At 72.7% G+C, this 83,138-nt stretch carries 78 protein-coding genes, 2 tRNA genes and 7 pseudogenes; 43 read left to right on the forward strand and 44 right to left on the reverse strand.

The window, feature by feature from the left end; genetic code table 11:
* The 6 genes from BJF81_RS02900 to BJF81_RS02930 form a co-directional block, all read left to right on the forward strand.
* Window positions 1-411 (forward strand): cadmium resistance transporter (locus BJF81_RS02900; protein ID WP_075957086.1); only part of this gene is annotated, 411 nt, incomplete at its 5' end.
* Window positions 412-1,427: 1,016 nt separating this feature from the next.
* Window positions 1,428-2,081: a hypothetical protein gene (locus tag BJF81_RS02910; protein WP_075957088.1), complete on the forward strand. Its 654-nt coding sequence runs from the start codon at window positions 1,428-1,430 to the stop codon at window positions 2,079-2,081.
* Between the two features lie 49 nt (window positions 2,082-2,130).
* The gene (locus tag BJF81_RS02915) at window positions 2,131-2,826 is read left to right on the forward strand and encodes a hypothetical protein (protein WP_075957089.1); all 696 of its coding nucleotides are present in this window, start codon (window positions 2,131-2,133) and stop codon (window positions 2,824-2,826) included.
* A complete protein-coding gene (locus BJF81_RS02920) occupies window positions 2,810-3,268 on the forward strand; it encodes a hypothetical protein (RefSeq protein ID WP_143780635.1) in 459 nt (152 codons plus the stop codon). Before BJF81_RS02915 ends, BJF81_RS02920 begins: the two co-directional genes overlap by 17 nt.
* Before the next feature lie 67 nt (window positions 3,269-3,335).
* On the forward strand, window positions 3,336-3,743 hold the full coding sequence (locus tag BJF81_RS02925; RefSeq protein ID WP_143780636.1) for a hypothetical protein: 408 nt from the start codon (window positions 3,336-3,338) through the stop codon (window positions 3,741-3,743).
* Window positions 3,744-3,977: 234 nt separating this feature from the next.
* Window positions 3,978-6,110, forward strand: a complete 2,133-nt coding sequence (locus tag BJF81_RS02930; RefSeq protein ID WP_202817409.1) for a hypothetical protein — start codon at window positions 3,978-3,980, stop codon at window positions 6,108-6,110.
* 149 nt (window positions 6,111-6,259) lie between these two features.
* Here the strand turns inward: BJF81_RS02930 and BJF81_RS02935 are convergent, their stop codons facing one another.
* The 4 genes from BJF81_RS02935 to BJF81_RS02950 all read right to left on the reverse strand — a co-directional run bounded on the left by BJF81_RS02935 (window position 6,260) and on the right by BJF81_RS02950 (window position 10,742).
* Window positions 6,260-7,186 (reverse strand): tyrosine-type recombinase/integrase, encoded by a 927-nt coding sequence (locus BJF81_RS02935; protein WP_237769982.1) that lies wholly within the window; start codon window positions 7,184-7,186, stop codon window positions 6,260-6,262.
* A gap of 339 nt (window positions 7,187-7,525) precedes the next feature.
* Window positions 7,526-7,598, reverse strand: a tRNA-Thr gene (locus BJF81_RS02940).
* Between the two features lie 46 nt (window positions 7,599-7,644).
* Entirely contained in the window at window positions 7,645-8,802 is a 1,158-nt protein-coding gene (locus tag BJF81_RS02945; RefSeq protein WP_075957093.1) for a transglycosylase family protein, read from the reverse strand.
* Between the two features lie 185 nt (window positions 8,803-8,987).
* Window positions 8,988-10,742, reverse strand: coding sequence for a serine/threonine-protein kinase (locus tag BJF81_RS02950; protein WP_143780637.1), 1,755 nt, complete (start codon window positions 10,740-10,742; stop codon window positions 8,988-8,990).
* Window positions 10,743-10,865: 123 nt separating this feature from the next.
* Here BJF81_RS02950 and BJF81_RS02955 point away from each other — a divergent pair.
* Both BJF81_RS02955 and otsB read left to right on the forward strand, forming a co-directional pair.
* Window positions 10,866-12,304 (forward strand): annotated as a pseudogene (locus tag BJF81_RS02955) (alpha,alpha-trehalose-phosphate synthase (UDP-forming)); the annotation flags it as partial.
* A gap of 82 nt (window positions 12,305-12,386) precedes the next feature.
* Complete coding sequence (gene otsB, locus BJF81_RS02960) at window positions 12,387-13,187, forward strand: trehalose-phosphatase (RefSeq protein WP_075957095.1); 801 nt, start codon at window positions 12,387-12,389, stop codon at window positions 13,185-13,187.
* 250 nt (window positions 13,188-13,437) lie between these two features.
* Here otsB and BJF81_RS02965 read toward each other — a convergent pair whose 3' ends face one another.
* The 4 genes from BJF81_RS02965 to BJF81_RS02980 all read right to left on the reverse strand — a co-directional run bounded on the left by BJF81_RS02965 (window position 13,438) and on the right by BJF81_RS02980 (window position 18,624).
* The gene (locus BJF81_RS02965; RefSeq protein ID WP_083663952.1) at window positions 13,438-14,505 is read right to left on the reverse strand and encodes a LacI family DNA-binding transcriptional regulator; all 1,068 of its coding nucleotides are present in this window, start codon (window positions 14,503-14,505) and stop codon (window positions 13,438-13,440) included.
* Complete coding sequence (locus tag BJF81_RS02970; protein ID WP_083663953.1) at window positions 14,502-15,437, reverse strand: sugar ABC transporter permease; 936 nt, start codon at window positions 15,435-15,437, stop codon at window positions 14,502-14,504. Before BJF81_RS02970 ends, BJF81_RS02965 begins: the two co-directional genes overlap by 4 nt.
* 1 nt (window position 15,438) lies before the next feature.
* Window positions 15,439-17,130 carry an ABC transporter permease subunit gene (locus BJF81_RS02975; RefSeq protein WP_083663960.1) on the reverse strand — a complete coding sequence of 564 codons (1,692 nt, stop codon included), beginning with the start codon at window positions 17,128-17,130 and terminating at the stop codon, window positions 15,439-15,441.
* A gap of 150 nt (window positions 17,131-17,280) precedes the next feature.
* Complete coding sequence (locus tag BJF81_RS02980; protein ID WP_075957096.1) at window positions 17,281-18,624, reverse strand: sugar ABC transporter substrate-binding protein; 1,344 nt, start codon at window positions 18,622-18,624, stop codon at window positions 17,281-17,283.
* Window positions 18,625-18,949: 325 nt separating this feature from the next.
* Between BJF81_RS02980 and BJF81_RS02985 the strand changes: the two genes are divergently transcribed.
* The 6 genes from BJF81_RS02985 to BJF81_RS20740 all read left to right on the forward strand — a co-directional run bounded on the left by BJF81_RS02985 (window position 18,950) and on the right by BJF81_RS20740 (window position 23,728).
* Window positions 18,950-20,032, forward strand: a complete 1,083-nt coding sequence (locus BJF81_RS02985; RefSeq protein WP_075957097.1) for an ABC transporter ATP-binding protein — start codon at window positions 18,950-18,952, stop codon at window positions 20,030-20,032.
* A 123-nt stretch (window positions 20,033-20,155) separates the two neighbouring features.
* Window positions 20,156-20,845 (forward strand): FMN-binding negative transcriptional regulator, encoded by a 690-nt coding sequence (locus BJF81_RS02990; protein ID WP_075957149.1) that lies wholly within the window; start codon window positions 20,156-20,158, stop codon window positions 20,843-20,845.
* A 66-nt stretch (window positions 20,846-20,911) separates the two neighbouring features.
* Entirely contained in the window at window positions 20,912-22,159 is a 1,248-nt protein-coding gene (locus tag BJF81_RS02995) for a DUF4032 domain-containing protein (protein ID WP_075957098.1), read from the forward strand.
* A gap of 308 nt (window positions 22,160-22,467) precedes the next feature.
* Entirely contained in the window at window positions 22,468-22,749 is a 282-nt protein-coding gene (locus BJF81_RS18940; protein ID WP_237769983.1) for a hypothetical protein, read from the forward strand.
* Entirely contained in the window at window positions 22,746-23,282 is a 537-nt protein-coding gene (locus BJF81_RS20735; protein ID WP_342447057.1) for a cation transporter, read from the forward strand. The genes BJF81_RS18940 and BJF81_RS20735 overlap by 4 nt, the downstream gene beginning before the upstream one ends.
* Window positions 23,279-23,728, forward strand: coding sequence for a hypothetical protein (locus tag BJF81_RS20740; protein WP_342447058.1), 450 nt, complete (start codon window positions 23,279-23,281; stop codon window positions 23,726-23,728). The genes BJF81_RS20735 and BJF81_RS20740 overlap by 4 nt, the downstream gene beginning before the upstream one ends.
* 8 nt (window positions 23,729-23,736) lie before the next feature.
* Here BJF81_RS20740 and rlmB read toward each other — a convergent pair whose 3' ends face one another.
* Entirely contained in the window at window positions 23,737-24,702 is a 966-nt protein-coding gene (rlmB, locus tag BJF81_RS03010; RefSeq protein ID WP_075957099.1) for a 23S rRNA (guanosine(2251)-2'-O)-methyltransferase RlmB, read from the reverse strand.
* Window positions 24,703-24,745: 43 nt separating this feature from the next.
* Window positions 24,746-26,172: pseudogene (gene cysS, locus BJF81_RS03015) on the reverse strand (cysteine--tRNA ligase); the annotation flags it as partial.
* A gap of 321 nt (window positions 26,173-26,493) precedes the next feature.
* Between cysS and BJF81_RS03020 the strand changes: the two are divergent.
* Both BJF81_RS03020 and BJF81_RS03025 read left to right on the forward strand, forming a co-directional pair.
* The gene (locus BJF81_RS03020) at window positions 26,494-27,492 is read left to right on the forward strand and encodes a type IV toxin-antitoxin system AbiEi family antitoxin domain-containing protein (protein ID WP_075957100.1); all 999 of its coding nucleotides are present in this window, start codon (window positions 26,494-26,496) and stop codon (window positions 27,490-27,492) included.
* 207 nt (window positions 27,493-27,699) lie between these two features.
* Window positions 27,700-28,359, forward strand: a complete 660-nt coding sequence (locus tag BJF81_RS03025) for a GOLPH3/VPS74 family protein (protein WP_075957101.1) — start codon at window positions 27,700-27,702, stop codon at window positions 28,357-28,359.
* 16 nt (window positions 28,360-28,375) lie between these two features.
* Here the strand turns inward: BJF81_RS03025 and BJF81_RS03030 are convergent, their stop codons facing one another.
* From BJF81_RS03030 to BJF81_RS03040, 3 genes and pseudogenes are all read right to left on the reverse strand, one after another.
* Window positions 28,376-29,002, reverse strand: a complete 627-nt coding sequence (locus BJF81_RS03030) for an MBL fold metallo-hydrolase (protein ID WP_075957102.1) — start codon at window positions 29,000-29,002, stop codon at window positions 28,376-28,378.
* Window positions 28,999-30,152 (reverse strand): annotated as a pseudogene (locus tag BJF81_RS03035) (S-(hydroxymethyl)mycothiol dehydrogenase). The gene BJF81_RS03030 and the pseudogene BJF81_RS03035 overlap by 4 nt, the downstream one beginning before the upstream one ends.
* Before the next feature lie 89 nt (window positions 30,153-30,241).
* A complete protein-coding gene (locus tag BJF81_RS03040; protein WP_075957103.1) occupies window positions 30,242-31,825 on the reverse strand; it encodes an aspartate:alanine exchanger family transporter in 1,584 nt (527 codons plus the stop codon).
* 77 nt (window positions 31,826-31,902) lie between these two features.
* On the opposite strand from BJF81_RS03040, the gene BJF81_RS03045 reads away from it, so the two are divergent.
* Together BJF81_RS03045 and BJF81_RS03050 are read left to right on the forward strand one after the other, a co-directional pair.
* Window positions 31,903-32,442 carry a DUF6328 family protein gene (locus BJF81_RS03045; protein WP_075957104.1) on the forward strand — a complete coding sequence of 180 codons (540 nt, stop codon included), beginning with the start codon at window positions 31,903-31,905 and terminating at the stop codon, window positions 32,440-32,442.
* Window positions 32,443-32,451: 9 nt separating this feature from the next.
* Entirely contained in the window at window positions 32,452-34,155 is a 1,704-nt protein-coding gene (locus BJF81_RS03050) for an AMP-binding protein (RefSeq protein ID WP_075957105.1), read from the forward strand.
* Between the two features lie 34 nt (window positions 34,156-34,189).
* Here the strand turns inward: BJF81_RS03050 and ispF are convergent.
* The 3 genes and pseudogenes from ispF to BJF81_RS03065 all read right to left on the reverse strand — a co-directional run bounded on the left by ispF (window position 34,190) and on the right by BJF81_RS03065 (window position 35,993).
* Window positions 34,190-34,677: pseudogene (gene ispF, locus BJF81_RS03055) on the reverse strand (2-C-methyl-D-erythritol 2,4-cyclodiphosphate synthase).
* A 22-nt stretch (window positions 34,678-34,699) separates the two neighbouring features.
* Window positions 34,700-35,410 (reverse strand): IspD/TarI family cytidylyltransferase, encoded by a 711-nt coding sequence (locus tag BJF81_RS03060; protein WP_075957106.1) that lies wholly within the window; start codon window positions 35,408-35,410, stop codon window positions 34,700-34,702.
* 100 nt (window positions 35,411-35,510) lie between these two features.
* The gene (locus tag BJF81_RS03065) at window positions 35,511-35,993 is read right to left on the reverse strand and encodes a CarD family transcriptional regulator (RefSeq protein WP_075957107.1); all 483 of its coding nucleotides are present in this window, start codon (window positions 35,991-35,993) and stop codon (window positions 35,511-35,513) included.
* Window positions 35,994-36,211: 218 nt separating this feature from the next.
* On the opposite strand from BJF81_RS03065, the gene BJF81_RS03070 reads away from it, so the two are divergent.
* Window positions 36,212-36,760, forward strand: coding sequence for a hypothetical protein (locus tag BJF81_RS03070; RefSeq protein ID WP_143780639.1), 549 nt, complete (start codon window positions 36,212-36,214; stop codon window positions 36,758-36,760).
* Window positions 36,761-36,826: 66 nt separating this feature from the next.
* Here BJF81_RS03070 and phoU read toward each other — a convergent pair whose 3' ends face one another.
* A complete protein-coding gene (gene phoU / locus BJF81_RS03075; RefSeq protein ID WP_075957109.1) occupies window positions 36,827-37,531 on the reverse strand; it encodes a phosphate signaling complex protein PhoU in 705 nt (234 codons plus the stop codon).
* A 223-nt stretch (window positions 37,532-37,754) separates the two neighbouring features.
* Here phoU and BJF81_RS03080 point away from each other — a divergent pair, with 223 nt between their 5' ends.
* Both BJF81_RS03080 and BJF81_RS03085 read left to right on the forward strand, forming a co-directional pair.
* A complete protein-coding gene (locus BJF81_RS03080; protein WP_083663957.1) occupies window positions 37,755-39,056 on the forward strand; it encodes a sensor histidine kinase in 1,302 nt (433 codons plus the stop codon).
* A complete protein-coding gene (locus tag BJF81_RS03085) occupies window positions 39,053-39,739 on the forward strand; it encodes a response regulator transcription factor (protein ID WP_075957110.1) in 687 nt (228 codons plus the stop codon). Before BJF81_RS03080 ends, BJF81_RS03085 begins: the two co-directional genes overlap by 4 nt.
* A 49-nt stretch (window positions 39,740-39,788) precedes the next feature.
* On the opposite strand, the gene BJF81_RS03090 is transcribed toward BJF81_RS03085, so the two are convergent.
* Genes BJF81_RS03090 through mshA form a run of 3 tightly spaced genes read right to left on the reverse strand, consistent with a single transcriptional unit; the run spans window position 39,789 to window position 42,361 of the window.
* On the reverse strand, window positions 39,789-40,550 hold the full coding sequence (locus BJF81_RS03090) for a phosphoglyceromutase (protein ID WP_075957111.1): 762 nt from the start codon (window positions 40,548-40,550) through the stop codon (window positions 39,789-39,791).
* A 9-nt stretch (window positions 40,551-40,559) separates the two neighbouring features.
* Window positions 40,560-41,117, reverse strand: a complete 558-nt coding sequence (locus BJF81_RS03095) for a YbjN domain-containing protein (protein ID WP_075957112.1) — start codon at window positions 41,115-41,117, stop codon at window positions 40,560-40,562.
* Window positions 41,114-42,361 carry a D-inositol-3-phosphate glycosyltransferase gene (gene mshA / locus BJF81_RS03100; RefSeq protein WP_075957151.1) on the reverse strand — a complete coding sequence of 416 codons (1,248 nt, stop codon included), beginning with the start codon at window positions 42,359-42,361 and terminating at the stop codon, window positions 41,114-41,116. The genes BJF81_RS03095 and mshA overlap by 4 nt, the downstream gene beginning before the upstream one ends.
* A 93-nt stretch (window positions 42,362-42,454) precedes the next feature.
* Between mshA and BJF81_RS03105 the strand changes: the two genes are divergently transcribed.
* On the forward strand, window positions 42,455-43,276 hold the full coding sequence (locus tag BJF81_RS03105; RefSeq protein ID WP_075957113.1) for a class I SAM-dependent methyltransferase: 822 nt from the start codon (window positions 42,455-42,457) through the stop codon (window positions 43,274-43,276).
* On the opposite strand, the gene BJF81_RS03110 is transcribed toward BJF81_RS03105, so the two are convergent.
* Both BJF81_RS03110 and BJF81_RS18945 read right to left on the reverse strand, forming a co-directional pair.
* Window positions 43,261-43,623, reverse strand: coding sequence for a phosphomannose isomerase type II C-terminal cupin domain (locus BJF81_RS03110; RefSeq protein WP_075957114.1), 363 nt, complete (start codon window positions 43,621-43,623; stop codon window positions 43,261-43,263). The genes BJF81_RS03105 and BJF81_RS03110 overlap by 16 nt on opposite strands.
* Before the next feature lie 152 nt (window positions 43,624-43,775).
* A complete protein-coding gene (locus BJF81_RS18945) occupies window positions 43,776-44,222 on the reverse strand; it encodes an alpha/beta fold hydrolase (protein WP_237769984.1) in 447 nt (148 codons plus the stop codon).
* Window positions 44,223-44,285: 63 nt separating this feature from the next.
* Between BJF81_RS18945 and BJF81_RS18950 the strand changes: the two genes are divergently transcribed.
* Window positions 44,286-44,447 (forward strand): hypothetical protein, encoded by a 162-nt coding sequence (locus tag BJF81_RS18950; protein ID WP_237769985.1) that lies wholly within the window; start codon window positions 44,286-44,288, stop codon window positions 44,445-44,447.
* A gap of 136 nt (window positions 44,448-44,583) precedes the next feature.
* On the opposite strand, the gene BJF81_RS03120 is transcribed toward BJF81_RS18950, so the two are convergent.
* The 7 genes from BJF81_RS03120 to ygfZ all read right to left on the reverse strand — a co-directional run bounded on the left by BJF81_RS03120 (window position 44,584) and on the right by ygfZ (window position 50,253).
* Window positions 44,584-44,916, reverse strand: coding sequence for a DUF2516 family protein (locus tag BJF81_RS03120; RefSeq protein ID WP_075957115.1), 333 nt, complete (start codon window positions 44,914-44,916; stop codon window positions 44,584-44,586).
* A 62-nt stretch (window positions 44,917-44,978) separates the two neighbouring features.
* The gene (dtd, locus tag BJF81_RS03125; protein ID WP_075957116.1) at window positions 44,979-45,401 is read right to left on the reverse strand and encodes a D-aminoacyl-tRNA deacylase; all 423 of its coding nucleotides are present in this window, start codon (window positions 45,399-45,401) and stop codon (window positions 44,979-44,981) included.
* The gene (locus BJF81_RS03130; protein WP_075957117.1) at window positions 45,398-46,411 is read right to left on the reverse strand and encodes an asparaginase; all 1,014 of its coding nucleotides are present in this window, start codon (window positions 46,409-46,411) and stop codon (window positions 45,398-45,400) included. Before BJF81_RS03130 ends, dtd begins: the two co-directional genes overlap by 4 nt.
* The gene (locus BJF81_RS03135; protein WP_075957118.1) at window positions 46,408-47,253 is read right to left on the reverse strand and encodes a 3-keto-5-aminohexanoate cleavage protein; all 846 of its coding nucleotides are present in this window, start codon (window positions 47,251-47,253) and stop codon (window positions 46,408-46,410) included. The genes BJF81_RS03130 and BJF81_RS03135 overlap by 4 nt, the downstream gene beginning before the upstream one ends.
* Before the next feature lie 60 nt (window positions 47,254-47,313).
* Complete coding sequence (locus tag BJF81_RS03140; RefSeq protein ID WP_075957119.1) at window positions 47,314-48,513, reverse strand: winged helix DNA-binding domain-containing protein; 1,200 nt, start codon at window positions 48,511-48,513, stop codon at window positions 47,314-47,316.
* A gap of 11 nt (window positions 48,514-48,524) precedes the next feature.
* Window positions 48,525-49,145 (reverse strand): methyltransferase domain-containing protein, encoded by a 621-nt coding sequence (locus BJF81_RS03145; protein ID WP_075957120.1) that lies wholly within the window; start codon window positions 49,143-49,145, stop codon window positions 48,525-48,527.
* A 37-nt stretch (window positions 49,146-49,182) separates the two neighbouring features.
* Entirely contained in the window at window positions 49,183-50,253 is a 1,071-nt protein-coding gene (gene ygfZ, locus BJF81_RS03150) for a CAF17-like 4Fe-4S cluster assembly/insertion protein YgfZ (protein WP_075957121.1), read from the reverse strand.
* Window positions 50,254-50,356: 103 nt separating this feature from the next.
* Here ygfZ and BJF81_RS03155 point away from each other — a divergent pair, with 103 nt between their 5' ends.
* Window positions 50,357-51,613, forward strand: a complete 1,257-nt coding sequence (locus BJF81_RS03155) for an LCP family protein (protein ID WP_075957122.1) — start codon at window positions 50,357-50,359, stop codon at window positions 51,611-51,613.
* A 21-nt stretch (window positions 51,614-51,634) separates the two neighbouring features.
* Here the strand turns inward: BJF81_RS03155 and BJF81_RS03160 are convergent, their stop codons facing one another.
* On the reverse strand, window positions 51,635-52,129 hold the full coding sequence (locus tag BJF81_RS03160; protein ID WP_141338484.1) for an FABP family protein: 495 nt from the start codon (window positions 52,127-52,129) through the stop codon (window positions 51,635-51,637).
* A gap of 41 nt (window positions 52,130-52,170) precedes the next feature.
* Complete coding sequence (locus BJF81_RS03165) at window positions 52,171-52,956, reverse strand: hypothetical protein (protein WP_075957124.1); 786 nt, start codon at window positions 52,954-52,956, stop codon at window positions 52,171-52,173.
* A gap of 68 nt (window positions 52,957-53,024) precedes the next feature.
* Between BJF81_RS03165 and BJF81_RS18490 the strand changes: the two genes are divergently transcribed.
* From BJF81_RS18490 to BJF81_RS18960, 5 genes and pseudogenes are all read left to right on the forward strand, one after another.
* Window positions 53,025-53,564 (forward strand): hypothetical protein, encoded by a 540-nt coding sequence (locus BJF81_RS18490; protein ID WP_342447059.1) that lies wholly within the window; start codon window positions 53,025-53,027, stop codon window positions 53,562-53,564.
* Window positions 53,513-53,800: a winged helix-turn-helix domain-containing protein gene (locus tag BJF81_RS20745; RefSeq protein WP_342447060.1), complete on the forward strand. Its 288-nt coding sequence runs from the start codon at window positions 53,513-53,515 to the stop codon at window positions 53,798-53,800. Before BJF81_RS18490 ends, BJF81_RS20745 begins: the two co-directional genes overlap by 52 nt.
* 18 nt (window positions 53,801-53,818) lie before the next feature.
* Complete coding sequence (mshD, locus tag BJF81_RS03175) at window positions 53,819-54,805, forward strand: mycothiol synthase (RefSeq protein ID WP_075957125.1); 987 nt, start codon at window positions 53,819-53,821, stop codon at window positions 54,803-54,805.
* 77 nt (window positions 54,806-54,882) lie between these two features.
* Window positions 54,883-55,104 (forward strand): annotated as a pseudogene (locus tag BJF81_RS18955) (NUDIX domain-containing protein); the annotation flags it as partial.
* 266 nt (window positions 55,105-55,370) lie between these two features.
* Window positions 55,371-55,748 carry a hypothetical protein gene (locus BJF81_RS18960; protein ID WP_237769988.1) on the forward strand — a complete coding sequence of 126 codons (378 nt, stop codon included), beginning with the start codon at window positions 55,371-55,373 and terminating at the stop codon, window positions 55,746-55,748.
* A 178-nt stretch (window positions 55,749-55,926) separates the two neighbouring features.
* On the opposite strand, the gene BJF81_RS03185 is transcribed toward BJF81_RS18960, so the two are convergent.
* From BJF81_RS03185 to BJF81_RS03205, 5 genes are all read right to left on the reverse strand, one after another.
* Entirely contained in the window at window positions 55,927-56,280 is a 354-nt protein-coding gene (locus BJF81_RS03185; protein WP_237769986.1) for a DUF5655 domain-containing protein, read from the reverse strand.
* A gap of 22 nt (window positions 56,281-56,302) precedes the next feature.
* Window positions 56,303-56,923 carry a hypothetical protein gene (locus BJF81_RS03190; RefSeq protein WP_075957127.1) on the reverse strand — a complete coding sequence of 207 codons (621 nt, stop codon included), beginning with the start codon at window positions 56,921-56,923 and terminating at the stop codon, window positions 56,303-56,305.
* A complete protein-coding gene (treZ, locus tag BJF81_RS03195) occupies window positions 56,920-58,686 on the reverse strand; it encodes a malto-oligosyltrehalose trehalohydrolase (RefSeq protein ID WP_075957128.1) in 1,767 nt (588 codons plus the stop codon). The genes BJF81_RS03190 and treZ overlap by 4 nt, the downstream gene beginning before the upstream one ends.
* Complete coding sequence (treY, locus tag BJF81_RS03200) at window positions 58,683-61,142, reverse strand: malto-oligosyltrehalose synthase (protein ID WP_075957129.1); 2,460 nt, start codon at window positions 61,140-61,142, stop codon at window positions 58,683-58,685. The genes treZ and treY overlap by 4 nt, the downstream gene beginning before the upstream one ends.
* A gap of 100 nt (window positions 61,143-61,242) precedes the next feature.
* Window positions 61,243-61,530 carry a hypothetical protein gene (locus BJF81_RS03205; protein ID WP_075957130.1) on the reverse strand — a complete coding sequence of 96 codons (288 nt, stop codon included), beginning with the start codon at window positions 61,528-61,530 and terminating at the stop codon, window positions 61,243-61,245.
* Between the two features lie 191 nt (window positions 61,531-61,721).
* Between BJF81_RS03205 and BJF81_RS03210 the strand changes: the two genes are divergently transcribed.
* A complete protein-coding gene (locus tag BJF81_RS03210; protein WP_075957131.1) occupies window positions 61,722-62,801 on the forward strand; it encodes a helix-turn-helix transcriptional regulator in 1,080 nt (359 codons plus the stop codon).
* A gap of 9 nt (window positions 62,802-62,810) precedes the next feature.
* On the opposite strand, the gene BJF81_RS18495 is transcribed toward BJF81_RS03210, so the two are convergent.
* Together BJF81_RS18495 and BJF81_RS18500 are read right to left on the reverse strand one after the other, a co-directional pair.
* Window positions 62,811-63,317, reverse strand: coding sequence for a hypothetical protein (locus BJF81_RS18495; RefSeq protein WP_202817410.1), 507 nt, complete (start codon window positions 63,315-63,317; stop codon window positions 62,811-62,813).
* The gene (locus BJF81_RS18500; RefSeq protein ID WP_202817411.1) at window positions 63,251-63,949 is read right to left on the reverse strand and encodes a flavin-containing monooxygenase; all 699 of its coding nucleotides are present in this window, start codon (window positions 63,947-63,949) and stop codon (window positions 63,251-63,253) included. Before BJF81_RS18500 ends, BJF81_RS18495 begins: the two co-directional genes overlap by 67 nt.
* A gap of 143 nt (window positions 63,950-64,092) precedes the next feature.
* On the opposite strand from BJF81_RS18500, the gene BJF81_RS03220 reads away from it, so the two are divergent.
* Entirely contained in the window at window positions 64,093-64,968 is an 876-nt protein-coding gene (locus tag BJF81_RS03220; protein ID WP_075957132.1) for a formate/nitrite transporter family protein, read from the forward strand.
* 154 nt (window positions 64,969-65,122) lie between these two features.
* Window positions 65,123-68,762: pseudogene (metH, locus tag BJF81_RS03225) on the forward strand (methionine synthase).
* Between the two features lie 43 nt (window positions 68,763-68,805).
* Here the strand turns inward: metH and BJF81_RS17155 are convergent.
* Both BJF81_RS17155 and BJF81_RS21315 read right to left on the reverse strand, forming a co-directional pair.
* Window positions 68,806-69,135 (reverse strand): Rieske (2Fe-2S) protein, encoded by a 330-nt coding sequence (locus BJF81_RS17155; RefSeq protein WP_143780641.1) that lies wholly within the window; start codon window positions 69,133-69,135, stop codon window positions 68,806-68,808.
* A gap of 56 nt (window positions 69,136-69,191) precedes the next feature.
* Window positions 69,192-69,659 (reverse strand): annotated as a pseudogene (locus BJF81_RS21315) (DUF2231 domain-containing protein); the annotation flags it as partial.
* 346 nt (window positions 69,660-70,005) lie between these two features.
* On the opposite strand from BJF81_RS21315, the gene BJF81_RS03235 reads away from it, so the two are divergent.
* The 4 genes from BJF81_RS03235 to BJF81_RS03250 all read left to right on the forward strand — a co-directional run bounded on the left by BJF81_RS03235 (window position 70,006) and on the right by BJF81_RS03250 (window position 74,172).
* Window positions 70,006-71,199, forward strand: a complete 1,194-nt coding sequence (locus BJF81_RS03235; RefSeq protein ID WP_075957133.1) for a quaternary amine ABC transporter ATP-binding protein — start codon at window positions 70,006-70,008, stop codon at window positions 71,197-71,199.
* Window positions 71,196-72,179 carry an ABC transporter permease gene (locus BJF81_RS03240; protein WP_075957134.1) on the forward strand — a complete coding sequence of 328 codons (984 nt, stop codon included), beginning with the start codon at window positions 71,196-71,198 and terminating at the stop codon, window positions 72,177-72,179. Before BJF81_RS03235 ends, BJF81_RS03240 begins: the two co-directional genes overlap by 4 nt.
* A 302-nt stretch (window positions 72,180-72,481) precedes the next feature.
* A complete protein-coding gene (locus BJF81_RS03245) occupies window positions 72,482-73,216 on the forward strand; it encodes a glycine betaine ABC transporter substrate-binding protein (RefSeq protein ID WP_446740532.1) in 735 nt (244 codons plus the stop codon).
* A 179-nt stretch (window positions 73,217-73,395) separates the two neighbouring features.
* The gene (locus BJF81_RS03250) at window positions 73,396-74,172 is read left to right on the forward strand and encodes a methylenetetrahydrofolate reductase (protein WP_075957135.1); all 777 of its coding nucleotides are present in this window, start codon (window positions 73,396-73,398) and stop codon (window positions 74,170-74,172) included.
* A gap of 6 nt (window positions 74,173-74,178) precedes the next feature.
* Here the strand turns inward: BJF81_RS03250 and BJF81_RS03255 are convergent, their stop codons facing one another.
* Entirely contained in the window at window positions 74,179-76,842 is a 2,664-nt protein-coding gene (locus BJF81_RS03255; RefSeq protein ID WP_083663959.1) for a DEAD/DEAH box helicase, read from the reverse strand.
* A gap of 116 nt (window positions 76,843-76,958) precedes the next feature.
* On the opposite strand from BJF81_RS03255, the gene BJF81_RS03260 reads away from it, so the two are divergent.
* On the forward strand, window positions 76,959-77,396 hold the full coding sequence (locus BJF81_RS03260; protein WP_075957137.1) for an aromatic ring-opening dioxygenase LigA: 438 nt from the start codon (window positions 76,959-76,961) through the stop codon (window positions 77,394-77,396).
* Between the two features lie 113 nt (window positions 77,397-77,509).
* Window positions 77,510-77,911: a hypothetical protein gene (locus BJF81_RS03265; protein ID WP_075957138.1), complete on the forward strand. Its 402-nt coding sequence runs from the start codon at window positions 77,510-77,512 to the stop codon at window positions 77,909-77,911.
* 16 nt (window positions 77,912-77,927) lie between these two features.
* On the opposite strand, the gene BJF81_RS03270 is transcribed toward BJF81_RS03265, so the two are convergent.
* Entirely contained in the window at window positions 77,928-78,467 is a 540-nt protein-coding gene (locus BJF81_RS03270; protein WP_075957139.1) for a cysteine hydrolase family protein, read from the reverse strand.
* Entirely contained in the window at window positions 78,464-79,966 is a 1,503-nt protein-coding gene (locus tag BJF81_RS03275) for a purine-cytosine permease family protein (protein WP_075957140.1), read from the reverse strand. The genes BJF81_RS03270 and BJF81_RS03275 overlap by 4 nt, the downstream gene beginning before the upstream one ends.
* Before the next feature lie 79 nt (window positions 79,967-80,045).
* On the opposite strand from BJF81_RS03275, the gene trhA reads away from it, so the two are divergent.
* Window positions 80,046-80,723: a PAQR family membrane homeostasis protein TrhA gene (gene trhA / locus BJF81_RS03280; RefSeq protein WP_075957141.1), complete on the forward strand. Its 678-nt coding sequence runs from the start codon at window positions 80,046-80,048 to the stop codon at window positions 80,721-80,723.
* A 47-nt stretch (window positions 80,724-80,770) separates the two neighbouring features.
* Window positions 80,771-80,843, forward strand: a tRNA-Lys gene (locus BJF81_RS03285).
* 15 nt (window positions 80,844-80,858) lie between these two features.
* Here the strand turns inward: BJF81_RS03285 and BJF81_RS03290 are convergent.
* Window positions 80,859-81,569 carry an aspartate/glutamate racemase family protein gene (locus BJF81_RS03290; protein ID WP_075957142.1) on the reverse strand — a complete coding sequence of 237 codons (711 nt, stop codon included), beginning with the start codon at window positions 81,567-81,569 and terminating at the stop codon, window positions 80,859-80,861.
* A 401-nt stretch (window positions 81,570-81,970) separates the two neighbouring features.
* On the opposite strand from BJF81_RS03290, the gene vapB reads away from it, so the two are divergent.
* The 3 genes from vapB to BJF81_RS03305 all read left to right on the forward strand — a co-directional run bounded on the left by vapB (window position 81,971) and on the right by BJF81_RS03305 (window position 82,914).
* Complete coding sequence (gene vapB / locus BJF81_RS03295) at window positions 81,971-82,192, forward strand: type II toxin-antitoxin system VapB family antitoxin (protein WP_075957143.1); 222 nt, start codon at window positions 81,971-81,973, stop codon at window positions 82,190-82,192.
* Window positions 82,189-82,593 carry a PIN domain nuclease gene (locus tag BJF81_RS03300; protein ID WP_075957152.1) on the forward strand — a complete coding sequence of 135 codons (405 nt, stop codon included), beginning with the start codon at window positions 82,189-82,191 and terminating at the stop codon, window positions 82,591-82,593. Before vapB ends, BJF81_RS03300 begins: the two co-directional genes overlap by 4 nt.
* 69 nt (window positions 82,594-82,662) lie before the next feature.
* Complete coding sequence (locus BJF81_RS03305; RefSeq protein WP_143780642.1) at window positions 82,663-82,914, forward strand: hypothetical protein; 252 nt, start codon at window positions 82,663-82,665, stop codon at window positions 82,912-82,914.
* The last annotated feature ends 224 nt before the right edge of the window (window positions 82,915-83,138 follow it).

Consider the following 83,138-nt stretch of genomic DNA (forward strand, 5'->3'; position numbering starts at 1 on the left):
GCCGGGCTGGTCCTGCCGTCCAGCGCCATTCCCTACTTCGGGCTCATCCCCCTGGCGCTCGGTATCTGGGCGGCGTGGCAGGCATGGCGAGGCGACGGTGACGACGACGACGAGAAGGTCGAGGGCAAGAAGGTCGGCATCTTGACTGTCGCCGCGGTCACCTTCGCCAACGGCGGAGACAACATCGGCGTCTACGTCCCGGTGTTCCTGAACGTCAGCACGGCAACCGTGGTCATCTTCTGCGTCGTGTTCCTGCTGCTCGTCGGCGTCCTGGTCCTCCTCGCCAGGTATGTCGCCACCCGCAGGCCTATCGCCGAGGTGCTTGAGCGGTGGGAACACGTGCTCTTCCCAATCGTCCTGATCGGCCTCGGCATAGCCATCCTCGTCAGCGGCGGCGCATTCGGACTCTGACAACCCGCACCCTACGAAGCGCCAAGCGGCGGAGCGTGACGCCTCCCATTCCGAGGCCTGCCCTGCGGGGCACCGCATGCTTCCGACCAGCTATAGCGACTGGTTCGAATAGGGCTGTCCACCAGTAAGATATATCGTTGGCACGATCACAGTCCCTACCGCGGCGGCCCGTCGGAGGCGCTCATGGAGACCACGAACAGCGGCGCCCCCAGGGGTGGGGGCGCTCACACCGCTCATCGCAAACCGGGGCAGACGATCCTGTGCGGCTGGTGCGAGACAGAGGTGCCGGTGCCACCTCGGGGACGCGTCCCGAAGTGGTGCTCCAGCTCCTGCCGCCATCGCGCCTGGGAGCAACGCCGTGCGGCTGACGCCGGTCTTGCTGCGGTTGAAGTGGTCGACCGCGTGGTCGAGGTCGTGCGAGTTGAGAGGGTCGTCGAGGAGAGGCGGGTGCAGGTGGCCGTGTCGCGGACGCCTCGGTCCGCCAGGGAGTGGGTCGACGTGTTGAACCGGCTCGAATGGGCGCTCGGAAGCAACCGCATGGACCTCGAGGATCTAGCCGAGATCGAACCGTCTCTGGCCCGGGTGGTCGCTGCCTACCACGCACGCAACGACAGGCTCCACCGTCGCCAGGGCCGTTGGTAGCTTGCCTCCCCCGGCATTGAACCGAGAGAGCATGATGGCTTCCGTTAGGACTGCCCGGCCACCTCGCGTCGTCCTGGACGTGGCTCGCACTCGCGCGCCGGTCATGGCCTGAGCCGGTTCGCCGCCGACCCGTAGACGGCGACTGCGTGCCAGCAACTCGCCCGAGACCCACCGCCGCTCTCCCGTGGTGCGAGTGGCTTCGGCAGGGCGTTCCCGAGTAGGCGGCCGTTGCCCGATCGCCCATGGAAATGTGCGTAGACGGCGCGTTACCGTACCCGGGAACGCTCATCACGTATCCTGAGCCGAGATCGCAGGCAGGAGCAGATGGGGAACTGGATGCACACCGGCTCCTCGCGCGGCGCCCGGAGCCACTCATGAGGACGTATACAGCCGACGAAGAGTGGCCGCGCCATGACAAGAAGCACTGGCGTGACGCGTTTGAGCACGCCCAGGCCGTGGGATGGTTCCTCGACCACATAGACGCCGCCCACCGGTTCGGCACCCTCAGATGCCCTTACGGCTGTCACAACGTCAAGGTCGACCACACAGCCGTCGGCGGTGACATGTTCGCCGCCAGCCTACCCAACAAGATCAGAGCCTGTCAGAAGGCGAACGGGCTCGACCCAACCTCCATAAAGCTCGCCGAAGCCACCCGGCTGATGGACACCGCAGAGGCCCTCATCGACCGGATCGAAGAGGGCCTGACGAGCGTGTGGAGCAAGCAGTGCGCTACCGAAGAACTCGACCGGATATGCCTGCAGATCGAGACAGCCGACACCACCCTCCAGGACGAGGTGCTAGCGCGTGCCATCGCCGCGGAGGACTCTGCGACAGAGGTTGAAGACCTCCAGCAGTGGAGCGATGAAGCTGAGTCTCACGCGGACGAGGCCGAAGGGGTCCTGAAGAAGGTCTCCCGACAGACGGTCACTCGACCGCTTCGAGGTCGTCTGGACGGCTTGCGGGACCGACTCGCGAACGTCTGCAAGCAGCTTGACGCGCTCGATGGGAACGGAACGACCCCGTTGTGAAGTTCCAACACTGTGCCGTAGTCTCGTCTCCAGGAAGGTAGGAGGGACCATGCTCTACAAGGTCGTGCTCCGGCTCGCAGGCGTGGACCTGCGAGCCCCACAAGATTGGGAAGTGTTTGGCGAAGGCACCAAAGACGTGCACCTGGAGGCCGACGGCCCCCTCAGCCTCGCGACCCTATACGCGGAGTCCGCGCAGGAGGTGATGGCTCGCGCGGCCGGCTTCGCTGCGCTCCTAAAGGTGCAGGCCAGCCGAGCCTCCGTGGCCGGCGTCCACGACGAGCTCGCCTCTGTCGCGACGATCGCCAGCCGGGTTGGGCTTGGGCCGGAAGCCGTGCGTCTGTGGGTGCAGGGAGAGCGTCGCGGAGAAGCCTTCCCGCGGCCAGTACAGATCGTCGGTACTGGGGCCAAGCCGCAGCAGCTGTTCTCCTGGCGTGAGGTCTTGGACTGGGTGCGGGAGAACGTCGGGTGCGACCCGGAGCAGGGTGTCGCCTACCTGTCCGCGTCCCAACTCGCTGAGCTGGGTCACCAGGTTCTCGTTACGCCGTCCGCCGATCCACTTGGCGTTGTGGCTACGTGCTACACCTCCTGGTCCGCAGTGATTCACAAGCAGGCACCGATGCGGCTTCCGGAAGTGTCTTCCTCTATCCACTACAAGAGCCCGTCTCATATCATCAGTGCAACTTTCGGCCGGAACCCCCTGGGGTCGTTCGATTTGAACGCGAGGGACCGTGAGCGCTCTTCCTGACGGTGCGGACGAACGGTATTTGGCTTTTGTCGCCGGCGTCGAGGTCCAGTGGATCGAGGTCGTCCTTCTCCATGCGGAGAAGCAAAGCGTGAACGCTTCTAACGACGTCGAGGTGGATATCGGCGGTGGTAACGCTCTCGCCGAGGATCACTTCTTGAGTCGCTTCGAGGCCAAAGCATCTGTCACCGATGAAGATGGGGATGACGTAGCCCAGCTCCAGGTGGCGCTCATCATCAAGTTCTCATCCGAGACGGCCCCAGAAGAGGATTTGGTCGAGCGGTTTTCGCGCAGCACCGGCGTGATGATGGCGACCCCGTACCTGCGGGAGAACCTCTCGTCCCTGGCGCGCCGGACGAACGTGGAGGGCGTGCTCCTGCCCCTAGTGAGGATGCAGGGTGGCGTGGTCCAGGGCGACGGGGAAGCAGCTCCGACGCGGGAGTGATCAATGCCGATGTCCTCGGACGCACCACGCTCCTCGAGCAAGAATGCTCCGCCGTACTCTTGGCGCCATGAGGTACGACCAGACCTACGACCACGTCCTCGATCTCCAAGAGACCGCCTACCTGTCGGGGATGGCGACGCGCGGCGTTCGCGTCTACGCGGGCGGCGACCTGTACGCCAGCGGAGTCATCAGCGATGGAGTTGTCGTCGATGTCGGAGGTCGCGCTAGCCTCAGCGGCCTTCTCTCAGGCCCATCTGTCGTTCGAGGAGTGCTAGACGTCAGCGGCAAGGTCGATGGACCCATTCGTATCGAGGAGGATGGCATGGTGATCTTCGCCGTTGGCTGCATGTGGAACGGACGCATTCTCCAGCCGGACGGTCGGTGGGCGACTCCCACCGAACCCGTCACCGTGATGATCGACGACAGCACGCCGCGCTACCGCATGGATGCTGGCGGTGAACTGACTCTGCTCTGACTGACTTGGTCCTGGTCCACGGGCGGGTGCTCTCCCAAGACCCATGGCAGCCGCTCCACCAACTCACGCCCTGCTCCGCGCCTCATTCAGGACACCGCGTCGTGGCTGGCCGCGTACGAAATGGCCTAGTCTTGTCCACGGCGCCAAGCAGGCGGCCTTGGTAACCACCCCGAGCGAAGTTGAGCAATGAAAAGACTCTCTGTCGACCTCAAAAATTGCCATGGAATCCGCGACTTGAGCGCCTCCTTCAAGTTCAAGAGTGGCAACTCTGCGGCCGTTTATGCACCGAACGGAACTATGAAGACCTCGTTCGCGCGCACGCTGGCAGATCTCGCAAAGGGCGTCGAGACGAGGGACCGCATGTTCCCTGAGCGCACGACCGCCAGGAGTATCGTCGATGAAGACGGCGAAGAACTTCGGGGAGAGGATGTCGTCGTCGTGCTTTCCTACGACGAGGAGCTTGGGCCGACGGAATCTACGTCGGTTCTGCTGGTGAACCCAGAATTGCGTAAGGAGTACGAGGCGCTCCAGCGTGAACTCATCGAGGCGCGGGACGAATTGATCATCGCTCTCAAGGAGCAGTCGCAGACTAGACAAGATATTGTCGCAGTTGTCTCCCGCGTCTTTACTCAGCAGGAAGACAACTTCTTCACCGCAATGGTCCGCCTCAGCTATGAGATCGAGGCTCAAGAAGAGACGCCCTTTGCCAGCGTTCCATACGACGTTCTGTTCAACAGCAAGGTGCAGCCGATACTGCGCCAACAGGCCATCCAGGCTGCGCTGGCTGACTACGTGACTCGATTGAACGAACTGCTGGACGAGTCGGCGTTCTTCAGCAGGGAGTCCTTTAATTTCTACAACGCGGCAAATGTGACCAAAAGCCTGGGGGACAACGGTTTCTTTGCAGCACGACACTCCATCTTGCTTCAAGGGCAGGACGAGGATCCTAAAGAAATCACGAGCAAGGCCGACCTGGATGCCCTCATTGCGGACGAAAGGAAGCGCATCACCGATGATGAGACGCTGCGTAAGAAACTCGATGCAGTCGAGAAAGCCCTCAACAAGAACGTCGACACCCGCGCATTCTTCGATTACATCGCCGAGCACGTTGAACTGCTTCCAGAGTTCAGCAATGTGGACTTGTTCGAACAGAACGTTTGGAAGTCGTACATTAAGGCACACGAGGCCCTGTACGATCGCGTAGTCAACTGTTATAAGGATACAGAGAAACGCAAGAAGGCGATCGAACAACAGGCTGCAGCGGAGAGTACGCAATGGGAACGGGTTATCGACATCTTCAACGATCGGTTCTTTGTACCCTTCCGGCTAATTGCAACCAACCGCGATCGAGTGGTCCTCGGGCAGGAGAACTTGCTTAAGCTCGGCTTCGAGTTCGAGGACGGTTCCGAGAGGACTGCCGTGGAGCGTGGAGAACTGCTCGAAATCTTAAGCAACGGGGAGAAGAAGGCGTTGTACATCCTCAACGTGCTGTTCGAAGTCGAGACCAGGAAGGCGTCGGACCGCGAGACTCTGTTTGTTATCGACGATATCGCCGACTCTTTTGACTACAAGAACAAGTACGCCATCATCCAGTATCTGAAGGAGATGTCTGAGCAGCCGAACTTCAGGATGATCCTTCTCACTCACAACTTCGACTTCTTCCGCACGCTGGAGAGTCGCGGCGTCGTCGGGTATGACCGGTGCTTCATGGCGCAGAAGGGTGAGTCTAAGGTCGTCTTGGGCCAAGCCGCGGGTGTCAGGAACCCGTTCATTAACGACTTCAAGCGGAATTTCTATGCGGACGGCATGAAGCGGGTTGCCTGCATCCCGTTTATCCGCAACATCCTGGAGTACACGAAGGGCGAGAGCGACCCACACTACTTGAAACTCACTTCGCTTCTTCATTGGAAGAGCGACACGTCGTCGATCACACAGGGTGACTTGGACATAATTTTCGCGGAAACTTTTGGCCTTGTGGGCTCGTGGCCCCAGTCCTCGGAGCCGGTTATTGATCTTATAGTCGGCGAGGCAAACAGGGCAGTTACTGCGGACGAAGGGGCGAACTTTGAGAACAAGATCGTCTTGTCCATCGCCATCCGCTTGCTGTCCGAGAGCCACATGGTCATGGAGCTGGCGGACCCGTCCTTCACCGATAACATCCAAGCCAACCAATCTCAGGCCCTCTTCAAGGCGTACAAGAACCGCGGCCAAGGTACTGCCGAGTCCCGCGACCTGCTTGGAGGCGTGGTGCTCATGACGCCCGAGAACATCCATGTGAACTCGTTCATGTATGAGCCCATTATCGATATGTCGGACGCCCACTTGAGAAGGCTCTACACCGATGTGTTGCAACTGACCGGACCGTAACGGCACGCCCCCTCGCAGCGAGTTCGATGCGTTCTTGAGGCTCGCCCTCGGGAGAAGCTTCTGCGACACACGCGATCCGTACAACCGGACATGGGCGTAAGCGCCATGTCACGCCCCGCCCTGCTCGCCACCTTGCCAGCGGTGTTTTTTCACTCATCTTTTGGACGGGCGAGGTCGGAGAGTCTCGCGGCGATCTCCGCGTCTCGGCCCTGAGCGGCGTGCTGGTAGCGCAGCGCGGCGGCGACGGTCGAGTGGCCGAGCCGCGCCTGTAGTTCGGCGAGCGTGGCGCCGGTCATGGCGGCCATGGTCGCGCCCGTGTGCCGCAGGTCGTGGATCCTGAGGTCCTCGCGCCCGGCGGCGTCTCGGGCCTTGCGCCATGCCGTGCGCAGCACAGTCGGCTGCATGTGGCGCTCGTGGTCGCGCATGGACGGGAACAGCAGTGCATCCGCTCCCGGGCGCACGTGCTTCTCCAGGTGCCGCTCCAGGGCGGGGACGATGTGCGGCGGCACGCTCACCTCACGGGTGCCGGCAGCCGATTTCGGGGTGCCGACGATCGGCTGGCCTCGGACCCATGAGACGGCCCGGGTCACTTTGACGACGCCGCGGGTCAGGTCGAGGTCGCACCTGCGAAGCTCGAGGACCTCCCCCACCCGCAGCGCGCACCAGGCGCAGAGCAAGACGAGGGCGCCGAGCTGGTCCGGCATCTCCTTCACGAGCACGTCCAGCTCAGTGAGCGTCGCCGGACGGATCTCCTTCTTGGTCGGCGGGTTCGAGGCGGCGCGGACGCGGCACGGGTTGCTGGCGAGGAGCTCGTCGGTGACCGCGGTGGTGAGGATGGCTCTCAGGAGTGCGTAGGCGCGGGCGTTGACCGTCGGGTGGTCCGGCGACAGGCCTGCCCACCACCGGCGTACGAGGGCCGGCGTGAGGTCCGAGACGAGCAGCTCGCCGAACTCCGGCTCGAGGTAGCGCCGCAGCAGGTGCTCGTAGCCTTCGCGGGTCCGCGGCTTGAGGGACCGGTCGGCGAGCCACTGACGAGCAAACTCGGCGAACGTCGGTGGTGCCAGGCGCTCGGCCAACTCCGCCCGCCGCCTCGGGGCCAACCAGTCGTCGCGGCTCGCCAGCGCGCGCTCGTGGACCAGCCACGCTTCAGCGTCAGCCTTCGAAGCGAAGGTGTGCGGAGCGGTGTGCCGCCCCAGATCCGGACCGGTGTAGCTGGCCTGCCACCGCTTCGACGGCAGCCGCCGCAGTGCCCCGAAGCCTCGTCTCGTTGCCATCCCGCTCCCCATTTCGTGCAACATACGTGCAACAAGGGTGCCACTTCGTGCCCACTTCTGACAACGTGTGACCACGTCAACTCAGGGCCTATTTACCGCGTTTGCGCTGGTCAGAGGGGTGAAATCGCTGGTCAGACTAAGAGCTGGCGAAGGGACTCGAACCCTCAACCACCTGTTTACAAGACAGGTGCGCTACCAATTGCGCCACGCCAGCCGGGCCGGGAGCACCCGGCCGACCGTCGATGCTACCTGGCCGTCGCTCAGCCGATGACGTTCGCGTTCAGCCAGGCCTGCAGGGCCACGACGGTGCGATGGTTCATGTAGGTCGACCCGTCGCGGGACAGGCCGATGTGATCCTGCAGCGCGGCCTGGGACATCGGGCCCCAGGCACCGTCCACCCGGGTGCCGACCTCGGCCTGCACCGCCTTGACCGTCGTGGTGTCCCAACGGCCGGTCTCCGGCAGGCCGACCCACCGCTGGACGGCCTTGACCGTCAGCGGGCCACGGCTGCCGTCCAGGACGAGCGGGGCCATCGTGCTCGACCCGGGGCTGGTCACGGCCCCGTCAGCCGCCCTCATGATCGACCCGCTGACCCAGCCCCGGCCGTCGGCCAGCTTGATCCAGCCGTTCGTGGACGACTCGCCCTGCACCGTCGCCCCGTGCGCCAGACCCCCGACCACCGCGTAGGAGGTGGACGGGCCCGACCGGACGTTCGCCCCCAGGGTCGCGGTCACCGTCCAGCTCGTGGATGCGGCGGGCGGCTCGGGCGTGGGCTCCGGCTCCGGCGTGGACGCTCCCGGGTCCTCGTCGGTCAGCGTCGACAGGGCGATCCAGCCGCGTCCGTCCGCGAGCCGCACCCACCCGTTGCTCAGCGTCCCGGTGACCTGCGACCCCGTGGCGGCCGCACCGACCACGGCATACGTCGTCGACGCCCCGAGCGCACGTTCGCCCCGGGCGTCGCGCTCACCCACCACGTGCCTGCACGCCCGGCTCGGGCGCGGCGCCGGGGCCGCACCGTCGTAGGGCTCCAGCCCGTTCTCCATCGTCAGCCCGGCGCGCACCGAGCACACCGGCCAGGCGCCGGGCCCCTGGACCTTGAGCACGCGCTGGGCCACGGTGATCTGCTGGAGCTTGGTCGCCTGGTGGGCGTAGGGGGCGAACTCCCCTCCGCCGAAGCCCGTCCAGGTCGGGTGCCAGAACTGCAGCCCGCCGTAGAACCCGTTGCCCGTGTTGATGCTCCAGTTGCCGCTGGACTCGCAGTCGGCCACCCGGTCCCAGACGTTGTGGTCGTCGGCGGCGGCGGTCGGCGCGGCCATCCCCACCGCGGAGACGGAGGTCGCGCCCGCCAGGGTCAGCCGGCCGACGCGACGCCGGAGCACCCCGGTGCGGGGCGTGCGGTGGGAGGTGGTGGAGCCCATGGAGCGGTCCTTCCGGCAGGGGCGCGGTGCCGGGACGAGCACCGCGGGCGTCGCACCCGAGGGACGGGTGTGACGGATGGGACGAGCCGGACCAGCGTAGAGGCACCCTCCCCGGACGGGGAAGCGGGTGTGACGCACTTCATACGACGAGGTCCCCCGGACGAGCCGTGCACCCTGCTAGTGGGTCACGGGAGCTGGAACGGCAGCACGTCCGGCGGGTCGACGTCCGGGGGCAGCGGCCACCAGGAAACGGTGGGCGCGTCGAGCACGCCCCAGACCGCGAGCGCAGCACCGCCCACGAGCATCAGGGTGACCAGGGCCACCGTGGGCAGGCCGGCCGGGACCGTGCCCCGCACCAGCGTGCGCGAACCCCGCCGCAGGGACGTGGCGGACAGACCCCACCAGGCCAGGAGCGCACCGACGAGGGAGCCGGCCGCGATCGGCAGGGGGTGCTCGACCCCGACGCCGACCATCGTCTCCGTCGTCGTCAGCACCCCCGCGACCACGAGGGCGACCAGCACCGCCAGCCCGACCGGCAGCAGCAGCGAGAGGAGGGTGGCCAGCACCCCCCGGGTCAGGTGCCATGGGGACGCGGCGACCAGCACCGGCACGTCGCTGCGTCGTCGTCCGGCCTCGTGGCGGCGCAGCACGAGCGTGGTGAGGCTGGCGTCGACCGTCCTGGCGGCCACCCCCCACAGCGCGAACAGCCCCCACGCCAGGACCGGCACCGTCGAGGCCAGGCCGACGAACCCGACGAGCATCGCCGCCAGCGTCCCGGTCCGGCGGCTGCGCCCGATCCGGGGGTCGGGCCCGCCCTGCTCCCCCGCCGCCACGGGGTATGCCCCGTCGGTCCCCGGCTGCGCCTGCGGGACCGCGGGACGCCCGGCGTCGCTCTCCGCGGCGTCCCGGGGCGGAGGCGGCACCGCCACCAGCCTGGGCTGCCGGGGAAGCCCCCGGGTGGGGTCGACCACCGGCTGACGGCGGGTGTCGTCCCGGTCGCGCGGGCCGCCCTCGTGCCCGCCGACGCCACCGCCCCCACGAGGCGCTCTCGAGGGCAGGACACCGGTGACGTCCTCCCCCCGGGCATAGCGCTCCAGGCCCTCGAGCAGCTGCCGCTGCGCGGGTCGTCGGGACGGGTCGGGATCCAGCGCAGCGGCCAGCAGCGGCCGCAGGGCGGGGTCCACGCCGTCGAGCCGGAGCCGTCCCCGCGTCACCCGGTCGAGCACGACGGTCATCGGCGCCCGGCCGAACGGCGGCTCCCCGCTCGCCGCGTAGGCCAGCGTGGCCGCCCAGCCCCACCAGTCGGTGGCCCGTCCCACGTCGCCGCCCTCGACGACCTCGGGCGAGAGGTAGCCCGGCGTCCCCATGACCATCCCGGTCATCGTCAGCCGCACGTCGTCGGCGACCTGGGCGATCCCGAAGTCGATGACGACCGGGTCCATCCCGGTGCCGTCCTGACGTCGCACCATGAGCACGTTGCCCGGCTTGAGGTCCCGGTGGACGATCCCGGCCCGGTGGATCGCCTCGAGCGCCTCCCCCAGTCCGCGGCCCAGCCGCAGCAGCTCCTCCCCGTGCAGCGGCCCGGACCGTCCCACGACCTCGTCCAGCGGGCGGCCGGCGACGTACTCGGTCGCCACGAAGGGGGCCGGTCCGTCGACGTCCGCATCGACGACCGCCGCGACCCGCGGGTGGTGCACCCGGGCCAACGTGCGCACCTCGCGCCGGAGCCGGGCCCGGGCCTGCTCGTCGTGGGCGATGTGCTCGCGCAGCACCTTGACGGCCAGCTGGCGTCCCCGGTCGTCCACGGCCCGCCACACGACCCCCATACCCCCCTCCCCGATCCGCTCGAGGAGCTCGTAGCCGCCCAGCCGACGCGGCACGACGACCGGGACCCGTCGGGTCGGGTCGGCACCGGGGGTGCGGGGCAGCTCGGTCGTCACGGGGTCCACGGTATGCGGTCTCCTCCTCGGGGGACCCGGTCAGCAGGTCCGGCGGGCGGACTCCGCAGGCCATCACTAGGCTGGCGGACGGAGTCGACACAGGTCAACGAACGAGGAGCGCAGATGGTTTCGTCCGCACGCGGCACCTACGACTTCGTCGTGGCCGCCAACCGGCTGCCGGTGGACCGGCACGTCGAACCGGACGGCACCACGACCTGGCAGACCAGCCCCGGAGGCCTGGTCACCGCCATGGAGTCGGTCATGCGCGACCGGGAGGGCGCCTGGGTCGGCTGGGCAGGCTTCCCCGGCGAGGCCCCCGAACCCTTCGACGACGGGCCGCTGCGGCTGGTCCCGGTGCCGCTGTCGGCCGAGGAGATCGCCGACTACTACGAGGCTTCTCCAACGACACCCTGTGGCCGCTCTACCACGACGTCATCGTCCCGCCCACCTTCCACCGGTCCTGGTGGCACTGCTACCGCGCGGTCAACGAACGGTTCGCCGAGGCGGTCTGCGAGGTGGCCGCCGAGGGCGCGACCGTGTGGGTGCACGACTACCAGCTCCAGCTGGTCCCGGCGATGGTCCGCGACCGTCGACCCGACCTGCGGATCGGCTGGTTCGACCACATCCCCTTCCCGCCGGTCGAGCTCTTCGCCCAGCTCCCCTGGCGGGCCTCGATCCTGCGCGGCCTGCTCGGGGCCGACTTCCTGGGCTTCCAGCGCCCCGACGACGCCCGCAACTTCCGGCGCGCCTGCCGGGCGGTGCTCGGGGCCCGCGCCGCCGGCGACCAGGTGCGCTGGGACGGCACCGACGACGGGCGGACGGGCGCCGGGCCGCGGACCGTGCGGGCCGCCTCGGTCCCGATCTCGATCGATGCCTCCGGCTTCCAGCGCCTGGCCGACTCCCCCGAGGTCCGTGAGCGGGCCCGCGAGATCCGGGAGTCGCTCGGCGACCCCGACGTCGTGCTCATGGGGGTCGACCGGCTCGACTACACCAAGGGCATCCGGCACCGGCTGCGCGCGATCGGCGAGCTGTTCGAGGACGGCGACATCGCTCCCCCGGACGTCACCTTCGTCCAGGTCGCCACCCCCAGCCGCGAGCGGGTCGAGGCCTACCGCACGCTCCGCGAGCAGATCGAGGCGACCGTGGGCCGGATCAACGGCGACTTCTCGCACCTGGGCGACACCGCGGTCCACTACCTGCACCAGTCCTACCCGCGCGAGGAGATGGCCGCCCTCTTCCAGGTGGCCGACGTCATGCTCGTCACCCCGCTGCGGGACGGGATGAACCTCGTGGCCAAGGAGTACGTCACCGCCCGCCACGACGGCGGAGGCGCCCTCGTGCTGTCCGAGTTCACCGGGGCCGCCGAGGAGCTGCGCGCGGCCTACCTGTGCAACCCCCACGACATCGAGGGCCTGAAGGAGACGATCGTGCGGGCCATCCGGGACGACCCGGCCGAGAAGAGCCGCCGCATGGCCGCGCTCCGGCGCCGGGTCCGCCGCCACGACGTGCAGACGTGGGCCGAGGAGTTCCTGGCCGCCCTGGCCTCGGCGCCCCATCGACCCCGGGTGCGCTCCCGCCGCTGAGCGCCGGCATCCACATCGCCCTGACGCACCCGTCGACCCCCTGCCCTCCCGAGGAGCCGTCATGAGCCTGCCCCCGCCGCTCGCCGAGGCCGTCGGCAGCTTCGCCGCCCTGCCCCGGATCCTTGTCGCGACCGACTTCGACGGGGCGCTGGCCCCGCTCGTGCTCGACCCGGACGACTCCCACCCCGTCGAGGGGGGTATGGAGTCGCTCACCGCGCTCGCCGACCTGCCCGGGACCACGGTCGCCCTCGTGTCCGGGCGGGCGTTGGAGCCGCTTCGCACGCTGTCCGGCGCGACCGACCCGCTCCTGCTCGTGGGCAGCCACGGCGCCGAGGATTCCCGGCACCCCGACGGGCTGGCGCTCGACGACGGGCAGCGGGCGCTGCTCGAGACGCTGACGGCCGACCTGCGTGCCGTGGCCGAACGGCACCCCGGGACGCGCATCGAGGACAAGCCGGCCGGGCGGGTGCTGCACACCCGGGGGCTGGACCCCGAGGCCGGCGCCGCGGCCCTGGAGTCGGCCCGCGCGCTCGGCGAGCGGCATCCCTCGCTCGTGGTCACCCCCGGCAAGGAGGTCCTCGAGCTGGCCGTCGCGCATGTCGGGAAGGGCACCGCGCTGGTCGCCCTCGCCGACGAGCTTGGGGTGGACGCCGTGTTCTACGCCGGGGACGACCTGACCGACGAGCAGGGCTTCACCGCGCTGGCCGAGGACCCGGACCGGCAGCGCGCCGGGCGCCGGCTGACCGTCCGCGTGGGCGAGGGCGAGACGTCCGCGCAGTTCCGCGTGCCCGACGAGCCGGCCCTCGTCGAGGTTTTCCGGGCCATCGAGGCCGCCCGGCGGGAGCAGCGGCCGGCCGACTGACCTGGCGTGTCCCGCACCTCGCCGAAATCCCACCGCCGTCCCACCGCCGGCGTGTCCCGCACACTGCTGAACCCCACCGCCGGCGTGTCCCGCACATCGATACCCCCCACTGCCGGCGTGTCCCGCAGGGGTGCAGGACACGTGCTGCACAAAGCGCGCCAGGGGCAGCGACACGCCGCAACGGGATCGGCACAGTGCGCGACACGCCGGCACGGTGCCGACCGGCGACCTCCCGGCGCTCCGGCGGGAGTCAGTCCCGGGGCGGGGCCGCCGTGGAGCGGCGCAGGATGAGCTCGGGCTCGAAGAGGTACTCCCGGTGCTGGACCGTCTCGCCGGCGATCTCCTCCATGACCGCCCCGACCGCCGCGGTGGACATGCCGGGGACGTCCATCCGGACGGTCGTCAGGGGCGGGTCCACGAACGACATGAACGGCACGTCGTCGGCCCCGACGACCGAGAGGTCCTCGGGGATGCGCAGCCCCAGCTGACGGGCGGCCCGCAGGACGCCCAGCGCCATGACGTCGGAGCCGGCGACGATGGCGGTCGCCCCCGCCTCGACGAGCTGCCGGGTCGCCGACGCGCCGCCCTCCACGGTGAAGAAGGTCGTGCGCACCAGCCCCTCGGCGTCGACGCCCTCGAGGCCGTCCATGGCCTCCAGGAAACCCTCGACCCGTCGCTGGACCGGCACGTAGCGCGCCGGCCCGGTGGCGAAGCCGATGCGGGTGTGGCCCAGGTCGCGCAGGTGCCCCACCGACAGGTGCATCGTGCCCCGGTCGTCATGGCTGACGAAGGTCGCCTCGACCCCCTCCCGGTAGCCGTTGACCAGCGCGATGGGCAGACCCCGGTCGCGCAGCCGGGTGTAGCGCTCGATCCCGGCGCGCGAGTCCGCGTGGTAGCCGCTGACGAACACGATGGCCGAGACTCCTCGGTCCAGCAGCATCTGGACGTACTCGTCCTCGTGCACACCGCCCGGCGTCTGCGTGCAGAGCACCGGGGTGTAGCCGGCCGCGGCCAGGTGGGTCTCGATGTGCTGCGCGAACAGCGGGAAGACCGGGTTCGTCAGCTCGGGGACGACCAGGCCGACGAGCCCGGCGCTGCTGCGGCGCAGCTTGCTCGGCCGCTCGTACCCGAGCACGTCGAGGGCGGTGAGCACGGACTGCCGGGTGCCGGACGCCACGCCGGGCTTGTCGTTGAGGACGCGGCTGACGGTGGCCTCGCTGACCCCGGCGTAGGCCGCCAGGTCGGCCAGACGACCCCGGCTCCCGCCGGCCTCGCCGCTGCCGGCGCGGCGGGCCGGAGAAGCCGGCGTAGTCGTCACTTCACCGCGCCGGAGGTCAACCCGCCGATGAGCTGCTTCTGCAGGGAGAGGTAGACCAGCACCGGCGGGATGGAGGCGACCAGGGCACCGGCGCTGAACATGCCGAAGTAGCGGTTGCGGTCGGCCATGTTCAGCGAGTACAGGCCGACGCCGAGGGTCCGCTGGTCCTGGTCGAGCAGGAAGATGCTGGCCAGGAGGAACTCGCCCCACAGCATGACGAAGGCCAGGATGCCGACGGTCGCCAGGATGGGCGCCACCAGGCGCAGGGTCATCGTGAAGAAGATCCGGGCGTGGCTGGCGCCGTCCATCTTGGCGGCCTCGTCCATCTCCTTGGGGATGGTGTCGAAGTAGCCCTTGAGCAGCCAGACGTTGGCCCCCATCGCCCCGCCCAGGTAGACCAGCAGCAGGCCCCACAGGGTGTTCAGACCCACGGTCGGCAGGACCTCACCGATCCGCAGGAACATGACGTAGAGCGCCGGGAAGGCCAGCAGCGCCGGGAACATCTGCGCCAGCAGCAGACCCATGAGGCCGGGGCGACGGCCCGACCAGCGCAGCCGGGAGAAGGCGTAGGCCGCGGCGGCGCCGATGAAGACCTGGAAGACCGTGCCCAGGCCGGCGACGATGAGGCTGTTGCGGAACCAGGTCCAGAACGGGAAGGTCGTCGAGGCGAACAGGTCGGAGAAGTTCTTCCCGGAGAAGTGCTGCGGGATCGGCGATGACGCGCTCAGCGTGCCCGCCGGGTTCAGCGCCGCGGACAGGATGAACATCACCGGGAACAACGCCCACACGAGGGCGACGATCGCCAGCGCGTGCCGCCACCACACGCCCGACCGGGGCTTGGACACGGCGCTCGCGGCAGCCTTCTTGCTCTCCGGCACCGGCGCGGGGGCGTTGGCGTCGGCGGCGGGGGTCTCGGCCGTGGGCTGAGTCATCTCAGTTCACCTCTTCCAGGGCCGCGGACTGGCGGAACCCGATGTAGCTGATGGCACCGACGAGCATGAAGATCACGATGCTCACCGCGGACGCCAGCCCGATGTTGGGCTGCCCGGACTCCAGCGCCAGCCGGTAGGCGAAGTTGATGAGCAGGTCGGTGTTGCCGACCAGGCTGTTGCCCGAGTCGAACGGGCCGCCCTTGGTCACCAGGTAGATCAACGTGAAGTTGTTGAAGTTGAAGGCGAAGCTGGCCACGAGCAGCGGACCGACGGCCACGAGCAGCAGCGGCATCGTCACCGACACCAGCGTGCGCACGGGGCCCGCGCCGTCGACCGCCGCGGCCTCCTTGACGTCGTTGGGGATCGACTGCAGCGCCCCGGTCGTGATGAGGAACATGTAGGGGAAGCCCAGCCACAGGTTGGTGATGAGCAGCGCCGCCCGGGCCGCCCACGGGTCGCCGAGCCAGTTGACGTTCAGCCCGGTGACCTCGTTGATGAGGCCGAACTGCTGGTTGAACATCGCCGCCCAGACCAGGCCCGTCACGAAGATCGGCAGCGCGTAGGGCAGGATCAGCAGCGACCGGTAGATCCCCTTGCCCTTGAGCCGCGGGTCGTTGAACAGCAGCGCGAGCAGCATGCCGAGGATGAACGTGCTGGCCACGCTGAGCAGCGGGAAGGCCAGGTTCCACAGGAAGATCTTCAGGAAGCCGCCCCGGAAGGTCGGGTCGGTGAAGATCGTCAGGAAGTTGTCGAAGCCGACGTTCTCGGTCCACCCGGCGGGCAGCACAGCGCCCTGGCCGTCCTCGGGGACGAAGTTGCCGTCCTGGGCCACGTAGCGCTTGCCCTCGGCGGTGACCATGACGTCGTTCTCCTCGTCGTAGGAGATCGTGGGCTGCCCCACGAACGCCTGCGAGGTGGTGGCCGGCTTGACCGCGGCCCCGTCCTCCCCGACGGGCACGGCGAAGTCCTGGACCTCCTGGGCCCGCTGGTTGGCCTCCATGAGGTTGAGCACCCGGTAGCCGGGCGCCGCGCCGATGGTGCCGTTGCCGCGCACCTCCACGCCCTCGGCGGCCAGCGGCTCCAGCCCCTCCTCGGTGCCGACGAACAGCTGGAAGCCGTCGGCGGTGACGTTCTCGCCCAGCTCGGCGGCGCCGATCCCCTCCTCGGCGCCCTCCTCGAGCTCGCCGGCGTCCTCGGCGGGGGGCACGGTCAGCAGCAGCGACAGCTCGCCGTTCTGCACCGTCGCACCCTCGGGCACGGCGACCGACATCCCGTAGCGGGGGGCGTCGGGGTCCTGGCGCACCGACTGCGCCTGGATCGCCGAGATCGCCTCCTCCTTGGACAGGGTGTGCCCGTCGCCGTAGTTGGTGAAGGCGGTGGCCGCCGTGTAGACGATCGGCCACATCTGGAACAGCAGCAGCAGGATCAGGCCGGGCAGCAGGTACTTCAGCGGGATGAACCGCCGCGTCGAGTAGACGACCAGCACGGACATGGCGATGAACGCCACGACGATGACGATGAGCCAGGCGCCGGCCTCGATCGCCTGCTGGGCCGCGTAGGCCAGCACGCCGATCGTCAGCGCGATCAGCACCCACCTGGTCACGGTCACCCACACGGGCGTGTGGGCCACCTCGCTGACGTGCGGGTCCTGCGGCGGGCCGGACCGGGGCGGGTCGGCGACGGTCTGGGACATCGATGTCTCCTCGAGGACGGTCCGGAGGGGGAGGTATGCCGTGCGGTCGCGCCCCGGGAGGTGCGCACGCACGGCATACCACGCCCCGCCGGTGCGGGTGGGCGCCCCGGACCGGGACACCCACCCCGCGGTGGCGGGATCAGGCCGGGGTCAGAGCGCGGCCTCGACCTCGGACTGGGCGGTCGCCAGGCGCTCGGCCGGGTCGTCGCCGGTGGCGATGTCCGCGGTGGCCTTGCCCAGCGGACCCCAGACGGCGTTCATCTGCGGGATGTTCGGCATCGGGGTGCCACCCTCGGCGGCCTGGCCCCAGGCCTCGATGTCGGTGTTGCCCTGGGAGACCTGGTCGTAGGCCTCGACCAGCGCCGGCGGGCGGTCGCCGGCCTCGTACAGGGAGACCTGCACGTCGGCGCGGCTCACGTACTCCTGCACGAAGGTCTGCGCGATCTGCGGGTTCTGCGACTCGGCCGAGACGTAGAAGCCCTGGACGCCCAGGAACGGGGTCGTCTCGCCGCCGTCCTCGAAGTCGGGCATCGAGGTGATCTCGTAGTCGATGCCGGCCTCGGTGATCTGCTGGATAGCCCACGGGCCGGAGACGAGGAAGGCGGTGCTCTCCTCGACGAACTGCGGGATGGCGTTCGAGGCGTCGATGCTGACGCTGAGCGCCTCCTCCTCGGCCAGCCAGGCGATCTTCTCGCCGCCCTGGACGGTCTCCTCGGAGTCGATGATGACCTCGGTGGAGTCGAAGCCGCCCTCCTCCAGCACCGGGAAGATGCCGCCGCCGTAGGCCGCCAGGTAGGGGTACATGGAGTAGGCGTTGCCCTCCTGGCCCAGCTCCTGGGCCATGACGAGCTCGGCCTCGCCGTCGGCGACCAGCTGCTGGCCGGTCTCGACGAGGGCCTCCATCGAGGCGGGCAGCTCGGGCGCCAGGGCGGTGTTGCGGATGAGCGCGAGGGACTCCACGGAGTAGGGCACACCGTAGGTCTGGCCCTCGTAGGTGAACGCCTCGACCGACTCCGGGGTGAACTGGCCCGCGAGGTCGGAGGAGAGCTGGACCGGGGCGACGACGTTGTTCTGGACGAGCTCGCCCAGCCAGTCGTGCGCGCCGACCGCGATGTCCGGGCCGGCGCCGGCGCCGACGGAGTCCTTGAACTGCTCGCGCAGGTTCTCGTTGGCGACCACCTGGAGGGTCACCGGCACGCCGGTCTCCTCCTCGAAGGTGGCGGCGACGTCCTCGAGCGCCGCGGCGCGCAGGTCGTCGGCCCAGATGACGAGGCTGGTGCCGTCGCTGGCAGCGGGGGCGGCACCCTCGGAGGTGGCGGCGGCGTCGTCACCGGCCGCGGCGTCCTCGGTCTCGGTGGCGGTGTCGTCCTCGGCGGCCGCGTCGTCCTCGGCGGCGGTGGTGGGCTCGTCGGCCGTGTCCGCGGTGTCGCCGCAGGCGGACAGCAGCAGGGCCGCCGCACTGGCGATGGCGACCGCTCCGGTCGTGCGCTTCATGGTTCTCCTTCGAACTGGGTGGTCCCCGGCCGTGACACCTCTGACGGCCACGACGCCGGTACACGACGACCCGGAGACCGAGCCGTGACGTACGCGATCAGTATGGGGCCGTGACGAGCGGCATGCAAAATCTTGCAACGCCCGTCCCGGGCTCCGTGCTAGCGTGAGGTCCGTCACCGGCAAGGGCGCCGTGCACGCCATACCTCACCGTCTGTCGTGGGCACCCGCCGCCGGAGGCACCGCACGACGCCCGCCCGCGCCGCGGACGGGTTCCTTTACGACGGATCGTCCGGCACGTACCTGCCGGTGAAGGAAAGGCACACAGATGGCAACAGTGACGTTCGACGAGGCCACCCGCGTCTACCCCGGGGCCGACACGCCCTCGGTCGACAAGCTCAACATCGAGATCGCGGACGGTGAGTTCCTCGTCCTCGTGGGCCCCTCGGGCTGCGGCAAGTCGACCTCCCTCCGCATGCTGGCCGGCCTGGAGGAGGTGAACGGCGGACGCATCCTCATCGGCGACCGCGACGTCACCCACATGCCGCCCAAGGACCGCGACGTGGCGATGGTCTTCCAGAACTACGCGCTCTACCCGCACATGACGGTCGCCGACAACATGGGGTTCGCCCTGAAGATCGCCGGCAAGCCGAAGGCGGAGATCCGCGAGCGGGTGGAGGAGGCCGCCAAGATCCTCGACCTGACCGACTACCTCGAGCGCAAGCCCAAGGCCCTCTCCGGCGGCCAGCGCCAGCGCGTCGCCATGGGCCGCGCGATCGTGCGCCAACCGCAGGTCTTCCTCATGGACGAGCCGCTGTCCAACCTGGACGCCAAGCTGCGCGTGCAGACCCGCACCCAGATCGCCTCGCTGCAGCGGCGCCTGGGCGTCACCACGGTCTACGTCACCCACGACCAGGTCGAGGCCATGACGATGGGCGACCGCGTGGCGGTCCTCAAGGACGGCATCCTGCAGCAGGTCGACGCGCCGCGGCACATGTACGACCACCCCAACAACGTCTTCGTCGCCGGCTTCATCGGCTCCCCCGCGATGAACCTCATGACCGTCCCGGTCGCCGACGGCGGCGTCAAGCTGGGCGACTACGTGCACCCGGTCGACCGCGAGACCCTGTCCAAGGCCGGCAGCGAGGTCGTCCTCGGCGTGCGGCCCGAGGACGTGGCGATCTCCGACTCCGGCCGCGGCCTGCCGATCGAGGTGGACGTGGTCGAGGAGCTCGGCGCGGACGCCTACATCTACGGCGAGCTGCCCGGTGCCGGGATCGACGACAAGCCGTTCATCGCCCGCGTCGACGGCCGTACCCCGCCGAAGAAGGGCGAGATCGTGCACTTCCAGCCCAAGGGCGAGCACCTGCACCTCTTCCACGCGGAGACCGGCGAGCGCATCAGCGACTGAGCACCGGCCCGGGGCGGCTGCCCCGGGGTGCGACGAGGGCCGGGCGGTGGCAGCCGCCCGGCCCTCGTGCGTCCCTGGGTCGTGGGTGGCGGAGGGCCGGCCGGTGACGCCTACCCTGGGAGCGTGCACGTCCCCGACCACTTCGCCCTCCCCGAGGAGCGCCTGCTCGCGCTGCTGGCCGCGCCGCGGGCCGGCAACCTCGTCACGGTCCACGCCGACGGGCCCCTGGCCACCTTCGTCCCGTTCCACCTGGAGCGGGTCGAGGAGGGCACGGCCACGCTCGTCACCCACCTGGTCGCCAACAACCCGCAGCTGGCCACGCCGACGACCGGGCCGGCGATGGTCCTGCTCGACATCACCGACACCTACGTCTCGCCGCGCTGGTACGCCACCAACGACGTGCAGCCCAACGTCCCGACCTGGGACTACGTGACGATCCACGCCTGGGGGCCGCTCCACGTCGACCGCTCCCCCGCGCGGGCGCTCGAGGTGGCCCGGCGGCTGACCTCCCGGACGGGGGACGGCGACGTCGTGGACGCGGTCGGCGAGGACAAGCTCGCCGCGATGTCCCGGGCCATCCGGGCGGTCGAGGTGCGGGTGGACCGGCTCCAGGGCAAGGCGAAGATGAGCCAGAACCGCCACCCCGACGACGTGCGCAGCGTGCTCGCCCACGTCGAGGAGCACGGGCCGTCCGAGGTCGCCGACTACCTGCGCGAGGTCAGCCTGCCCCACGCGGAGGAGCGCTTCGCCACCATCCGACGGCTGTCCCGCCAGCACCGCGTCCCCGCGCACCGTCAGGGATCGGCCCTCTAGGACCGTCCCGACCGTCCCCGGACCGGTCCGCACCCGCCGAGGGGCGCGGCGGCATACCCTCGTCCCATGGCCCTCGACATCACCGCCCTCGCGCCGGATCCGGCCCTGCTGGACCTGCCGTGGGAGGTGCCGCTGGAGGAGTGGCCCGAGCACCACCTGGCCGCCCTCCCCCGGGGCATCTCCCGCCACGTCGTCCGGTTCGTGCGGCTGTCCGGCGGGGTGCTGGCGGTCAAGGAGATCAGCGAGCCGCTGGCCCGCCGCGAGTTCCAGACGCTCCGCAACCTGCGTCGCCTGGACCAGCCGGTGGTCGAGCCCCTCGGGGTGGTCTCGGGCCGGGTCGACGCCGACGGCAACGCCCTGGACGCCTGCCTGATCACCCGGCACCTGAAGTTCTCGCTGCCCTACCGGGCCGTCTTCTCCCAGCGGCTGCGCCCGGACACCGCCCGGCGCACGCTGGACGCGCTGGCCGTCCTGCTCGTGCGGCTGCACCTGGCCGGCTGCTTCTGGGGGGACGTGTCGCTGTCCAACACGTTGTTCCGCCGCGACGCCGGCGAGTACGCCGCCTACCTCGTCGACGCCGAGACCGCCGAGCTGCACCCGACGCTGTCCGACGGGCAGCGCGAGCACGACCTGTTCATCGCCCACGGCAACATCGCCGGGGAGCTGATGGACCTGGAGGCCGGCGGCCAGCTCGACGAGGGCGAGGACCCGATCGAGATCGCCAACCTCATCATGCACCGCTACGACCTGCTGTGGAACGAGCTGACCAGCGAGGAGCGCTTCGAGCGCGGCGACCGCTGGCGGGTGGACGAGCGGATCCGGCGGCTGAACAACCTCGGCTTCGACGTCGACGAGCTGGAGATGAGCACCGACGTCGACGGCACCCACATCCGGCTGCAGCCCAAGGTCGTCGACGCCGGCCACCACTCCCGCCGCCTGATGCACCTCACCGGCCTGGACGTCGAGGAGAACCAGGCGCGCCGCCTGCTCAACGACCTCGACTCCTACCGGGCCGCGACCGACCGGCAGAGCGACGACGAGGACGTGGTCGCCCACGAGTGGCTGAGCCGGGTCTACGAGCCGGTCACCCGCTCGGTGCCCCGCGAGCTGCGGTCCAAGCTGGAGCCGGCGGAGTTCTTCCACGAGATCCTCGAGCACCGGTGGTACCTGTCCGAGCAGGCCGGCCACGACACCCCGATCGAGGACGCCGTGCGCGACTACCTGGAGACCGTGCTGCCCTCCCGGCCGGACGAGGTGGCGGTCGTCGGCGTGGACACCCAGGAGATCCCGATCCAGGCCCAGCTGGAGGACTGAGGCCGTCGGCGGCTGTCCGGCCGGGCCCGGCCGGCCGACACTGCACGCCCCGTCCGAGGTGCGCCGCCGACGGATCGGCGGATACTCGGACCCATGGGCGCCGTCGGGCACAGACACAGGGGTCCCTCCGCGGTGGTGGCGATGCTCGCCTCCACCGTGGTCGCGGGGTGCGGGCTGCAGATCCCGACCGACCCGGACCGGACGCTCGCGCAGGTGCGCGCCACCGGTGAGCTGCGCGTCGGCGTCTCGCCGCACCCACCTTCACCACCCTGCCACCGGCTCCGGGTGGTGAACCCGGGGGCGACGAGGTGGTCCTGGTCCGGCGGTTCGCGGAGGAGCAGGGCGCCGAGGCCCTGTTCGTCGTCGACGGCGAGGAGGCGCTCGTCACGCTCCTGGAGAGGGGTGAGCTGGACGTCATGGTGGGCGGCCTGTCCTCCCGGTCCCCGTGGTCGACGAAGGTGGCGCTGACCCGGCCCTACACGCGGACGCAGGAGGAGGGTCGCACCGTCAAGCACGTCATGGCCGTCGTCCGCGGGGAGAACGCCCTGCTCAGCGAGCTGGAGCGCTTCCTGGACGAGGAGTCGTCGTGACGTCCCGGGTGGGCGACTACTTCGGCTCGACCGAGCTGCCCGGCGAGCAGCAGGCGGCGCTCCGGCGTGCCCGGCGGCTGGAATGGATCTCGCTGGCCTACCTGGGCACCGGTGTCGTCCTCGTCGCCCTTGTCATGGGCAGCTCGCAGGCGATGAAGGCCGCGTGGATCGAGGACATGCTCTCGCTGATCCCCCCGATCGCCTTCCTCGTCGCGACCCGTGCGGCCGCGCGACACCCGGACCGGGACTACCCCTTCGGCCGGCACCGGTCGGTGGCGGTGGGTCACCTGGTCGCCTCCGTCGCCCTGCTGACGATGGGCGTCTTCCTGCTCTACGACTCCGGCTCGGGGCTGCTGACGGCGGACCACCCGCCCATCGGCACCATGCAGCTGTTCGGCCGGACCTTCTGGGCGGGCTGGCCGATGGTGGCCGTCATGGTCTACACGGGGATCGGACCGGTGGTTCTGGGCCGGATGAAGGTGCCTCTGGCCGAGCAGCTGCACGACAAGGTGCTGCACGCCGACGCGACATGAACAAGGCCGACTGGATGACGTCCGGCGGCGCCATCCTCGGTGTGCTGGGGATCGGCATCGGCCTGTGGTGGGCCGACGCCGCGGCCGCCCTGTTCATCGCGGCGAGCATCCTGCGGGACGGCTGGGGCAACGTCCAGCACGCCGTCACCGGCCTCATGGACAGGACGGCCCGCACCGTCGACGACGCCGCGGAGCACCCTCTCGTGGGGCGGGTGGAGGACTACCTGGACAGCCGCCCCTGGGTGCGGGCCCACGACACCAGGGTGCGCGACATGGGCCACGTCTTCCACGTGGAGGTGCGTTTCGTCCCCGTCGGGGGGACGGTGGATATGGCCCGGATCCACCAGACCGTGGAGGACCTGCGGGCCATGGACTGGAAGCTCGACGACATCACCGTGGCGCCGGTCCGCTCGCTCGCCGAGGGGGAGGCGGACCAGCAGGTCTGACCCTCCGGTCAGCGCAGCCGGCGGGAGCGGGACACCTCGTAGAGCGCCACGGCGGTGGCGATGCCGGCGTTGAGCGACTCGGTGACCGCCGCGATCGGGATCGAGACGATCTGGTCGCAGGTCTCGCGCACGAGCCGCGACAGACCCTTGCCCTCGGAGCCGACGACGATGACCAGCGGCTGGTCGGCCAGCTCCAGGCCGGGCAGCTCGACGTCCCCGTCGCCGTCCAGCCCGACGACGAAGAAGCCCGCCTTGCGGTAGGCCTCCAGCGCCCGGGTGAGGTTGGTCGCCTGGGCCACGGGCACCCGCGCCGCCGCGCCGGCCGAGGTCTTCCAGGCGGCCGCGGTCATCCCGGCCGACCTCCGGGCCGGCACCACGACGCCGTGCCCGCCGAACGCCCCGACCGAGCGCACGACGGCGCCCAGGTTGCGCGGGTCGGTGATGCCGTCGAGCGCCACGATGAGCGGGGTGCCGGGCAGCTCGACGTGGAGCAGGTCCTCGGGGTGGGCGTACTCGTAGGGAGGCACCTGCAGGGCCAGTCCCTGGTGCACCGCCCCGTCGGTGAGCCGGTCGAGCTCGGTGCGCGGCGCCTCCAGCACGGCGATCCCCCGCTCGGTGGCCAGGGTGATGCTCTCCTTGACCCGGTCGTCGCTCTCCATCCGCGACCCCACGTAGAGCGTGCTGCCCGGCACGTGCGTGCGCAGCGCCTCGAGCACGCTGTTGCGGCCGGCGACGATCTCGGTCGACCCTCCGCGACCCGGCCCGGAGCGTCGCCCCCCTGCCGGTCGGCCGCCGCCGGTCCTGCTCGCGGCGCTGCCGGACCTGCGGCGCGCCGCCGGGTGGCCGACCCGCTCCTCCGCCTTGGGGGTCGGCCCCCGGCCCTGGAGCTGCTTGCGGCGCTGGCCGCCGGAGCCGACGACCATCCCCTTCTTGTTGCTGGTGCGCGCGTTGCGGCGCTGCTGGTTGCCGGCCATGGTGTCTCGTCCTTCGTTCAGCGCAGCGACCAGCGGGCGCGGCCGGGGTGTCCTCGATGACCACGCCGAGCGTGGTCAGGTGGTCGCGGATGGCGTCCGCGGTCGCGAAGTCCTTCTCGGCACGGGCGCGGGCCCGCGCGTCCAGCCGGTCCTGCACCAGAGCCGTCAGCACCTCCATGCCACGGTCGTCCTCGCGGGACCCGCCGCCCCAGGAGGGGTCGAGCGGGTTGGTGCCGAGCACGTCGAGCATCGCCAGCAGCTGCAGGAGGGTATGCCGCAGCGCCTGCGTGCCCGTCCCGGCACCGGCGTCGAGGGCGCGGTTGCCGTCGCGGACGGTGCCGAAGACGACCGCGAGGGCCTCCGGCACGTTGAGGTCGTCGTCGAGGGCGGCCCGGAAGTCGGTCGGGAAGGCCTCGTCGGCCGGCAGCGCGCGGGACGCCTCGAGCAGGTCCTCGGCGGCCTCGCCGAGCACCTCCCGGGCGCGCACGACATACCCCTCGATCCGCTCGACCGCGGCGAGCGCCTCGGTGAGGCTGTCGTCGCCGTACTCGATCGTGGACCGGTAGTGCGCGGCGCCGAGGTAGTGCCGCAGCACGAGCGGGCGCACGGTCTTCGTCAGCTCGGTGACGGCCAGGGCGTTCCCGAGCGACTTGCCCATCTTGGCGCCCTTGACGGTGACCCAGGCGTTGTGCAGCCAGTAGCGGGCGAAGTCGAGGCCGGCGGCGCGGGACTGGGCCTGCTCGTTCTCGTGGTGCGGGAAGCGCAGGTCGACGCCGCCGCCGTGGATGTCGAAGCGTCGCCGAGGTACTTGCGCGCCATGGCCGAGCACTCCAGGTGCCAGCCCGGGCGGCCGCGGCCGTACGGCGCCGGCCACGAGGCCGTCTCCGGCTCGCCGTCCTTGTGCCCCTTCCACAGGGCGAAGTCGCGGGGATCGCGCTTGCCCCGGGGGTCGGCGTCCTCGGCCGGCTCCATGTCCTCCAGCTTCTGCCGGGTCAGCGAGCCGTAGTCCGGCCAGGAGCGCACGTCGAAGTAGACGTCGCCGCTGCCGTCCTCCGCGGCGTAGGCGTGGCCCCGCTCGACGAGCGTGCGCACGAGCTCCAGCTGCTCGGTGATGTGGCCGGTGGCCCGCGGCTCGTAGGTCGGCGGGAGCACGCCCAGCAGCTCGAGGGCCCGGGTGGTCGCGCGCTCGTTCTCGTAGGACCAGGCCCACCAGGGGCGTCCGGCCTCGGCGGCCTTGGTGAGGATCTTGTCGTCGATGTCGGTGACGTTGCGGATGAGCGTGACGTCGTAGCCGTGCCCCCGCTCCAGCCACCGCCGCAGGACGTCGAAGGCCACCGCGAACCGGACGTGCCCGATGTGCGGGCTGCCCTGCGTGGTGAGCCCGCAGATGTACATGCCCACCCGTCCGGCCTCGAGCGGCTCGAACGGCCGCAGCTGCCGGGTGGCGGTGTCGAAGAGGTGCAGGCTCACCCGCTCAAGGGTACCGGCGCCTCCCACGCCTCCCGACCTCCTCGCCAGCGGCCGCCTCGGGCCGACGGTGGGCCGGCGGACCGCCCTCGGTCCGCCAGGCGCCCAGCCTCCCCGGCCAGGAGCCCCGCCTCCCAGCCTCCCCGGCCAGGACAAGGTTGTGCACCACGGGCATCGTCGAGAACGTCGTCTGCGGTGCACAACCTTGTCCAGCCGCGTGCTGTGTCCGTCCCCATGCTCCAGGCGTCGGACAGGATCTGGCGGTCGCTGCCCGCCTGTGGACGACGCCGGAGCCCCCGACCGCGGACGCGACACACTCGGGGCATGTCCGAGGGGATCACGCAGCTGGTGCAGATGCAGGGCGGCGTGGCCAGCACCCGTGAGCTGCTGCGCGCCGGCTTCTCCCGCCGCTCGGTCGAGGCCATGGTGCGCCGTGGGGAGCTGGTCCGCGTCCGCCGGGACGCTGTCGTCCTCGCGAGCGCGCTGGCCGGCTCGACCCCGTGGGAGAAACGCGAACTGGTGGCCCGTGCCGTCGGACGCAGTCTCGCGCCCGCCCCGGCGGAGGCTGGGCCGACCCACGCCCTGAGCCACGAGAGCGCATTGATGGTGCACGGACTGCCCTACGCCGGCGAGGACGGGTTCGTCCACCTGGTCCGCACGGACGGTCGCAGGGGCCGGAAGGACGGCACGATCTGGGTGCACCGTCCCCTCGACGCCCGGTGGACGGACGAACGGGACGGCCTCGTGCTGGTGACGCCCACGATGGCAGCGCTGCAGGTGGCGGCGACGCACGGCGGCGAGGCAGGCCTGGTCGCCGTGGACGGCGTCCTGCACGCGGCACGGGAGCAGGACCCGAAGGCTGCCGGTGGCCAGGAGGGCCTTGCCGTCACCCGGGTCAGGGAGGAGATCGCGGAGGCGCTGGAGGGAGGATTCGGGCGATCCACCCCGACCGTACGACTCGTCGTCGACCTGGCCGACGGCCGTAGCGAGTCCGCCGGTGAGAGCCGCACCCGGTGGCTGGTCCACCTCCTCGGGCTCGGCCCCTGCAGCCCGCAGTTCGTGGTCCACGACGGCGACCGGTTGGTGGCGATCGTCGACCTCAAGCTGGCCCGCTGGGACGTGCTCGTCGAGTTCGACGGGACCGGCAAGTACACCGGCCACGAGGCCCTCCTCGCCGAGAAGGACAGGGAGGACAGGCTCCGGACGCTCGGCTACGAGGTGGTCCGCATCCGGTGGGCCGACCTCGCCCGGCCTCAGCTGATCCGTCGTCGGTTGCTCGAGGCCATCGCCCGGGCCGAGTCCCGGGCGACCCGGATCGGCTGAGGCGACCGGACCACGTCAGGACAAGGTTGTGCACCGGATGCGTGGTTCTCGGCGTCGCATCCGGTGCACAACCTTGTCCCCTCACCGCCCCGCCCCACGGCACGTCCGCCACCCGCTTGGCCTCGGCCCAGAGTCGGAGCCAGCAGGACAGACGCCTCCGTCGGCGGGCCGATGCGCCGCCGGGTGCGCACGGCATACCGTCGAGGCATGCTCATCGCCGAAGAACTGCTCCTCGTCGGGACCTCCCCCGAGGGCCGCAACCTGCTGGGCAGCTCCCGGACGGTCGTCCTCGGCGGCGCGCTGCTGACCGAGCTGGCCCTGCGCGAACGTCTGGACGTCGACGGGCGCAAGCGGCTGCGGGTCCTGGACGGTGGCACGATCGGCGAGCCCCTGCTCGACGAGGCCCTGGTCCGCTTCGCCGAGCGGGAGGGCAAGAAGCCCAAGGACGCGCTCGACCGGGTGGGCAAGAAGCTCCAGCAGCCCCTGCTGGACAGCCTCGTCCGGCGCGAGCTGGTGCGCCCCGAACCGGTCAAGGCCCTCGGGCTCACGCTGACGACCCGCTGGCCGGTCCTCATGAGCGGCCCGCGCGACGCCGTGGTCGGCGACCTCGCCACCGTCGTCACGGGCGCCCGCGAGCCGGACTCCCGCACCGGCGCGCTGATCTCGCTCCTGCACGCCGTCGACGCCCTGCCCAAGGTTCTGACCACGGAGATGCGGCCCGGGATGACCAACGGCGAGGTCAAGCGGCGTGGCAAGGAGATCAGCAAGGGACGCTGGGCGCCGGAGGCCGTGGCCACGGCGGTGGCGGAGCTCAACACCGCCATGATGGCGGCCGTGATGGCCGGCGGGGCCGCGAGCTCGAGCTGACGACCACCGCCCGGGCTCAGTGACCCCGGTCGAGCCACTCCTGACGGTGCGGCTTCTCCGCGCCGATCGTCGTGGTCCCGCCGTGCCCGGTGTGCACGACGGTCTCCTCCGGCAGGACGAGGAGCTTGTCGGTGATCGATGCCACGATCGTGGGGAAGTCGCTGAACGAGCGTCCCGTCGCCCCGGGGCCGCCCTCGAAGAGGGTGTCCCCGGAGAACACCACGCCCAGCTCCGGCACGTGGAAGCAGCAGGCGCCCGGGCTGTGACCAGGCGTGTGCAGCACGTGCAGGGTGACCCCGGCGACCTCGAACGTCATGCCGTCGGACAGCTCCCCTCCGGGCGCGATGTCGTGCACCCGGTCCCACAGCATCTGGTCCTCGGGGTGCAGGTATGTCGTGGCTCCCGTGCGACGGGCCACCTCGGGGGCGGCGTCGATGTGGTCGTCGTGCCCGTGGGTCAGCAGCAGGGCCCGGACCGACCGGCCGCCGACCGCCTCGACCACCACGTCCGCGTCGTGGGGGGCGTCGACGACGATGCACTCCTCGTCGTCGCCGATCACCCACACGTTGTTGTCGACCTCCCAGGTGCCGCCGTCGAGGCTGAAGGTGCCGGTGGTCACGGCGTGGTCGATGCGGGCGGTCATGCGGAGGCCTCCTCGGTGGTGGTCGTGCCGGCCTGCTGTCCGCGGGCCGCGGCGGCCGTCTCGTCGACGATGACGACGGAGCGCAGCACGTCGCCGGCGTGCATCTTCTCGAACGCGGCCTCGACGTCGCCCAGTCCGATCGTCTCGCTGACGAAGTCGTCGAGGTTGAACCGGCCCTGGCGGTAGAGGTCGATAAGCATGGGGAAGTCGCGCGAGGGCAGGGCGTCGCCGTACCAGCTGGACTTCAGCGCGCCGCCGCGGCCGAAGACGTCGAGCAGCGGCAGGGTGATCTCCATCTCGGGCGTGGGGACGCCGACGAGTACGACGGTACCGGCGAGGTCGCGGGCGTAGAACGCCTGCTGGTAGGTCTCCGGACGGCCCACCGCGTCGACGACGACGTCCGCACCGACCCCGCCGGTGAGCTCCTGGATCGCGGCCACCGGGTCGGTGCCCGAGGAGTTGACCGTGTGGGTGGCGCCGAAGCCGCGGGCCGCCTCCAGCTTCCGGTCGTCGATGTCGACCGCGATGATCGTCGTGGCGCCGGCCAGCCGGGCCCCCGCGATGGCGGCGTCGCCCACCCCGCCGCAGCCGATGACGGCGACCGAGTCGCCGCGGGTGACGTTGCCGGTGTTGACCGCCGCGCCGAAGCCCGCCATGACGCCGCAGCCGAGCAGCCCGGCGGCGACCGCGGGAGCCTCCCGGTCGACCTTGGTGCACTGGCCGGCGTGCACGAGGGTCTTCTCGATGAAGGCGCCGATGCCCAGCGCGGGGGTCAGCTCGGTGCCGTCCTCGGCCAGGGTCATCCTCTGGCTCGCGTTGTGCGTGTTGAAGCAGTACCACGGCTTGCCCTTGGCGCACGCGCGGCAGTGCCCGCAGACGGCGCGCCAGTTGAGGACGACGTAGTCCCCGGGCTCGACGTCGGTGACGCCCTCCCCGACGGCCTCCACGGTGCCGGCGGCCTCGTGCCCCAGCAGGAACGGGAAGTCGTCGTTGATGCCGCCCTCGCGGTAGTGCAGGTCGGTGTGGCAGACGCCGCAGGCTCGATCTTCACCACGGCCTCGCCGGGGCCCGGGTCGGGCACGACGACGTCGACGACCTCGACGTCGGCTCCCTTGCTGCGGGCGATGACACCCTTGACGGTGCTGGGCACGACAACCTCCTGGTCACGGGGAACGGTGCCCCCAGCCAACCCGGCGGCGGGGCGGGACGCAAGTGCGGCCCCGGGACACCGATTGCGTCTTAGAGCATGGTCAGCAGCTGGGCGACGAGGATCTTGACGACCATCGCCACCGGGTAGACCATCGCGTAGCCCAGGGCCACCCGCTGGTCGTGGTGGGTCTGCTCCTGCGCGTGCGCCAGGATGGCCGGCTGGGTCTGCGAGCCGGACAGGACGCCGGCCAGCCGGGGCCCGGCCTGCCGCAGCCAGGCCCTGCCCAGCAGGAGGAGCACGGCCGCGTGCACGGTGGTGACGACCAGGCCGGCCAGCACCAGCTGCAGCCCGAGCGGGCTGGCGAGCGCGTCGACGAAGGCCGATCCGGCACGGCCGCCTGCGTAGGCCAGGAAGACGAGCAGCCCGATCTGCGTCAGCGTCTCGGCGGCCTGGTGGGGCAGGGTCCACACGAGCCTGCCGGTGCGTCCGGCGCGGCCCAGCAGAAGACCCACGACGAGCGGTCCGGCCGCCTGGCCGAGCTCCAGCGACCCGAGCCCCGGCACGGGGACCGGCAGCGCGCCCAGCGCGAGCCCGGCCGTCAGCCCCAGCGCGAGACCGAGGGGGTTGATGTCCGCGGTCCCGTGCTCGCTGTCCCCCAGGTATGCCGCCACGAGCCTCATCTGCTCGCGCGGCGCCGCGACGCGGATCCGGTCCCCCGCCTGCAGCACCAGGTCGTCGGTGGCCAGGACGTCCTGGTCGGCCCGGCGCACCCTGGTCGCGCGGGCGCCGAACCGGGCGAACAGGTCCAGGTCGGCCACCGTCCGGCCGTAGAACCGGCGCTCGGACAGCACGATCCGCCGGTAGTCCACGTCGGTGCGCTCGGCCTCCAGGTGGGTGGCCGCCCGCCGACCCAGCTGCTTGGTCAGGTGCCGCAGCGCCCGGTCGGGACCGATGGCCAGCACCTGGTCCCCGGGCCGCAGGAGGGTGTCCCCCTGGGCCATCCGCACCTCCCCGGCGGCGTCCTGGTAGCGGGAGAACAGCACCCGGCCGTGGGGTGTCCAGCTCAGCTCGGCCACGGTGAGCGCGTTGTCGCGCTCGACGAGGATGGTGGCGTTGCGCACCTCGGTGGGCCGGGCCCGGTCGTCGGCCGTGGGGTGCCGGTCGCCGCTGCGCAGCGCCCAGGTCGCCGCGGCGAGCATGACCACCACTCCCCCCACGTAGCTCATCGAGTAGGCCACCGTGGGGTCGGGCGAGCCGTCCAGCCGCAGGATCGCGGCGGCCAGCGCCGGGGTGTTGTTCAGCGCCCCGGCGTAGAGGCCGGCGGTGCTCCCGGCGCTGAGTCCCAGCAGCCGGCCGATCCCCCAGGTGAGCACGCCGAGCGCGAGGAGGGTGGCCACGACCATGCTGACCGGCCGGAGGCCGGTGCGCAGCGAGGCGAAGAAGGAGGGGCCGGCGGTGACCCCGACGGCGTAGGCGAAGACCGCCAGGCCGAAGGTGCCGAGCACCTCGGGGAGGGCCAGCCGCTCGTCGGCGGCCGAGAAGGCCAGCGCGGTGAAGAGGACGGCCGCCGGGCCCAGCGAGACCCGACGCAGCCGGACCGCGCCGACGGCGGTGCCGATCGCCAGGACGGCGAACAGGAGCAGGACGGGACGTCCCGCCAGGAGGTCGGCCACGTGACCCGAGTCTACGCCCGCCCGGACGACCGACGGACCCGCTGGACGACGGTCCGGCACGGGTCCACAGTGGACGGATGGCGCTGCAGCACCCCGCGGGCCGGGACGGGCCGGTGGGCGACGACCGGCACGAGTCCCGCGACGAGCGGATGGACCGCAACTTCGTCGAGCTCCTGCAGGAGCTGCGCGTGCTGCAGACCGGCACCCAGATCCTGGCGGGATTCCTCATGACGCTGCCCTTCCAGGCCCGCTTCCCCGACCTGACCGGCGAGCAGCGCGCCGTCTTCCTCGTGGCGATCGTCCTCGCCTTCCTCACCACGGTGCTGCTCGTGGGCCCGGTCAGCCTGCACCGTGCCCTGTTCCGGCAGCACCGCAAGGACGACCTGGTCCAGGTCTCCCACCGGATGGCACGGGCCGGCCTGGTCACCCTCGGGCTGACGATGACGGCCGTGCTCGTCCTCATCTTCGGGGTGGTGCTGGGTCGCACCGCCGGGTATGCCGCGGGCGTGGCGGCGCTGCTGGTCTTCGGTTCCCTGTGGTGGGGCCTCCCGGCGTGGATGCGCCGACGGCCGGCACGGTCCGGGACCGGTTCGCCGGGTGAACCTACGCGAGCGTAGGTTTGTCCCGTGACGAGTGCGCAGCCCCTGATCCCGCTGACCGTCGACCCGGCTCCGTCGACCACCGCCCTGCTCGAGCAGGCCGCCCGCCGGTGGCCCGACCGGGTGGCCGTCGACTTCCTCGGTGCGACGACGACCTACGCCCGGCTCGCCGACCAGGTGGCCGCCGCGGCCCAGGTGCTCCGCGACCTCGGCGTCGGCCCCGGGGACCGCGTGGCCCTGGTCCTGCCCAACTGCCCCCAGCACGTCGTCGCCTTCTACGCGATCACCTCGCTGGGGGCCACCGTCGCCGAGCACAACCCGCTCGCGGCCCCCGCGGAGGTGCAGGCCCAGCTGCAGCTGCACGGGGCGAGGGTCGTGGTGGCGTGGGAGCACGCCGTCGCGGCCGTCCTGCCGGAGGAGGGGCAGGACCGGACCGTCCTCGCCGTCAACCTCGCGGCGGCGATGCCGCGGCGGACCCGGCTGCTGCTGCGGCTCCCCGTCAGGGCGGCCCGTGCCCAGCGCGCGAAGCTGCGGGCCCCGGTCCCCGACGAGGTCGGCTCCTGGGACGACCGGGTCGCCGCCGCCCAGGGCCAGCGCAGCGCACCGCACCGGCCCTACGAGCCGACCCCGGACGACGTCGCGGTCCTGCTGCCCACCGGCGGCACGACCGGAACCCCCAAGCTGGTGCCGCTGACGCAGGCCAACCTCATGGCCAACGTCGCGCAGGGCCGTCAGTGGGTGCCCGGCCTGCGGGAGGGCGAGGAGACCTTCGGTGCGGTGCTGCCGTTCTTCCACGCCTTCGGGATGACGCTGTCGCTGACCTTCGCGGTGTCGATGGGCGCCACCCAGGTGGTCCTGCCGAACTTCGACGTCGACATGGTGCTGGCGGCGATGCGGCGACGGCCCTGGACCTTCCTGGCCGGCGTCCCGCCGATGCTCGACCGCCTGGCGGCCTCGGCGACGGCGGAGGACCCGCAGCTGCTGCGTCCGTTGCGCTACGCCATCTCCGGGGCGATGGCCCTGCAGCCCGAGATCGCCGACCGCTGGGAGACGGCGACGGGAGGCCTGGTCATCGAGGGATACGGCATGACCGAGTGCTCGCCCATCGCGCTGGGCAACCCCTTCGGGCCGGAGAGGCGTCCCGGCACGCTGGGGATCCCGTTCCCGGGCACCGAGATCCGCGTCGTCGACCCCGACCTGGTGGAGGAGGACCCCGACGCCCCGGACGTGCCGGACGGCGAGGTCGGGGAGCTCCAGGTCCGCGGCCCGCAGGTCTTCGGCGGCTACCTGGACGCCCCGGAGGAGACCGCCCAGGTGCTGCTTCCCGGGGGGTGGCTGCGCACGGGCGACCTCGTGCGCCGGGACCCCGCCGACGGGTTCGTGGCCCTGGCGGACCGGCGCAAGGAGCTCATCGTCTCCGGCGGCTTCAACATCTACCCCTCGCAGGTCGAGGAGGCCGTGCGTGGGATGCCCGGTGTCGTCGACGTCGCCGTCGTCGGCCTGCCGGACACCTCCCTCGGCGAGCACGTCGTCGCCGCCCTGGTCCTCGAACCGGGGGCGTCGGTGGACCTGGCGTCCGTGCGGGAGTGGTTGCAGGACAAGGTCTCCCGGTACGCGGTGCCGCGGGACCTGCATGTCCTCGACGACCTGCCGCGCAGCCAGCTGGGCAAGGTGCTGCGCCGCCACGTGCGCGAGCGGATCCTCGCCCTGCGGGAGCGGTCCGGCGGCTGAGCGCCACCGCCGACCCGGCGGGCGGGCCCGGGGGTCAGCGCGGCGCGACCAGCGCCGTGGCGATGCCCGCCAGCCCCTCGACCCGGCCGACGAAGCCGAGCCCGTCGGTCGTCGCTGCCGAGACCGAGACCGGGGCCCCGCCCAGGGCGCTCGACATCGCGGCCTCCATCTCGGCACGCCGGGCGCGACGCGGGGACGTCGGGCCACGACCTGCACGGCGACGTTGCCGATCTGGAAACCGCCTCGCGCCAGCAGGTCCGCCACGTGCGCGAGCATCTGCGCGCCCGAGGCGCCGGCCATCTCGGGGCGGTCGGTGCCGAAGACCGACCCGAGGTCGCCGAGACCGGCGGCGGACAGCAGCGCGTTGCAGGCGGCGTGGGCGGCGACGTCGCCGTCGCTGTGCCCCTCGATGCCGCGCTCGCCCGGCCACCGGAGGCAGCCGAGCCACAGCGGCCGGTCGTCGCCCTCCGGGGCCCAGGCGTGCACGTCCACGCCGATGCCGGTGCGGGGCAGCGGGGTCACCGGGTGGCCCTCGGGTCGGTGGTCACGGTCGCTCCCGTCCGTCCTCGCCCGCGGTCAGCCAGGCGGCCGCCACCTCCAGGTCGTGGGGCGTGGTGATCTTCATCGCCCGGGGCGACCCCTCGACGACCGTGACCCGCCCGCCGTGCGCCTCGACGAGTCCGCAGTCGTCGGTGACCGTCGGCGGCCCGCCGCCCGCGGCGTGTTCGCCCTCGCCCCCGCCCGGCCCGCCGCGAAGGGCGGCGTGGGCGCGTTCCAGCGTCTCGCGCAGGAAGCCCTGCGGAGTCTGGACGGCCCTCAGGCGGGACCGGTCGAGGGTGGCGACCACGGTCTCGACGCCGGTCGGCCCGGACCGGACCTGCTTGATCGTGTCGGTCACCGCCACGGCCGGGGTGACCGCCGGGTGGCCGGAGTGCACCGCGTGGACGACCCGGTCGAAGACCTCGACAGGGGTCAGCGCCCGGGCCGCGTCGTGCACCAGGACCACCCCCACGCGCCGGGGGAGCGCCGCCAGCCCGATGGCCACCGAGTCCGACCGCTCGGCCCCTCCGGCCACCACCTGGACCCGGCCGCGGCGCGGGTCGTCGAGGGCGCGGACGGACGCGGCCACCTCGGCGAGGGCCGCCTCGTCAGGGGGAGCCACGACGACGACGTCGGTGATCGCCCGGCAGCGCAGCGCTCCCCGCAGGGCGTGCACCAGCACCGGGGCGGCAGCCGTGCCGGAACCGAGCGGCACGAGCGCTTGGGGCGGCCGGCGCCCAGCCGGGTGCCGCTCCCGGCGGCGACAAGGATGAGGCCAGCACCGACGGTGTCGTCGGGCCGGCCGGACATCCTGCTCAGGAGGCGAGGACCTCGTCGAGGGTGGCCTCGGCGGTGTCCTCGTTGGTCTTCTCCGCCAGCGCGAGCTCGGAGACGAGGATCTGGCGGGCCTTGCTCAGCAGCCTCTTCTCGCCGGTCGAGAGGCCGCGGTCCTTGTCGCGGCGCCACAGGTCGCGGACGACCTCGGCCACCTTGATGACGTCGCCGGAGGCGAGCTTCTCCAGGTTGGCCTTGTAGCGGCGCGACCAGTTGGTCGGCTCCTCGGTGTGCTCGGCGCGCAGCACCGCGAACACCTTGTCGAGGCCGTCCTTGCCGACGACGTCGCGGACGCCGACGAGGTCGCAGTTCTCCGCCGGGACCTCGATGGTGAGGTCCCCCTGGGCCACCTTGAGCTTGAGGTACAGCTTCTCCTCACCCTTGATGGTGCGTGTCTTCATCTCTTCGATGAGAGCGGCTCCGTGATGCGGGTACACAACCGTCTCGCCGACCTTGAACGTCATTCAGATAGCCCCTTTCGCGGACCCTCAGGATATCACGGGGAACTCGCCCGGGGGAATCCGTCGACGACATCTGTGCAGGTCAGCGGCCTACCACACCCCGGGGGTATGCCGTGCACGCGCCGAGGGCGGCGCTCACCGGCCCCCCGGGGAGCGCCGTCGGTGCAGGTCAGCGCGGGTCGGGACCGTCGCGGGGACGGGCACCCACTAGGCTGTGCCGCGTGACCACTGCACCCTCGCCCCGTACGCGCCGCAGCGCCGTGCTGCTCACCGCCGCCGCGGTGGGCGCGGTGGCCCTCAGCGGCTGCTCGACCACGAACCCCGCGACCACCCTCCTGCGCTACGCCCCGTCCGACGGCGTCGAGATGGACGGCGAGAGCATCGCCGTGCGCAACCTGATCGTCGTCAGCCAGGGCGACGGCGCCCCGGGCGTGGTGTCCGGGTCGGTCGTCAACTCCGGCACCGAGTCCGCGACGTTGACGGTGACCGTGGACGGCCAGGAGGCGACGCCCGAGGTGACCGTGGAGCCGGGGCAGGCCGTCCGGCTGGACGGGGCCCAGGCCGACGGGTCCGAGGGCGAGCGCCTCACCGTCGACGGCGTGGACGTCCCTGCGGGGCGGGTCGTCGAGGTGCGGGTCCAGGGTGGCGGGGAGACCCTGGCCGCCGACGCCCCGGTGCTGCTGCCGCAGGGTCCCTACGAGGACTACGCGGACGACGCCGGCGGCACCGTCGAGCCCCCGCAGGCCGACGAGGACGACGCCGACCACTGACGTCCGGGCCGGCACCGGGCACCGACGTCCGGGGGCCGGGTCCGCCAGGCGGTTCAGCCCGCAGGTTCAGATGCCGGCCCGGGGCACCCCGCCGCCGCCGAGGTGGTCGCGGGAGGCGGCCTCCTGCTCGTCCATCCAGACGCCGGTGACCAGGTAGACGACCCGGATGGCCACCGACACGGCGTGGTCGGCGAACCGCTCGTAGTAGCGCGAGAGCAGGGTGGCGTCGATGGCCGCCTGGGTGCCGCCGTCCCACTCCGGCTCCAGGAGGATGCGGAAGACCTCGCGGTGCAGCCGGTCCATGGTGTCGTCCTGCTGCTGCAGCTCGGCGGCGCCGGAGGCGTCCTGGGCCGAGACGATCTCCCCCGACCGCAGGCACATGGCCTGGGCGTGCTCCGACATCTGGGCGAAGACGTCGGTCAGCTCGCCGGAGACGGCGCACACCGGGTAGCGCAACCGGGCCAGCTTGGCCACGTGCCTGGCCAGGTCGCCGCAGCGCTCCAGGTCGGCGCTCATCCGCAGGGTGGTGACCAGCTGGCGCAGGTCGGTGGCGACGGGCTGCTGGCGCGCGATGGCGTCGATCGCCCGGTTGTCCAGGTCCCTGCGCAGGGCGTCGATCTGCTCGTCCTCGCTGATCACCTGCTCCGCCAGCTCCAGGTCGGCGTCGAGCAGCGCCCGCGTCGCGCGCTCCAGGGCCTGCGCCGACAGCCGGCTCAGCTCGACGAGCTCGTCGGAGAGCGTCTCGAGCTCCTCGTGGAACAGACTGCGCATCGGATCGACCGGTCCTTTCGTGGTGGACGTCGTGGGGGGCGCCCCGGGGCCAGGTCCCCATGGTCCCTGGACCGTCCCGGCGGGGTCCGCGCGGACCACCCTGGCAGCGGCGTGTGAACACCGTACGACACGCAGGTGAACTCTGGGCCGCCAGCACCCGGCCGTCAGCGGTCCTGCCCTGCGGAGGTCCGGCCGTGCCCGTCGCGCGGCCTAGGCTGGTCCCGTGAGCCCCGTCATCGCCGCCGTCGTCGGCATGGCCGTCGGTCTGCTGCTGGCGGCCGTCGTCTGGTGGGTCGTCCTGCTCGCCGGTCGGCCGCAGGCGCAGCCGCCCGTGCCGGTCGAGGACCCGCCGGCCCTGCCCGAGGGGGTCCTGGACGTCCTGTCGGTGCTGCGCTCCGGCGGGATCGTCGTGGACCGCAGCGGCACCGTGCGGACGGCGAGCGCCTCGGCGGTCGCCTTCGGCCTGGTCCGCGGACGGGACGTCGTCCACGACGACCTCCGCCAGCTGGTCACCCAGGTGCAGCAGGACGGGGTGATCCGCGAGGCGGAGTACGACATCGCCCGTGGTCCCGTGGGCCCCGGCCGCGCCGTCGTCGGGGCCCGGGTCGCGCCGATCGGCGACGGGCTCGTGCTGGCCCTCGTGGAGGACCGGACCCAGGCCCGTCGGGTCGAGGAGGTCCGGCGCGACTTCGTCGTCAACGTCTCGCACGAGCTCAAGACGCCGGTCGGCGGGCTGGCGCTGCTGGCCGAGGCGGTCGAGGACGCCGCCGACGACCCGGTGGCGGTGGCCCGGTTCGCCGGCCGGATGAAGAAGGAGACCGCGCGCCTGACCCGGCTGGTGAGCGAGATCGTCGACCTGTCCCGTCTGCAGACCAAGGACGTGCTCGACCGGATGGTGGTCGTCGACGTGGCCGGGTGCGCCGAGGAGGCCGCCGACCACACCCGCCTGCTCGCCGGGGAGCGCGAGGTGGTCGCGCTGACCACCCAGGCGCGCGACCGGCTGCGGGTCTACGGCGACCCCGAGCTGATCACCACGGCGGTGCGCAACCTCATCACCAACGCCATCGCCTACTCCGACGACGGCACCCGGATCAGCGTGGTCACCCGGCGGGTGGACGACCTCGTCGAGGTCTCGGTCACCGACCAGGGCCGCGGGATCCCGGTCGCCGACCAGGAGCGCATCTTCGAGCGCTTCTACCGCGTGGACGCCGCCCGGTCCCGCAGCACCGGGGGCACCGGCCTGGGCCTGTCGATCGTCAAGCACATCTGCGCCAACCACGGCGGCGAGGTGACCGTCTGGAGCAAGGAGGGGCAGGGGTCCACCTTCACCCTCCGCCTGCCCGCGGTCGTCGGGGACGACCGTCCGGTCGGGTCCGCGGCCCCGCACGGGCCCGGGCAGCACCCGGTGGAGCCGCCGTCGGGTGAGCTCCCCGGGGACGGCGCCCGGCCCCGCGCCGACGGCATACCCTGGGCCCCGTCCACGACCGCCGCACCCACGGCCCCACGGAAAGGTGACCATCGATGACGCGGATCCTCGTGGTGGAGGACGAGGAGTCCTTCTCCGACCCCCTGTCCTACCTGCTGGAGAAGGAGGGGTACGACGTGGCGGTCGCCGAGACCGGCCACGAGGCCCTGGCCGAGTTCGACCGGGGCGGCGCCGACCTGGTGCTCCTCGACCTCATGCTGCCCGGCCTGTCCGGGGTGGACGTCTGCCGGGCGCTGCGCCAGCGCTCGAGCGTGCCGGTCATCATGCTGACCGCCAAGGACTCCGAGGTCGACAAGGTGGTGGGGCTGGAGATCGGGGCCGACGACTACGTCACCAAGCCCTACTCCGGCCGGGAGCTGCTCGCCCGCATCAAGGCGGTGCTGCGCCGCGGCGCCGAGCCCGAGGAGCTGCTGCCCGCCACCGTCGAGTCCGGACCGGTGCGGATGGACGTCGAGCGGCACACGGTCCAGGTCGACGGCCGGTCGGTCTCGCTGCCGCTCAAGGAGTTCGAACTGCTGGAGATGCTGCTGCGCAACGCCGGCCGGGTGCTGACCCGGGGCCAGCTCATCGACCGGGTGTGGGGCAGCGACTACGTCGGGGACACCAAGACGCTGGACGTGCACATCAAGCGGCTGCGCGCCAAGGTCGAGCCGGACCCCTCCCGCCCGGTGCACATCGTCACGGTGCGGGGGCTGGGCTACAAGTTCGAGGCCGCCGCCTGAGCCCGGGCGACGGGACCGAGGGGCCCCGTCGCCGGCCCGGCACGGCCGCTCAGGCCTTGGCCCTGCCCTGGTTGGCGACCTGCTCGATCGCGGCCGCGGCCGCGTCGGGGTCCAGGTAGCGTCCGCCCCGGGTGACCGGCTCGAGGTCGGCGTCGAGCTCGTACAGCAGCGGGATGCCGGTGGGGATGTTCAGCCCGACGATGTCGTCGTCGCTGATCCCGTCGAGGTGCTTGACCAGGGCCCGCAGGCTGTTGCCGTGCGCGGCGACGAGCACGACCTTGCCCGCCCGCAGGTCGGGGACGATCGAGGAGTCCCAGTAGGGCAGCATCCGGGCGATGACGTCCTTGAGGCACTCCGTCTCCGGGATCGGCCCGTCCGCGTCGGCGTAGCGGGGGTCCCCGGCCTGGGAGAACTCCGAGTCGGCCTCGATCGGCGGCGGGGGGGTGTCGAAGCTGCGCCGCCAGAGCATGAACTGCTCCTCGCCGTACTTCTCCCGCGTCTCCGCCTTGTCCAGCCCCTGCAGGGCCCCGTAGTGACGCTCGTTGAGCCGCCAGGACCGCCGCACCGGGATCCAGTGGCGGTCGGCGACGTCGAGGGCCGTGTTGGCCGTGGTGATCGCCCTGCGCAGGAGCGAGGTATGCAGGATGTCCGGGAGCAGCTCCTCGGCGGCCATCAGCTCGCCGGCCCGGCGGGCCTCCTGACGGCCCTTGTCGGTGAGGTCCACGTCCACCCAGCCGGTGAACAGGTTCTTGGCGTTCCACTCGCTCTCGCCGTGGCGGAGCAGGACGAGGGTGTGCGCGACGTCGCTCATGCCCCCACCCTACTGGGGGGTCCGCCCCCCGGCACCGGGGGCGGGCGGCTCCTCCGACTCGTCCTCCAGCGCCTCGAGCTCGGCCCGGAACGCCGCGAGGTTGGCGGTGGACTCGCCGCGGGACCGGCGCCACGCCCACTCCCGCCGGATCGAGGTCCAGAAGCCCAGCCGCAGCAGGTCGTCGAAGGGGTCGTCGCAGGCCGCCAGGACCGCGCCGAGCAGCTCGTCGACGGCCGCCTCGTCGATCCCGGCCAGCGGCGTCCGCCCGGTGACGTAGACGTCGCCGACGGCGTCCACGGCATACCCGAGCCCGGGCAGGCGCAGCGCCCGCCGCAGCAGGTGGCGGTAGAAGTCCTCGTGGTTCTCGTCCGGGTTGCGGATGACGAAGGCACGCAGCTCCATCGCCCGCTCCCCGACGAGGAGGGACACCACCGTGCGCAGCTTGTGCTCCCCGGGCAGGGTGACCACCGTCTCGCCCGGGCGGGTGCCCTCCTCCCAGTCCGCGCCCACCCGGTCGAGCAGCAGCCGCAGGTGGTCGACCGGGTCCGCGGCGGTGGGCCGGCTCATGCGACCCCCCGTCCCGCGCCGCGCCGCGCGGCGACCGCCCCGGCGTAGACCTCGACCAGCCGGTCGACGGTGACCTCCCACGAGAACCCGGAGGCGTGCTCGACGGCCCGGTTCCGCCAGGCCTGCCGTTCCGCCGGGACCGCGAGCGTGTCGAGCGTCGTCGCGAGGGCGTCGGCCCACCCGGCCGGGTCGTGCCCCTCGACGAGGACGCCCGCGTTCCCGACCGCGACGGGCAGCCCGCCCACGTCCGCGGCGACGACCGGGGTGCCGCACGCCAGGGCCTCGACCGCGACGAGGCCGAACGACTCGTTGTAGGACGGCACGGCCACGAGGTCGGCCGCGCGGTACCAGTCGGCCAGCTCCTCCCGGGAGACCGGCGGGCCCATGCGCACCACGCCCTCGAGCCCCTCCTCGTCGACGACCCGCTGGACCAGGTCCGGGCGGGTCACGCCCGAGCCGGACAGCCCACCGAGGACCGCCACGACCAGACGGTCCCGCAGTGCGGGCCGTCGCCGCAGCAGCACGGCGGCGGCCCGCAGGAGCACGTCGGGGGCCTTGAGCGGCTGGATCCGCCCCACGAACAGCAGGACGACGGCGTCGGTGGGCAGGCCGACCCGTCGACGGGCCTCGTCCTGGGGGCCGGGGCGGAAGGTCTCCAGCGCCACCCCGGGGGTGACGACGTGGACCGTTGCCGGGTCGGCGTCGTAGAGGTCGACCAGCTGCCGGGCCTCCTCGGGGGTGTTGGCCACGAGGGCGTCGGCGATGGCCACCACCTGCTCCTCCCCGATCACGCGGCCGCGCGGCTCCGGGTCGTCCCCCTCCGCCAGCGCCTCGTTCTTGACCTTGGCCATGGTGTGCATCGTGTGCACGAGCGGGACGTCGAAGCGCTCCGAGGCCAGCCAGCCCACCTGCCCGGAGAGCCAGTAGTGGGCGTGGATGAGGTCGTGGTGGTCCTCCGGGTGCTGGGCCACGTGGTGGGAGGTGGCCGCGGTGAAGGCGCACAGCTGGCCCGGCAGGTCCTCCTTGCCCAGGCCCTCCAGCGGGCCGGCGACGACGTGGTGGACCACCACGCCCGGCGCCAGCTGGACCGCCTCGCCCTGGGCCCCGCTGGTGGCCCGGGTGAAGATGTCGACGGCCACCCCGCGAGCGGCCAGCCGGGTCGCGGTCTCGACGACGTAGACGTTCAGCCCCCCGGCGTCCCCGGTGCCGGGCCGCTCCAGCGGGGAGGTGTGCACCGTCAGCATCGCCACCCGGGTCAGGCCCCCGTCAGCGTCCGGAGGAGTCCGCACTGGTCATCGGCCCAGTGTCCCACGCCTGTCCAGGCATACCCTGGCACCGTGGCAGCTCGTCCCGTCGGCAGCATCACCCGCGGGACCACCAACCCCAACCGCCTGCGCCGGGTCGACCGGTGGACCGCCGCCACGATGGCACCGCTCGTGCGGGGACCGGTCGCACCGCCGCTCGTCGTGGACCTGGGCTACGGCGCCTCCCCGGTGACCGTGCTGGAGCTGGCCGCGCGCCTGCGTCGGGTCCGGGCCGACGTCCGCGTGCTGGGCGTGGAGATCGACCCGGCCCGGGTGGACCGGGGTCTGGCCGTGGCCGACCCCCCGGCCGTCGACTTCGTGCTCGGCGGGTTCGAGGTGCCGGTGCCCGACGGGAGCCCGGTGGTGCTCGTGCGGGCCCTCAACGTCCTGCGGCAGTACGACGAGGCGCAGGTCGTCGACGCCTGGACCAGCATGGTGGCCCGCCTCGTGCCCGGCGGTGCCCTGGTCGAGGGCACCTGCGACGAGCTGGGGCGGCTGGCCGCCTGGGTGGACGTGCGCCGGGGCGAGGACGGTCTGCCGGCGCCGCGCACGCTCACGCTGGCCTGGCGGCTGGCCGGGCTCGAGCGGCCCTCGGTCGTGGCCGAGCGTCTTCCGAAGGTGCTCATCCACCGCAACGTGCCCGGTGAACCGGTGCACGCGCTGATGACGGACCTGGACCGAGCCTGGGCCCGGCACGCCCCGCTGGGGGGCTACGGGGCCCGGCAGCGGTTCGTCGCGACGGTGCGGGAGCTGGCCGACCGCGGCTGGCCCGTCGTGGGCGGCCCGGCCCGGTGGCGGCTGGGCGAGCTCACGGTCGCGTGGCCCTCGGTCGCGCCGGCTCAGCCCCGGGTGTAGTCGTCCTCCAGCCGCTCGATGTCGGCCTCGTCGAAGTGGCCGAAGGCCATCTCGAGCACGCGTGCCGTCCGGTCGCCGGGGTTGCCGAGGCGGTGCGTCGCCCCGGCCGGCACCCACACCTGCTCGCCCGGGGCCACCGACCAGCTCCGCTCCCCCACCGTCACCTCGACCGGACCGTCGACCACGTGCCACATCTCCGAGCGGTGGGCGTGCCGCTGGAGGGACAGCCGGTGGCCGGGCTCGACCGAGATGACCTTGACCGTGACGGGCTCGCCGGTCGTGAACTGCTGGAACCTCCCCCACGGGCGCTCCTCGACGAGGATGCCCCGGGTCCGGTCCCGCTGCACGTCCGAGGCCCGCTCCGACCCGCGGTCGTGGCCCTCCGGCGGTCCCGCCGTGCCTGTCCCTGTCGTCCCTGTCCCTGACACTCCTGCTCCCGGCCTCTCTGCGCCGCACGTCACCGGGCTCCCCTCCGGCCGTCGTGCCCTCCTGCTCCCTCTCAGGTCGCCGAGAGGAACTCACCGACGAGGTCACGGGTGCGCCCGCGGTGCTCCCACATGATGCCACCAGGGCCCGACAGGTGCAGCACCGAGCGCGGCAGCAGGGCCGCCACCTCCCGCGCGACGGACGCCGGGTGGAGCGCGTCGCCCTCCTGCCCCAGCACGAGCACCGAGCAGGGGACGCGCCCCAGCAGGGCGGGGTCCGGGACGGGGACCCGGTCGACGAGGACCCGGAGCACCGCGGGCACGCCGCTGCCGACGAGCTCCTCGGCCCGGTCGCGCGACCAGCGCACCACCGCCGGGTCGGTCCGCACCGGCGCCGGCTGGTCGGCGAGCAGGTGGGCGGCGACCGCGTCCACGTGCCCGGCGTCGACGAGGTCGGCGAACCGGCCGAGGCGGGCGGTCGCCGCGTCGTCCCGCACCCGGTCGAGGACGGCGGGCAGCACGAGGACCACCCGGTCGAACCGGTCAGGGTCCTCGGCCAGGCCGGCCAGGAGGCTCCCGCCCCCATGCTGATCCCCAGCGCCCGGTCCGCGCCGACCGCCCCGGCGACCGCCCACAGGTCGGCCGCCAGGTCGGCATACCCCCACCCGGTGCCGGACGGCCGGTGCGAGCGGCCGTGGCCGCGCTGGTGGACGAAGGTGCGCGTCCCGGCGACCTTCCCGGCGTAGGGACGGGTGGTGGCGATCGACCCGCCCGCGCCGTGCGCGAACACCGTGGACGGGCTCCCCCGTCCGCTGGTCAGCACCTCCAGGGGTCCGTCCCGGCCGTCGAGGAGGGTGGTCCGGGGCGCGCCGGGGCGCACGCTCACCAGGGACCGTAGGGCCCCATGTGGGACCCCGAGCCGCCGCCGCGCTGCTGGACCGACCGCAGGGCCGGCCGGACGTCGGCGTGGTAGACGCCGGCCGCGACGATGGCCACCAGGTTGAAGATGTTGAACGGGCTGAACATGAAGATGAACCCGACGGCCGTGGCCCCGCCGGTGACGAGCAGCCAGAACGTCTTGGTCCGCTTGCCCGCGGCCACGAAGGCGTCGGGACGGGTGCGTGCGGCGTCCACGAGGGCCCAGACCATCATGGCGAGGACGCCCACGCCGATGACGGTCATGAGCAGGTCCTGGGCCGTGTAGATGGCAGGCATGGGCCCAGCGTATGCGGTGCGGCTGGGGGTGGGCTGGACCGCGCGCCCGGTCAGGCCCCGCCTCAGGTGTCGACGACGACCGTGAACGGACCGTCGTTGACCAGCTCCACCTGCATCGTCGCGCCGAAGACACCGGTGGCCACCTCCACGCCCCGGCCGCGCAGGTCCGCGACGACCGCCTCGACGAGCGGCTCGGCGACCTCACCGGGAGCGGCGTCCCCCCAGGACGGGCGACGGCCCTTGCGGGTCTGTCCGTAGAGCGTGAACTGGCTGACGACGAGGACGGCCGCCCCGACGTCGACGACGGACCGCTCGTCGCGCAGGATCCGCAGCTCGGCGATCTTGCGGCCCATCCGCTCCACCTCCGCCGGGCCGTCGTCGTGGGTGGCGGCCACGAGCGCGACCAGGCCAGGCCCGATCGCCCCGACGACCTCCCCCTCGACGACGACCTGGGCACGGGTGACCCGCTGGAGGACCGCCCTCACGCGATCCCCACGGCCCGGACCCCGCCCACGACGTCGCCGTGCCCGCGGACGACCGCGCGGGCGTCGAGCTGGTCGAGCAGGGCCGCGACCTGCGCGTCGTCCCGGCCGACCCCGAGCCGGCGCAGCACGGCGGTGGTCACGACCACGCGGGCCCGCTCGGCCCCGTCGGTGATCTTGACGACCACCCCGTGCCCGTCGGCCAGGCCCACGGCGTAGACCGACTCGGCGCCGTCCTTGGCGATCAACCCGGGGACGCCCCCGACGAGCAGGGTGACGTCGCGGCCGGTCCCGCCCAGGTGGCGCGGGTGGGCCCGGACGGCGTCGGCGACGCGGCCCTCGGGCGTGCCCGGGTCGGCGGCGGCGATCCGGCCGAAGGCCCTGGCCAGCCCGGCCGGGCTCACCGCCAGGGCGGGCGCGCCGCAGCCGTCGACGGTCACGGCCGCGACCCGTTCGCCGGTCAGCTCCTCGACGGTCTCCACCGTCAGCCGCTGCAGCGGGTGCTGCGGGTCCCGGTAGGTGCTCGGGTCCCAGCCCGCGGCCACGCAGGCGGCCAGCATGCCGGCGTGCTTGCCGGAGCAGTTCTGCGCCAACGACGTCGGGGCCCGACCGGCGGCAAGCCACCGACCACGCACGTCGGGGTCGAGCGGCAGGTCGGAGGTGTTCTGCAGGGCGTCCTCGTCCAGCCCCGCCGAGCGCAGGGTCGCCAGCGCACCCTGCTGGTGGATCTCCTCCCCGGAGTGGCTGGCGCAGGCGAGCGCCAGCAGCTCGCCGGACAGGTCCGCCCCGGCGCGGAGCATCGCCACCGCCTGGAGCGGCTTGAGCGAGGAGCGCGGCAGCACGGGGGCCTGGACCGGGCCGAGGGCCAGCACGGTCGCGCCGTCCGCCGCGGTGGCCACGACGATCCCGTGGTGGACCGACTCGACGAAGCCGCTGCGCACGACCTCCGCCACGACCGGGGCGTCGGCGAGCGGGCTGGTGCTCGGTCCCCCCGTGCTCGTGCGCCCGCTCACCGGGTCCTCCTGTCCTTGACGCCGAGCAGCTCGCGGGTCTGCTCCGGGGTCATCGGCGGCCGCTGCATCGTCGTGGCCAGCCCGGCGGCCCGCTCGACCAGCTCGGCGTTGTGCTGCACCTGCTGCCCCCGGGCATACAGAAGGTTGTCCTCCATCCCCACGCGCAGGTGCCCGCCCATGGCCAGCGCCGCGGCGGCGACCGGCAGGTGGGCGCGGCCGATGCCGGTGGCCGACCAGCTGGTCACCTCCTCCGGCAGCGCCTGCACGCCCGCGACGAGCGCCTCGACCGTGCCGGGCATCCCGCCGGGCACGCCGGTGACGAAGTCGACGTGGACCTTGCCGCCGTAGGGCAGCCCGTGCTGGTCGAGCAGCCGGCGCAGCGCGGCGACGTGGCCCAGGTCGAACAGCTCGAACTCGGGCACCACCTGCTGCTCCTGCGCCTGCACGTAGAGCTCGCTCATGAAGGGGTAGGGGTTGAGGAACACGTCGTCGCCGAAGTTGACGGTGCCGCAGGTCAGCGAGCACGAGTCCGGCTCCGCGTCGAGGACGGTCAGGCGGCGTTCCAGCGGGTCGTGGACCGAGCCCCCGGTCGAGAGCTGGACGACCAGGTCGGTCGACTCGCGCAGCGCCTGGACGGTGTCGCGCAGCCGGACGGGGTCCAGGGTCGGGCGGTGGCCGTCCTCGGGGTCCCGCACGTGCACGTGGACGAGCCCGGCACCGGCCTGTTCGCACCGGCGCGCGGTCTCGACCAGCTCCTCGAGGGTGGTCGGCAGCTGGGGGACGTCGGCCTTGGCGGTCTCGGCGCCCGTGGGCGCCACCGTGATCAGGGTCGGGGCAGGCATGGGGCCGATCCTGCCAGCCGGGCCGGGCCGGCATCGATGCGGGTGGAGGTGGTGCCGCCGTCAGGGCAGCCGGGCCTGCCGCATCAGCGGCGAGGGGTAGACGGTGCCGACCCGGACCCCGTCCAGCCACCGGGTGAGCCGGTCGGCCTCGACGTTCAGGGCCCTGCGGGCCTCGGCCGGCAGGCGGACGTCGGGGGCGGCCACCACCTGCACCACGCCCTCGTCGTCCTGGACCCACGCCCCGACGACCCGGCCGTCCCACCAGGCCGTGGTGCCCGCGTTGCCGTTGGTGTCGAACAGGAAGGGCCGCAGCCGCGGGTCGAGGTAGAAGTCCCGTCCCCTCCAGCCCATCGTCGTCGGGTCGAGCGTGGGCAGCAGGGCCGCCCAGGGCTCCACCGGCCCCACCGGGTCGAGGTCGTCCGGGAGCAGCCACGCCGTCGACCCGTCGTCGAGGACGACCTGCACCGCGTCGACGGCGGCGAGCGCCGCGCGGGCCGCCGTCCGGGTGGACCCCAGCCACCACTGGAGGTCCTCGAGCGTGCCCGGCCCGAAGGTGCGCAGCCAGCGGCGGACGAGCTCGGCATACCCCTCCGCGGTCCCGGTCGGCTCCACCTGCCCGCCGAGCCACTCGTCGGCGAGCACCCAGGTGGGCCGGTTGAGCCGCCAGTGACCGGCGTTCGGCCCACGGACGACCAGCCCCTCGGCGCCCAGCAGGGTGAGCACCCGGGGCGCCAGCGGAGCAGCCCCGCCGTAGCTCTTGCCGGGCGCGTGGACCACCTGGCCGGCCAGCTCGGGCAGCTCCTCGCGCAGCTGGCGGGCATTCGTCGGCGCCGCCCCGGTCAGCCGGTCGAGCACCCCGCTGCGGGCACGGTCCACCCAGGCCTCCCCGTCCGGGGCGACGCCGTGCCGCTCCACGTCCCGCACGAGCGCCCTGCGCTGGGTCTGGGCGACCCGCGCGGACGCGCTGCCCAGCACCGCGGGCAGCAGGTCCCGCGGCAGGACGAACAGCGTCCGGCGCATCGCCAGCTGCTTGACCAGCGACCGGTCCTCGCCGAGCACGCGGTCGACGTCCTCGGGCGCCGGGGGTGCCTCCGGGTCGGTCCTGGCCCGGACCGCCAGGTGCACCGTGGCGGCCTCGGTCGCGTGCAGCACCGTCATGGCCCGGGCCGCGGCCACCGGGTCGGGAACCCGGTGGTCGGGGTGGAGCGCGTGCCGGACGGCCAGCCTGGCCCGCCGTTCCCGGTCGTCGACGGTGCGCACGCGGCGGGCGGTCAGCCGGTCAGGGGCCGCCGGGCCGTCGCCAGGAAGACCTGGTAGCCCCGACCGTCCTTCTCGATGCGGGTGCAGTCCTCCACCCGCACGTCGACGAGGCCGACCGCCTCGAGGTCGGCGGCGAGCTCGGCCCGGTCGAACCCGTGGTGCCCGTCGAAGTCGTGCTGGTGGAAGGAGCCGTCCTCCTGGTCGAGGTCGGCGATCGCGAGGTGCCCGCCGGGGGTGAGCAGGTCGGCCAGCGCCGCCAGCGCGGCGTCCAGCTGCTGCACGTGGTGCAGCACGAGCGAGCCGACGACGAGGTCGAACCGTTCCTGCGGCACCTGCTGCATCTCCACGTCGAGGGCGACCACCCGGGCGTCCGACGGCAGGGCTCCCGTGGCGACCTTGTCCGCCATCACCGCCCGCATCCCGGCGGAGGTGTCGGCGAGGGTGATCGGCCCGACGCGGTCCTGCAGCGCCTGGGAGACCAGGCCCGTGCCGGCGCCGTACTCCAGCATCCGCTCGGCCCCGGTCAGGGGGACCGCGGCGGCCACGGCCTCGGCCACCTCGTGGGCCCGCCGGACCTTGTCCGGGTCGTCGTCCCAGGTGGCGGCCCGCTCGTCGAAGTGCTCCGCGTGCATGGTCGTGCGCTCCTCGGTGGGTAGGGTCCTCGGTCCCTCAGCGTGCCACGGGCGGGCGCGGGGCGGAGGGTCGTTCGCGCCGGGCCGGCTTCTCCGGGACCACGATCGCGGTCTGCGCGGCCGAGACGTCGCCCGCCAGGAGCACGGCCTCGGGGTCGCTGGCGTACCGGACCACGCCGAGCCCGATCGGGCCCTCCTCGGAGTGCCGGGCGACGCTGGTCAGCGTGCCCACGGCACGGCCGCCCTCCACCGGCACCAGCTCGGTCCCGGGGTCGGGCAGGACGTGCCCGGACCCGTCGAGGTGCAGGAAGACGATCCGGCGCGGGGGCCGGCCCAGGTTCTTCACCCGGGCGACCGTCTCCTGGCCGCGGTAGCAGCCCTTCTCCAGGTGCACCGCGGTGCGCAGCCAGTCCAGCTCGTGCGGGATGGAGCGGTGGTCGGTGTCGACGCCGGCCCGGGGACGCCAGGCGGCGACGCGCAGCGCCTCGGCCGCCCACGTCCCGGCCAGCGGCCGTCCGCCGACGGCCGCCTCGAGCTCGTCCCTGGGCACGAGCAGCTCCCGCCAGGCGCGGCCCCGGGCGGGGTGCTGGTCCTCGGGCGGTCCGTAGGCGAAGGTCTGGCCCTCCTCCCGGGGCCACGGGTCGACCCAGGCGAGGGGCTCGCCGGGGGCCGACCCGGCCCCCACGGGCTCGCCGAGCACGGCATACCCCTCGGTGACGTCGGCGACCTCCACCCGGAGCATGAAGCGCATCGAGTCCAGCCAGGCCGCGACCGCGGGGGCGGCCCCGGGCTCGGTGGTCAGCCAGGTCGTCTCCTCGTCGTCGACCACGTGCAGCGCGTGCTCCACGTGGCCCTTGGGCGAGAGGACCAGGGTCTCGGCCGAGGCGCGCGGCGCCAGGCCGAGCAGGTGCTGGGTGGTCAGCGAGTGCAGCCAGGACAGGCGGTCGGGCCCGGTGACGGTGACCACGCCCCGGTGGGACAGGTCGACCACCGCCAGCCCCTCGGCGAGCAGGCGCTGCTCCTTGGTGGGGTTGCCGTAGTGGGACGCCACGCCGGCGTCGGGCCCGGTCGCCTCGACGGCGCCGGGACGGGTGAGCAGCACGCTCATGGCACGGCTCCTTCGGTGGGGGTATGGAGTGCTCCGCCCCGCCACGCTACGTCACCGGGCGCCGTGGGCCCGGTTGTCAGTCCCGCGCCCTACACTGCCCGCCATGGGGTTCACCGACCGCTCCGCCCGTGACCGGGGCGACACCGCACCGACCCGTCGTCGCCGTCGCGGCGGTCCCCTGCGGGCGCTGACCGCGGTCGTGGGGCTCGTGGCGCTGCTGGGGGTGCTCGTGCTGGGCGGGTACGCGTTCTGGCTGCAGCGCACGGTCTCGAGCAACATCGAGCACGACGACCTGGTGGCCGAGGACCGGTCCACCATCACCCTCTCCCCCGACGTCTCCGGCGGCCAGCGCCCCGGGCAGGACGGGGCCGACGAGGAGGGCGACGGCAGCGAGCAGCCGTCCGAGACGGGCGACACCGACGGGGAGGGCAGGGTCGACGCCGAGGACGACCCGGAGGTCGCCGAGGTGGACGACGAGGTCGCCCCCATCGTCGGCGACGACGGCCAGGAGATCGACGTCACCGGCGTCGAGGTCGAGGCCAGCGTCCCGGCCCGGCCCGGCGAGGCCGGCGACGCCCTGAACTTCCTCATCATCGGCAGCGACAGCCGCGACCTGTCCGTCGAGCGCGGCCGGTCCGACGTCATCGTGCTGGCGCACGTCGACGACGAGCGCGAACGGGTCGACCTCGTGCACTTCCCCCGCGACCTGTTCGTCCCGATCGCCGGGACGGGCGGCAGCAGCAAGATCAACGCGTCCTACGCCTACGGCGGGGCCCCCCTGCTCATCCAGACGCTGCAGCCGCTCATCGGTGTGCCGATCGACCACGTCGTCATCGTCAACTTCGAGAGCTTCAAGGCGATGACCGACGCCATCGGCGGGGTCAACGTCCAGGTCACCGAGGCCGGCGGCGGCTTCGACGTGGGGACCCACTACATGGACGGCGAGCAGGGCCTGCGGTTCGTCCGCGAGCGCTACTCGCTGAGCCAGGGCGACATCTCCCGCGGCGAGCGCCAGATGCAGTTCGTCAAGGCGGTCATGCTCAAGGCGCTCTCCCGGGAGACCCTGACCAACCCGGCCCGGCTGGCCAGCTTCGTCGACGCGGCCACGACCAACCTCACCGTCGACCAGGACCTGCGCGTGGGCGACATGCGCAACCTGGCCTTCGAGCTGCGCGGCCTGCGGGGCGGGGACATCCACTTCTGGCAGGGACCGTGGCGGGGCATCGACATGCACCCGGTCGCCGGCTCCATCGTGCTCATGGCCGACGACCAGATGGCCACCCTCGGCGAGCACCTGCGCACCGACACGATGGAGTCCTACTCCGACCCGGTCTCCCCCCGGACCGGCTTCGGCGGCTGAGGTCCGCGGGCGGCGCCCCGGTCAGACGCGCTGCAGCTCGGCGGACACGTGCGACTGCAGGGCGTGACCGGTGGCCGCCATGTCCATGACCCACATCATGTTGCCGTTGACGTAGCCGTACATCCGGTGGGCCGCGGTGTACTCCTTGGCGTGCGGGCTGCGGATGACGCCGTCGGTGCGCAGCTCGACCCGGGCCGGCTGGGTGTGGCCGTAGTACATCTCCACGATGCCAGTCGGGTGCGCCAGCACGAGCTCCACCTCGCCGTCGGCCTGCGGCCGCCAGAACCCGGTCTCGACCGCCGCCTCCTTGACCTTGTTGCCGTGCTCGTCGAGCAGCCAGGCCCGGGAGGTCCACATGAGGAAGGGCCGGCCGTCGTGGGTGACGTCGATCTCCTGGCCGAAGTTGCGGGACTCGATCGAGGGGTAGCCGACGACCCCCGCACCGGCCCAGGAGCCGATCATCCAGGCGAGGGGGGCCAGGTCGGGGTGCATGGTGGGGTCGAGCTCGATAGGCACGCACCCATGGTAGGGGTCCGGGCGTCGGGCCGTCGGACCGCTCAGGCGACGGCGTCGGGCACGAGGGCCAGCGCCACCAGGTAGGGCACGGCCCCGACCACGAGCACGGAGGCGATCGCGGTCACCAGCCGGGGGCGAGGCAGGGCCAGGGTCGGCAGCGGCGCCAGCACCGCCCGCACGGCCTGGCTGAGGGCGGCGCTGACCACGCCGACGAGCAGCCACGTCGTCCACGGGACGTCGAGCAGGAGCGCGACGAGCACGGCGGCCGCCCCGCCGCCGACCATCGCCAGCGGCACCAGCCAGCCCCGCAGACCGGGCCAGCGGCCCAGGAGGTCGGTGCCGGCGGAGGCCACGGCCGCCGCCAGGGCGCCGAGCACGAGGGCGGTGCCGTCGGCCGTGTGCGCGGGCGGGACCAGCAGGACCCCCACGGCGACCAGCGTGAGCGCCAGCACGACCGAGCTGACCGACACCACGAGGCGGGGACGCCCGTCGCGGCGGAACAGCTGGTGGGCGAACGCGGCGATCATCGAGATGCTCAGCGCGGCCGGGACCCACACCAGCCAGGGCGGGTCCGGTCGCGTGCCCACGGCCAGGACGAGCGCCAGCCCCCCGACGACGATGACGCCCAGCGACCCCCGCGGCGTCGGCAGCGCCAGCGCCCCGGCCCACCCCCAGGCCAGCGCCACCACGGCCGCCGCGAGCGCGAAGGTCAGCACCGCCGGGGACACGGCCGCGGCCAGGGCCAGCACCCCGGCCACCGTGGACACGGCCCCGGCCACGTGCGCCGACGGCGTGATCCGCGGGCGGCGCGCAGGCACGGGAGGCATGCCCCCATCCTGCCGCACGCGGTCCGTGCGGGCCGGGCACGGTGGCCAGCGCGACTAGGCTGGGCCCCGTGGCCGACCTGGTCCTCCTGACGCCCCGCACCCCGGCCGACGCCGCGGTGGCCCAGGTGGCGCCCGGACTGGTCCTGCTGCCGCACCGGGTGACCGTCCTGGGGATGGACGTCGGGGCCCTGGTCTCCCGCCCCGGCCGCGAGCCGGCACTGGTCGTCGTGGACGCGGTCACCGACCTGGTCGCCGCCCACGGCGTCCTGCGCACCCTGGCCGCCCTCGAGCTGGCGTCCCCCGTGCTGGCCGTCGTCGCCGACGCCGCCCTGGGCCTGCTCGACGACAGCTGGCCCCTGGACGACCTCGTCCTCACCGGGGCCGGTCCCGCCGAGGTCGCCGCCCGCGTGCGCCTCCTGCTCGCGCGACGGCATACCCTCCTCCGACCGGTGACGGCGGGCGCACCCGGCCCTCGGAGCACGGCGGAGGGCCGGGACCCCACGGGCGGGCGCCGTCCGCGGACGAGCCGCAGGCCATCCGCGTCGCGGACGTGGTGGTGGACGAGGCCAGCTGGACGGTCCGGGCGGGCGGGCAGGTGCTGGACCTGACCTACAAGGAGTTCGAGCTGCTGCGCTACCTGGTCGGCAGGCCAGGCCGGGTGGTCACGCGTGACACCCTCCTGCAGGAGGTCTGGGGGATGGACTACTACGGCGGCACGCGCACCGTCGACGTCCACATCCGCCGGCTGCGGGCCAAGCTCGGGCCCGAGCGCGAGTCGCTCATCGGCACCATCCGCGGCGTGGGCTACCGGTTCAGCGGCCCGCGCGGTGGCGAGGACGGGTGACCGTGCCAGACTGAGCCCATGTCTGGCCAGAGCCCCACCGTCGAGGAGCTTGCCCACCCCTCCCCGCCCCGCCTGTCCGGCGACGTGCTCGCGCTCGCCGTGCGCGCGGCCCAGCACGACGGCGTCCGACCGCTCTCCGAGCAGACCGTGCTCGAGGCCCGCCGGTTCTCCGACGAGGTGACGGTGCCCACCTCGACGCACCTGGTGGTCACGCAGGAGGTGCCGGGGACGCCCACCCCCCGGGTCCTGGCCTACGGCCACGTCGACTGCGGGGACCCCGACCACCCCTCCGCCGAGCTCGTGGTCGACCCCGAGCACCGGCGCCGCGGCCTGGGCGGGATGCTGCTGGACCACGTGCTGCGACGCTGGCCGGACGTGCGGCTGTGGAGCCACGGCGACCTGCAGGACGCCCGCCGTCTCTACACCTCGCGCCAGCTGGTCGTCGTCCGCGAGCTGTGGCAGATGAGCAGGCCGTTGCGGGGCGAGTGGAGCGACCTGCCCGACCACGTCGAGCTGCCCGAGGGCTTCGCCGTACGTCCTTTCGTCGTGGGCCAGGACGAGGAGCCGTGGCTGGTGGTCAACGCCCGGGCCTTCGCCGACCACGCCGAGCAGGGCCGGATGACCCTGACCGACCTGCGGGAACGCGAGCAGGAGCCGTGGTTCGACCCGCAGGGCTTCCTCGTCGTCGAGGACACCACCGACGTCGACCCCGACGGCAACGCCCGGATCGCGGCCTTCCACTGGACCAAGGTGGAACCCGCGCAGGCGGGCGGCCAGCCCACCGGGGAGGTCTACGTCGTCGGCGTCGACCCCGACTACCAGGGCCGGGGGCTGGGCCGGGCGGTGACCCTGCTGGGGCTGCAGCACCTACGCAACGTGGGGTGCGAGGTGGCCACCCTCTACGTGGACGGCGACAACGCCTCCGCGATCGCCACCTACGGCCGGCTCGACTTCGAGCGGTCGGCCGTGGACGTCATGTATGCCGCCGGGCCCGACCGGTCGTGAGCGCCGGGGTCCCGCTCGTGCGGGCCGCGGGGGTGCTGCCCCACCGGGTCCACGAAGGGGTGCTGCAGGTCGCCCTGGTGCACCGACCCCGGTACGACGACTGGTCCTGGCCGAAGGGCAAGCTCGACCCCGGTGAGGACTTCGCCACCGCCGCGGCCCGCGAGACCTTCGAGGAGACCGGCCTGCGGGTGCGGCTCGGCCGGCCGCTGCCGGAGTCGCGCTACGCCCTGGCCGGAGGCCAGGACAAGGTGGTGCGCTACTGGGCCGGGGAGGTGGTCGGCGGCGAGGGACGGCTTGAGCACGAGGTCGACGAGGTGCGGTGGATGTCGCCGACCCTGGCCGCCCGCCGGCTGACCTACGGGCGGGACCGCGACCAGCTGGACGCCCTGGTGGACCTCGCCGGTCGGCGACGCCTGGCCAGCTGGCCGCTGCTCGTCGTCCGGCACGCGCACGCGCATCCGCGCAACGGGTGGTCCGGGCCCGACCCCCTGCGTTTGCTGAGCCCGGTGGGGGTGCGCCGGGCCGCGCGGATGACCGGCATCCTGGGCGCTACGCCCCGGTGCGGGTGCTCACCAGCCCGTCCGTGCGGTGCGCGGACACCGTCGCCCCCTACTGCACCGCCCGCGGCGTGGAGCTGGTGGCCAAGAAGGGTCTGTCCGAGGAGGGCTTCGAAGAGCGGCCCGAGAAGGTCGACAAGCACCTCCGCCGGCTCCTGGCCGCGGCGGAGCCGGTCGCCGTCTGCACGCACGGACCGGTCATGGGTCCGTTGCTGCGCGCCCTGCTGGGACGCGCCGGGGCGGACCTTCCCGGCACCGACCGCCGGATGCTGGCCCGCCTGCTCGACGTCGGTCTCGACAAGGGCGAGGTGCTGGCCCTGACGATGGTGGGGGCCGGCGACGGGGCCGAGGTCGTCGCCGTCGTGCGGCACCGGCCGCCGGGCTGAGCCGCCGCCCACCGGAGGGGTGGGTGGTGCGTGCCGGACCGGGAGCGCCTCTCGGCGCGAGGCCGCTCGAAGCGGCGAATGTTGGAGCCCGGGGCTGCCGCGGCCCGGCACGCGACAGGAGACAACGAGGCGGGCCCGGGGTTTGTTCCCACCGGCACCGGGTCGTCGCCGGCCGGACTCAGTCGGCGGCCTCGTAGGCGCGGACCAGCCATCCGTCGACCTCGTCGTCGACCTCGTCGGGGGACCGCAGCTCGAGGTGGTGCATCCACGTCCTCGGGGAGGGGTGGGCCACCTCCTTCCACCGGGCGGAGGGGTCCCGGGCGGGCAGCACGACCGAGAGGACGGCGGGCACGGCGCTGCGGACGTAGCGCCCGGGCCGCCACACGTAGGCGAAGCCGCGGCGGCGGCGGAAGGCGACCTGGCTGCGGGACACCCTCACCTCTACCGGTCCGAGGGCCCGGACCGCCCGGTCGACCTCCTGGAGGATCGCCAGCCCCTCGGGGGACCCGGCGAAGAGCTCCTCGGTGCTCACCACCGCGGCCCGACCTCGCCCGCTAGTGCAGCGACTCGCGTCGCCACAGGCGGGCGCTGGCCAGCAGGTCGTCGGCAGTGTCCCGCATCCGGGCCGCCCGGCGCACCTGCTCGGCCGGGATCTCCCCCGGCCCCGGCTCGGCGAGGCCGACCGCCGCCACGTGGCAGAACGCCGAGGCCCGCTCCAGCGCCAGCCCCAGGTCCCCGTCGAAGACCCCGGTGAGGATCTCCTCGGTGAGCCGGCGCAGCGCCTGCGGGTCCGGTGGCTCGGCGACCCCGGCCACGGCGGACCAGACCTCGGTGTGCGAGCGGCCCAGGGTGAACAGCCGGCCCACCTCCTCGGGCTGGCGCAGCACCCACTCGTGCAGCAGGTAGAGGCGCCACAGCGCACCCGGGAGGGTCCTGGCGGGGCGGTCGGCCCACATCTGCGCCACCGTCGCCAGGCCGACCTCGGACACGAGGTTGACGAGCCGGTCGGTGACCTGGGGGTCGCCGCTGTCCCGGCCCCGCCCGACGACCAGCTGCGCGGTGCGGTGGGCCGCGTCGGCCACGTCGAGCGGGTCGACGCCGTCCGCGGCCGCGTCCAGCGCCTCCGGCGGCCGCAGCGTCGGGCGGTGGAACGGCCGCCGCTGCCCGTCGCTCACGACCAGCCCCCGACCACGGCCACGGAGTCGGCGCCCAGCACGAGGCGGTCCTGCTCCACCGTGACCTCGCCGAACCGGGCGAGCACCTCCGCGTGCTCCGGCAGGTCGACCGTGGCCGTGCCCTCCCGCAGCAGGACGAGCACCCCGACCGCGCCGCGTGCCACGGTGAGCAGCTCGCCCCCGCCCGCCGGCTCACGCCGTACCTCGGCCTCGCCGAGCGGGGTCTCCCGCAGGGCGGGCCTCTCCCGGCGCAGGCGCAGCAGGGTGCGGTACCAGTCGAGCATCGTGGCGTGCTCCCCGCGGTGCACCTCCTCCCAGCGCAGCGTGGACGCGGCGACCGTGCCGCGGTCCTGCGGGTCCGGCACGTCACCGGCCCACCCGTGCTCGGCGAACTCCCGCTCGCGCCCCTCGCGGATGGCCTGCGCCAGCCAGTCCTCGGCGTGGTCGGTGAAGTACTGCCACGGGGTGGACGCGGCGTACTCCTCGCCCATGAACAGCATGGGGGTGTAGGGCGAGGTGAGCAGCAGGGCCGCCCCGGCCGCGTGCCGCCCTGCGGGGATGCCGTGGTGCACCCGGTCCCCGGCGGCCCGGTTGCCGATCTGGTCGTGCGTCTGGAGCGAGGCCACGAACCGCCAGCCCGGCGTCACCCGCGGGTCGACGGGACGCCCGTGGACCCGCCCCCGGAAGGTCGAGTACGTCCCGTCGTGCAGGAACGGGCTGCGGCCCAGGACCTTGACGGCCGCGTCCGGGTCGGTGAAGTCGTGGTAGTAGCCCTGCGACTCCCCGGTGAGCAGCACGTGCAGCATGTGGTGCACGTCGTCGGCCCACTGGCCGTGCAGCCCGTAGCCGCCGGAGCCCCCCGGCCCGCGGAGCGCCACGAAGGAGGGGTCGTTGCGGTCCGATTCGGCCACGAGCGTGCGCGGGACCCCGGTCTCCCGGGCGATCTCGTCGGCGAGCGCGGCCTGCTCCTCCAGCAGGTGCACGGCCCGCTCGTCGTGCAGGGCGTGGACGGCGTCCAGCCGCAGGCCGTCGAGGTGGTAGTCCTCCAGCCAGAGGCGCACGTTGTCGAGCAGGAAGGCGCGCACCTCGTCGCTGCCGGGCCCGTCGAGGTTGACCGCGTCGCCCCAGGGGGTGTGGTGGCGGTCGGTGAAGTAGGGGCCGAACTCGGCCAGGTAGTTGCCGCTGGGGCCGAGGTGGTTGTGCACGACGTCCAGCCAGACGGCTAGGCCGCGAGCGTGCGCGGCGTCGACGAGCCGGGCCAGCCCCTCGGGGCCGCCGTAGGTCTCGTGCACGGCGTAGAGGTCCACCCCGTCGTAGCCCCATCCGTGCCGGCCGGGGAAGGCGGCCACCGGCATGAGCTCGACGACCGTGACGCCGAGGTCGACGAGGTGGTCGAGGTGGTCGACGACCGCGTCGAAGGTGCCCTCGGGGGTGAACGTGCCCACGTGCAGCTCGTAGACGACTGCGTCCCGCAGCTCGACGCCGTTCCATCCGTCGTCGGTCCAGGCGAAGGTCCCGGTGTCGACGAGCGCGCTCGGCGCGTGCACCCCGTCGGGCTGCCGGCGGGACCGTGGGTCGGGCCGTGGGTCCCCGCCGTCGAGGGCGAAGGCGTAGCGACCGTCGCCGGGGTCGGTGCTCAGCGCCCACCAGCCGCCGTCGACCTGCGTCATGGGTTCGACGCGGGGGTCCTGGACCCCGACGTGCAGGTCGACCCGCTCGGCGTCCGGGGCCCAGACGCGGTAGGTGTGGGCGGAGGAGGTCATCGAGGTCCTTCCTGGAGGTCGCGGGCACGGACGAGCAGGGCCACGGGGAACCGGTCGAAGACCTCCCGGGCCAGCACGCCCTCGTCGCCGACGTGGTGGTCGCGGCCGGTCAGCGCGTCGGTCCACACGTCCGGCGGCAGCGGGACCCGGGTGTCCCGCAGGCCGCCGGCGGCGCCGAGCGCGCGGGGGGCCCGGATGGTCAGGGTGGCGGCGACGCCGCCGCGGAGGAAGCCGAGCACGTGCGGCCCGGCCTCGACGGGGGCGTGGTCCGCGCCCGGTCCGTAGGCCTGGGGCAGCCAGCTGCGCAGCCGCAGGGTGCGGGAGGTCACCCAGAGCACCTCGTCGGACAGGTCGCGCAGGTCGCCCCCGCCGTCGACCCGGCGCAACCGCTCCATCCGCCCGTCGTAGTCGACCGGTCGGCGGTTGTCGGGGTCGACGAGCGAGAGGTCGACCAGCCCGGCCCCCTGGTAGGTGTCCGGCACGCCCGGCACGGTGAGCTGGACGAGCTTCTGGGTCAGCGTGAGGGTGCGCACGGTGGGCTCGTTGTCCCGCAGCGCCGCGCCGATCGCCTCGCTCACCTCGCCCTCGGAGACCATCTCGCTGGCCAGGGCCGTCACCCGGGCCTCGTAGGCCTCGTCCGGCTCGACCCAGCTGCTGTGCAGCTTGGCCTCGCGGACGGCCTTGGTGAGGTAGGCGTGCAGCCGCTCCTCGGACACCCGGCCGGCGCCGACGAGGGTCTGCCAGACCAGGTGGGCGGTGGGCGCGTCCACCCCGTGCCGCTGGGCCGCGGCGGCCCCCGCCGCCGAGAGGGCCCGCCAGGCGTCGGCGTCCCCCGCGACCGCCAGGATCCGGGCGCGCACGTCCTCGCTGCGCTTGGTGTCGTGGGTGGACAGGGTGGTCATGCCCCGGGGCCAGTGCCGGGCCTGGTGGGCGGCCCAGGCGTGCAGGACGTCCACGTCGGGGCGCTCGCCCCGGGACGGGTCGGCGCCGACCTCGTTGAGCGCCACCAGCCGGTGCCAGCGGTAGAACGCGGTGTCCTCGATGCCCTTGGCCATGACCGGCCCGGTCGTCTGCTGGAAGCGCAGACACAGGTCGGCCGCCGCGGCGGGGTCGGACCCGTTGCCCTCGGGGTGGAGCAGCACCTCGGCGAGGGCGTCCACCTCGGCCAGCAGGTCGGGCCGGGTCGCCCGTGCCCGCTCGACCGCCTCGATCAGCGGCGCCCGCAGCTCGGGCGGGTCCTCCAGGCCGGGCCGGATGTAGGCCCGGTAGGCGTGCACGTCGACGAGCAGCTCGGCGAGCGCCGCCCGCAGCCGGTGCTCGTCGTGCCCGGGGAGCGCCTCGACCGCGCGACGCACCAGCCGGCCCATCTCCGGCTGCAGGAGGGCCTCCACGGCCTGCCGCTTGCACCGGTCGACCTCCACGTCGAGGTCGGGCTCCCCGCCGGTGGCGAACCACGCCGTCGACACCGCGTCGGCGGTCGTGGGGTCCACCAGCGCGGCGGTGATCGCGGCGTTGGCGTCGTAGCCGGTCGTGCCGGCGCACGCCCAGCCGCGCGGCAGCCGCTCGTCGCCCTCGAGGATCTTCTCCACCCACACGGGGGTGCCCGGACGCACCGAGGAGGCAAGGGTCTCCAGGTATGCCGTGGGGTCGGCCAGCCCGTCGGGATGGTCGATGCGGAACCCGTCGACGACGCCGTGGTGGTGCAGGTCGAGCAGCTCGGCGTGGGTGGCCTCGAAGACGTCCCGCTCCTCGACCCGCACGCCGATGAGCTGGTCGACCTCGAAGAACCGCCGGTAGTTGAGGACCTGGGCCGCGTCCTTCCAGAAGCCCAGCCGCCAGTGCTGGGCCTCCAGCAGCGCCGGCAGGTCGTCCAGCAGGTGCTCGGTGCCGGGGGCCACCGGCCAGACGTGGTCGAAGTAGCGCACGACCGGCTGACCGGTGATGCGGCCCTCGCCCTCGTCCTCCCGGCCCCGGTCGACGGTGAGCTCGCCGGCGGCGAGCACCTCCTCCAGGGGGGCGCCCAGGACAGGCAGCCCGAACCGTCCGTCGAGGTGGTCCCAGTCGACGTCGAACCAGTGGGCGCGGGCCGCGCCCCGGCCCTCGCGCAGGGTCTCCCAGACGGGCGCGTTGCGCCACAGCGGCTCGACGAGCGCCATGTGGTTGGGGACGATGTCGACGACCACCCCCATGCCGCGGGCGTGCGCGGCGTCCGCCAGGCGGGTCAGCCCCTCGCGACCGCCGAGCTCGGCGCTGACCCGGGTGTGGTCGAGCACGTCGTAGCCGTGCTCGGAGCCGGGCACCGCGGTGAGCACGGGCGAGAGGTAGAGGTGGCTGACGCCGAGGGCCTCCACGTAGGGCAGGACCGCCTCGGCGTCGGCGAAGGTGAAGCCGGCGTGCAGCTGCATCCGGTAGGTGGCGGTCAGCGGGCGGCGGTCGGGGGCGTTCGGGTTCGTCATGGCTGCTCCAGTGTCCCAGCAAGGACGGGCCGACGACCATTCCGCGCGACGGCCGCCGGACCCGTGGGGTCCGGCGGCCGTCGTCGTGCGGGGCGGGCGCTCAGGCGGTCGGCTCCTGCGGCTGCAGCGTGAACCCGACGCCCTCGGCCGTCTGGGCGGCGTCCAGGGTCTGGTCGGCCAGCGCCGGGACGGTGTCCTCGGCCACGTAGACCGGGGCCTGGGTGCTGGGCACGGCCTGGTCGGTGGGCTCCGGCTGCGGCACGAGCGCCACCTGCAGCTGGGTCTGGTCCTCGGCCAGGGACAGCCGCAGGCCGGCGGTCTCGGGCATGCCCTGCTCGGAGGTCAGGCCCTTGACGACGGCCTGGGCGTTCTCGGTGACGGTCAGCATGGTGGTCTCCTCATCGTCGGTGCGACGACCGGCCGGGGGCCGGTCTCGACGCCCACGGCCACCACGGGAGGTGGTGGGTGCGCACGCGCCTCGGACCGCTCCACCCTGTCCCACCGCCCGGGGGGCCTGGCAAACGCGGGTCGCCGTCCACCCTCGACACCCCACCGTGCGGGCGGGCAGAATGGGCGTCCATGGCGCTGCGTCCGCGCGCGGACGACGACCGGCTCGTCGAGCAGGTCGCCGCGGTCTGCGCCCGCGCCCAGGAACCTCTCCTGCTGCTCGAACGGGTGGCGGCCGCCGTGCGCCGGCGCGTGCCCTACGACTCCGCCGGCTGGCTGCTCGTGGACCCGGACACGCTGCTGATCACCGGCGTCTACGAGGAGGACGTGCCGCGGCAGGCCCAGCTGGCGCTGATCGAGCTGGAGCTGACGGCCGAGGACGTCAACAGGTTCGTCGACCTGGGCCGGGCCCGGGTGCCGGCCGCCGCCCTGGGCGCGACCACCGAAGGGCACCTGGACCGCTGCGCCCGGTGGACCCGCGTCTACGGCCCGGCGGGCTTCGGCGACGAGCTGCGTGCGGTGTTCCGCACCGGGCGGGTGCTGTGGGGCCACGCCTGCCTCACCCGCCGGGCGGACCGGGCGTGGTTCTCCCGGCGCGAGGTCGAGCTGCTCGCCCGGCTGTCCCCGCACGTGGCCCACGGCATCCGCACGGCACTGCTCCTCCACGAGAGCTGGGCCGAGGACCGGGCGGACGGACCCGCCCTGCTCGTCCTCGACGACGACGGCCGGGTGGAGTCGGCGACGCCGGAGGCGATGGACCGGCTGGGTCCGGTCGAGGACGGGCGTCTCGACGCGTCGGTCGTCGTGCACGAGGTCGCCGCCCAGGCACGGGCCCTGGCGGACCGCGGGGCGGGGGGCCCTCCGGCCGTCGCCCGCACCCGGGCCGCCACCGGCGAGTGGCTGCTCGTGCGGGCGACGAGGCTGGCCGGCGACGTCGGGCGCACGGCGGTGCTCGTCGAGCCCGCCCGCCGTTCCGACGTGGCTCCCCTGCTGCTCCACCTGCACGAGCTGACCACCCGTGAGCGCGAGGTGACCGGCCTGCTCCTGACCGGCATGGCCACGGCCGACATCGCCCGGGAGCTGTGGATCACCCCTGAGACCCTCCGCGGCCACGTCAAGGCCGTCTTCGCCAAGCTGGGGGTGGGCAGCCGGGCCGAGCTCTTCGCCCGGCTCTCCCACGAGCCGCCGGTGCGGTCCGCCCCCGGGTCGTGACCGGGGGCCTCAGGCGGGCACGGGGACCGGTTCCGGGTCCCGGGCGATGCCGCGGGCGGCCGTGCGGGCCAGCCGGCCCACGTATCCGGTCAGCCCGGGCCGGTAGACGTAGCCCACGAACCGCAGGCCCGGGGCCGCCTCCCCGCCGTCGGCGACGCGGGGCATCCCGCGGTCGTCGAGCACGCCGAGGTGACCGACCAGCTCCGGCAGGGCGGTGCCGAAGCCGGTGGCCAGGACGAGGTCGTCGACCTCGACCCGCCCGCCGTCGGCGAGCCGGGCCCCCGTGGCGTCGAGCCCGGTGACCGCGGCCACCACCCGGATCGACCCGTCCCGGATCGCCTCGACCGTCCCCCGGTCGACGATCGCCGTCCCCGCCCCGCGGGCCATGAGGGCCGCGATCGCCCCCTCGGGCGCCGGCGGGAGCCCGTGGGCGGTGAGGTCCCCGACGGTCAGCCGCTGCATCCGGGCGAGCATCGCGTCCACCACGGGCACGGGCAGCCGGAAGAAGACCGGCACCGGCAGGTCGGTCGGCAGCCCGCCGCTGGCCCGCAGGAGCAGGTTCGGCGGGGTGCGCACCGACAGCAGCACCTCCCCGGCGCGTCCCGGGCCAGCTCGGCGGCGATCTCCATGCCGGAGGAGCCGCCTCCGACGACGAGCACCCGCCGACCCCGGTAGGGCAGCGGGTTCCGGTAGTCGGCGGAGTGCACCACGCTCCCCCGGTAGGTGGTGCCGGTGGCCCACCCGGGCAGGGCGGGGCGGTTGGCGATGCCGGTGGCCACGACGACGTGCCGGGCGGCCATGGGGCCCGCGTCGGTGCTCAGCCTCCAGCCCCGGCCGCCGGCGGGGTCGATTCGCTCCACCGCCACGCCGGTGCGCACCGGGACGTGGTGGCGCGCGGCATACCCGTCCAGGTAGTCCACGTACTCGTCCCGCGTCGGGAACCAGCCGTACGCCCTCGGGAAGGGCGCTCCCGGCAGGGCCGACCACCACCGGCTCGTGTTGAACCGCAGGCCGTCGTAGCGGCCGGCCCAGGCGGCTGCCGCCCGGTCCCCGCGCTCCAGCACGGTCGTCGGTATGCCGCGTCGCAGCAGCTCCGCGGCGGTCGCCAGCCCGGCGGGGCCGCTGCCGATCACCAGCACCTCGTCCATGTCGCCTCCTCGGTCCGCCACCGGTGACGGCGGCTCCCCTCCAGGCTGGCCCGGCCGGCGCACCCGGGACACCCCCCGGCTGGGGGGTCCTGCCGGCCCGGCGGACCTAGCATGGGCACCCACCCCGGCACCCAGGAGGCACCATGAGCGCGGCCCGCTCCCGTCCGACCGACGACAAGGTCGCCCAGGACCGGGACGGCCGGGTCGACCCGGCCTCCGACCGGCCCGAGCCGGAGGTCGTCGACTCGTTCGAGGGGACCGCGACGAAGGGGGCCGAACGGCTGCACCGCAGCTGGCGGGCGCTGCTGACGACGGGGTTCTTCGGCGGCCTGGAGATCGGCCTGGGCATCCTGGCCTACCTGGCGGTGCTGCACGCGACCGGCGACCACCTGCTGGCGGGGGTGGCCTTCGGCATCGGTTTCGTGGCGCTCTACCTGGCCCACAGCGAGCTGTTCACCGAGGGCTTCCTGCTGCCGGTCATGGCGATCTTCGCCGGCCGGGGCACGTTCCTGCAGCTGCTGCGGCTGTGGGGCGTCACGCTGCTGACCAACCTGGTCGGTGGGTGGGTCTTCATGTGGCTGGTGGTGCAGGCCTTCCCCGAGTTCACCGAGGTGCTCACCGACAGCGCCCGGCACTTCGTCGACGCCCCGCTCGACCTGCGCGCGGTCGCCCTGTCCCTGCTGGGCGGATTCGTCATCACCGTCCTCACCCGGATGCAGGAGGGCACGGACTCGGACGGGGTCAAGGTCGTCGCGGCGTTCGCGGCCGGCTTCCTCCTGGCCGGGCTGAGCCTGTTCCACTCCGTGCTCGACTCGATCATCATCTTCGGCGCCATCCACGCGGGGGCGGCGGTGGGCTACGGCGAGTGGCTCGCCTGGTTCTGGTACGTCGTGCCCCTGAACCTGCTGGGCGGCCTGGTCTTCGTCACCGCCCTGCGGCTGGTGCGGGCCAGCGAGCTGCCCGAGGTGCCCGGGCCGGACGCCGGGACGCGGCCGGGCAAGGACGGCCGGCGGCGCTGAGCCGCGACCCACGGGATTCGGCCCCCGCCGGGGCGGCACCTACAGTGGGCAGGTGCCGCCTGCAGCCGACCCCACCGAAGCATCCCGCCACGAGCACCCCCTCAGGGCCGCAGCCCGCCGAAGGATCCTCGTCCTGGACGGCGGTTACGGGTCGATGCTGCAGCAGGTGGACCTTACCGAGAGCGACTTCCACGGGAGCGGCCCGGCCTGGTCGACGCACGCCACCACCACGCTCAGGGGCAACTTCGACCTCCTCGGCCTGACCCGGCCGGACGTCGTGGCCGAGGTGCACCGCGCCTACCTGCGGGCCGGGGCCGACATCCTCACGACCAACACCTTCAGCGCCACCTCGATCGCCCAGGCCGACTACGGCACCCAGGGCCTGGTCCACGACATGAACGTCGCCGCCGCCCGCGTCGCCCGCGGGGTCGCCGACGAGGTGGCGGCCGAAGACGGCCGGGCCCGGTTCGTCGCCGGCTCGCTCGGACCGACGAACCGGACCGCGTCGCTGTCCCCCGACGTCGAGCGACCCGAGGTCCGCGCCGTCACCTACGACCAGCTGGGCGCGGCGTACGCCGAGCAGGCGGCGGCGCTCCTCGAGGGCGGCGTCGACCTGCTGCTGGTCGAGACCGTCTTCGACACCCTCAACGCCAAGGCCGCGCTGCACGCGATCGCCGACGTGCAGGAGGCCCGTCTGGCCTCGGGGTCCGCCGACGGCCCGGTGCCGGTCATGCTCTCGGGGACGATCACCGACGCCTCCGGCCGCACCCTCTCGGGCCAGACGCCGGAGGCCTTCGCGGTCTCCACCGAGCACGTGGACCTGTTCTCCCTGGGCCTCAACTGCGCGCTCGGCGCCGAGGCCATGCGCCCGCACGTGCGCGACGTCGCCGCCGCCACCACGGCGCTCACCTCCGTCCACCCCACGCCGGCCTGCCGAACGCCTTCGGCGGCTACGACGACACCCCGGAGGAGATGGCCGAGGTCCTGGGCTCGATGGCCCAGGAGGGACTGCTCAACATCGTCGGCGGCTGCTGCGGGACCACCCCCGACCACATCCGCGCGATCGCGCAGGCCGTCGCCGACGCGGCACCCCGCACCCCCGCCGGCGGCACGCCGTACCTGCGCACCTCCGGCCTGGAGGCGTTCACCCTCACCCCCGACGTCAACTTCGTCAACGTCGGCGAACGGACCAACATCACCGGCAGCCCGAAGTTCGCCCGGCACGTCCAGGAGGGCGACTGGGACGCCGCGGTGGCCGTGGCCCGGCAGCAGGTGGAGGCCGGCGCCCAGCTCATCGACGTCAACGTCGACGAGGGCATGCTCGACGGCCCGGCGACGATGACCCACTTCCTCAACCTGCTGGCGGGCGAGCCGGACGTCGCCCGCGTGCCGGTCATGATCGACTCCTCGCGCTGGGAGGTGCTCGAGGCCGGGCTGCGCTGCCTCCAGGGCAAGGGCATCGTCAACTCCCTCTCGCTCAAGGACGGCGAGGAGGAGTTCCTGCGGCGGGCGGCCGTCGTGCGCCGCTACGGCGCGGCCGTGGTCGTCATGGCCTTCGACGAGCAGGGGCAGGCCGACACCCTGGACCGCCGGACCGCGGTGTGCGAGCGGGCCTACCGGCTCCTGACCACCCCGGGCGCGACGCTGCCGGACCCCTTCCCCGCCCACGACATCGTCTTCGACCCCAACGTGCTGACGGTGGCGACCGGCATGGAGGAGCACGACCGCTACGCCCTGGACTTCATCGAGGCCACCCGATGGATCAAGGAGAACCTTCCCGGGGCGCTCGTCTCCGGCGGCATCTCCAACGTGTCCTTCTCCTTCCGGGGCAACAACACCGTGCGGGAGGCCATGCACTCGGTCTTCCTCCTCCACGCCATCCGTGCGGGCCTGGACATGGGCATCGTCAACGCGGGGATGCTCGGCGTCTACGAGGACATCGACCCGGTGCTGCGCGAGCACGTCGAGGACGTGGTCCTGGCCCGCCGCCCGGACGCGACCGAGCGGCTCATCGAGCTCGCCGAGCGGATCAAGGCGCAGACCGAGGACGCCGGCCCAGGCGGGGGCGGACCGTCGGCCGCCGCCGCGGCCAAGCTGGCCTGGCGGGACGCGGACGTCACCGAGCGCCTGCGGCACGCGCTCGTGCACGGCATCGACACCTACGTCGTCGAGGACGCCGAGGAGGCCTACCAGCAGCTGGGCTCGGGCCTGCAGGTCATCGAGGGCCCGCTCATGGCCGGGATGGACGTCGTCGGCGACCTGTTCGGCGCCGGGAAGATGTTCCTGCCCCAGGTCGTCAAGTCCGCCCGGGTGATGAAGAAGGCCGTCGCCCACCTGACCCCCTACCTGGAGGCCGCCGCCGCCGAGACCGGCGGCCGGACCAAGGGCCGGGTCGTCATGGCCACCGTCAAGGGGGACGTGCACGACATCGGCAAGAACATCGTGGGCGTCGTGCTGGGCTGCAACGGCTACGAGGTCACCGACCTGGGCGTCATGGTGCCCGCGGAGAAGATCCTGGCCACCGCGGACGAGATCGGGGCCGACGTGGTCGGGGTCTCCGGTCTCATCACGCCCAGCCTGGACGAGATGGTCTCCCTCGCCACCGAGATGCAGCGTCGCGGCCTGACCACGCCCCTGCTCATCGGCGGGGCCACGACCTCGGCCGCCCACACGGCCGTCAAGATCGACCCGGCCTACGAGGGCACCGTCGTCCACGTCGTCGACGCCTCCCGCGCCGTGGGCGTGGTCGCCGACGCGATCAACCACGAGGAGAAGCTGCGCGAGCGCACCGCTCTCACCTACGCCGAGCTGCGCGAGCGGCACGCCGGCAAGAAGGTCTCGCTCGTCCCGCTCGAGGCGGCCCGCGCCAGCACCCGCGCCGTCACCGGACCGGTGCCGGCGACGCCCTCGTTGCTGGGCACCCAGGTGCTGGAGCCGACGCTGGCCGAGCTCGTCGCGGTCGTCGACTGGACCCCGTTCTTCACCGCCTGGGAGCTGCGCGGCTCCTACCCGCGCATCCTCGACGACCCCAAGGTCGGGGAGCAGGCCCGCACCACCTGGGCCGACGGGCAGCGCTGGCTGGAGCGCATCCTCGACGAGGGCCTGCTGCGCGCCCGTGGCGTCGTCGGGCTGTGGCCGGCCCGCCGCGACGGCGACGACATCCTCGTCGACACCGGCACGGGCACCGGGGACGGTCCCGCCGGACCGGTGCGGCTGCATACCCTGCGGCAGCAGCGGGAACGCTCCCAGGGCGGGTATGCCGCGCTCGCGGACTTCGTGGCCCCCGAGGGCGACCACGTGGGCGCTTCGCCGTCTCGGTCCACGGGGCCGAGGAGCTGGCGGCCCGGCTGCGCGAGGAGCACGACGACTACGGCGCGATCATGGTCCAGGTGCTGGCCGACCGCCTCGCGGAGGCGTTCGCCGAGTGGACCCACCGGGAGGTCCGCACCAGGCTGTGGGGCTACGCGCCGGCGGAGGACCTGCCGGTCGAGGACCTGGTCAAGGAGCGGTACGACGGGATCCGCCCGGCACCCGGCTACCCGGCGCAGCCGGACCACACCGAGAAGTTCACCCTGTGGCACCTTCTCGACGCCGAGCGTTCCGCCGGGATGGTGCTGACCGAGCACGGGGCCATGAGCCCCAACAGCGCCGTGTCCGGACTGATCCTCGGCCACCCGGAGTCGACCTACTTCGCCGTGGGACGGATCGGTCGGGACCAGCTCGAGGACTACGCCGGGCGCAAGGGATGGTCGCTCGAGGAGGCCGAGCGCTGGCTGGGTCCGCTGCTGCGCTGAGCCCTCGGGGGTCGGCCCCCGACCGCCCGTTCTGGACCGGGGTTCACGGGCGGGCGCGGACCTCCACCCGGTCGCCGGTCTCCCGCACGTCGTACGCCGGCTGCGGCACCGACGCCGGGCCCCGCTCGACCGACCCGTCGGCCAGGTCGAAGCGGCTCCCGTGCCACGGGCAGACGACGCAGCCGTCCTCGACGGTGCCCTCGTCGAGCGGCCCGCCGAGGTGGGTGCAGGTGGCCGCGAGCGCCCGCAGGACGCCGCCGGACCGGGTGAGCACCACCGGCTCGCCGGCGACGTCGACCCGCACCAGCCCCTCCCCCACGTCCTGGGCGGCGGCCACGTCGGTCCACTCCCGCGGGGCCGGCTCGTGGTCCATCGTCCGGCTGACGGCGACACCCTGGGCGTAGACGAGGTGGCCGCGAGGTAGCCGGCCGCCCCCAGCCCGGCCAGGCCCACCATGGACAGGGCCGCGCCCGCGCGGTGGTGGCCGGCGGCCCGGGCGACCCAGCTGGCGGCGAACACCCCCGCGGCGGCGCCGTTGGCCAGGGCGTGCACGAGCCCGACCCGCATCGGCCGCTTCGCCGACCCCAGCTCGGACCAGTCCGCCCAGCCGGAGGCGACCGTGGGGACGGTGGAGACCAGCGCCGCCCCGACCAGCCGTCGGGCCGCCGCCCGGTCGTCCTCGTCGCCCAGGACGTCCAGCAGGGTCGCCCCGACGTTCATGCCGATCGGCAGGGCGACCAGCAGCGGGTGGAGGGCGTGGCCCAGCGGCCGTCCGTGGAGGACGTCCTTGACCGGCCCGGGAGGCAGCACCGTGTTCACGGTCGAGCGGGCCGACTCGACCGCGTCGTCGAGGGCCTGCTCGTTCTCCAGGCGCTTCATCAGCGGGGTGAGGAACATTGCGCGTCGACCTTCCGTCTGGACGGGCGGACCCGCGGTGGTCCGCCGGTGCCGGCGAGTCTAGCCAGCCGAGGCCGGGGACGCCCGGTGGGACGGGACCCGCCCCCGGGCGTCCCATTCCCGCGCTCTCGTCACGATCCCGCAACGGACGGATCACGGTGTGATCACGGAACGGTTTCCACTTGGCAAATTCCCGTGGCCATCCCCTACTGTCGAAAGGCGGCCCGTCCTCGCGCCGCCGGCGACGACCACCGCCCCCGGGGCTGATCCGGGCGGGCGGGACACCCCGGTTCGCCAGGACGCGCCCACGAGCTGTGCCCACGACCACCGACCGAGGGATCATCCTGTGCCACTCCTTGCCGCGGAGCATCTCTACAAGATCTTCGGCCGCCGACCCCAGCGGGGGGTCGAGGCCCTGCGCAACGGGGCCACGCGCGCCGAGCTCCGGGCCGAGGGGCTGACCCCCGCCGTCATCGACGCCTCCTTCGAGGTCTCCCCCGGCGAGATCTTCGTCGTCATGGGCCTGTCCGGCTCGGGCAAGTCCACGCTGATCCGGATGATCAACGGCCTGCACCCCGCCACGGCCGGCGAGGTCGTCATCGAGGACGAGAACCTCTCCGCGCTCAAGGGCGAGGCGCTGCGGCGGGTACGCCGCGAGAAGATCTCGATGGTCTTCCAGCACTTCGCCCTGCTGCCGCACCGCACCGTCGGCGAGAACGCGGCCTACGGCCTGAAGGTGCAGGGCATGTCGCGCAGCGACCGGGAGGCCCGCGCCGACCGCGCCCTGGAGATGGTCGGGCTCAAGGGCTGGGGCGAGTCCCTGCCCGGCGAGCTGTCGGGGGGCATGCAGCAGCGGGTGGGCCTGGCCCGGGCGCTGGCCGCCGAGACCGACATCCTGCTCATGGACGAGGCGTTCAGCGCCCTCGACCCGCTCATCCGGCGGGAGATGCAGGACCAGCTCGTCGACCTGCAGCAGCGGCTGGACAAGACCATCGTCTTCATCACCCACGACCTCAACGAGGCCATGCGCCTGGGCGACCGGATCGCGATGATGCGCGACGGCCGGATCGAGCAGATCGGCACCGCCGAGCAGATCCTCAACGACCCCAGCAGCAACTACGTCGCGCAGTTCGTCCAGGACGTCGACCGGGCCAAGGTGCTCACGGCCGGTGCGGTGATGGAGCGGCCGGAGTACGTCATCGGGGCCGAGCAGGGCCCCCAGCAGGCGCACAAGCTCATCCGCGAGCACCAGCTCGACGCGCTGCCCGTGGTCCGCCGCGACCGCACCCCGGTCGGGGTCGTGCTGCCGGGCGAGATCGCGGCCGCCGTCCGCGACGGACGCACGGACCTTCCCCTGACCGAACGCAGCGCGAGCACCGTCACGCTGGACACCCCGTTGGCCGACCTGCTCGCCGACGCCGCCCGCCGGACCAGCCCCCTGCTCGTCGTGGACGACCAGGGTCGGCTCGCCGGGCTCATCCCCCAGGTGACGCTGCTGACCGCGCTGTCCAACCACCCCGCCGAGGAGGTGTCCCGATGAGCACGGCCGAGGAGAGCATGCTGCCCCGCGTCCGCGTCGGCGACTGGATCGACACTGCGTTCGACTGGATCGACGACAACCTCAACATCCTGCTGACCCTCTTCCGCGACGTGATGACCTTCGTCGTCGAGGGCCTGGTCGACCTTCTGATGTCGCCGCCGCCGCTGGTGATGGTGGCCCTGTTCGCGCTGGTCGCCTGGCTGGTCTCCTCCTGGCGGCTGGCGCTGGGCACCGCCCTGGGGTTCGCGCTGCTCATCTCGATGGACATCTGGCTGCCCTCGATGCAGACCCTGGCACTGGTCATCGTCGCCACGATCGTCGCCGTGGCCCTGGCCGTCCCGCTCGGGGTGCTCGCCGCCCGCAACGACGCGGTGAGCGCCGTCGTGCGGCCGGTGCTGGACTTCATGCAGACCATGCCCGGGTTCGTCTACCTGATCCCGGCGGTCACCTTCTTCTCGATCGGCCTGGTGCCCGGGATCTTCGCCACGATCATCTTCGCCCTGCCGCCGGGGGTCCGACTCACCGAGCTGGGCATCCGGCAGGTCGACGCCGAGACCGTCGAGGCGGGACAGGCCTTCGGCGCCTCGCCGTGGCAGATCCTGCGCGGCATCCAGATGCCGCTGGCGGTGCCGACCATCATGGCCGGGGTCAACCAGGTCATCATGCTGGCCCTGTCGATGGCGGTCATCGCCGGCTTCACCGGCGCCGACGGCCTGGGCAAGCTGGTCGTCGAGTCGATCGCCCGCCTCAACACGCCCCTCGGCGTGGAGGCCGGCATCGGCGTGGTGATCCTGGCCATCTTCCTGGACCGGGTCACCTCGGCCCTCGGCAACCCGGGCCGGCACGCCGGCTCCCTGCTGGCCCGGCTGCGGGCGCGCCGCACCGCCGCCGGAGGCCCCCAGCCGACCACGACCTCGGAGCCCGCCTCCGGGTCGTCCTCCCCGAGCACCACCGAGACCTCCGTCCGCGCCGGCACCTGAGCCCCGCGACGACGGCACCCCCGTCCGTACGACCTCTACCGAAAGGAACGATCCGATCATGAGGACCACCACCCTGAGGCGCGCCGAAGGCGCCGCACGACCGCGCTCGTCGCCAGCCTCGCCACCGCCGGCCTCGTGCTGGCGCGTGCGGCGACGGCGGCGAGGACACCGCCGCCGAGGACACCGGCAGCGACGACACCACGACCGAGGAGACCGAGGACGCCGCCGCGGGCGGGGCCTCCGGCGAGATCACGCTGGGCTTCCTGCCGTCCTGGACCGACGGCCTCTCCACCGCCTACCTGCTGGAGAACCAGCTGGAGGAGATGGGTTACACCGTCGAGATGGAGACCCTCACCGAGCCGGCGCCGCTCTACGCGGGCCTGGCCAACGGGGACGTCGACATGTACCCCTCGGCCTGGTCCGAGGTCACCCACGCCGACTACATGGAGGAGTACGGCGACAGCATCGAGGACCTGGGCAGCTACTACGACAGCGCGGTGCTGACCATCGCGGTGCCGGAGTACGTCGACATCGACTCCCTGGAGGAGCTCGCCGACAACGCCGACCGCTTCGACGGTCAGGTCATCGGCATCGAGCCGGGGGCCGGTCTGACCCGCGTCACCAACGAGAGCGTCTTCCCCACCTACGGGCTGGACGAGGAGTTCGAGCTGGTCACCTCCTCCACGACCGCGATGCTCACCGAGCTGCAGAACGCGGTGGAGAACGAGGAGGACATCGTCGTCACCCTGTGGCGTCCCTTCTGGGCGAACGCCGAGTTCCCGGTCAAGGACCTGGAGGACCCCGAGGGCGCCCTGGGCGACCCCGAGGCCCTGCACTTCCTCGGTCGCGAGGGCTTCGCCGAGGAGTTCCCCGAGGCCGCGGAGTGGATCGGCCAGCTGAAGCTCGACGACGACCAGTACGGCTCGCTGGAGGACATGGTCGTCAACGAGTACGGCGAGGGCAACGAGGCCGAGGCCGTCGAGGCCTGGATCGAGGAGAACCCCGACGTGCTCCCGGAGCTGCCCACCTCCGGGTGAGGTGCGCCGCGGTGGCGGGCCCCGTCCCCCACCGCACCTGCACGCCACGCCCCCGCCGGTCCGCCGGCGGGGGCGTCGTCGTCCGCAGGTCGCCCGGCGGCCGGGGTGCGCAGCCGCAGGACCGCCGGGCCGGACCGCGATTTCCCGACCCGCACGGACGGTTGGGAGACTGACCGTTGATGACCGCCACCCAGTCCCGCATCTCCGTCGAGCTCGTCCCCCGCAGCGAGGAGTCCATCCGCACGGAGATGGCCGCCGTCGCCGAGCACCTGCCCTGGGCGGACACCGTCAACGTGCCGGACCTGGTCAAGTTCGACCTGCGCAGCTGGGAGGCGACCGCCCTGGCCCGGGAGTGCGCCCGCCGGGCCGACGGCACGGCATACCGCGCGATCCCGCACCTGCGGGCGGCGGACGTCGACCCCGAGGCCCCGCTGCGGATGGCCCGCTCGCTGGCCGACCAGGGCGCCGAGGAGGTCCTGGTCGTCTCCGGCGACGACGCCGACTACTTCACCCACCACACCTACCCGGTCGACGCGGTCGACGTCATCCGGCGCATCCGGGCCGAGCTGCCGCACCTGACGGTCTACGCCGGGCTGGACCCCTACCGTCAGGGGATCGCCCAGGAGATGCGCTACCTGGAGCGCAAGCTGTCGGCCGGCGCCGCGGGGGTCTTCACCCAGCCGTTCTTCGACGTCGGGCTCATGGGCGCCTGGGCACGGATCCTGCCGCAGGACCTGCCGGTGTGGTGGGGCGCGACCACGGTGACCAGCAACGGGGCGATCGGCTACTGGCGGCGACGCAACCTCGTGGCCTTCCCGACCGACTTCGAGCCCACCCTGCAGTGGCAGCGCACCTTCGCCCGCCGGGCGATCGACTTCGCCCGCGAGCGCGGTCATCACGTCTACCTCATGCCGGTGCGCACCAGCGTCACCGACTACCTGGCCGGGGTGGTCTAGGGGTCCTCAGCCGCCCAGGCGCCGCATCGCCGTCGCCAGCAGCACCGGCTCGCCGACCAGGTCGGAGGCGTCCAGGTCGCACTCTGCCTCGATCACCCAGTCCTTGTCGCCCTCGGGGTCGAGGACCGTCTGGACCACCCGCCAGACCCGACCGGGCCGGCCGTCGGTGATCGCCGCGTGCTCCCCGGCCAACGGCTCGACGAGCAGCATCTGCGGCCCGCGGGCGTCGGCGTCGAGCACGACCGAGCCGTGCTCGTCGTAGTAGGCCTCCAGGGCCTCGTCCCAGTCGGAGCGGCCCATCAGCGGCTCCAGGGGCGGCTCCGGCAGCGCGGCGACCTGGACCTCCAGGTCCCCCAGAGCCTCCCAGGCGTCGTCGGCCACGAGCTCGACCCGCCGCCACAGGGCGTTGCGGACCATGACCCGGAACGCCCGCTCGTTGCTGGTGATCGGCCGGCTGGGCGGGGTCGGGTCGCCGGAGGCGGCCCGGGCGGCGGCGGCCGCCACCGACTCGGGGTCGGTGAGCGCCTCCCACTCCTCCAGGAGGGAGGAGTCGGTCTGTCGGATGGTCTCCCCCAGCCAGTGGACGACGTCGTCCAGCTCGGGGGTGTATGCCGTCTCCGGCACCGTCTGGCGCAGCGTGCGGTAGGCGTCGGTCAGGTAGCGCAGCAGGACGCCTTCGCTGCGGGAGAGCGTGTAGAAGCCGACGAACTCGGTGAAGCTCATCGCCCGCTCCCACATGTCGCGGACGACCGCCTTGGGCGAGAGGGCGTCCTCGCGCACCCACGGCTGGGTCTGCCGGTAGATGGCCAGGGTGCCCTCCAGCAGCTCGGCGAGCGGGCGGGGCCAGGTGACCTCCTCCAGCTCGGCCATCCGCTCGTCGTAGTCGAGCCCGTCGGCCTTCATCCGCGCGACCGCCTCGCCACGGGCCTTGTAGCGCTGGGCCACCAGGACCGGCATCGGGTCGTCCAGCACCGACTCCACCACCGAGACCACGTCGAGGGCGTAGGTCGGGGACTCCTTGTCGAAGACCTCCAGGGAGGCGAGCGCGAACGGGGCGAGCGGCTGGTTGAGCGCGAAGTTCTCCTGCACCCCGGGGGCCAGGTCGACGGTCCGCCCGTCCGGTCCGGGCTCGTCCCGGCGCACGAGCACCCCGCTGTCGAGCATGGAGCGGCCCAGCACGACGGCCTTGCGGGCCAGCCGGGCCTGCGCCCGCGGCTCCTCGTGGTTGTCGCGCACGAGGCGGGCCAGGTGGGTCACCGGGTCCCCGGCCCGGGCGACGGTGTTGAGGATGACCGAGTGGTCCACCTTGAGCCGGGAGCCCAGCGGTTCGGGCTCGCCGCCGACGAGCTTGTCGAAGGTCTCCTCGGTCCAGGAGACCTGGCCCTCCGGCGGCTTCTTCCTCTGGATCTTGCGCTGCTTCTTCGGGTCGTCCCCCGCCTTGGCGACGGCCTTGGCGTTCTCCACCACGTGCTCGGGTGCCTGCACCACGACATACCCCGAGGTGTCGAAGCCGGCGCGGCCCGCGCGGCCGGCGATCTGGTGGAACTCCCGGGCACGCAGGATCCGGGAGCGGGTGCCGTCGTACTTGGCCAGCCCGGTGAACAGCACCGTGCGGATCGGCACGTTGATGCCCACCCCCAGGGTGTCGGTGCCGCAGATGACCTTGAGGAGCCCGTCCTGGGCGAGCTGCTCGACGAGCCGGCGGTAGCGCGGGAGCATGCCCGCGTGGTGCACGCCGATGCCGTGGCGGACCAGCTTGGACAGGGTGCGCCCGAAGCCGGCGGTGAACCGGAAGGCGCCGATCGCCCGGCGGACGGCCTCCTTCTCGTCCTTGGTCAGCAGCTGGACCGACATCAGCGACTGCGCCCTCTCCAGGGCGTCCTTCTGGGTGAAGTGGACGACGTAGACGGGAGCCTTGCGCTCCTGGAGCAGCTCGGTGATCGTCTCGGGGACGGCCGTCATCGCCCAGCTGAAGTGCAGGGGCACCGGGCGGTCGACCCCGGTCACGAGCGCGGTCTCGCGGCCGGTGCGCCGGGTGAGCTCCTCGCTGATCCGGCTCATGTCGCCGAGGGTGCCGGACATGAGCAGGAACTGGGCCTGGGGCAGGGTCAGCAGGGGCACCTGCCAGGCCCAGCCGCGGTCGGGCTCGCCGTAGTAGTGGAACTCGTCCATGACGACCATGCCGATGTCGGCGCCCTCGCCCTCGCGCAGGGCGATGTTGGCCAGCACCTCGGCGGTGCAGACGACGACGGGGGCGTCGGCGTTGACGGCCGCGTCGCCGGTGAGCATGCCGACGTTCTCCGCGCCGAGGACGCGGCACAGGGCGAAGAACTTCTCGCTGACCAGCGCCTTGATCGGGGCCGTGTAGAAGGTCACCCGGTCCTCGGCCAGCGCCTGCAGCGCGGCGGCGGTGGCCACGAGCGACTTGCCGCTGCCGGTGGGGGTGGACAGCACGACGTTGGCCCCGCCGAGCAGGTGCAGGACCGCCTCCTCCTGGTGCGGGTAGAGAGGGGTGCCCTGCTCCTGCGCCCAGGTCTCGAAGACCGCATAGGTCGTGTCCGGGTCCGGCCGGCCGGACGGCAGGCGGTCCACGAGGGTGGTGGTGGGCGGGACGGGGGTCGTCCCAGGGGTCGGCGGCACCGAGGTCGAAGGTGCGGGGTCGGCAGTCATCCCTGCCATTGTCGGTCACCGGTGTGCCCGGGGCACACCCGGTTACGACGAAATGTCGTAAATCGGTGCCCACAACCCTCTAGACTGGAGCCTCCCTGAACGAAAGGCACCACCACATGCGTACCAGCCGCACCATGGGGACCATCCTCATGGTCCTCGGACTCATCTTCATCATCGCCGGCGGAGCGACCTACGTCATGGTCAGCCAGGAGCTGAGCCGGGCCAACGTCACCGTGGCCGAGGACGCCGACTTCCTCGCCGGCGACCACGTCGACGGTCCGTTCTCCGCCTACTCCCAGGCGCAGATCATCGACAAGCACGCCCTGGACAGCACCGGCGGCAAGACCTACGCCGAGCTGGACCGGGAGGACCCGCTGCGTGACGTCGCGATGAACGCCTCCTTCCTCCGGGCCTCCCTGTTCACCTCGGTGGTCTCCTTCGGGGTCGCCGTCATGGCGATGGGCGTCGGGCTGGCGTTCATCCTCGCCGGCGTCGGCCTGCGGGCCGTGGGCGCCGTGGCGGTCCCGGCCGCGCGCACCCGCGCCGAGGTCTGAGCGAGCCCACCCGCACGAGAACGCCCCGCCGGGGATGTCGACCCGTTCGACGTCCCGGCGGGGCGTCCGTGCGTCCGGAGGTACCTCCCAGCCGCCTTTGCCAGACTGGCCGGATGATCTCCCTGGACCTGGCCCGCCGACTCCTCGACGCCGGGATGGTCTGGTCACCGATGCCGGGCGACCGGTTCGCCGTCGACCGCCCCGGCGTCGCGCACGACGTCTTCCACCTGGCCGACATGACCGTGGAGGTCCACGAGTTCGTCGGGGGCAGCGTCATCGGGTTCAACGGCGTCGCCGAGTGGGCGCTGGACTCGGTCGCGCTCGAGGAGACGGTGTGGCTGCCGCGCGAGGACCAGCTCAGGGCGGTGCTCGGGCACGACTTCGTCGGCCTCGGCCTCACCAGGGAGGGGTATGCCGTGGTCGCGCTCGTCGAGGGCGAGCCGCAGACCTTCGTGCACGAGGACGCCGAGGAGGCCTACGGCCTCGCGCTGCTGGAGGTGCTGGCGCACCGCTGACCCCGAGGCAGGCCGCTCAGCGCACGATGATCTGCGGCGCGTAGAGGGCCATCGCCGCCAGCGCCCGCTCGTGCGCCCCGTCGCTGGAGCCGGCGCACGCGTCGGCCACCACCTCGACGGTGCAGCCCGCGTCCGCCGCGGCGAGCGCGGTCGAGAGGACGCAGCAGTCGGTGGAGACACCGGCCAGCACGAGGTGGGCCAGCTGCCCGGTGATCCCCGCCAGGGTCGGGCCCCACTTGCCGAACGTGGGGGCGCTCACCACGTGCTGCACGCCCAGCTGCGCCACCTCGGGCACGAGGTCGAAGAGCGGGTCGTCGGCCGGTCGGTCGGCGAAGGCGAACTGCTCGAAGTAGGGGACCCACGAGCCCTGCTTGGTCACCGGCGGCACCCACCGGGTGACGACGGTCCGGCCGGCGTGCTCGGCGACCAGCCGGCGCAGGGGCCCGAGCGTCTCCGCGAAGCGGGGAGCGGCCCAGTCGGAGGCGGGGTCGGCGAAGATGCGCTGGGCGTCGACGACGACGAGCCAGGGCGCGTCCTGGCCGGGAGGGGTGCTCACGGGGCGACCGCCGGGTCCTCGGTGCGGGCCTGCCCGGCCTCCTGGCGGCGCACGGTGGCGCGGCGCGCTGCATACGTCACGACGAAGCCCAGCACGAGGGCGACGAGCACACCGACGTTGGCGTAGGCCCAGGTCCCCTCCCTGCCCCCCAGGCCCAGCGGGCCGAGCAGGTAGCCCTGCCAGTTGTTCCACGAGGCGGCGTCGGCGAAGAGGTTGATGACCAGTCCCCAGCCGATGACGGAGGCGACCACCATCGTGCCGACGGAGGTCCAGTCCCAGGCCCCGTAGCGGCCGCCGGCGTCGAAGAGCGCGCGCTCGTCGTAGCTGCGGCGGCGCAGGGCGATGTCGGCCATGAGGATGCCGGCCCACGCGGCGAGCGGGACGCCGAGGGTGATGAGGAAGCTCTGGAACGGCGCGAGGAAGCTCTCCGCGAAGAAGACCACCCAGATCGTGCCGGCGGTGAGGATGAGCCCGTCGAGGCCCGCGGCGGCAGGGCGCGGGATGTCCACGCCCAGCGAGAGCAGGGTCAGGCCCGAGGAGTAGATGCCCAGGACCGCGCCGCTGACGAGGGCCAGGACGGCGGCGAGGAGGAAGGGCACGAGGAACCAGGTCGGCAGGATCGTCGCGAGCGTGCCGATGGGATCGTTGGCGATCCCCTCCTCCAGGTCGGGCCTCGACCCGACGAGGAGCAGGCCGTAGCCGACGAGCAGCACGACGGGGAGGGCACCGCCGAGGGTGTTCCAGAAGACGATCGCGGCGCCGGAGGCGGACCGCTTCTGGTAGCGAGACCAGTCGGCGGCGATGTTGATCCAGCCCAGGCCGAAGCCGGTCATCACCATGACGAGGGCACCGATGACCGACTCGGTCGACCCGCTCTCCCGCAGCGTCACGGTGGACAGGTCGACGAGGTGGAGGGTCATCGCGATGTAGACGATCGTGATGGCCCCGGTCACCCAGGTCAGGACCGACTGCAGCCGCATGATCGTGTGGTAGCCGGCGACGGAGGCGAGGACGATGAGGGCGGTGACGACCAGCGTGGCGATCACCTTGGTGGCGGTGCCGTCGGCCCACCCGAGCTCGCGGAAGACCGTCGCGGTGGCCAGCACCGCCATGATCGCCAGGAACGTCTCCCACCCGATCGAGACCAGCCAGGAGACCACGCCGGGCACCTTCTGCCCGTCGACGCCGAAGGCGGCCCGGGACAGCACCATCGTCGGGGCCGAGCCGCGCTTGCCGGCGATGGCGATGACGCCGCAGAAGAAGAACGACAGGACGACCCCCACGACGGCGACGACGACCGCCTGGGCGAAGGAGATGCCGAAGCCGTAGACGAACGCCGCGTAGCTCATGCCGAACACCGACACGTTGGCGGCGAACCACGGCCAGAACAGGTCCGACGGCCTGGCCGTGCGCTCGGACTCCTCGATCACCTCGATGCCGTTGACCTCGACGAGCGCGCGCTCGGTGGTCGTCAGCGTGGTGGGGGGGTTGTCGGTCATGGGAGGACACTCTGGCACAGCGCGGGGGCCGTCGGGCTCGGGGGCCGTGAGGGCTCCACGCGCTCGTTAGGATCACCCGATGGATGCCCCCCACCGCAGCCGTGACGGCAGCGTCCACGTCACCGACGAGCGGTTCAACACCCTGTCCCACCTGGTGGGTGCCTGCCTGGCCGCGCTGGGCACCGCGCTGCTCGTCGTGCAGGCCGCCGCCGGGGGCGACCCGTGGAAGATCGTGTCCTTCAGCGTCTACGGCGCCTCGCTCATCACGCTGTTCGTCAGCAGCACCCTCCACCACGGGCTCGACCGCGGACCGCGGTTCAACGAGATCCTGCGGACCTTGGACTACACGTCCGTCTTCGCCCTCATCGCCGGCACCGTGACCCCGCTCGTGCTCGTCCTGTTCCGCTCCCCGTTCGGCTGGGCGGTGCTCGGCACGGTCTGGGGCATCGCGACGCTGGGGATCGTCGTGCGCTCCGTCTGGCGCCAGCTGCACAAGTCGGTCACCAACACCCTCTACATCGCCCTAGGCTGGATCCCCACCGTGCTGCTGGCGGAGGGGACGACCCTGCCGTTCGGTGCGCTGGCGCTGATGGCGGCGGGCGGCCTGGTCTACAGCGTGGGGTTCGTGGTCTTCGTCCTCGAGCGACCGAACCCGTGGCCAGGCGTGTTCGGCTTCCACGAGCTGTGGCACCTGCTGGTGATGATCGCGGCGTTCCTGCACTTCCTGCTGATGTACCTCTACGTGCTGCCGGCGTGAGGCCCCGTAGACTGCGAGCGGCCTGGCGGCAGCACCGTCCAGTGCCAGGGCCTCTAGCTCAATGGGCAGAGCTGCGGACTTTTAATCCGTAGGTTGTGGGTTCGAGTCCCACGGGGCCCACCGTGGTTGTCCTGTTCAGGACCCCTGGGTCGTCCCGAGCGCGGCATCCACCGCGGCCAGAGCATGGATGCGCGTCGTGGGGAAGACCGGCACCTGGGTGCCCGGGTCGTCCGGGTCGAGGAGCAGCTCGATCTCGGTGCAACCCAGGATCACCCCTTCGGCGCCCCGCTCGACCAACGCGTCGACCACCTCCAGGTAGCGGCGACGCGACTGCTCGCGGACGACACCCATACAGAGCTCGTCGTAGATCACGCGGTGCACGTCCGCCCGGTCCCCGGCCGCGGGCACCATGACGTCCAGCCCGTGCTGCGCCAGTCGACCGGTGTAGAAGTCCTGTTCCATGGTGAAGGCGGTGCCCAGCAGGCCCACGCGGCTCAGTCCGGCCTCGCGCACCGCAGCGGCGGTCGCTTCTGCGAGGTGCAGCAGCGGGATGTCCACGGCGGCCCGGACCTCGTCGGCGACCTTGTGCATCGTGTTCGTGCAGATGAGCAGCAGCTCGGCCCCGCCGGCCTCCAGCAGCGCCGCCTCCCTCGCCAGCAACTTCCCGGCCGAGGCCCAGTCGCCGGCGACCTGCATAGCCTCCACCTCGGCGAAGTCCACCGAGGCCAGGATCACCCGGGCAGAGTGCAGGCCCCCCAGACGGGCGGCGACCTCCTGGTTGATCAACCGGTAGTACTCGGCCGTCGACTCCCAGCTCATCCCACCCAGCAGACCGATCCTGCGCATGGACGCAGGGTATCGGGGTGGTAGCCAGATCGTGCGAGCAACCAACGACAACCGATTGCGGGTGGACCGTCGCCCGTCGACGGGAGCGAAGAAGGACAGGGAGTGCTCCGCGGAGCACTCTCCGAGGCAAGCGGCAGACCGCCGGGCTTCCTCGACCTGGCCCGCATGCGTGCCCCCGGCAGCTTTCGAACCTGCGACACCCGCTTTAGGAGAGCGACCTTGGCCCGGATGCGACGACCACCACGTCGGGTCTTGCCTGCTCAGAGGCTTAGAACATGCGGCCAACAATGAGGAGTAGTGGGCCCATCGAGGCAGTCACGTCCCACTGACGTCCCACTGGGCGGCTTACAGGCGCGACGCGTTCGACCGCCGCTAGCATGGGATATCACCGGAGGTGGACCATGCCTAACATCCTGATTCGAAACTTCCCGAACGAGGACCTCGCTCTGCTCGATGAGCAGGCCAGGCGCGTTGGGCTGTCCCGCACCGAGTACCTGCGCAGGCGACTGCATGAGCAGGCGCACCGTGACCAGGCCCCGGTGACTGCTGCCGACCTGGATGCGCTCGCCGAGCTTCTCCCCGACCTGGGCGACTCCGAGGTCATGCGCGACGCGTGGTCATGACCACCTGGCTCATCGACAAGTCGGCCCTGGTCCGCCTAGGCACCAGTCGCCGGGCGCAAGACTGGGCCACCCGGATCGAACGTGGTTTGGTCGCCATCTCGACCGTGACCCGGCTCGAGGTCGGTTACTCGGCACGGTCAGCAGGCGACTTCGTCCGCGTCCTGGACCTGCCTCCGATCGCCTCCATGCCTGTGGAGTACCTGACGCCAGCAATGGAGGACCGGGCACTCCAGGTTCAGCGCCTACTCGCGCAACGTGGGCGCCACCGCGCCCCGTCGATCCCCGACCTGCTCATCGCCGCCACCGCCGAGCTCAGCGGCCGCACCGTGCTGCATCTGGACAAGGACTTCGACCTCATCGCCGAACTGACCCAGCAACCGACCGAGCGACTCGACGACTGAGGCGCCTGCTGCTGAACCAGCGCTGACAACCGCTCCGCGGCATGAGCGCGCACTGGATGGAGGCCAGCCGTGCCAAACTCGGGCATGCCTGATCAGCGCCTGCACGCCCTTGCCGCCGTTGACGAAGCCCTGCAGGACCCCATCCGAGTTCTGCGGACGGTGACGGCATCGGCTGACTTCGACGACGCGCTGCACGCGCTGCAGGATTCCTTCGGCTGGGATGAAGTTCAGGCGCGGCTGGTGATGCAGTTGCCCATAGGCAATACGCACAAGGACTTCAGGGATCGAGTCGCACAGGACCTGCAGCAACACGACCACTGACCCCACGCTCCACGCGGCAGAAGCGGATACGCAGTCGCGGGCCCCCGATGGAGGCCAGTTCCCCACGGCGCATGAGCAAGCGTCCGTGGTGGACCGGGGCGGTGTGTGCTTCCACGGTTGGGCCGAGGCGGACACCACCACACGAAGCGGCCGCGCGACAACTACTGAAGTCCCGCACTAGTTCTGCGTGATGTTGACCGCGGGGGAGGAGGTGGACCGAAGAC

This window comes from Ornithinimicrobium sp. CNJ-824 (assembly GCF_001942405.1).
Classification (GTDB): Bacteria; Actinomycetota; Actinomycetes; order Actinomycetales; family Dermatophilaceae; genus Ornithinicoccus; species Ornithinicoccus kibberensis.

What these genes read in the sequence shown, in the direction of transcription:
- BJF81_RS18950 (WP_237769985.1), top strand. Translation starts at nt 44,286, where the DNA reads ATGCTGATCCCCAGCGCCCGGTCCGCGCCGACCGCCCCGGCGACCGCC.
- BJF81_RS17155 (WP_143780641.1), bottom strand. Translation starts at nt 69,135, where the DNA reads ATGGACCACGAGCCGGCCCCGCGGGAGTGGACCGACGTGGCCGCCGCC.
- BJF81_RS02910 (WP_075957088.1), top strand. Translation starts at nt 1,428, where the DNA reads ATGAGGACGTATACAGCCGACGAAGAGTGGCCGCGCCATGACAAGAAG.
- BJF81_RS18500 (WP_202817411.1), bottom strand. Translation starts at nt 63,949, where the DNA reads ATGGACGAGGTGCTGGTGATCGGCAGCGGCCCCGCCGGGCTGGCGACC.
- BJF81_RS03290 (WP_075957142.1), bottom strand. Translation starts at nt 81,569, where the DNA reads ATGCGCAGGATCGGTCTGCTGGGTGGGATGAGCTGGGAGTCGACGGCC.
- BJF81_RS03260 (WP_075957137.1), top strand. Translation starts at nt 76,959, where the DNA reads ATGCGTACCAGCCGCACCATGGGGACCATCCTCATGGTCCTCGGACTC.
- BJF81_RS03065 (WP_075957107.1), bottom strand. Translation starts at nt 35,993, where the DNA reads ATGACGTTCAAGGTCGGCGAGACGGTTGTGTACCCGCATCACGGAGCC.
- treZ (WP_075957128.1), bottom strand. Translation starts at nt 58,686, where the DNA reads ATGACCTCCTCCGCCCACACCTACCGCGTCTGGGCCCCGGACGCCGAG.
- BJF81_RS02970 (WP_083663953.1), bottom strand. Translation starts at nt 15,437, where the DNA reads ATGACTCAGCCCACGGCCGAGACCCCCGCCGCCGACGCCAACGCCCCC.
- BJF81_RS03030 (WP_075957102.1), bottom strand. Translation starts at nt 29,002, where the DNA reads ATGACCGCCCGCATCGACCACGCCGTGACCACCGGCACCTTCAGCCTC.
- treY (WP_075957129.1), bottom strand. Translation starts at nt 61,142, where the DNA reads ATGACGAACCCGAACGCCCCCGACCGCCGCCCGCTGACCGCCACCTAC.
- BJF81_RS02995 (WP_075957098.1), top strand. Translation starts at nt 20,912, where the DNA reads ATGGCCCTCGACATCACCGCCCTCGCGCCGGATCCGGCCCTGCTGGAC.
- ygfZ (WP_075957121.1), bottom strand. Translation starts at nt 50,253, where the DNA reads ATGAGCGTGCTGCTCACCCGTCCCGGCGCCGTCGAGGCGACCGGGCCC.
- BJF81_RS20740 (WP_342447058.1), top strand. Translation starts at nt 23,279, where the DNA reads ATGAACAAGGCCGACTGGATGACGTCCGGCGGCGCCATCCTCGGTGTG.
- BJF81_RS03240 (WP_075957134.1), top strand. Translation starts at nt 71,196, where the DNA reads ATGAGCACGGCCGAGGAGAGCATGCTGCCCCGCGTCCGCGTCGGCGAC.
- BJF81_RS03095 (WP_075957112.1), bottom strand. Translation starts at nt 41,117, where the DNA reads ATGAGCCGGCCCACCGCCGCGGACCCGGTCGACCACCTGCGGCTGCTG.
- mshA (WP_075957151.1), bottom strand. Translation starts at nt 42,361, where the DNA reads ATGCTGACGGTGCACACCTCCCCGCTGGAGCGGCCCGGCACCGGGGAC.
- BJF81_RS03045 (WP_075957104.1), top strand. Translation starts at nt 31,903, where the DNA reads ATGGCGCTGCAGCACCCCGCGGGCCGGGACGGGCCGGTGGGCGACGAC.
- BJF81_RS03220 (WP_075957132.1), top strand. Translation starts at nt 64,093, where the DNA reads ATGAGCGCGGCCCGCTCCCGTCCGACCGACGACAAGGTCGCCCAGGAC.
- BJF81_RS03145 (WP_075957120.1), bottom strand. Translation starts at nt 49,145, where the DNA reads ATGCACGCGGAGCACTTCGACGAGCGGGCCGCCACCTGGGACGACGAC.
- BJF81_RS03025 (WP_075957101.1), top strand. Translation starts at nt 27,700, where the DNA reads ATGCTCATCGCCGAAGAACTGCTCCTCGTCGGGACCTCCCCCGAGGGC.
- BJF81_RS03250 (WP_075957135.1), top strand. Translation starts at nt 73,396, where the DNA reads ATGACCGCCACCCAGTCCCGCATCTCCGTCGAGCTCGTCCCCCGCAGC.
- mshD (WP_075957125.1), top strand. Translation starts at nt 53,819, where the DNA reads ATGTCTGGCCAGAGCCCCACCGTCGAGGAGCTTGCCCACCCCTCCCCG.
- phoU (WP_075957109.1), bottom strand. Translation starts at nt 37,531, where the DNA reads ATGCGCAGTCTGTTCCACGAGGAGCTCGAGACGCTCTCCGACGAGCTC.
- trhA (WP_075957141.1), top strand. Translation starts at nt 80,046, where the DNA reads ATGGATGCCCCCCACCGCAGCCGTGACGGCAGCGTCCACGTCACCGAC.
- BJF81_RS03135 (WP_075957118.1), bottom strand. Translation starts at nt 47,253, where the DNA reads ATGCCTGCCCCGACCCTGATCACGGTGGCGCCCACGGGCGCCGAGACC.
- BJF81_RS03210 (WP_075957131.1), top strand. Translation starts at nt 61,722, where the DNA reads ATGGCGCTGCGTCCGCGCGCGGACGACGACCGGCTCGTCGAGCAGGTC.
- BJF81_RS03155 (WP_075957122.1), top strand. Translation starts at nt 50,357, where the DNA reads ATGGGGTTCACCGACCGCTCCGCCCGTGACCGGGGCGACACCGCACCG.
- BJF81_RS03120 (WP_075957115.1), bottom strand. Translation starts at nt 44,916, where the DNA reads ATGCCTGCCATCTACACGGCCCAGGACCTGCTCATGACCGTCATCGGC.
- BJF81_RS03020 (WP_075957100.1), top strand. Translation starts at nt 26,494, where the DNA reads ATGTCCGAGGGGATCACGCAGCTGGTGCAGATGCAGGGCGGCGTGGCC.
- BJF81_RS03085 (WP_075957110.1), top strand. Translation starts at nt 39,053, where the DNA reads ATGACGCGGATCCTCGTGGTGGAGGACGAGGAGTCCTTCTCCGACCCC.
- BJF81_RS02915 (WP_075957089.1), top strand. Translation starts at nt 2,131, where the DNA reads ATGCTCTACAAGGTCGTGCTCCGGCTCGCAGGCGTGGACCTGCGAGCC.
- BJF81_RS02945 (WP_075957093.1), bottom strand. Translation starts at nt 8,802, where the DNA reads ATGGGCTCCACCACCTCCCACCGCACGCCCCGCACCGGGGTGCTCCGG.
- BJF81_RS02980 (WP_075957096.1), bottom strand. Translation starts at nt 18,624, where the DNA reads ATGAAGCGCACGACCGGAGCGGTCGCCATCGCCAGTGCGGCGGCCCTG.
- BJF81_RS02925 (WP_143780636.1), top strand. Translation starts at nt 3,336, where the DNA reads ATGAGGTACGACCAGACCTACGACCACGTCCTCGATCTCCAAGAGACC.
- otsB (WP_075957095.1), top strand. Translation starts at nt 12,387, where the DNA reads ATGAGCCTGCCCCCGCCGCTCGCCGAGGCCGTCGGCAGCTTCGCCGCC.
- rlmB (WP_075957099.1), bottom strand. Translation starts at nt 24,702, where the DNA reads ATGGCCGGCAACCAGCAGCGCCGCAACGCGCGCACCAGCAACAAGAAG.
- BJF81_RS03090 (WP_075957111.1), bottom strand. Translation starts at nt 40,550, where the DNA reads ATGAGCGACGTCGCGCACACCCTCGTCCTGCTCCGCCACGGCGAGAGC.
- BJF81_RS03205 (WP_075957130.1), bottom strand. Translation starts at nt 61,530, where the DNA reads ATGCTGACCGTCACCGAGAACGCCCAGGCCGTCGTCAAGGGCCTGACC.
- BJF81_RS03275 (WP_075957140.1), bottom strand. Translation starts at nt 79,966, where the DNA reads ATGACCGACAACCCCCCCACCACGCTGACGACCACCGAGCGCGCGCTC.
- BJF81_RS03265 (WP_075957138.1), top strand. Translation starts at nt 77,510, where the DNA reads ATGATCTCCCTGGACCTGGCCCGCCGACTCCTCGACGCCGGGATGGTC.
- BJF81_RS02985 (WP_075957097.1), top strand. Translation starts at nt 18,950, where the DNA reads ATGGCAACAGTGACGTTCGACGAGGCCACCCGCGTCTACCCCGGGGCC.
- vapB (WP_075957143.1), top strand. Translation starts at nt 81,971, where the DNA reads ATGCCTAACATCCTGATTCGAAACTTCCCGAACGAGGACCTCGCTCTG.
- BJF81_RS03300 (WP_075957152.1), top strand. Translation starts at nt 82,189, where the DNA reads ATGACCACCTGGCTCATCGACAAGTCGGCCCTGGTCCGCCTAGGCACC.
- BJF81_RS02975 (WP_083663960.1), bottom strand. Translation starts at nt 17,130, where the DNA reads ATGTCCCAGACCGTCGCCGACCCGCCCCGGTCCGGCCCGCCGCAGGAC.
- BJF81_RS03255 (WP_083663959.1), bottom strand. Translation starts at nt 76,842, where the DNA reads ATGACTGCCGACCCCGCACCTTCGACCTCGGTGCCGCCGACCCCTGGG.
- BJF81_RS03165 (WP_075957124.1), bottom strand. Translation starts at nt 52,956, where the DNA reads ATGCCTCCCGTGCCTGCGCGCCGCCCGCGGATCACGCCGTCGGCGCAC.